The organism is Melghirimyces algeriensis, from assembly GCF_900182565.1.
Lineage (GTDB): Bacteria > Bacillota > Bacilli > Thermoactinomycetales > DSM-45169 > Melghirimyces > Melghirimyces algeriensis.
In genome coordinates, this window is record NZ_FXTI01000002.1 from 1 (window position 1) to 115,343 (window position 115,343).

The 115,343-nt window shown below is 46.4% G+C and carries 105 protein-coding genes, 1 pseudogene and 2 CRISPR repeat arrays (1 of these 108 running past the window's edge); of the genes and pseudogenes, 29 read left to right on the top strand and 77 right to left on the bottom strand.

Translation table 11 applies throughout. The features are described from left to right. Positions 1 to 85, bottom strand: a pseudogene (locus FN782_RS03080) (transposase); the annotation flags it as partial. A 167-nt stretch (positions 86 to 252) separates the two neighbouring features. Between FN782_RS03080 and FN782_RS03085 the strand changes: the two are divergent. The 3 genes from FN782_RS03085 to FN782_RS03095 all read left to right on the top strand — a co-directional run bounded on the left by FN782_RS03085 (position 253) and on the right by FN782_RS03095 (position 2,060). After that, complete coding sequence (locus FN782_RS03085) at positions 253 to 867, top strand: PH domain-containing protein (protein WP_142504325.1); 615 nt, start codon at positions 253 to 255, stop codon at positions 865 to 867. A gap of 147 nt (positions 868 to 1,014) precedes the next feature. After that, complete coding sequence (locus tag FN782_RS03090; protein ID WP_142504326.1) at positions 1,015 to 1,728, top strand: hypothetical protein; 714 nt, start codon at positions 1,015 to 1,017, stop codon at positions 1,726 to 1,728. Positions 1,729 to 1,820: 92 nt separating this feature from the next. After that, a complete protein-coding gene (locus FN782_RS03095) occupies positions 1,821 to 2,060 on the top strand; it encodes a hypothetical protein (protein WP_142504327.1) in 240 nt (79 codons plus the stop codon). Positions 2,061 to 2,126: 66 nt separating this feature from the next. Here FN782_RS03095 and FN782_RS03100 read toward each other — a convergent pair whose 3' ends face one another. The 6 genes from FN782_RS03100 to FN782_RS03125 form a co-directional block, all read right to left on the bottom strand. Beyond that, a complete protein-coding gene (locus FN782_RS03100) occupies positions 2,127 to 4,271 on the bottom strand; it encodes a Piwi domain-containing protein (RefSeq protein WP_185956004.1) in 2,145 nt (714 codons plus the stop codon). A 447-nt stretch (positions 4,272 to 4,718) separates the two neighbouring features. Further along, positions 4,719 to 6,161: direct repeats of the CRISPR family, unit length 30 nt; unit sequence GTTTTAGATCTACCTATGAGGAATTGAAAC. Positions 6,162 to 6,400: 239 nt separating this feature from the next. Next, the gene (locus FN782_RS03105) at positions 6,401 to 7,984 is read right to left on the bottom strand and encodes a restriction endonuclease subunit S (RefSeq protein WP_142504329.1); all 1,584 of its coding nucleotides are present in this window, start codon (positions 7,982 to 7,984) and stop codon (positions 6,401 to 6,403) included. Continuing rightward, positions 7,981 to 9,402, bottom strand: coding sequence for a type I restriction-modification system subunit M (locus FN782_RS03110; RefSeq protein WP_142504330.1), 1,422 nt, complete (start codon positions 9,400 to 9,402; stop codon positions 7,981 to 7,983). The genes FN782_RS03105 and FN782_RS03110 overlap by 4 nt, the downstream gene beginning before the upstream one ends. Positions 9,403 to 9,423: 21 nt before the next feature. Next, positions 9,424 to 12,645, bottom strand: coding sequence for a type I restriction-modification system endonuclease (gene hsdR, locus FN782_RS03115; protein ID WP_142504331.1), 3,222 nt, complete (start codon positions 12,643 to 12,645; stop codon positions 9,424 to 9,426). Positions 12,646 to 13,030: 385 nt separating this feature from the next. Further along, positions 13,031 to 15,820: a CRISPR direct-repeat array (repeat unit 30 nt; unit sequence GTTTTAGATCTACCTATGAGGAATTGAAAC). 464 nt (positions 15,821 to 16,284) lie between these two features. Then, positions 16,285 to 16,548, bottom strand: a complete 264-nt coding sequence (locus tag FN782_RS03120; RefSeq protein WP_142504332.1) for a hypothetical protein — start codon at positions 16,546 to 16,548, stop codon at positions 16,285 to 16,287. 56 nt (positions 16,549 to 16,604) lie between these two features. Beyond that, positions 16,605 to 17,306, bottom strand: a complete 702-nt coding sequence (locus FN782_RS03125; RefSeq protein WP_142504333.1) for a DUF421 domain-containing protein — start codon at positions 17,304 to 17,306, stop codon at positions 16,605 to 16,607. A 298-nt stretch (positions 17,307 to 17,604) separates the two neighbouring features. Here FN782_RS03125 and FN782_RS03130 point away from each other — a divergent pair, with 298 nt between their 5' ends. Continuing rightward, complete coding sequence (locus FN782_RS03130) at positions 17,605 to 18,717, top strand: site-specific integrase (protein WP_142504334.1); 1,113 nt, start codon at positions 17,605 to 17,607, stop codon at positions 18,715 to 18,717. A 237-nt stretch (positions 18,718 to 18,954) separates the two neighbouring features. Here the strand turns inward: FN782_RS03130 and FN782_RS03135 are convergent, their stop codons facing one another. Both FN782_RS03135 and FN782_RS03140 read right to left on the bottom strand, forming a co-directional pair. Then, positions 18,955 to 19,815: a DMT family transporter gene (locus FN782_RS03135; RefSeq protein WP_185956005.1), complete on the bottom strand. Its 861-nt coding sequence runs from the start codon at positions 19,813 to 19,815 to the stop codon at positions 18,955 to 18,957. A gap of 111 nt (positions 19,816 to 19,926) precedes the next feature. Beyond that, positions 19,927 to 20,364, bottom strand: a complete 438-nt coding sequence (locus tag FN782_RS03140; RefSeq protein ID WP_246064829.1) for a GNAT family N-acetyltransferase — start codon at positions 20,362 to 20,364, stop codon at positions 19,927 to 19,929. A gap of 111 nt (positions 20,365 to 20,475) precedes the next feature. Between FN782_RS03140 and pdxR the strand changes: the two genes are divergently transcribed. Beyond that, positions 20,476 to 21,900, top strand: coding sequence for a MocR-like pyridoxine biosynthesis transcription factor PdxR (gene pdxR, locus FN782_RS03145; protein ID WP_142504337.1), 1,425 nt, complete (start codon positions 20,476 to 20,478; stop codon positions 21,898 to 21,900). Here the strand turns inward: pdxR and FN782_RS03150 are convergent. Further along, the gene (locus FN782_RS03150; protein WP_142504338.1) at positions 21,827 to 22,402 is read right to left on the bottom strand and encodes a GrpB family protein; all 576 of its coding nucleotides are present in this window, start codon (positions 22,400 to 22,402) and stop codon (positions 21,827 to 21,829) included. The two genes, pdxR and FN782_RS03150, sit on opposite strands and share 74 nt — an antisense overlap. A gap of 362 nt (positions 22,403 to 22,764) precedes the next feature. Between FN782_RS03150 and FN782_RS03155 the strand changes: the two genes are divergently transcribed. From FN782_RS03155 to FN782_RS03175, 5 genes are all read left to right on the top strand, one after another. Then, positions 22,765 to 23,148, top strand: a complete 384-nt coding sequence (locus tag FN782_RS03155) for a hypothetical protein (RefSeq protein WP_142504339.1) — start codon at positions 22,765 to 22,767, stop codon at positions 23,146 to 23,148. Between the two features lie 631 nt (positions 23,149 to 23,779). Next, positions 23,780 to 24,718, top strand: coding sequence for a metal ABC transporter solute-binding protein, Zn/Mn family (locus tag FN782_RS03160; protein WP_142504340.1), 939 nt, complete (start codon positions 23,780 to 23,782; stop codon positions 24,716 to 24,718). A 26-nt stretch (positions 24,719 to 24,744) separates the two neighbouring features. Beyond that, a complete protein-coding gene (locus tag FN782_RS03165) occupies positions 24,745 to 25,509 on the top strand; it encodes a metal ABC transporter ATP-binding protein (protein ID WP_142504341.1) in 765 nt (254 codons plus the stop codon). Between the two features lie 5 nt (positions 25,510 to 25,514). After that, entirely contained in the window at positions 25,515 to 26,834 is a 1,320-nt protein-coding gene (locus FN782_RS03170; RefSeq protein WP_142504342.1) for a metal ABC transporter permease, read from the top strand. Then, the gene (locus FN782_RS03175; protein WP_425462676.1) at positions 26,831 to 27,721 is read left to right on the top strand and encodes a metal ABC transporter permease; all 891 of its coding nucleotides are present in this window, start codon (positions 26,831 to 26,833) and stop codon (positions 27,719 to 27,721) included. Before FN782_RS03170 ends, FN782_RS03175 begins: the two co-directional genes overlap by 4 nt. A 95-nt stretch (positions 27,722 to 27,816) precedes the next feature. On the opposite strand, the gene lpdA is transcribed toward FN782_RS03175, so the two are convergent. The 5 genes from lpdA to FN782_RS03200 form a co-directional block, all read right to left on the bottom strand. After that, positions 27,817 to 29,226 carry a dihydrolipoyl dehydrogenase gene (gene lpdA / locus FN782_RS03180; RefSeq protein WP_142504343.1) on the bottom strand — a complete coding sequence of 470 codons (1,410 nt, stop codon included), beginning with the start codon at positions 29,224 to 29,226 and terminating at the stop codon, positions 27,817 to 27,819. Positions 29,227 to 29,240: 14 nt separating this feature from the next. Continuing rightward, the gene (locus FN782_RS03185) at positions 29,241 to 30,599 is read right to left on the bottom strand and encodes a 2-oxo acid dehydrogenase subunit E2 (protein WP_142504344.1); all 1,359 of its coding nucleotides are present in this window, start codon (positions 30,597 to 30,599) and stop codon (positions 29,241 to 29,243) included. Between the two features lie 123 nt (positions 30,600 to 30,722). Further along, complete coding sequence (locus tag FN782_RS03190) at positions 30,723 to 31,754, bottom strand: alpha-ketoacid dehydrogenase subunit beta (RefSeq protein ID WP_142504345.1); 1,032 nt, start codon at positions 31,752 to 31,754, stop codon at positions 30,723 to 30,725. After that, positions 31,754 to 32,764: a thiamine pyrophosphate-dependent dehydrogenase E1 component subunit alpha gene (locus tag FN782_RS03195; protein WP_142504346.1), complete on the bottom strand. Its 1,011-nt coding sequence runs from the start codon at positions 32,762 to 32,764 to the stop codon at positions 31,754 to 31,756. Before FN782_RS03195 ends, FN782_RS03190 begins: the two co-directional genes overlap by 1 nt. Positions 32,765 to 32,988: 224 nt before the next feature. Beyond that, positions 32,989 to 34,035 (bottom strand): 2,3-butanediol dehydrogenase, encoded by a 1,047-nt coding sequence (locus tag FN782_RS03200; protein ID WP_142504347.1) that lies wholly within the window; start codon positions 34,033 to 34,035, stop codon positions 32,989 to 32,991. A 255-nt stretch (positions 34,036 to 34,290) separates the two neighbouring features. Between FN782_RS03200 and FN782_RS03205 the strand changes: the two genes are divergently transcribed. Beyond that, complete coding sequence (locus tag FN782_RS03205) at positions 34,291 to 35,844, top strand: sigma-54-dependent Fis family transcriptional regulator (RefSeq protein WP_185956006.1); 1,554 nt, start codon at positions 34,291 to 34,293, stop codon at positions 35,842 to 35,844. Positions 35,845 to 35,989: 145 nt separating this feature from the next. On the opposite strand, the gene FN782_RS17380 is transcribed toward FN782_RS03205, so the two are convergent. The 10 genes from FN782_RS17380 to FN782_RS03250 form a co-directional block, all read right to left on the bottom strand. Beyond that, positions 35,990 to 36,181, bottom strand: coding sequence for a DUF779 domain-containing protein (locus FN782_RS17380; RefSeq protein ID WP_342778343.1), 192 nt, complete (start codon positions 36,179 to 36,181; stop codon positions 35,990 to 35,992). Between the two features lie 101 nt (positions 36,182 to 36,282). Then, positions 36,283 to 36,405, bottom strand: a complete 123-nt coding sequence (locus tag FN782_RS17385) for a DUF779 domain-containing protein (RefSeq protein ID WP_342778344.1) — start codon at positions 36,403 to 36,405, stop codon at positions 36,283 to 36,285. A 77-nt stretch (positions 36,406 to 36,482) separates the two neighbouring features. Then, positions 36,483 to 38,015 carry an acetaldehyde dehydrogenase ExaC gene (gene exaC, locus FN782_RS03215; RefSeq protein ID WP_142504349.1) on the bottom strand — a complete coding sequence of 511 codons (1,533 nt, stop codon included), beginning with the start codon at positions 38,013 to 38,015 and terminating at the stop codon, positions 36,483 to 36,485. Between the two features lie 87 nt (positions 38,016 to 38,102). Next, the gene (gene adhP, locus FN782_RS03220) at positions 38,103 to 39,113 is read right to left on the bottom strand and encodes an alcohol dehydrogenase AdhP (protein ID WP_142504744.1); all 1,011 of its coding nucleotides are present in this window, start codon (positions 39,111 to 39,113) and stop codon (positions 38,103 to 38,105) included. Between the two features lie 461 nt (positions 39,114 to 39,574). Further along, positions 39,575 to 41,458, bottom strand: coding sequence for a sigma-54-dependent Fis family transcriptional regulator (locus FN782_RS03225; protein WP_185956007.1), 1,884 nt, complete (start codon positions 41,456 to 41,458; stop codon positions 39,575 to 39,577). A 230-nt stretch (positions 41,459 to 41,688) separates the two neighbouring features. After that, positions 41,689 to 43,425: a sensor histidine kinase gene (locus FN782_RS03230; RefSeq protein ID WP_142504351.1), complete on the bottom strand. Its 1,737-nt coding sequence runs from the start codon at positions 43,423 to 43,425 to the stop codon at positions 41,689 to 41,691. Further along, the gene (locus FN782_RS03235; protein ID WP_142504352.1) at positions 43,422 to 44,147 is read right to left on the bottom strand and encodes a response regulator transcription factor; all 726 of its coding nucleotides are present in this window, start codon (positions 44,145 to 44,147) and stop codon (positions 43,422 to 43,424) included. The genes FN782_RS03230 and FN782_RS03235 overlap by 4 nt, the downstream gene beginning before the upstream one ends. A 291-nt stretch (positions 44,148 to 44,438) precedes the next feature. After that, the gene (locus FN782_RS03240; RefSeq protein ID WP_142504353.1) at positions 44,439 to 45,176 is read right to left on the bottom strand and encodes an ABC transporter permease; all 738 of its coding nucleotides are present in this window, start codon (positions 45,174 to 45,176) and stop codon (positions 44,439 to 44,441) included. Positions 45,177 to 45,450: 274 nt separating this feature from the next. Continuing rightward, on the bottom strand, positions 45,451 to 46,161 hold the full coding sequence (locus FN782_RS03245; RefSeq protein ID WP_185956008.1) for an ABC transporter permease: 711 nt from the start codon (positions 46,159 to 46,161) through the stop codon (positions 45,451 to 45,453). Further along, a complete protein-coding gene (locus tag FN782_RS03250) occupies positions 46,161 to 47,072 on the bottom strand; it encodes an ABC transporter ATP-binding protein (RefSeq protein WP_142504355.1) in 912 nt (303 codons plus the stop codon). Before FN782_RS03250 ends, FN782_RS03245 begins: the two co-directional genes overlap by 1 nt. A gap of 226 nt (positions 47,073 to 47,298) precedes the next feature. On the opposite strand from FN782_RS03250, the gene FN782_RS03255 reads away from it, so the two are divergent. Further along, positions 47,299 to 48,312: a serine hydrolase domain-containing protein gene (locus FN782_RS03255; RefSeq protein WP_142504356.1), complete on the top strand. Its 1,014-nt coding sequence runs from the start codon at positions 47,299 to 47,301 to the stop codon at positions 48,310 to 48,312. A 37-nt stretch (positions 48,313 to 48,349) separates the two neighbouring features. Here FN782_RS03255 and FN782_RS03260 read toward each other — a convergent pair whose 3' ends face one another. Then, the gene (locus FN782_RS03260; RefSeq protein WP_142504357.1) at positions 48,350 to 48,538 is read right to left on the bottom strand and encodes a hypothetical protein; all 189 of its coding nucleotides are present in this window, start codon (positions 48,536 to 48,538) and stop codon (positions 48,350 to 48,352) included. Between the two features lie 274 nt (positions 48,539 to 48,812). On the opposite strand from FN782_RS03260, the gene FN782_RS03265 reads away from it, so the two are divergent. The 3 genes from FN782_RS03265 (at position 48,813) to FN782_RS03275 (ending at position 52,252) form a co-directional block, all read left to right on the top strand. Beyond that, complete coding sequence (locus tag FN782_RS03265) at positions 48,813 to 49,214, top strand: lactococcin 972 family bacteriocin (protein WP_142504358.1); 402 nt, start codon at positions 48,813 to 48,815, stop codon at positions 49,212 to 49,214. Positions 49,215 to 49,340: 126 nt separating this feature from the next. Further along, entirely contained in the window at positions 49,341 to 51,608 is a 2,268-nt protein-coding gene (locus tag FN782_RS03270) for a DUF1430 domain-containing protein (protein ID WP_142504359.1), read from the top strand. A gap of 2 nt (positions 51,609 to 51,610) precedes the next feature. Beyond that, entirely contained in the window at positions 51,611 to 52,252 is a 642-nt protein-coding gene (locus FN782_RS03275) for an ABC transporter ATP-binding protein (RefSeq protein WP_142504360.1), read from the top strand. 254 nt (positions 52,253 to 52,506) lie between these two features. Here FN782_RS03275 and FN782_RS03280 read toward each other — a convergent pair whose 3' ends face one another. Next, positions 52,507 to 52,755: a hypothetical protein gene (locus FN782_RS03280; RefSeq protein WP_142504361.1), complete on the bottom strand. Its 249-nt coding sequence runs from the start codon at positions 52,753 to 52,755 to the stop codon at positions 52,507 to 52,509. 175 nt (positions 52,756 to 52,930) lie between these two features. Between FN782_RS03280 and FN782_RS03285 the strand changes: the two genes are divergently transcribed. After that, positions 52,931 to 53,860, top strand: a complete 930-nt coding sequence (locus tag FN782_RS03285; RefSeq protein ID WP_142504362.1) for a glycerophosphodiester phosphodiesterase — start codon at positions 52,931 to 52,933, stop codon at positions 53,858 to 53,860. A gap of 112 nt (positions 53,861 to 53,972) precedes the next feature. On the opposite strand, the gene FN782_RS03290 is transcribed toward FN782_RS03285, so the two are convergent. Next, entirely contained in the window at positions 53,973 to 55,241 is a 1,269-nt protein-coding gene (locus FN782_RS03290; RefSeq protein WP_142504363.1) for an MDR family MFS transporter, read from the bottom strand. A 421-nt stretch (positions 55,242 to 55,662) separates the two neighbouring features. On the opposite strand from FN782_RS03290, the gene FN782_RS03295 reads away from it, so the two are divergent. The 3 genes from FN782_RS03295 to FN782_RS03305 all read left to right on the top strand — a co-directional run bounded on the left by FN782_RS03295 (position 55,663) and on the right by FN782_RS03305 (position 57,977). Next, entirely contained in the window at positions 55,663 to 56,313 is a 651-nt protein-coding gene (locus FN782_RS03295) for a class I SAM-dependent methyltransferase (RefSeq protein ID WP_185956009.1), read from the top strand. 285 nt (positions 56,314 to 56,598) lie between these two features. After that, on the top strand, positions 56,599 to 57,477 hold the full coding sequence (locus FN782_RS03300; protein ID WP_142504365.1) for an RNA polymerase sigma-70 factor: 879 nt from the start codon (positions 56,599 to 56,601) through the stop codon (positions 57,475 to 57,477). 50 nt (positions 57,478 to 57,527) lie between these two features. After that, positions 57,528 to 57,977 carry a carboxymuconolactone decarboxylase family protein gene (locus FN782_RS03305; protein WP_142504366.1) on the top strand — a complete coding sequence of 150 codons (450 nt, stop codon included), beginning with the start codon at positions 57,528 to 57,530 and terminating at the stop codon, positions 57,975 to 57,977. A 66-nt stretch (positions 57,978 to 58,043) separates the two neighbouring features. Here the strand turns inward: FN782_RS03305 and mleCBF are convergent, their stop codons facing one another. The 3 genes from mleCBF to FN782_RS03320 form a co-directional block, all read right to left on the bottom strand. Further along, complete coding sequence (gene mleCBF, locus FN782_RS03310) at positions 58,044 to 58,886, bottom strand: CBF family alpha/beta fold macrolide esterase (protein ID WP_142504367.1); 843 nt, start codon at positions 58,884 to 58,886, stop codon at positions 58,044 to 58,046. Between the two features lie 289 nt (positions 58,887 to 59,175). Then, positions 59,176 to 59,916, bottom strand: a complete 741-nt coding sequence (locus FN782_RS03315) for an HAAS domain-containing protein (RefSeq protein WP_142504368.1) — start codon at positions 59,914 to 59,916, stop codon at positions 59,176 to 59,178. A 4-nt stretch (positions 59,917 to 59,920) separates the two neighbouring features. After that, positions 59,921 to 60,247: a PadR family transcriptional regulator gene (locus tag FN782_RS03320; protein ID WP_142504369.1), complete on the bottom strand. Its 327-nt coding sequence runs from the start codon at positions 60,245 to 60,247 to the stop codon at positions 59,921 to 59,923. A gap of 383 nt (positions 60,248 to 60,630) precedes the next feature. Here FN782_RS03320 and FN782_RS03325 point away from each other — a divergent pair, with 383 nt between their 5' ends. The 4 genes from FN782_RS03325 (at position 60,631) to FN782_RS03340 (ending at position 65,424) form a co-directional block, all read left to right on the top strand. Continuing rightward, positions 60,631 to 63,207, top strand: coding sequence for a winged helix-turn-helix domain-containing protein (locus tag FN782_RS03325; protein ID WP_484177355.1), 2,577 nt, complete (start codon positions 60,631 to 60,633; stop codon positions 63,205 to 63,207). 198 nt (positions 63,208 to 63,405) lie between these two features. Then, positions 63,406 to 63,675: a hypothetical protein gene (locus FN782_RS03330; RefSeq protein WP_142504371.1), complete on the top strand. Its 270-nt coding sequence runs from the start codon at positions 63,406 to 63,408 to the stop codon at positions 63,673 to 63,675. Next, the gene (locus FN782_RS03335) at positions 63,672 to 64,643 is read left to right on the top strand and encodes an NAD(P)-dependent alcohol dehydrogenase (RefSeq protein WP_142504372.1); all 972 of its coding nucleotides are present in this window, start codon (positions 63,672 to 63,674) and stop codon (positions 64,641 to 64,643) included. The genes FN782_RS03330 and FN782_RS03335 overlap by 4 nt, the downstream gene beginning before the upstream one ends. A 106-nt stretch (positions 64,644 to 64,749) precedes the next feature. Beyond that, positions 64,750 to 65,424, top strand: a complete 675-nt coding sequence (locus FN782_RS03340; RefSeq protein WP_142504373.1) for a DUF4386 domain-containing protein — start codon at positions 64,750 to 64,752, stop codon at positions 65,422 to 65,424. Between the two features lie 131 nt (positions 65,425 to 65,555). Here FN782_RS03340 and FN782_RS03345 read toward each other — a convergent pair whose 3' ends face one another. The 6 genes from FN782_RS03345 to accB form a co-directional block, all read right to left on the bottom strand. Then, a complete protein-coding gene (locus FN782_RS03345; protein ID WP_142504374.1) occupies positions 65,556 to 65,765 on the bottom strand; it encodes a magnesium chelatase subunit ChlI family protein in 210 nt (69 codons plus the stop codon). A gap of 151 nt (positions 65,766 to 65,916) precedes the next feature. Further along, positions 65,917 to 66,927, bottom strand: a complete 1,011-nt coding sequence (locus FN782_RS03350) for a 5-oxoprolinase subunit C family protein (RefSeq protein WP_142504375.1) — start codon at positions 66,925 to 66,927, stop codon at positions 65,917 to 65,919. Then, positions 66,924 to 67,670, bottom strand: a complete 747-nt coding sequence (gene pxpB / locus FN782_RS03355; RefSeq protein WP_142504376.1) for a 5-oxoprolinase subunit PxpB — start codon at positions 67,668 to 67,670, stop codon at positions 66,924 to 66,926. Before pxpB ends, FN782_RS03350 begins: the two co-directional genes overlap by 4 nt. A 24-nt stretch (positions 67,671 to 67,694) precedes the next feature. Further along, entirely contained in the window at positions 67,695 to 68,459 is a 765-nt protein-coding gene (locus FN782_RS03360) for an IclR family transcriptional regulator (RefSeq protein ID WP_142504377.1), read from the bottom strand. 112 nt (positions 68,460 to 68,571) lie between these two features. Then, a complete protein-coding gene (gene accC, locus FN782_RS03365) occupies positions 68,572 to 69,915 on the bottom strand; it encodes an acetyl-CoA carboxylase biotin carboxylase subunit (protein WP_142504378.1) in 1,344 nt (447 codons plus the stop codon). 17 nt (positions 69,916 to 69,932) lie between these two features. Beyond that, positions 69,933 to 70,415 (bottom strand): acetyl-CoA carboxylase biotin carboxyl carrier protein, encoded by a 483-nt coding sequence (gene accB, locus FN782_RS03370; protein ID WP_142504379.1) that lies wholly within the window; start codon positions 70,413 to 70,415, stop codon positions 69,933 to 69,935. A 326-nt stretch (positions 70,416 to 70,741) separates the two neighbouring features. Between accB and FN782_RS03375 the strand changes: the two genes are divergently transcribed. Together FN782_RS03375 and FN782_RS03380 are read left to right on the top strand one after the other, a co-directional pair. Continuing rightward, complete coding sequence (locus FN782_RS03375; RefSeq protein WP_142504380.1) at positions 70,742 to 71,503, top strand: 5-oxoprolinase subunit PxpA; 762 nt, start codon at positions 70,742 to 70,744, stop codon at positions 71,501 to 71,503. 170 nt (positions 71,504 to 71,673) lie between these two features. Continuing rightward, positions 71,674 to 72,864: an NRAMP family divalent metal transporter gene (locus tag FN782_RS03380; protein ID WP_142504745.1), complete on the top strand. Its 1,191-nt coding sequence runs from the start codon at positions 71,674 to 71,676 to the stop codon at positions 72,862 to 72,864. A gap of 471 nt (positions 72,865 to 73,335) precedes the next feature. On the opposite strand, the gene FN782_RS03385 is transcribed toward FN782_RS03380, so the two are convergent. From FN782_RS03385 to FN782_RS03395, 3 genes are read right to left on the bottom strand one after another with little or no spacing between them, the layout of a single operon-like run. Next, complete coding sequence (locus FN782_RS03385; protein WP_142504381.1) at positions 73,336 to 75,000, bottom strand: acyl-CoA dehydrogenase family protein; 1,665 nt, start codon at positions 74,998 to 75,000, stop codon at positions 73,336 to 73,338. Then, complete coding sequence (locus FN782_RS03390) at positions 74,997 to 76,517, bottom strand: class I adenylate-forming enzyme family protein (protein WP_142504382.1); 1,521 nt, start codon at positions 76,515 to 76,517, stop codon at positions 74,997 to 74,999. The genes FN782_RS03385 and FN782_RS03390 overlap by 4 nt, the downstream gene beginning before the upstream one ends. After that, on the bottom strand, positions 76,514 to 76,909 hold the full coding sequence (locus FN782_RS03395) for a MerR family transcriptional regulator (protein ID WP_142504383.1): 396 nt from the start codon (positions 76,907 to 76,909) through the stop codon (positions 76,514 to 76,516). The genes FN782_RS03390 and FN782_RS03395 overlap by 4 nt, the downstream gene beginning before the upstream one ends. Positions 76,910 to 77,563: 654 nt before the next feature. On the opposite strand from FN782_RS03395, the gene FN782_RS03405 reads away from it, so the two are divergent. Genes FN782_RS03405 through FN782_RS03415 form a run of 3 tightly spaced genes read left to right on the top strand, consistent with a single transcriptional unit; the run spans position 77,564 to position 78,932 of the window. After that, on the top strand, positions 77,564 to 77,917 hold the full coding sequence (locus tag FN782_RS03405; RefSeq protein WP_246064830.1) for a PadR family transcriptional regulator: 354 nt from the start codon (positions 77,564 to 77,566) through the stop codon (positions 77,915 to 77,917). Then, entirely contained in the window at positions 77,917 to 78,399 is a 483-nt protein-coding gene (locus tag FN782_RS03410) for a hypothetical protein (RefSeq protein ID WP_142504384.1), read from the top strand. The genes FN782_RS03405 and FN782_RS03410 overlap by 1 nt, the downstream gene beginning before the upstream one ends. Then, positions 78,399 to 78,932: a permease gene (locus FN782_RS03415; RefSeq protein ID WP_142504747.1), complete on the top strand. Its 534-nt coding sequence runs from the start codon at positions 78,399 to 78,401 to the stop codon at positions 78,930 to 78,932. The genes FN782_RS03410 and FN782_RS03415 overlap by 1 nt, the downstream gene beginning before the upstream one ends. Before the next feature lie 172 nt (positions 78,933 to 79,104). Here FN782_RS03415 and FN782_RS03420 read toward each other — a convergent pair whose 3' ends face one another. From FN782_RS03420 to FN782_RS03435, 4 genes are all read right to left on the bottom strand, one after another. Then, positions 79,105 to 80,634 (bottom strand): YifB family Mg chelatase-like AAA ATPase, encoded by a 1,530-nt coding sequence (locus FN782_RS03420; protein ID WP_142504385.1) that lies wholly within the window; start codon positions 80,632 to 80,634, stop codon positions 79,105 to 79,107. A 149-nt stretch (positions 80,635 to 80,783) separates the two neighbouring features. Beyond that, positions 80,784 to 82,115, bottom strand: coding sequence for a D-serine ammonia-lyase (locus tag FN782_RS03425; protein ID WP_142504386.1), 1,332 nt, complete (start codon positions 82,113 to 82,115; stop codon positions 80,784 to 80,786). A gap of 202 nt (positions 82,116 to 82,317) precedes the next feature. Then, on the bottom strand, positions 82,318 to 83,028 hold the full coding sequence (locus tag FN782_RS03430) for a Type 1 glutamine amidotransferase-like domain-containing protein (protein WP_142504387.1): 711 nt from the start codon (positions 83,026 to 83,028) through the stop codon (positions 82,318 to 82,320). Positions 83,029 to 83,111: 83 nt separating this feature from the next. Further along, the gene (locus FN782_RS03435; protein WP_142504388.1) at positions 83,112 to 83,294 is read right to left on the bottom strand and encodes a hypothetical protein; all 183 of its coding nucleotides are present in this window, start codon (positions 83,292 to 83,294) and stop codon (positions 83,112 to 83,114) included. A gap of 270 nt (positions 83,295 to 83,564) precedes the next feature. Between FN782_RS03435 and brnQ the strand changes: the two genes are divergently transcribed. Then, positions 83,565 to 84,899 carry a branched-chain amino acid transport system II carrier protein gene (brnQ, locus tag FN782_RS03440; RefSeq protein WP_142504389.1) on the top strand — a complete coding sequence of 445 codons (1,335 nt, stop codon included), beginning with the start codon at positions 83,565 to 83,567 and terminating at the stop codon, positions 84,897 to 84,899. Positions 84,900 to 84,975: 76 nt separating this feature from the next. Here the strand turns inward: brnQ and FN782_RS03445 are convergent, their stop codons facing one another. The 33 genes from FN782_RS03445 to FN782_RS03605 form a co-directional block, all read right to left on the bottom strand. Continuing rightward, positions 84,976 to 85,341 carry a YraN family protein gene (locus tag FN782_RS03445; RefSeq protein ID WP_142504390.1) on the bottom strand — a complete coding sequence of 122 codons (366 nt, stop codon included), beginning with the start codon at positions 85,339 to 85,341 and terminating at the stop codon, positions 84,976 to 84,978. Between the two features lie 118 nt (positions 85,342 to 85,459). Then, positions 85,460 to 86,242, bottom strand: coding sequence for a ribonuclease HII (locus tag FN782_RS03450; RefSeq protein WP_142504391.1), 783 nt, complete (start codon positions 86,240 to 86,242; stop codon positions 85,460 to 85,462). Beyond that, entirely contained in the window at positions 86,232 to 87,107 is an 876-nt protein-coding gene (gene ylqF / locus FN782_RS03455) for a ribosome biogenesis GTPase YlqF (protein WP_142504392.1), read from the bottom strand. The genes FN782_RS03450 and ylqF overlap by 11 nt, the downstream gene beginning before the upstream one ends. A gap of 16 nt (positions 87,108 to 87,123) precedes the next feature. Then, positions 87,124 to 87,684 (bottom strand): signal peptidase I, encoded by a 561-nt coding sequence (gene lepB, locus FN782_RS03460; protein WP_142504393.1) that lies wholly within the window; start codon positions 87,682 to 87,684, stop codon positions 87,124 to 87,126. A 95-nt stretch (positions 87,685 to 87,779) separates the two neighbouring features. Next, positions 87,780 to 88,124, bottom strand: a complete 345-nt coding sequence (rplS, locus tag FN782_RS03465) for a 50S ribosomal protein L19 (RefSeq protein WP_142504394.1) — start codon at positions 88,122 to 88,124, stop codon at positions 87,780 to 87,782. Between the two features lie 118 nt (positions 88,125 to 88,242). After that, complete coding sequence (trmD, locus tag FN782_RS03470; protein WP_142504395.1) at positions 88,243 to 88,986, bottom strand: tRNA (guanosine(37)-N1)-methyltransferase TrmD; 744 nt, start codon at positions 88,984 to 88,986, stop codon at positions 88,243 to 88,245. A gap of 13 nt (positions 88,987 to 88,999) precedes the next feature. Beyond that, on the bottom strand, positions 89,000 to 89,518 hold the full coding sequence (gene rimM / locus FN782_RS03475; protein ID WP_142504396.1) for a ribosome maturation factor RimM: 519 nt from the start codon (positions 89,516 to 89,518) through the stop codon (positions 89,000 to 89,002). 32 nt (positions 89,519 to 89,550) lie between these two features. Then, entirely contained in the window at positions 89,551 to 89,778 is a 228-nt protein-coding gene (locus FN782_RS03480) for a KH domain-containing protein (RefSeq protein WP_142504397.1), read from the bottom strand. A gap of 40 nt (positions 89,779 to 89,818) precedes the next feature. Next, complete coding sequence (gene rpsP, locus FN782_RS03485; RefSeq protein ID WP_142504398.1) at positions 89,819 to 90,091, bottom strand: 30S ribosomal protein S16; 273 nt, start codon at positions 90,089 to 90,091, stop codon at positions 89,819 to 89,821. 34 nt (positions 90,092 to 90,125) lie between these two features. Beyond that, positions 90,126 to 91,472 carry a signal recognition particle protein gene (gene ffh / locus FN782_RS03490; RefSeq protein ID WP_142504399.1) on the bottom strand — a complete coding sequence of 449 codons (1,347 nt, stop codon included), beginning with the start codon at positions 91,470 to 91,472 and terminating at the stop codon, positions 90,126 to 90,128. A 31-nt stretch (positions 91,473 to 91,503) separates the two neighbouring features. Then, positions 91,504 to 91,833 carry a YlxM family DNA-binding protein gene (gene ylxM, locus FN782_RS03495; RefSeq protein WP_142504400.1) on the bottom strand — a complete coding sequence of 110 codons (330 nt, stop codon included), beginning with the start codon at positions 91,831 to 91,833 and terminating at the stop codon, positions 91,504 to 91,506. A gap of 119 nt (positions 91,834 to 91,952) precedes the next feature. Beyond that, a complete protein-coding gene (locus FN782_RS03500; RefSeq protein WP_142504401.1) occupies positions 91,953 to 93,281 on the bottom strand; it encodes a helix-turn-helix domain-containing protein in 1,329 nt (442 codons plus the stop codon). A 158-nt stretch (positions 93,282 to 93,439) separates the two neighbouring features. After that, positions 93,440 to 94,690 carry a M20 family metallo-hydrolase gene (locus tag FN782_RS03505; protein WP_246064831.1) on the bottom strand — a complete coding sequence of 417 codons (1,251 nt, stop codon included), beginning with the start codon at positions 94,688 to 94,690 and terminating at the stop codon, positions 93,440 to 93,442. A gap of 6 nt (positions 94,691 to 94,696) precedes the next feature. Then, positions 94,697 to 96,019 carry an amidohydrolase gene (locus FN782_RS03510; protein ID WP_142504402.1) on the bottom strand — a complete coding sequence of 441 codons (1,323 nt, stop codon included), beginning with the start codon at positions 96,017 to 96,019 and terminating at the stop codon, positions 94,697 to 94,699. A 2-nt stretch (positions 96,020 to 96,021) separates the two neighbouring features. Beyond that, on the bottom strand, positions 96,022 to 97,221 hold the full coding sequence (locus FN782_RS03515) for a M20 metallopeptidase family protein (RefSeq protein ID WP_142504403.1): 1,200 nt from the start codon (positions 97,219 to 97,221) through the stop codon (positions 96,022 to 96,024). Positions 97,222 to 97,242: 21 nt separating this feature from the next. Then, a complete protein-coding gene (locus FN782_RS03520; RefSeq protein ID WP_185956057.1) occupies positions 97,243 to 98,763 on the bottom strand; it encodes an AbgT family transporter in 1,521 nt (506 codons plus the stop codon). Between the two features lie 386 nt (positions 98,764 to 99,149). After that, positions 99,150 to 100,607, bottom strand: coding sequence for a PH domain-containing protein (locus tag FN782_RS03525; protein ID WP_185956010.1), 1,458 nt, complete (start codon positions 100,605 to 100,607; stop codon positions 99,150 to 99,152). Then, on the bottom strand, positions 100,600 to 101,079 hold the full coding sequence (locus tag FN782_RS03530) for a PH domain-containing protein (RefSeq protein WP_142504405.1): 480 nt from the start codon (positions 101,077 to 101,079) through the stop codon (positions 100,600 to 100,602). Before FN782_RS03530 ends, FN782_RS03525 begins: the two co-directional genes overlap by 8 nt. 531 nt (positions 101,080 to 101,610) lie before the next feature. After that, positions 101,611 to 102,195 carry a hypothetical protein gene (locus FN782_RS03535; protein WP_142504406.1) on the bottom strand — a complete coding sequence of 195 codons (585 nt, stop codon included), beginning with the start codon at positions 102,193 to 102,195 and terminating at the stop codon, positions 101,611 to 101,613. A gap of 203 nt (positions 102,196 to 102,398) precedes the next feature. Continuing rightward, positions 102,399 to 103,382, bottom strand: a complete 984-nt coding sequence (gene ftsY, locus FN782_RS03540) for a signal recognition particle-docking protein FtsY (protein WP_142504407.1) — start codon at positions 103,380 to 103,382, stop codon at positions 102,399 to 102,401. Positions 103,383 to 103,394: 12 nt separating this feature from the next. Beyond that, positions 103,395 to 106,985, bottom strand: coding sequence for a chromosome segregation protein SMC (smc, locus tag FN782_RS03545; RefSeq protein ID WP_142504408.1), 3,591 nt, complete (start codon positions 106,983 to 106,985; stop codon positions 103,395 to 103,397). A 200-nt stretch (positions 106,986 to 107,185) separates the two neighbouring features. Beyond that, positions 107,186 to 107,371, bottom strand: a complete 186-nt coding sequence (locus FN782_RS03550) for a DUF8066 domain-containing protein (protein ID WP_484177356.1) — start codon at positions 107,369 to 107,371, stop codon at positions 107,186 to 107,188. Positions 107,372 to 107,520: 149 nt separating this feature from the next. After that, complete coding sequence (gene rnc, locus FN782_RS03555; RefSeq protein ID WP_142504410.1) at positions 107,521 to 108,207, bottom strand: ribonuclease III; 687 nt, start codon at positions 108,205 to 108,207, stop codon at positions 107,521 to 107,523. Positions 108,208 to 108,224: 17 nt separating this feature from the next. Beyond that, positions 108,225 to 109,472: a beta-ketoacyl-ACP synthase II gene (gene fabF, locus FN782_RS03560; protein ID WP_142504411.1), complete on the bottom strand. Its 1,248-nt coding sequence runs from the start codon at positions 109,470 to 109,472 to the stop codon at positions 108,225 to 108,227. A gap of 86 nt (positions 109,473 to 109,558) precedes the next feature. Then, positions 109,559 to 109,792: an acyl carrier protein gene (locus FN782_RS03565; RefSeq protein ID WP_142504412.1), complete on the bottom strand. Its 234-nt coding sequence runs from the start codon at positions 109,790 to 109,792 to the stop codon at positions 109,559 to 109,561. 75 nt (positions 109,793 to 109,867) lie between these two features. Further along, the gene (gene fabG, locus FN782_RS03570; RefSeq protein WP_142504413.1) at positions 109,868 to 110,611 is read right to left on the bottom strand and encodes a 3-oxoacyl-[acyl-carrier-protein] reductase; all 744 of its coding nucleotides are present in this window, start codon (positions 110,609 to 110,611) and stop codon (positions 109,868 to 109,870) included. A gap of 13 nt (positions 110,612 to 110,624) precedes the next feature. Then, entirely contained in the window at positions 110,625 to 111,560 is a 936-nt protein-coding gene (gene fabD, locus FN782_RS03575; RefSeq protein WP_142504414.1) for an ACP S-malonyltransferase, read from the bottom strand. A 19-nt stretch (positions 111,561 to 111,579) separates the two neighbouring features. Beyond that, positions 111,580 to 112,581, bottom strand: coding sequence for a beta-ketoacyl-ACP synthase III (locus FN782_RS03580; protein WP_142504415.1), 1,002 nt, complete (start codon positions 112,579 to 112,581; stop codon positions 111,580 to 111,582). Then, positions 112,578 to 113,576, bottom strand: coding sequence for a phosphate acyltransferase PlsX (gene plsX, locus FN782_RS03585; protein ID WP_142504416.1), 999 nt, complete (start codon positions 113,574 to 113,576; stop codon positions 112,578 to 112,580). Before plsX ends, FN782_RS03580 begins: the two co-directional genes overlap by 4 nt. Next, on the bottom strand, positions 113,577 to 114,137 hold the full coding sequence (gene fapR, locus FN782_RS03590; protein ID WP_246064832.1) for a transcription factor FapR: 561 nt from the start codon (positions 114,135 to 114,137) through the stop codon (positions 113,577 to 113,579). 215 nt (positions 114,138 to 114,352) lie between these two features. Next, a complete protein-coding gene (gene rpmF / locus FN782_RS03595) occupies positions 114,353 to 114,526 on the bottom strand; it encodes a 50S ribosomal protein L32 (protein WP_142504418.1) in 174 nt (57 codons plus the stop codon). 43 nt (positions 114,527 to 114,569) lie between these two features. Beyond that, on the bottom strand, positions 114,570 to 115,088 hold the full coding sequence (locus FN782_RS03600) for a YceD family protein (RefSeq protein WP_142504419.1): 519 nt from the start codon (positions 115,086 to 115,088) through the stop codon (positions 114,570 to 114,572). Positions 115,089 to 115,161: 73 nt separating this feature from the next. Then, a protein-coding gene (locus FN782_RS03605; RefSeq protein ID WP_142504420.1) for a SepM family pheromone-processing serine protease crosses the window boundary here: on the bottom strand, positions 115,162 to 115,343 show its 3' end. The gene runs 865 nt beyond the window's last position; 182 of the gene's 1,047 nt are visible here — the last part of the coding sequence; the start codon falls outside the window, past its right edge — the gene reads right to left on this strand; its stop codon occupies positions 115,162 to 115,164.

The following is a 115,343-nucleotide window of genomic DNA, read 5'->3' on the forward strand; positions in this document are numbered from 1 at the left end:
CTTTGAGATGTTTAACTGCCCTGTGTATCCCAAACTGCGGATCACATTGTATGAGTAAATGCACATGATCGGGCATGATTTCCATACTGGAAATCATAATCCATGATGGGCACATCGTTGGTTCTGACCCGAAAAAAAATCCGGTCAAAACCAACATGTTGCCCCATCAGATCTTTCATTCATCCGTTCAGATGATTTGAACACTGTGATATAATCGAATGGACTGGATTGAACACAGAAAGGATGGATACCATGTTTGGAAAAGTAGCATCCGATGTTCTGGGATTAAGCGACATTGGGAGCGTCATTACACCCAAGGATTATGACAAAGCGGACGCCGATGATTATGTGATGCATGAAGATAATGAAAAAATCTATTTTTTGATCAAGTCAAAGTCGGATGAATACTGCTTTACCAACCTCGCACTCATTCATTTGGACGGAACCAGTGCCACCAGCAAAAAGCGCACATTGTACCGGCATAATTACAGTACAAACAGCATTTCAAACGTAAGGCTGGAAACGGCGGGAACCGTCGATCTGGATGTGGAACTGAAATTCTCCATCGGTTCAGCCGCCTACTCCATCGACGTACATAAAAAACACCTGGAAGAATTGAAAGACCTGTACAAAACATTGCTCAAAATGGAAGAAATCACACGGGACAATCAGATCAATATGGAATATGCAAAACAAAGCCTCAACCTGGCTTCCAGTACATTGAGCAACATCCGAAATACAGAAAACAATGTGGCCCAGCAATTCAAAGAATTGAACCAAGCTGCTTTCGACTGGCTCTTCAATGCCAAAAACGAGTATGTCGTCAAAGATTTCGGCTATCTGTTTGAGCGTTATATCAACAACTAAGAATCGATGAATAAACATACAGTTCCTGACCATCAGGGGCTGTTTTTTTGTTGCTGTTGAAGTGACTATTATCTAAAAAAAGAAGGAATTTCCTCTTTATTGTTTAAATACCTACTATTGCCTTTTAAACTGAATGGAGGGGATTCTGTGAAGAAAGCTTTTTCAAGTCTGTTATGTGGTGTGTTGTTTTTTGCAATGACTCCGGTCACTGCTGCCCAGGAAAACCATGTTCAAAAAGAGTTGATTCCGGAAAAAAACAGTGAAGTCATCCTAGAGAAAGTGGTTTTTGCAAAAGAAGGAGATCGTGAAGAAATCACAATTCGGGATACAGAAAAGGTTGACGATCAGCAGACAGCTTATCATATGGAAATCAACCGGGAAAAAGGTACTTACAGAACAACAAAGAAAAAGCCTTTGACTGTCAACGAGGATAACAAAAAAGTTACACCCCATGCTACGTATTACTACGGATGGGTAAAAGCGGTTACAGATGATCCTCCTGGAGCGGACCTGGCTGCAACCACTTTAAGATTGGACTGGGTGGATTATGGTTCCACCATTGCACCGACAGACCACAGCATGAAAAGATGGGCTGCCAATCCATCTACATTTGGAACCCACTGGTATAAAGACTGGTCCAACCTTCATAACCCTGAACGGTATGATAACAACCGAAAGATTCGGTTAATCTGCAACGCGAACTACTATAACTACGATTTTGGAGATGACAGCAAACGAACAGACTCCAAACATTATATTCGAATGGATGCCAAGAACAATGCGACATACAGCTATGAAGTGACCATGACCCCATCCGGGGAATTTTCATCCCTGCTGGATCTGGATGTCTACACAAACTAAACATTTTCATTTCCCTCCATTATTATGGAGGATTCTTTTTACCCAACAAAAAACATATAAATGGAGGAAGCTTTCAAAGGAGGAATGACTTCATGGATCTATTCGATATTGTCACCCCACTTCTATGGATCTCGCTGTTCATCAGCATTCTGGGTACCGTATGGGGAATTCGCAAAAAATCCGTTCTGATTCTGTTCATCTGTGCTCTTCTCTCCGGAATCGTCTCCCTGTTATCCATGTTTTCCATTGGCATGCTTCTGCTCATCATTCCACTCATCCAAGTGATCATCGGTGCTTGGTTGGGAGTCCAGAAATATCGAAAATCAATGTAAGGATCATCAAAAAAACCGGGTGGAATCCTCCTTCACCCGGTTTTTGCTCTCAAACCAACTTCCATTTCAGAGAAACAATAACGCCTTCTCATCTCCATGCATTGGAAGCATTCCCTTGTTGGCAAACGTGGAACTTTTATCTGCATAATGGATCGTGACTGGCAGACGGGTTTTATTTAAAGCGCCAATGTGCATAAAGGAGAGATGGTAGACATCCGATACCAGCTGTTCCATCGTCAGCGTCTGTGTCTCTCTCTCCAGTCTCATCGGTTGGGCCATACCCAAATAATCCCTGGACTCGGTTGAACAGAGATAGGCCCGTTTTTCCCGAATATAGGCCGCCCCCTGAATGGTTGTCCAACGCTGATCCTCTCCAAAATAGGCCATTCGTCTCTGCGGATTCTTGATTACACACAAAAAATCATAGGAAACCTGTTCTTGTGCCATAATTTCTTTGACACATGCCATTTCTTCCGGCAATCCACGCCCATCCCGATGAAATGTCACATGTTCCGGCTTTGACCCAAATTCTTCCTCATAGCGATGAAGCGCCTCAAAGATTAAATCCAGATAGGTTTCCTTTGAGATTTTCTCTCCCTTTTCCACTGCTTGGATGGGCTTGGTTGTCAACATCCGACCGTCTTTCCCGATAATCTGAACAATTCCGGATCGATGTTTTCCATCCTTGTGACTCACGTCCAAACCGATAAAGCAATCGGAATGAAGCGGCTGTGCCAGCACCCATGGCTGTACCCTTCCGCTCTTCCCGTAAATCCCCAAAAGAATATTATAAAAGGCATACTCCCTCGCTTTTTGATTCTTGATGTCCACCGTTTTCAGCGTAATCACCTGTGTGGCAATCGCCTTTTTCCCCGTCAATTCTTGCTTGATCACTTCATAACAGGCATCTGCCCGATCTTCTTCCAGTATAACCACCGTTAATTGGCGCAACTGGGAATTGACTTTTTTCAGATGTTTTTTTAGCTCCTGGGGATCATGAAATACAACATCCCGAAGAGAAGGAACTTTTATGGTTTCCAATTCCACTCCCATTCTCCGGGAGACTTCCTCCAACTCCCGTATAAATGAAGGGACAGGATGATCCTTTGCAGAAGCTTGCTGTTGAATCCTGTTCACCAGATCTCCATCTACAAAATAGGTCACCTGCAACCGGTCTATCTCATTCCGGTAAACCCCTCCCTTTTTCAAACCATAAAAGGGGAGGGGGTTTGTATGGCGGTTACCAAAACGAAGCAACGGTTTCTTCAGTTTCACCAGTTGATATCCCTGCTTGGAGGCCAACAGACCGCTCTTGTCGTATGACAAACGGGGAAAGTGTTGCAAAATGGCTTCCACCATTTCCAACATCCGTTCCGTTTTCACATGGGAAGAGAGTTTAATTTCCTTGCTAACCGGCTTCAATATTTGATGCGGGAGTTGCTTATAGGAGGCTTCCAGCATTAGCAGGTCAGGGATAAACGGCAACGGTTCCTTTTTCTTTCCTTTTACCTTTACCGCCTTGGTGTCGGGGGAGACATCTTTTACCCGAAAACCCTGACTTTTATTTTGATAATACTGGATCAAGGGCTGCTCAACTTCTTTGAAAAAGCTCCCGACTGTGCGCTCATCCTCCTCGATGAACCGGTAACTGTATTGATGGTATGGGTCAACAACGGTCACCCCTTCCATAATCAGCGGTGACCCTTCCTTTAACAGTTCTCCCAGATGCTTTTCCGGAATAAAGCGGTGGGATAAATGAAAACCCACCCGAATGACTCCGGTTTCATCCACATTGATCTGCAAAGTCAACGCAGGATGTACACCGATTCCCTGTATACGGAAGCTGGGATGTTTCGAGACAAACTGACCGTATCGAATCCGGTATTTCCCTTTGGGTTGAGCCGCTTCCAGGGATTTCAGCAACACGCGTTGCAACAATTCCCGTTCAAAACGCGATTCAACATGGATAGGACGTTCTTCGTAATGATTCGGGGAATCCTCCTCCCACTTTTGAATCGGATCAAACGAAGCGATAACAGATTCATGAAACGCCATCGCTTGCCAATCGTTTAAGCGCCGAAGTCTGGAAACGATCGGATACGTTCCCTGATACTTTTGATCCCAATCCCTCACCGGAAATCGGTACATATGTAAAGGAAAATCCTCTGCCTTCGATGTCATTTGCCACTCGGTCAAAATGGAACGCTTCATCCTATTCCTCCTCATGCCATTATTACAAAGTGATGTTGCGGTCAGCATGCTTGCCAGCAACATACTAAAAAATGTGAACGTTCATTAAAAATGATAGCACATAAAATGGTATATTTTTATTTTTATTTCTTTTTTTCGCTTTTTTGTTATAAAGAACCGGTCGTGGGACCATCCAAATGATATATTCACACAGACTTGAACGGTCAAGATGATTGGAAGTAAAATGGGTCCTATACAGCGTATTACAAACGGAATTCACCTTTATTTCGTATCACGAAACAAGTCGTCGACCCCCAATCGTGTAAAAACCCCTGGGGGTCGACGACAATTTCTAAAGAACGAAATCACCTAGTATAAAGGGAAAAACTCGTACCCGGTTGTTTCGACAACATTTTTTCTGTATGATGGAAGGGTCAGGGAAATCCCTTTGTTTTGCGGTTGAAATGGGTTTTAGATCTACCTATGAGGAATTGAAACCATAGCAATATGGTCACAGTAGCAGATGAAGTTCAGTTTTAGATCTACCTATGAGGAATTGAAACTTGGAGGCACCAAATCAAACTATGTGCGCCCAAGGAGTTTTAGATCTACCTATGAGGAATTGAAACTCTTTGCTGACAACGGTACATGTCCAGCATCCGAAAGTTTTAGATCTACCTATGAGGAATTGAAACGAAGTCTTTCCTGTCTGGTACTCAACAAGGCTTTTCAGTTGGTTTTAGATCTACCTATGAGGAATTGAAACTCTTGTTCCGATCCCCGCTTAATGGTGGTGTAGTCGTCAGTTTTAGATCTACCTATGAGGAATTGAAACTACCACTCGGCGTTTCGAATCATGGGGTACCTCCTGTTGTTTTAGATCTACCTATGAGGAATTGAAACAACAAAGAATGGATGATTTCTTTTCGTTCATAACGGTCAGGTTTTAGATCTACCTATGAGGAATTGAAACCGGTTGAGCGTGAAGTCAAACAGATCGAGATAGACGTTTTAGATCTACCTATGAGGAATTGAAACTGGAAAGCAGTCCACCAAAGAATTGACGGTAAAAGGTTTTAGATCTACCTATGAGGAATTGAAACTGGATTAAACATCTACGACCACGGTGCTGATGATCCGTTTTAGATCTACCTATGAGGAATTGAAACCCGTTGATTGGGGAACCTACCGGGAATCATTGTCCCTCGGTTTTAGATCTACCTATGAGGAATTGAAACTCAACTTCCAAACGAACAAAAACACGCATAATGGGGAGTTTTAGATCTACCTATGAGGAATTGAAACTCCCACGGATCGATAATAGCTGGAGATTCCGTTTTTTTGTGTTTTAGATCTACCTATGAGGAATTGAAACTTTTCACTTGTACTTTGTATTTGGATGGTTGTGGTTCCCGTTTTAGATCTACCTATGAGGAATTGAAACTCACGCGGCTGAGGGGGAACGCGGCTTCCCACAACGAGTTTTAGATCTACCTATGAGGAATTGAAACGAGTATCAAAAACGTCCGTTTTAGAGACTAATTATCGGGGTTTTAGATCTACCTATGAGGAATTGAAACTCTTTTGGCTTTTCTGTTGGTGTTTCAATTTTGGTGTTTTAGATCTACCTATGAGGAATTGAAACTCCCAGATCCAGACGCGCTGGGGAAGACGGATTCGCGTTTTAGATCTACCTATGAGGAATTGAAACTAAACCAGAAGATTTGGCTGAACAGTTGTCCAAGTGGTTTTAGATCTACCTATGAGGAATTGAAACTCCCGGCTTGCATGTCGTCTGTATCAAGATCAACCTCGTTTTAGATCTACCTATGAGGAATTAAACAGTACAATCACAGCGATAATGTGATGGTGATGGCACGCGTTTTAGATCTATTTATGAGGATTTGAAACCCTTTCACACCTTTTTCTACTTTCACAGCATTCTCTGTTTTAGATCTACCTATAACAGCAAAAATCCGGGTAGGGGGCTTTCCCTACCCGGATTTTTGCTATCGGTTTAAATGTCCTGTCCAACTCCCTTATCAACCCATTTTTCATCCTTTACACACAAAAAAACGGTTCCGAGTAAGTCAGAACCGTTTGAGATTGCTAACCTTTGTCAGCAATCTCAGCAGAGTCGTAGGTTGTTCCTATGTCTCGTACAGCGTTCCCTGCTCTGCAACCTGTAGCATCGCATCCTGGGAGCAATCATAGGAAAGCCCATGCTGTTCCGCTAGGGTCTGTTTCAAAAATTCCAAGGCACTTTCTTCTGCGTGGTCGTTGGTACCCAGTTCACCACGGAAAGCGCGTGAGAGCATGGATTGGGTAAAAATATGATTATCAAATTCTAGATCACTTTGTACTTTTTCTTCAGTTTCAATTAATAGCTGAACCTTTTCCAAAATCATCTTCATTTCTTTATACGGAGGTAACGGCAAATAATGGTTCTCTAAAAATAATCTGGTTTGAAAGCTTTTTACTGTAGTTCCTGATTTTGTGTATTTTCCCAAAAGGAATTCTTCGTGGCCTTTAATATACCAGTAGAAGTATTCATTTAAGTATGAATCACCTGAGTTAAATACTTTCATATCTTGATTTATTGCAGAAGCTTGTCCCAAAATGGCTACCGGCAATGTTCGATTTAAAATCCCACTTCGAACCACCATTACTATAGCACCTGTTTCATATTTATCTGAAGTAGTATTATTAAGACCATCTTCAGTGATTGTATCAATAGTATCTCTAATAACCCGAAACTTCATGTCTTTTGGAGATACCCAGGGAATATTGCCATCCCAGTATTTAACATTAGATTTTGAAGGTGTTCCTCCACCAGCGACGTTAAAAAGCTCAGAAATCCTCACCCATTTCCACCCCTCCGGCAATTCATAAGGTGGATCTATCGGTGGCAAATCCGTGTTCTTTTTACGCTTGCGCTTGGAGGTTTCCAATTGAGCCCTTTCCTCCCGAATCCGTTCCAGCAGACGGTCGGCGGGTTCGACATCCGGATTTTGATCCCGCCAGGTGCGGGTCAGTTCGCCACGGAAGGCGCGAGCGAGGATAGCGGCGCGACGCTGTTCAAAGCTCTCCCGCGCTTCCTCGATTAACCGCTTCGCTTCCTCAATCTTTCCCAACAGAGACTCCACCCGGTTGACGATCCGTTTTTGTTCGGGGAGAGGGGGGAGGGGGAAAGGAAAATTCATTAGCTCAGTAGCTTTAAGATTATTTATGTTAACACCTTTTGAAATAGTAGCCACAGATTTCTTGTAAAGATCTGATTGGAAATAGTATCCAAAATATCTTCTATTATTTTGGTTTTTGGGTCTTATCAAAGTTAAGAAAGCTCCAAAACTAACATTAGCTTCATCACTTAAACATTGAGCAGACTTTCCAATAACCTTTTTGCTTCCTGTAGAAGTAACAATTATAATGTCACCTTTTTGTAGACACTGGTTTTCTTTAATTAAATCGAAAGGTACATATACATCATCTTCAAACTTAAAAATCTTTCCATCTTGAATGTTCCCCCCCCTAAGAACTAAACACACATTTTCCTCTCCTGAATTTGTTACTTGATTTTTTTTATAAGTAACCCCACGTAGAGCTTCAACAACACTCCCTAACCTCACCCACACCCAATTCTCTGGTACCTCATACGGCTGTTCCTCCTTGGGAACCAGTGCCTCTTGCAACAATTCCTCCAAGGTTTTTTTCTGCTTTTTCTTTCGGCTCACTTGTTCATCCCCTCCGCTTTCCGCAATTCCTCCACCACTTCATTCAAGAGGCTGGTGGCGCGTTCCAGTTTGGCAATCGCCTCTTCGGCGGAGTCGATGGGATCGGGAAGGTTTTCGTAGGCGGAAAGGGATTCATCGGCGATGAGGCCCAGGTCCAGGGTATTCCCCTTGGCGCGGATCTCTTCACGTGTAAAGCGGGACCAGCGGGAATCCTTTACCTGGGTCCGGTCTTCCGCGGTATAGGCCTTGATAAAGTCGTCAAAGTGGGCTTCGGTGAGGGGGTTCCGTTTGCCGAAGCTGGGCATGTTGGTGCGCAGGTCGTAGAACCAGACTTCCTGGGTGTTGCCGGTGTCGGTGGTGCCACGCTCAAAGAAGAGCACGTTGGTTTTTACGCCTTGGGCGTAGAAGATCCCCGTGGGCAAGCGGAGCACGGTGTGCAGGTTGCATTTGTCCATCAGGTCTTCCCGCACACGGCGGCCATCCCCATCCTGAAAGAGAACATTGTCCGGTAGGACGACGGCGGCGCGAGCCTTACCGTTTTTCTTGAGTGCACGGTAGATGTGTTGCAGGAAATTGAGCTGTTTGTTGGTGGTGGGAAAGGTCAGATCGTCACGGGTCGGCCGTTCCCCGCCCCGTTTGGTGCCAAATGGCGGATTGGTAAGGATCACATCCATCTCCCCCATCTCCGCTCCCAAACTGGAAAGGGTGTCGCCCAGGTGAATTTTCCCTTCGATACCGTGCAAACGGGCATTCATCAGAGCGAGGCGGTGCGTCTCCTGCACCAGTTCACAGCCGGTGAAGGCTTCATGAACCTGAAAGGTTCTGAGATCCAGCACATCAAAGTAATCATCCGTTTTTTCCTTTACATATTGATCGGCCGCAATCATAAAACCAAAGGTACCCGCGGCCGGGTCATTGCACCGCTCACCGGGCTTGGGATCGATCAGTTTGACCATCACGTTGATCAATGGGCGCGGGGTAAAGTATTGACCCGCACCCGATTTCTTTTCACTGGCGTTTTTCTCCAACAGTCCCTCATACAGATTGCCCAACCCTTCTTCCCGTGCGCTATACCAATCCAAATCATCGATGGAGCGGATGATTTTCTCCAGGTTTTTGGGCTCGTCGATATTGGTGGAGGCATTGTAGTAAATCTGACGGATCAGGTCATCCTCGGCTTCCGTTCCCAGGTGGGTTAAGAGATCCCGGTAATGTTGGTACATCTCCTCTCCATGAAGGGAGCGCAGTTGATCCCAGCGGTATTTTTCCGGAATGGCCTCCTCTTGACCGCGCTCTTTCATCATTTTAAGAAACAGAATGTATGTCAGCTCGGTCACATACTGATGATAGGTAATCCCGTCATCCCGCAGGACATTACATAAATTCCACAGCTTCTGTACAATTTCTTGGGTGTTCATCTGGGTTGTCCTTCCTTTCTATCAAGCAAAAAGATCCCGGTTAATCCGGTTAAGCAAGGCTTGGGCCTGTCCTTTTCCAAACACTTTTTCCACTTGGCGAAACCCTCCATAATCCTGGAAGGGTTCTTCATTAAACACCTGCTGCGCATCCGGTCCCAGAACGCTGTACTGAATCAGGGCTTTTTCAATCCAGCCCAGCCATCGTTTTTGCACCGGCTTCCAAGCTTGGGATTGACGCAGTTTCTCCATCACTCCCCGAACCCGTTCTTCATGGGAAACCAAAGCCTCTTTCAGCATCTGTTGGCGGATAAATCCAATAATATCCGCTGCGATCTCTTCACTGGTCATTTCATTCCAGGCGGTACGCAACTTGGATTCCCGATAACCCGCCTTGGCCAGTTCCCGGCGCAACGCTTTCAGCGATTCCCGCGTCAGATCCGAAGGGCGCTGACATACAAGGCGCAACGCGGGAATCCGATTTTCATTTTCCTGGAGAAAGCGGTTAAATTCCTTCAGGTATTCCTCCGGTTTGTCCGCATTGCCATAGCCCCGTTCATGACTTAACAGCTCATCGGCGTGTTTAGAGATGTACTTTCGCCGGGGTTGCGGTGTACGTTGATCGAGGAACTCCAACAAGGGCCCTTCGTTCTCCAGCTTTTTCCCCACCTCTTCTGGGGGGGCTTGTCGCAACCAGCGGGTAAACGCCTCCACGCTTTGACCACAGAGATCGTGGAAGGTCTCCCGGTCCTGTTCCTGGAAAAAGCGGCGTTTCCGACTCAGTTTCGCCACCAATGTATTACTATATCGTTTTTTCTCATCGGTGTCATCGACTTCCCGCAACTCCGCCACCAGTTGGGAGAAGGAGGTATGGGGATTGACCGTTGCCGGTTTCATCCTGGAGACCGGTTCTAGGGCTTCATACAGGCGCACGGGGTCCCAGATCTCAAAATGCTCTTTTCCTACCCGTTCACAGGGTCGGGTGGCCCGCCCCATCATTTGCTCATACAGGATACGGGATTTCACCCGGCGAAGGAAAACAATGGTACAAATCTCCGGAACATCAATCCCCGTGGTTAAGAGGTCTACCGTAACGGCCACCTTGGGATAAGCTTCATTTTTAAACCGCTTGATCGCCTCTGAAGGCTTGTCAATGGAACCCGTGATCTTCATCACTGTCCGGTCATCCTTCTCCCCCTGCCATTCAGCCAGCTTTTTTTTGAGGATTCGAACCACCATATCCGCATGGTTGTCGTTGGCGGCAAAAATGAGCGCCTTTTTTCCATCTTCCAGATCGATGTATTGCGCCAGTTCATCCAACACGGTTTCATTGAATGATTCCGTAATTACCCGGTTGTTAAACTGATCCAGTTCAATGTTGACCTCATCTTCCAAGGAATCAATCGTCTCAACGGTGAGCCGCTCCGCATCAAACACTTCTACGGATTCTCCCTTTTCCCAGCGGATGCCCTCTTTTGCCAACCTGGTGGTCAGCTGGTGGGGAGGGGTATGGTCGATTAGGAAACCGTCCACCACCGCTTCCGTATAACCGTAGTTGTAAATCGGGGAGCCGAAAATCTGTTGCGTATGAAAGGCCGGAGTGGCCGTCAGACCGATTTTCACTGCATCAAAGTAATCCAACACCCGGCGGTACTGACTGACGTATTCTTGCTGGTCCCGAAAATACATTTCGGTCTCCGTCATCTCTTTATCCAATTTATATCCCCGGTGGGCTTCATCCACAATAATGCAGTCATACAAGCCCGCGGATGGAATCTGCTCATCATCGTTTTTAAAGAGGCGTTGCACCATCCCCTGTACCGTTTGGATATGTACTTTCGTCTCCGGATTCGGCTTTTTCTCCTCCAAGCCCTGCAACTCAAAGATCTGTGTAAACGTACGCAAGTTTTCCAAAGGAGACTCCTGGAATGCCTTTTCTGCCTGCTCTCCCAGGGCGGTGCGATCCACCAGAAACAGAATGCGCCGAAAGGTTTTGGTTTTAATGAGGCGGTACAACAGTCCGATCGCCGTCCGGGTTTTCCCGGTGCCGGTGGCCATGGACAGCAACAGCTCCCGCTTTCCTTCGCGAATTCCCTGTTCCACAGCCAGAATCGCCTCTTCCTGATACGGACGCAATTGGAGGTAATCCAGGGGTTCATCCTGCAGTTTGGATTGGGCCCCCTCGTCATCCTGTTCCAGCTTTTCTTTTAAATCATCCGGAGACAGCCAAGCGGGAAGCGCACGGGGATGATGATGACGACTTCTGAGGTCCTGGTACCAGATCCCGGACTGCTCTTCGGCCTGCTTAAAATAATCCCGCCCGTTGGTGGCGAATATGAAGGGAACATAGTAGTCCCCCCAGGGACCCAAGATCACTTCCGACCCTTTTTTCTCTATATTTTGACCATAGCGTTTGGCCTGCTCCAAGTGGGAGGGGACATCCTCGCTCATCTTCTTGGCTTCCACCAACCCCACCAACTGCAAACCGACAAACAACGCATAATCTGCCGATCCATCCGCCGTGGGCCATTCGGCGATCGCCCGGTTTTTCCCGGATACCGGACGGGCGCCAGTTGCAAAGCGAAGGTGTCTGGAATCGACTTCCCACCCGGCCTGCTCCAGCTGACTGTCAATAATGCGACGCGTTTCCTCTTCTGAGAGCTTCACCCGATTTGCCGCCGCGCGGGCTTGTTTCCGACGTTCCAGTATGTAATTGCGGGTATGGGATTCGTTGCGAATCCGTTCCAATTCCCGTTCAAACTTTTGTTCCAACTTTTCCTGCTCTTGTTGATACTTCGCCTCCAACTTCCGGCGGATCTCTTCCGGTTCCGGTATTGGAGCCGGCTCCTGAAACCTTTGGGGTTCAAAGGTCCAATCCCCATAGGTTTGCATAAACCAGACAGCCAGTTTATATGCCACTTCCAAGACGGTCCGCGCTTCCTGATACGTTCCGGTTGCGTCATGTACCGCAGGATTTCCCTTCTTGCGCAGGGAATGAAACATTCCCATCACTTCTTGCGGCAAATCCCCCTCACGACGCAATGCGCGTAAGCGTTCCACCTGTGTATGAGGCTGAGGTGGTCCCAATTTTTCCTCTTCATAGATGATTTTCGCCATGGTTTCCCCAAACAAACGCAATTTAAACAATGTGGTATTGGGATCGGGATGCAGATTCCGCTCTGCTGCCTCCCCCAGCTTGGTCAAAAGAGGCCATTGCTGAAGAAATTGAAAATTGCTCTCTCCCATGGCTTTCACCTCTTGTTGAATAGTTTACAAATTCATTATAGCAGAGCAAATGATAGATTTTTATTCGTTTTTTCGTATTTAAGATATCGGAAATATAATCTCCGATTGGCAACCTGGTTGTAGGATATGGATATAATGCAGTAAACTAAAACCGTATAACAATTGAATATGGACAGCGTATAATAAACGGAGTTTATTTTTATTTCGTATAACGAAACAAGTCGTCGACCTCCAATCATGTAAAAACCCCTGGGGGTCGACGACAATTTCCAAAGAACGAAATCACTTGGTATAAAGGGAAAAAACCGTACCCGGTTGTTTCGACAACATTTTTTCTGTATGATGGAAGTGTCAGGGAAATCCCTTTGTTTTGCGGTTGAAATGGGTTTTAGATCTACCTATGAGGAATTGAAACTCGCCATAGTTCGTACTAAAATACCCATTTTGGTCTTGTGTTTTAGATCTACCTATGAGGAATTGAAACTTGCTAAAAGACAAGGAAAATATAAGGGACGGCCACCGAGTTTTAGATCTACCTATGAGGAATTGAAACTGATACCAATGAATCCATCTCCTGTACTTTGCTCCCGTTTTAGATCTACCTATGAGGAATTGAAACTACGTAAAGCCCATTCATATTCTCGATTATCAATTTCTGGTTTTAGATCTACCTATGAGGAATTGAAACCAGGCTCACGATCATATTCCCTGTACAGCCACCGCGTTTTAGATCTACCTATGAGGAATTGAAACGGTATTAAGGGTTTTTCGTATGTGCTGGAGCTTTTGGGGTTTTAGATCTACCTATGAGGAATTGAAACTTTTTGAAGAAGGAACAGAAACAGACTGGATGTTGGATCCGTTTTAGATCTACCTATGAGGAATTGAAACCCATTGGCAATGTGTTGTTTGTATCTGGGATAGACCTGTTTTAGATCTACCTATGAGGAATTGAAACTCAACTTCCAAACGAACAAAAACAAACAGATGGGCGAGTTTTAGATCTACCTATGAGGAATTGAAACAAGAATACCTTCACAGAGAAGGACAAAAACGACGAGTTTTAGATCTACCTATGAGGAATTGAAACCTAGTTAACTGTCAACACCTAAATTCCTATTTAGTGTTTTAGATCTACCTATGAGGAATTGAAACTCTGGTCACGTATTCCAAAAGTAATGGATTCTCAAAAAAGTTTTAGATCTACCTATGAGGAATTGAAACTATCCTTACAGCAAAGATCCGGTACAATATGAAGCGGGTTTTAGATCTACCTATGAGGAATTGAAACAAGCTATAGCTATCCCGATCCAGATAACCATATCTGTTTTAGATCTACCTATGAGGAATTGAAACCCTTAAACCGGTTATCTCCCACTTTTTTAAGATGGCCGGTTTTAGATCTACCTATGAGGAATTGAAACATGGACATGGCCCACGCAACGGAAGAAACGGACGTCAACGTTTTAGATCTACCTATGAGGAATTGAAACCTCATAATATTTGCTTCCTTTGCAATGAGGAGAAAATGTTTTAGATCTACCTATGAGGAATTGAAACAATCAATGACGAAGCCCTTCCAGTTGTCATTCTGGAGTTTTAGATCTACCTATGAGGAATTGAAACTATCGTTCGAGTGCTGCTTGTTTGTGATCCTCCGGGTTTTAGATCTACCTATGAGGAATTGAAACCATCATTCTGAAACTTCAAGAGGGGAATGTTCATCTCAGGTTTTAGATCTACCTATGAGGAATTGAAACTAGGACGATCAGCGCTGGTTGTGGTCAACATAGTGATCTTGTTTTAGATCTACCTATGAGGAATTGAAACTAATCGTCGTATCTCTCATTCCGGTATGCCTTCCAATGTTTTAGATCTACCTATGAGGAATTGAAACTCTGAACATATACAAAAGAAAGCAGTGCTCTTAATTTGAGTTTTAGATCTACCTATGAGGAATTGAAACGGTTGTCATTACAAATGTTTTCTGTGTCCGTCCCGGTTTTAGATCTACCTATGAGGAATTGAAACAAGCTGTTGACTACACTTGGAGGTCAAGCGACAGTGTTTTAGATCTACCTATGAGGAATTGAAACCTAAGTAATTCATGATAATTTGTTAAGGAGCGCCCAAGTTTTAGATCTACCTATGAGGAATTGAAACATAGGACATAAGCCGGAAACTGTTTCCCGGATGATGTCTTGTTTTAGATCTACCTATGAGGAATTGAAACTTGCGAAAATCTGGTCCAATCGTTTACTGGCTCATTTGGTTTTAGATCTACCTATGAGGAATTGAAACTTGACATCCCGGATTCAGACATCGAAGCAGAAATTACGAGTTTTAGATCTACCTATGAGGAATTGAAACTCACGATGGCGACCGAGTAGATTTGCCTATGGCGCGTTTTAGATCTACCTATGAGGAATTGAAACCCATATGATCTCACAGCTACGGACTGGTACGGTATTCGTTTTAGATCTACCTATGAGGAATTGAAACAAGCTGTTGACTACACTTGGAGGTCAAGCGACAGTGTTTTAGATCTACCTATGAGGAATTGAAACCTAAGTAATTCATGATAATTTGTTAAGGAGCGCCCAAGTTTTAGATCTACCTATGAGGAATTGAAACATAGGACATAAGCCGGAAACTGTTTCCCGGATGATGTCTTGTTTTAGATCTACCTATGAGGAATTGAAACTTGCGAAAATCTGGTCCAATCGTTTACTGGCTCATTTGGTTTTAGATCTACCTATGAGGAATTGAAACTTGACATCCCGGATTCAGACATCGAAGCAGAAATTACGAGTTTTAGATCTACCTATGAGGAATTGAAACTCACGATGGCGACCGAGTAGATTTGCCTATGGCGCGTTTTAGATCTACCTATGAGGAATTGAAACCCATATGATCTCACAGCTACGGACTGGTACGGTATTCGTTTTAGATCTACCTATGAGGAATTGAAACATTGCTTTTCCGGCTGTATCTTTCGATACTCCGGCGTTTTAGATCTACCTATGAGGAATTGAAACACTCGTTGTTTTCGACCCTTTGCATCGCTTCCTCCGGGTTTTAGATCTACCTATGAGGAATTGAAACGACAACAAGTATGTACGTTTCTGAAGTCGATCTTCAACTTGTTCTAGACCTACCTATGAGGAATGGAAGAAGCTCTAACTCTTTCACACTAGATTTTGGGATTGCTTCATCGCTTTTATATCTACCAAAACAAAAATCCGGGTAGGGGTCTTCCCCCGCACCCGGATTTGCTGTCGTTTAAAGCGTATTTCACGGAAATAAATTTACCTTCTCTAACCTAATTCGAATTTTCTTTGTCCCATTCAATAAAGTATCCCCTTCCTATCGCGTGCAGAACATCGCAAACCATTCAGCAAAAATCTCAATATCCTTGGAGAGCTGCACCAGGAGACAAATCCTGATCGTTGATGGGTGTGTCCGCAAATGTCTTTCAAAAAACACAACCAGGACTTCGGCAATGTGAGTGGCGACTCCAACCAACTTCGACGCAATTGAGGACAGGTGGATGATCCCGATACGTTCGATATGCTGGATCTCGAAGACATGACCGATAAACAGGAAATCGCTCTAATGCGGGAACTGATAAATCGGATGCTAAAAGAAGAGAATGAAGGGAATTCCATAAGTGATATCCCGGTCGTCTACCGTTGCATCCACTCGATCCTGGTCATCGACGGTGTTCAGATTACGGCTAACCGTATTGTACCAACCGGTTACCCCTCCGAACCCAGCATTGGATTTGTTATGGGAACTCCAGTAATTCTGCCGGTTTTCTCCTACAAATATACCTGAAGCGGTATCCACGTCATTCACATTGATCGAATCAAACTGGACCCACATACCCTGTTTCGGCACCACCCACCGGGTTTTTATTATGTTATGACACTGGGCATTCACCTGTAACGATTGCATCTCTAGTGAGCCAAATTGGGGGTTTGATCGCCCCGCTTATCAATATACAGAGTACCGTCGTTCTGGATTTCAGCATAAAAAATATCCTCGATCCGTGTACCTGATTGTTGCAGTTGGGCGTTTAACCATTCCGGTGTCAGGTTCAACTCCTTCAAATTCCTTTGGATGACTTTTCCGTCCGTGATGATTTCCGTGGGCATATAGAGTGGCTTCACCGTCATCACATTCATATCTTGCTTCGTCACCGACTGTTTTTCCGGTTTTTTAATGACCGATAGTTTCCCATTGGGTTCTAAAACCGCTTGATCCACATCGTTTACGGAGTATATGTTTTTCTCCCGAAGCAACATATTTAGATCATCCATGCTTAACCTCAGACCCTGCATAGCTTTCTCCAATATTTTTCCATCCCGGATCACAATGGTAGGCTCCCCATCAACAGCGATCCGTGCCTTAGGTGATTTCAGTGCCAAATATCCAATGATAACGGTTAAAGCTGACCAGCCGATCAGGCTGGCTGCTCCCCTAGGTAGTGAAATACCGGGATCCAAAGAAACGATAGCGGCCAACGAACCAATGGTAATCCCTGTAATATAGTGAAAAAACGTTAGCTGACTCATTTGCTTTTTCCCCATCCAACGTGTCATCACTAACAAAACAAGAAATGAAAACAATGTCCTACCCAAAGTGATCAGAACCTCCATATCACAATCCCTCCACTTTCACTTTATGGTTAGCCTGTGTAATCCATTGAAAAATACTCAGATTCTCTCAATAAAGGTTCCTCTGCGGATGTTTTATACCGGATGAATCAATTAACCGCGCCTATTTATTTAAGCCCCGTGATTACTCTATTTGGCATATCATCGTGAACAACGTCAACGCTTAAGCCTCACGACAAAACCCCACCATCCAGAGATGCCTTTGCTATAATGGAATAGGTGAGTCTTTCCAAGACTCACTTTTCAGTCGATAGAACAAAATACGAAATCAGGTGATAGGGTGAAAGGACATGTACGCAAGCGGGGGAAGAAGTGGTGTTTTGTACTGGATATCGGCAAAGATCCATCGACAGGAAAACGAAAGCAAAAGTGGTTTAGTGGGTTTCCGACCAAGAAAGAAGCACAGCGGGCTCTGGCGGAGAAAATGGCTGAGATCAACCGGGGCGATTATGTTGAACCATCCAAAATGAATGTGGGCGACTTCCTGGATGAATGGCTTGTCTCCGAAGTGAAAATGAGCCGTTCCGCCCATACCTTTGATATGTATCAGAACCTGGTCAAGAATCATCTGAAGCCAGGGCTGGGTTCGGCTTCCCTGGACAAGCTGACACCGTTGCATATCCAACAGTTTATGGGGAAGATTTCTGAGAAAGACCTCTCCATCTCCACCATTAACTATATTCTCCGCGTTCTGAAAACCGCTCTTTCATGGGCGGTCACCATGGAGATGATCCCCAAAAATCCCGCCAGCAACATATCGCCCAAATCCGGCCATCGAACGACGATGAAAACCTGGACGGCGGAACAGGTCAACCGGTTTTTGCAAACGGCCAAAGGAAACCGGTACTATCTTGCCTTTTATTTGGCGCTGACCACAGGGATGAGGCAGGGGGAGATACTCGGATTAGAATGGAGCGATATTGATTTTGAATCCGGTTTTATTCGTATCCAGCGGATGCTGGAGGAAAGCAGTCAGGGGAGTCGCATTGTGGAACGAACCAAATCAGACGCAGGACGTCGTTCCATTGCCCTTTCCGAGTCCGCACTGGAAGTGGTAAAACAGCACCAGAAAGAGCAAAAACAGGAAATGTTGAAGCGGGGATACCGGTCCGATCAGCTGTTTGTCACCCTGCAAGGAAAACCCCTTTCCTCGCGAAGTTTAAGGTATCATTTTCGATCCTGTATCCAAAAAGCTGACGTTCCCCACATCCGCTTTCATGATTTGCGCCATACCCACGCCTCCTTACTTCTTCAACAAGGGGTTCATCCCAAAGTGGTGCAGGAGCGACTGGGTCATTCTTCCATCTCTATGACCTTGGACACCTACTCGCATGTGATCCCATCAATGCAAAAAGAAGCGGCCCAAACATTGGATGAGATCATCGGAAAGTAAAAAATATTTTTTTGTTCATTTTTGTTAGCAAAAGGTTTGCAAATAGAACGACTCATCGCTTATAACCCTTATATATAAAGGGATTGAGACTCATTATCCGATATTATATAGTTATAGGAAATTGTGATTGTGTCAATTTGTTGGAATAAATGTAAAATAATATTTTTGATGTATCCCCCCCCAAAAAAAACGCACAGTGAATGATGAAAAAATCCACCATTTGCTGTGCGTTTTGGATTAAACCGATGATCCGTTTGTATTGTTTTTGACAAACATGTACAGCAAGGCAGCAAAGATGACGAGATAACCGAACAGACTCCAAACATCCGGCAGTTGCTCAAACAGAACAGCGCTTAACACGGTAGCGAACAGGATATTGGAATAAAAGAAAATGGAGATCTCATTGGCCGGCGCGTATTTATAGGCCATCGTGATTCCAAACTGCCCAAGCGTGGCAAAGGTACCGGCTAACAGAAGATACACCCATTGTGTAAGCGTCATCGGTTCATAGAAGATAATCGCAAAGGGGAACAAAACCACCGTTGAAAAAAAAGAAAAATAAAAAACGACCGTGTAGTACGCCTCTTTATTCCCCAACACCCGCAATACGGTATAGGCACCCGCTGCAAATACTGCGCCCAATAGCCCTACCAAATAAGGAACCGTTTCAATAGAAAATTGCGGTTTAATAATCAACAAGCTGCCAAAAAACGCGATCAAAACAGCAATCACTTGAAAGCGTTGGGCTTTTTCCTTTAAAAACACAGAGGAAAAGAGAATCAACAGAAACGGACTCATCTTGTTTAACATTTCTGCATCAGATAAGACCAAGTGATCGATGGAATAAAAGAAGAGCACAATCCCAATGGTGCCCAGCAAGGAACGAAGCAAGAGAAATTTCTGGTTCTCTCTTTTCCCAAACAGCCGATCCTTGTGATAGAGAACAAAACCAAATGCAATCACTGCTGTGACGGCATTCCGAAACAACGTTTTCTGAATCGTGGGCAAATCCCCAGACAGTTTAACAAAAGCGGACATCACGGCAAAGCCGAATGCCGATAAAATCAACAATAAGATCCCTTTATTTCGATTACTCATAAGACCCTCCGATATGACACTGATCTTTGCACTCCCCTTATTATAGAGGAGGAATGATCTGGAGCAAACCCATAATAAAAAGCCGCTTTCCAGAGTCTACCGGTACAGATGTCAGGACAGATTGTTTACAAACAGATAGCTGGCTTTGTCATACCCCATTTTTTCTGTATAAAACCGATGAGCCTCTTTCCGTTTCAAATTGGAGGAAAGAGCAACCCGTTTACAGCCTTGATCAGCAGCCAATCGATGGATAAAGCATAGAAGTTGTTCTCCATAACCCATGGACCGACAATCATGTCGTGTAACCAGATCATGTACAAAACAATGTTTACCGTGATATAAATTGAGTCCCAGCGAAAATCCAACCACCGCAACGGCTTCTTGTTCAACAAAGAAAGCAAATTGCCGGTACCCCTGTCGACTCATTTGGTGTAACAACTCCAGATATTCCTCTTCATCCAAATGGGGTCGCAATTGTTTCATCACTGTATACCCCTGTAACCATTCCTGCTTTGTTGTTAACTCTTTGATCCACCCATAACCTGCCACGTTAACTCCTCCTTTGTTGAATTCTTCAACCATCATAAAACAAGACTGAACCCTGTATAAGGTCCAGTTTTGCTAAAATGAAAGGTATCAGTTGAAGAGGGAGGGGTGATTATGTCGCTGTTAATACCTCATTTGGATGAATCGAATCCAACCCCGCTATATATCCAACTCTATCAATATGTGAAACATGAAATCATAAATGGCCGTTTGTCCCCTGGATATAGACTCCCTTCCAAACGAAAGTGGAGCCGTCATCTTCAGGTCAGCCTGAATACAGTGGATAACGCCTATCAGCAGTTAATCGCTGAAGGACTGGTGGAAAGCAAACCCCGGAAAGGACTGTTTGTGGTTTCACTGGAAACGGATTTGCTTTCCTCTGATTTCGAAACTCCCAAGCCTACTCCCACCTGGACCCAACCCGTTTTTTCCCAGCAGATCGATATCAATTTTCACCAAGGAAATCCAGATCTGAAACATTTCCCTTTTCAACAATGGCGCAAATACTTTTCACAAGTATGTATGTCAGATGCTTTGATTCACCATTATCCGGAGGATCCACAGGGAGAATGGGAGTTACGGGAGGAAATCGCCCATTATCTGTATGCATCCAGAGGTGTCTCTGCTTCTCCTGACCAGATCATCCTGGGTGCCGGAACGCTACCATTGATCAGTCTGCTGTGCCGTATCATTGGAACAGAGCATGCCTTCGCGATGGAAGATCCCGGATTTACGCGGGCACGGGCCACGTTACAAAGCCATGGGGTTTCAGTTCAACCTATCCCATTGGACCAGGAAGGAATCCAATTCACAGCGCTGCAAAAAAGTCGTGCCAAGGCAGTCTATGTGACTCCCTCCCATCAGTTCCCACTGGGCACCATTATGAGCTTTTCCCGGCGCATGCAACTGTTGAAATGGGCAAGAGACAACCACGCTTTTATTGTGGAAGATGATTATGATTCTGAATTCCGCTATCACGGACGACCCATTCCTTCCCTGCAAGGACTGGATCACTGGGAACGGGTGATCTACATCGGTACCTTCTCCAAATCGTTGTTGCCGGGAATCCGAATTGGCTACATGGTACTTCCACCCGTATTGCTGGAACGTTATCGAAACCATTTTTCATGGGAAAAACAAACCGCTTCCCCTCTCCATCAACAAACGCTTCAACGTTTTATGAAAGAGGGAGAGTGGGAACGGCACCTTCACCGGATGCGCACGCTTTACCGAAAAAAGCACCAGGTGTTAATAAAGGAAATTGAACGCCAATTGGGTGAGGCAGTTCAGATCATTGGTGCCCGAACGGGTTTGCACATTTTGTTGCGTGTCCACCAGCGATGGGAGGAAACGGAATTGGTGCAACGGTCCCAGAAAGAAGGCGTGGCTGTCTATCCGATATCCGTTTACTACACTTGTCCCGATAAGGCTCTCCCATCGACGGTGATGCTCGGTTTTGGAGGACTTACTTTGCATCAGATCCGGGAAGGGATTGGACGCCTGGCAAAGGCATGGTTATCATCCACCTCGATTGAGTAGCCCACCTTAATGCCTTCTGCTCTACACCTTTAATAAAGGGATCTTTTCCATCCATATAAGCGATGATATCCGTTGGATAATCACGGGCCAGACGCTGTTTCAACGATCCATACTGGTCTGCGATATCGGGATGGGCACGCAGATAATCGCGAAAAGCCAAATGACGGTGAACGTCCGGGCTTCCCTGCTTAAAAACATGAACATGATGGGTTCGATCCTCTCCCCCCTTATAAAAAAAGCGACGCCCTGAAATCCCCCACTCCCCTTTGGGCTCATACCCGTATTCCTGAACTGCATCATTACAAGCGTCTACTTCTCCCAGATCCTGAACGACCGGCATCATATCAATGATCGGTTTGGCGGATAATCCCGGTACGGACGTACTGCCAATATGATGAATAGCTACCAGATTGTCACCCAGTAAACGGCTCCACCACTCCGCTTCCCGTTCAAACCGCTGCGGCCATTCCGGCTGATAAGGAACAATGGTTACTTTTTGCATTTTGTACACCTCTTTTGAATGATAAAAAGTCATATCATAAAGGCGGCGGAAGAATCCCTCAAACCCAGGAGGTATGGGGATCGGACATTAGGCATAGCTGTCCCAACATCAACATAAGGACAAGACCTTGTAATGGGTATTCACACATATCCTCATAAAGGTTCTATTTCAAATTGTTGAATTTAATTTCACATTTTACAATCTCCTTATCCATATCCATTATTAATTATTATAATTAATCAATTTGAAAATCTGTAAATCAAACTGAGAAAGAGAATGCCGTATACTACGATGTTCGTTCCGCAGTTGATAGCTGCTCTTTTTTTGGATATACTATCGCCCTGCCTGAAGATAATGAAAATATGTTGGTTTTTGTTTACCAACTGTTAAAGTATCTACTCAAAGCAGCTTACCGTCGCTTCACAATTTTCAACGCAATTATTGGTTATCACGATAAAGTAACACTGTTGGACAAAAGAATTCAGGGGAAAATAAAAGAGGAAATGAAACAAAATAGTAGTGCGGAGAAATTCACCCAACAAGTTATTCTCCCATTTCTTGGGCTGATTGATATGAAACTGATGAATATCAAAACGAATATTGAAAATGGACAAAATACGAGTTTCTATATCCATATTGCCGGCAATGTGGGAGAACATGCGAATATCGGAGATTTTAGCAGACATTCCACTGAACACAGTCATTACCATCTGATTGGTGAAACTGCCAATGACGATGGCTCATGATAAAAAGAGAGGGAGGCTGAATAGCCTTTCTCTCTTTTTTGAAAGCATTCTTATATGTATCATTTTATTCTCAGTTCCTTTTCTTGATCCGTTGCTCGAATGGTTAATGTCAGTTTCTAGGATGGATCAAAAATGAAAAGACCGGGTGGATTAAACGCGATGCGGGGCACAGTTTCATGTGTTATGGCTTTTCATCGGGAAAACCAACAAACAATCATGATTTTATTCATCGTGTCAAGCAGGGGTTGAAGAAGTACCATGGCTTCATTTTTTAGTCATCCTCCTGCATAGAAGCTTCAATATCCTTGGTATCAACTTCATGTATTCAATCAACCAATATATGTTCCTTTTTCGACGAGACCTTATGGGTCTCGCTTTTTTATTTTGATATTCTTTTAGACTTGCAATTCCATCCATCAGCCCTACCGGATCTTACGCCGATTTGAGTAGGTATAATTCAATTTTTAGTTGACATTCTTTCCAATATCCACGTACAATTAGCTTAATGTTTTTCCCTAATGCAAAATTGATTTATCTATCAAACTTTATGTCCTTTGAGAAAAAAAGATTGACGGATCTATTTTTTATTCCTTAAGCAAAGAAACAGGGGAGAAAGGATGGAGGGCAACAGATGAAAAGGAACAAGAAATGGACATTTATGGTTCTTGGATTCATGATCGCTACAATGCTGATTCTATCTGCCTGTGGAGTTCAGGAAGGTTCTGATATTCCGGAGGATGGTCCGTTTCAGGTAACTGCCACTACGGGGATGGTGGGTGATGCGGTCAAAAACGTGGGCGGAAAGCGGGTGGAAGTAACCACATTGATGGGACCTGGGGTGGACCCTCATTTATATAAAGCCTCCCAAGGGGATATCAAAAAACTGGATGACGCCCACATGATCTTTTATAACGGCATTCATTTGGAAGGCAAAATGACTGAAATTCTCGACAAGATCTCCAAAGAAAAGCCGGTCATTGCCGTGGCAGAGAAAATTGATAAAAAAGACCTGATCAAAACCGGCGACAACGAGTACGATCCACACGTCTGGTTTGACGTGGATCTGTGGATTCAAACAGTCAAACGGGTAGAAACCGAGCTTTCCAACGCTGACCCCAAACATAAGGAAGATTACCAAAAACGGGCGAATGACTATATCAAAAAGCTGGAGGAACTGGATCGATACGCTGAAAAGCAAATCAAAAGTATTCCCCAAGAGAGGCGCGTACTGGTCACTGCCCATGACGCTTTCGGGTACTTTGGAAAAGCTTACGATATTGAAGTGGTCGGCCTGCAGGGAATCAGCACGGCATCCGAATATGGACTTAAGGACGTGCAACGTATCGTGAAACTGCTGGTTGACCGCGAAATCAAAGCGGTATTCGTAGAGTCCAGCGTTCCCAAACGCTCCATCCAAGCAGTGGTGAAAGGAACTGAAAAAAAAGGACACAAGATCTCCATCGGGGGCGAACTCTTTTCCGATGCCATGGGTAAAGAAGGAACAGTCGAAGGTACGTACGTCGGCATGGTTCGCCATAATGTGGATACTATCGTATCTGCTTTGAAATAGGACAGATAAGAAAGGAGGCATCTACCATGCAAACCAGCAACCGTCCAGTCTCGGTCCGGGATCTATCGGTGGCCTATCACCGAAAACCTGTACTTCGGGATGTCCAGTTTGATGCACCGGAAGGAAAACTGATCGGAATCGTGGGACCCAATGGTGCTGGAAAGTCCACCTTGATTAAAGCGATTATGAATTTACTTCCCCTGACTGGCGGGGAAGTACAAATATACGGCAAGCCATACAAAGAACAACGGGCTCTCGTGGGCTATGTTCCCCAGCGGGAGTCAGTGGACTGGGATTTTCCCACAAGCGCTTTGGATGTGGTTTTAATGGGTCGTTACGGAAAGTTGGGCTGGTTCCGTAAACCCAAAGCCGCCGACCGGGAATACGCCATGGATTGCCTGGATAAAGTGGGCATGGCCGACTTCGCCAAACGGCAGATCAGTCAACTGTCCGGAGGGCAACAGCAACGGGTCTTTCTGGCCCGTTCCCTTGCTCAGGATGCCCGGATTTACTTTATGGATGAACCTTTCGTCGGTGTGGATGCAGCCACGGAAAAAGCCATCATTCGTATTTTGAACGAACTAAAAACACAGAAGAAAACAGTGCTGGTCGTTCATCATGATCTTCAAACCGTACGAGAATACTTTGACTGGCTCTTGATGCTTAACATGCGCCAAATCGCCTTTGGCCCCACTTCCGAAGTATTTACGACGGACAATCTGCAGAAAACCTACGGCGGACGACTGACCGTATTGCCGGACCTTCCCGAACCGGTCGCCGAGACGAGGTGATCATCATGAACGTTCTGACACAAATACAGCAATTCTTCTCTGATCCCAACACTCTTTGGGTGTTGTCCGGTACCATTCTGCTGGGAGTATCCAGCGGTGTCATCGGTTCTTTCGCCTTTTTGCGAAAACGCGGACTGATGGGCGATGTTCTCGCCCACGCCGCTCTTCCTGGTATCTGTCTCGCTTTTATGCTGACAGGTTCGAAAAATCCTCTCTTCTTCCTGATCGGTGCAACCGTGACCGGGATTCTCGCCTCCATGGCGATCAACACCATCACGCGGTTCTCTCGGATCAAAGAGGATACCTCATTAGCACTTGTGCTGTCCGTCTTCTTTGGAGTGGGAATCGTCTTTCTCACCCAAATCCAGCACACCAACTACGGCAACCAGAGCGGCCTGGATAAATTCCTGTTTGGCCAGTCCGCTTCCCTTGTCGGGGATGATGTCTGGGTAATGGGAGGAGTCGCAATTGCTCTTCTATTATTCTCTCTTCTGCTGTTCAAGGAATTCAAGCTTCTATGCTTTGATCCCGGCTTCGGTCGGAGCTTAGGTTTCCCTGTTGGCCTGCTGGACTTGATTTTGATGTTGATGCTGGTTTTGGCGGTTGTCATTGGCCTTCAGGCTGCCGGTGTGGTACTGATGGCTGCTCTGATCATCACCCCGGCGGCAGCCGCCCGTTACTGGACGGAACGATTGGATATCATGCTGGTGCTATCCGCCTTCCTCGGCGGCTTATCCGGTGCACTCGGCACCCTGTTCAGTGCAACTACAGCCAATCTGCCCACCGGTCCTCTGATCGTGGTGGCCGCTACAATGATCTTTCTGATTTCCTTGGTTTTCTCTCCGCGAAGGGGACTGCTCTCCAAAGCAATCCGTCTTGCCGCCACACGAAAACAGATGGCTAGGGAGCGCGTGTTGCAATTTCTCTATGAGAACCGGGAACAGGGCTATTTCGATCCATTGAATACGGAAATGATTTTATGGAAATATCCCATGTCCAGACGCAGACTGAAGTCCGCTCTCGCATCCCTAACCAAAGACGGATGGATTCAAGTGGAACAAAAGGGCGGATCCTTCTTCATCCGGGGAACGGGAGAGGGTTGGGTTCAAGCCTATGAGACCGTTCTGCGCACCCGGATGACCGAAGTATGGATGATGCATGAAAACGAGATTGGGGGGAATATCCGGGAAGAAGGCTCCACCACCGGAGAGATTCCGCCGGATCTGTTTGAACCTCTATGGAACTTGCTGGTGAAACACGGCCGGGAACCGAAATGGAATCCAAAATCGGATAGCATTGCCGGGGAAGGAGGAAACGTTCCATGAGTATGGGACTAACCATTATAATAACCGGAGCGCTGGTAGCCGCCTCCTGTGGATTCTTGGGATGCTTTTTGATCCTCCGACGCATGGCCATGTTGGGGGACGCGATCAGCCATGCCGTTCTTCCCGGCATTGTGATTGCTTTTTTGATGAGCGGTAGCCGGGATTCCCTCCCGATGCTCCTGGGAGCAGCTGCCCTTGGGCTTCTGTGTACCTTTTTCATCCAGAGTCTGCGGTCACAAGGGGTTCAGAGCGACGCGGCCATCAGCGTTACCTTCACCGCCCTCTTTGCAATCGGAGTCATTCTCGTCTCCCTCTACACCCGACAGGTGGACCTGGATTTGGATTGCGTCCTCTATGGGGAAATTGCCTATGTTCCCTGGGATACCCTGTATCTCTTTGGAAACAACATCGGGCCCAAGGCTATCTGGGGAGTGGGAACGGCTTTCATTCTCAGCTTCCTAGTCGTCGGCCTGTTTTTCAAGGAGTTCAAAATTGTCTCCTTCGATCCACAGATGGCCGCCGCCTTGGGAATACCAGTGCTTTTGATCCATTATCTTTTGATGGGGCTCGTCTCCATCACCACCGTCGCTTCTTTTGAAAGCGTTGGAGCCATCCTGGTGGTGGCGATGTTAACCGTACCATCGGCAACGGCGTATCTGCTGACGGACAGACTGGAGACCATGCTGGCGATCAGTGTCGGAGTGGGCATTCTCAGCTCCCTCTTCGGCTACTGGCTTTCCCTCATCTTCAACGCCTCCATCGCTGGCTCAATGACCGTGGCGGCCGGGATCTTCTTCATCCTTGCCTTTCTCTTTTCTCCTCTCCACGGTGTTGTCACCCGCTGGCTCATCCGCCGAAAAATGCGCGCGGCAACAGATCAACCTTAAGACAAGAAAACCCCTCCAATGTATGTGGAGAGGGTGTAATTGGTTGGGGTGAACAATCTTTTCGTTCACCCTTGTTTTTATCCTTAAAATATGCTCTATATTCGATTCATCATATGAATCGCTTTCCCCATGACTCCTTCGGCGGCTTCCTGGATCACTTCCGGTAAGGTCGGATGGGCATGAATCACCAGGCTGAGATCTTCCGCGTTCATCCCCATTTCAATGGCTACTACCACTTCTGAAATCAGGGTGGACGCTTCCGGGCCTACAATCTGCGCTCCAAGGATTTGGTGCGTTTCTTTGTCTGATACGATCTGGATAAATCCATGCTCCACTCCCAATGTCAGGGCACGACCATTTGCTTGAAAAGCCATCCGACTGACTATCGTATCGTATCCCTGTTCTTTGGCTTCCCTGGGTTGAAGGCCCGTATATGCGATTTCGGGATCACTAAAGATGACATAAGGCATGGCTTGGTAATCCACCTCTGACCCCTCTCCATTGATTACTTCCGCCACCACTTTACCTTCAAAGCTGGCTTTATGTGCAAGTAACGGTCCCCCAACGACATCGCCGATCGCAAAAATATTATGTCCTGATGTTCGAAGTTGATCATCTACGCGGATAAATCCTTTTTCATCGGTTTCCACACTGGCATTCGCCAACTCCAAACCGTGCGTGTTAGGAACTCTTCCCACAGCGACGAGCACTTGATTGACATGAAAATGTTCTTCTGAACCATTAACCGTGGCTCGAACCTCTACTCCTTCTCCAACGGTGTTTCCCTCTGTTACCATCGCATCCGTTTTGACGGTGACACCTAACTGTTTCAGCCGCTTGGTTACCATATTGACAAGGGAAGGATCCATTCCCGGCAAGATCTGATTGAGCCCTTCCAGAATAGTCACTTCACTGCCCAGCTTTTGATAAGCGGTTCCCAGCTCCAACCCGATGTACCCACCGCCAACGATCAGAAGTTTTTGGGGGATCGACTTCAATTGCAAGGCTTCCGTTGACGAAATCACTCTTTCTCCATCAAACGGAAGCTTTTTTAATTCAATCGGCTTCGCACCGGTGGCAATCACACAGTGATGAAACCGGACTCTGCGCTCTTCATCATTCGTATCCACTTTCACCGTTTGCTCATCTAGAAAAGAGGCGGTCCCGGAACATACCTCCACCCGATTGGCTTTGAGCAAAGAAGCGACTCCGCCCGTCAGTTTTTCCACTAAACCCTTTTTCCACTTCATCACCCGATCTAAATCGATGGAGATGTCCCCTTTGATATTGATGCCCAGTCCGGAAGAATGGCGGATCATCTCCAACCGATCCGCAACCGTAATCAGAGCTTTTGAGGGAATACATCCACGGGTGAGACAGGTTCCTCCCAACCCCCCGTTATCAATCAGCATCACACGTTTACCCAGTTGAGCAGCACGAATGGCAGCAACATATCCTCCCGGTCCCCCGCCAATGATCACCACATCTTTTTCTTCACTGTTCAATTAAACGACTCCTTTCAATGGTCAAAGGAAATTAATCGGTAAGGGTTTTCAATATAGGAAGTCAATTCCTGAAGGAATTCCGCTGCCGGGACCCCATCGATCACTCGATGATCAAACGTCAAACTTAATTTCATAAGCGTTCGAACCGTGATTTCACCCTGATAAATGGCCGGTTTTTCAATAAGCCTTCCCACACCTAAAATCCCGGTTTCTGGAACATTTAAAATCGGTGTAAATTCATCTACGCCAAATGAACCCAGATTGGTAATCGTGAAAGTGCTTCCCGTCAGGTCATCAACAGACAGACTCCCTTTTTTGCCAGCAGAAGCCAACGACTTGATATCCCGTGACAACTGAATCAGTGATTTGTTGTGAGCATTGCGAACAACTGGAACCATGAGTCCCCGATCAGTCGATAAGGCAATCCCAAGGTGTACATGACCGTATTGGACAATGTTTTCTTCCTCCCATTTTGCATTGAGATCGGGATGGTTCTCCAATGCCAGTACGGTTGCTCGTGCGATAAAGTCGTTATAGGTCAGCTTTACATCCATTCGTTGAACAATGTCTTCTTTGATTTGTTGCCGCAACCGAACCAGTTCAGTGGCATCCACTTCGGTATGCAACGTCAATTGAGCGGTCTGTTGCAAGCTTTGAAACATACGCTCGGCAATCACTTTACGAATCCCGGATACGGGAACTTTCCGGATGTTTTCACCTGCAACCATTTCAGGTTCCTGTTTGGAGACGGGAGCACCTTCTTTTTTATCAGCAATCGCTCGTAATACATCTTCTTTGGTAATCCGATTTTTAGGACCGGTCCCCTGAACACCTGAGAGGTCAATTCCCTCTTTTTTCGCCAATTTGCGCGCAACTGGAGAGGCTACGATTTTTTTGTTTTGGGGTGGCTGATTTCTCGATGCTTTTTTCTTCTTTTCCATATCAGCCATCACCTGTAACACGTCTTCTTTCATAATCCGGTTTCCCGGTCCAGTTCCTTGAATACCAGAGAGATTGATTCCTTCTTTTTTCGCCAGCTTGCGGGCAGAAGGGGAAATATTGTTTTGATTGTCCGTTTGTTCAGGGCCTTGATGTCCTTTCTGTTCGACGTCTTTTTTGCTTGATTGGACTGCCTCTCCCTCAGCTCCCACAAAACCGATCACTTCCGAAACCGGAACCACGCCATCCTGGGGAATTACAATGCTCAATATCCCGGAATCCGGTGCTTCCACATCAATTTCTGCCTTGTCGGAGCTGATCGTGACAATGGCTTCTCCCTTTTCTACCTGTTCCCTCTCGTTTTTATGCCACTCTACTACGGTTCCTTCTTCCATGGACAATCCTAGCTTCGGCATGACAATTTCGGTTGCCATATACAGACCCCCTCACTCGCAATGGTTTATCACTATCATTTAGAATGGGGAAGTTCAGACGGGGATCGCTATCATTTCGTTTTGCTCACCACACCGAACCTCCCCACCGATTACCGGATCAGCCTAAACGGTCGTCAATGTTTCCCCTATCATCTCTTCTGCCGCCGAGAGGATTTTCTCCGTTGAGGGAAGATAAAGATCCTCCAGGGTGGGTGAAAAGGGTACCGGAGTATGCGGTGCGGTAATGCATTTAATCGGTGCATCCAAATAGTCAAATCCCTGATCCGCCACCAATGCAGCGATGTCACGGGCTATGCTACAACGCGGGTTGGATTCATCTACTATAATGAGACGGGAAGTCTTTTCTACCGATTGCAATATCGTTTGATTATCTAAGGGAGACAAACTCCGCGGGTCCACCACTTCCGCTTCGACCCCTTGCTTGGACAAATGGTCTGCCACTTTTAATGCGGTATGAACCTGCTTTCCGATCCCTACGATTGTGATATCGCTCCCCGTTCGTTTCATGTCCGCTTGTCCGAGCGGAATGCGGTATTCCCCTTCAGGAACCTCTCCCTTTAGGTTATAAAGCGTTTTGTCTTCAAAGAAGATTACCGGATCGTCATCCTCGATGGCGGTCAGCAACAACCCCTTCGCATCTGCGGGAGTGGAAGGAACCACCACCTTCAATCCAGGAACAGACGTAAACATCGGATACAGACTTTGGGAGTGCTGTGCAGCCGCCCGAAAACCGGCACCGTGCATCGTACGGATGGTGACGGGTGTTTTCACTTTGCCCCCAAACATATACCGAAACTTCGCCCCCTGGTTCAGCAATTGATCAAAACAGACGCCCATAAAATCGTTAAACATCAGCTCTGCAACAGGGCGCAATCCCGTCGAGGCAGCGCTTACAGCCGCGCCGATATAACCTGCTTCGCTGATGGGGGTATCCAGCACGCGTTTGCGTCCAAACTTCTTCACCAGTCCTTTGGTGACTCCCAGCACTCCTCCCCATGCTTCATCATCCTGGAGATGATCCACTCCGCCGCCTCCGGCTACATCTTCTCCCATCAAGATAACATCGGGGTTTTTGCTCATGGCAACTTCCATCGCTTCACGAATGGCTTCAGAAAAGGAAATTGTTCGGCCCATCAGGCGCCACCTCCATCGGTCGGATAGGATACATAGACATCCGTCGTCAATTCGTTCTCTGAGGGAAAAGGGCTTTCTTCCGCAAACCGGATGGCTTCCTCCACTTCCCTTTCCACCTCATTCTCAATGCGGTCGAGATCCTTTTTCGACGCAATCCCTTCGTCGGTCAGGTACTGTATGAAGCGCTGAATGACATCCTTTTCAGCCTGAGATTCTCTCTCTTCCTTCGTTTTATAGGTTTGTGTATCTCCTTCAAAGTGACCATAATTCCGAAACGTCTTGCACTCAATCAGCGTGGGACCTTCTCCCCTTTTCGCACGTTCCACCGCTTCTTTGGCTGCATGGTAAACCGCGACGGCATCTCTCCCATCCACAACTACACCTGGGATGTTATAAGCCTGAGCGCGATCGGCGATATGGGTACAACTGGATGCATAATGAAAGGGGGTTGCTTCTCCATATCCGTTGTTTTCCGCTACAAAAACCACGGGTAAATTCCAGATCGCCGCCAGGTTGAGCCCTTCATGGAACGTTCCTTCATTATTTGCTCCGTCCCCGAAAAAACATGCCGTCACTTGATCCGTTTCCTTTACCTTGGCGGTTAAAGCCGACCCACAAGCCAAGGGAATCCCACCGCCGACGATTCCGTTGGCCCCTAACATCCCTTTCTCAAAATCAGCAATATGCATGGACCCGCCTTTTCCTTTGCATAACCCGGTGGCTCTCCCATAAATCTCAGCCATCATCCCCTTCAAATCACATTCCTTGGCAATGCAATGACCGTGTCCCCGGTGGGTGGAGGTAATAAAATCTTGATCCGTTAAATGAGCACACACCCCAACGGCGACAGCCTCTTCACCGGCATACAAATGGACAAACCCTGGGATGTCTCCCCTCGCAAAGATTTCGCGCACGGCGTCTTCAAACTTTCGGATTTGGACCATCTTGCGGAACATCCAAAGTCCTTGTTCCTGCTGAATGGAGTTTTGTTTTTCCTCTACGCTTTTCATGTGTACTCCCTCCTTTTCGGACTTCCCGTCCTGCTCATCTTACAGAAGCAAATCCCATGCCAAATTAAAACGTCGAAATAAGTGCGCTTTTTCGTATTCTTGATATCCCATAACTGTTCACCTGTAACAATCTGTTCTATTTCGTTAACAAAAGCAAAACCAGGCCGATTCTCCCCACGTCATAAAGAAACCCCGCCAGTAGGGCGGGATTCAACAGGACGGGTTCAACCCGGCTGAACCATTATTTTTATCTGCTCTTTATTGTTTGCCAACTCTTCAAATGCTTCATTTATATTGTGAATGGGAATTTCCTTGGTTACCAAACCCTCAACCTTGAATGTCCCGTCGGTAATTAATTTGATTACAGAAGGGAAGATATTCCGGTATGCGAGACTGCCCCGTATTTCCCGTTCTTTCATCACCAGATCGTTTGGTCGAATAAGGGCCGGTTTTTCCCAAATGCTCACAATCACCACTTGACCGTCCACTTCGGTACACTCAATGGCGCTATTGAGTGCCGGCTCCACACCCGTCACCTCAAAACAGACATCCGCACCACCGTTTAATAAATCATTAACGGTGTCTTGCACCTGATCCTTCATGGGATCAAGCGTGAAATCCGCCCCCATTTGTTTGGCTAATGCTCTTCGTTGTTCAGCTATTTCTACCGCTATAATGTTACTGGCGCCGGAGATTTTGGCGGCCTGGATCACCAACAGACCGATGGAGCCTGCTCCAAATACAATGCAGTTATCTCCCGGTTTTAATTGGCTGCGCCGGACTGCATGAAGAGCCACGGCAGCCGGTTCCACCAGCGCCCCTTCCTGCAACGTCATGGAATCAGGGATTTTGTGCACCCATCTTTCATGAACCGTTGTCATCTCAGAGAATCCACCACCCCCTCCGCTCAATCCGTGAAACCCCAGTTGCTCACATAGGTTGTAATACCCCTTTTGGCATGCTCTGCATCTTCCGCATGCAAGAATCGGCTCAACCGTCACCCGATCCCCGACATCCACTTTTGTCACACCTTCTCCTATTTTCACAACCTCTCCGGAAAATTCGTGTCCAAGGATAACGGGTACCTTTTCTCCGGTTAAAGGGTGCGGCTCGTCCGGCAAGAAGATCGGGCCTGCCAGATATTCATGAAGGTCGGTACCGCATATTCCACACCACTTCACCTTGATTTTTACCATTCCCGGCTGTACCGTCGGCTCGGATACATCCCGAACCTGGATATCCCGAACGCCATACCACATCGCTGCTTTCATCGGAATCCTCCTTTTAAAAACTGAAAGCCATACCGCTCTTCCCTTTTGGCACACACCTTGGCTTTCGGTTGCTATTTCATATATCCGCTCCTCTTTTTTGGATTTCTCGTTCCACAAATTTATTAATGCAAGTCCCTCGCCAAACTGACATCATGAAAGAATCCGTTCTTTATAAATAACAATGTTTCATTCATTGTTCACATGTTGCAAATCGTTACAGGAATGTTTTATGATGAGATAGAAAGGAGGTTAACCATGCAATTAACAAAATCCACTTGGAGCCAGTTCGTCCAAAATGGCACCTTGGACCCGGCCCGAATTGAAAAGGTGATTCACGAATCCTGGTCGCGGTGCAAAGCGTTGGATATAAACCCCTTTCGCAAAGTAACAGATAAAGTATTGACACTGAATGAGCTGGAAAAACGGCGAAATCAGCTCGATATTTTAATAAAGGAAGCCAAATTGTATTTCAACGAATTGAAAGCGTTTACAAAAAATCATGAGATGATCGTTCTTCTGGTAGATCGTGACGGATTTATCCTTACTCAAGAAGGGCATCCGAGAACCATGGAAAAGGCAAAATCCATGCGTTTTTTACCCGGTGCAAGATGGTCTGAAGAGAATATCGGTACCAATGCCATTGGAACAGCTTTAAAAACCGGAAGTCCCATCTATGTGGAAGGCTATCAGCATTTCACTGTCTCTTCCCATGATTGGTGCTGCGCGGCAGCCCCCATTAAAACCGAATCGGGAGAGCTTCTTGGTGTGATCGATATCTCCGGTCCGGTTGGAAAAGCACACCCCTATCTGCTTGCAATCGTCAGCACCATTGCCACAACCCTTGAGAAAAAAATAAAGCACCGCTTTCATCGTTTCCCAGATTGCGGAGAAGGAAACGAACATTCTTTCTTTGAGGGAGCTATCGGTACAAGTCCAGCCTTCCTGAAGACCCTGGATCTGAGTAAAAAAGCCGCTTCCGTTTCCTACCCTGTCAGTTTACAAGGAGAGAGCGGAACGGGAAAAGAACTGGTGGCAAAATATATCCATCGTAACAGTTCCAGGTCCAATGGTCCCTTTATCGCTTTAAATTGCGGGGCCATATCGTCACAACTTTTGGAGAGCGAACTCTTTGGTTATGAGGGGGGCGCTTTTACCGGAGCCAAGGCAGAGGGGTATATCGGTAAACTGCGTGCCGCTCATAAAGGAACCATTTTCTTGGATGAGATTGCGGAGTTAAGTCCAGAAATGCAGGTGGCCCTTCTCCGGTTTCTGCAAGAGCAAACCGTTCGTCCAATCGGTAGCAATAAAGAATACCATGTGGATACACGCGTCATTACTGCCACTCACAAAGATCTAAAGAAACTGGTACAAAGAGGGGAATTTCGGGAGGATTTATTCTTTCGTATTTTCGTTCTCCCTATCCAATTGCCGCCCCTTCGTGAGCGTAAAGAGGATATTCCCCATTTAGCCAATTACTTTTTTAATCTCTTCGGTATTGAGAAAAATTTGACATATGAGGCAATGAAAGTGCTCCAAGAATATGATTGGCCCGGTAATATCCGCGAACTTAAAAATGTCTTGATCGCCGCTAATGTTTTTGTAGATGAGGATGTCATTCATCCCTTAACCTTAATGCAAATCATTAAAGAACGCTCCACAGCTCTAGAAACCAATACGCTCCCACGTGAATCGCGAAATAAAGCGATCAAACAAGCTCTTGAAGAAACAAACGGAAATATTTCAAAAGCATCTAAACTATTGGGTGTCTCAAGAACCACGCTTCACCGGTGGCTGAAAAAGCAAACGTGATTCTCTCCATTTCCTTGGATAGATGATTCTGAAAAAGCCCAAATCTAACTTTTAGACGGTCAAGATCGTTTTGACCGGTTTTTTGTGGTTTCTACATCCGCCTGATTTCGCCAGGATATAAAAAACGCCCTCTGATTAAGAGGGCCTACCCTTCCGTTTCCACAGAGGAATACCGGTTGACAGGGAAAACAGGAAAGCTAGTGAAATTATGTTCATCTGGATCATATATCCGTGAACGAATAAGAAAACGAATGCCCAACGGAATTTCTAAAGAGAAAGAGGCACCTCTGCCCTTGGTGACATCGACAATCAACTGAGGTGGCTTCCAGTACTCCAATTGAGATCGGGAAATATAAAGGGAGCACTGTCTAATTTATACCAATAAAACACCTTTGTTGCCTATTTGAAAATCACCCTTCCGAAAACACACATCGGTGTTCATCCATCACAGCAGTCTCCACTCTGATGAAATATTAGTTCACCATGTTTCAATTGAAGCTGACAGATGACATTTTTCACTTCATCAGTAGCGAGAACCCTTTTGACCCATTTGTTTTCCATTAGCAATCCTCTTTGGTAAAAGGAAAAAGGTAACCGCGAGACTGGCCCTTCGCGGTTACCAAAGTCTGCTTCCATTTTTAAAAAAAGCCCTGCGGATTTTTGTCGTAGGAGATAAGGAGATTCTTGGTTTGGGTGTAGTGTTCCAACATCATCTTATGGGTCTCGCGGCCGATACCGGATTGCTTGTACCCACCAAACGCGGCATGGGCAGGATACTGATGATAGCAGTTGACCCACACTCTGCCAGCTTCCGTTTTCCGGGCCAGTTGATATGCCTGATGTGCATCGCGGGTCCATAAGCCAGCACCAAGGCCGTAGAGAGTGTCGTTGGCGATCTCCAAAAGCTCCTTTTCATCTCTGAAGGTGGTTACCGACACGACGGGACCAAATATTTCCTCTTGGAAAATACGCATCTTATTATGCCCTTTAAATACCGTTGGCTGAATATAATATCCCTTTGGATAATCTGAGTTCGTAAAAGGCTGACCACCAGTAAGAAGCTCTGCACCTTCTTTTTTTCCGATGTCAATAAAACTTAAAATCTTCTCATATTGATCGTTGGATGCTTGAGCTCCCATCATCGTTTCCGGATGTAGCGGATCACCCATCCTGATTTTATTCACTCGTTCCAAAGCCCTTTCCATAAAAGCATCGTAGATGGATTCCTGGATTAAGGCGCGGGAAGGACAAGTGCAGACTTCTCCCTGATTGAGAGCAAACATTGTAAACCCTTCCAATGCTTTATCCAAAAAGTTGTCATCTTGGCTCATGACACTTTCGGTAAAGATGTTGGGTGATTTCCCCCCTAATTCCAAGGTGACAGGCTTAATATTTTCAGATGCATACTCCATAATCAGCCGTCCGGTTGTCGTTTCGCCGGTAAAGGCCACCTTCCCAACACGAGGCGAAGAGGCGAGTGGGGCGCCCGCTTCCACTCCAAAACCGTTTACAATATTCAAGACCCCTGGTGGGAGCAAATCGGCGACCAATTCAGCAAAGAGCAAAATTGTCACCGGGGTTTGTTCTGCAGGCTTCAAAACCACACAATTCCCAGCAGCCAAGGCAGGCGCTAACTTCCAGGCCGCCATCAACAACGGGAAATTCCAGGGAATAATCTGCCCAACCACTCCGATGGGTTCCTTGATGTGCATGGAGACCGTATGGGCATCCAGTTCAGAAACACCGCTTTCCTCACCGCGGATGACCCCTGCAAAATAGCGGAAATGGTCGATCGCAAGCGGTAGATCCGCATTTAACGTTTCTCGTATGGCTTTTCCATTGTCCCAGGTTTCAGACAGGGCCAGCATTTCCAGGTTATTTTCCAGTCGGTCAGCGATTTTGAACAGGATATTGCTCCGTTCCGTTACTGAAGTGTTTCCCCATTTTCCCTTGGCTTGATGTGCTTTATCTAAAGCGAGATCAATATCTTCTTTTTGGGAACGGGCCACCTTGGTAAAAACTCTTCCGTTGACAGGAGATGCATTTTCAAAATACTCCCCACTGACCGGCGGTACCCATTCTCCCCCGATAAAGTTGTCATACGTTGCTTTATAATATAGCAAGCTTCCTTCCGTATTAGGCGGTTGGTACCCTGCAATCTTAACACTCATCTAAATACCCTCCCATTTTCTGTGATAGATCGCAATACATAAAGACAAGTTGCTTGCCCTCTGTTACCTTATCCAAGAGAAGTGCGCTTAGAACTGTAAGACCAAGCGGGCTTTAGCTTGCGCTTTCTCCACCTCTTCAAAGGCCTTCTGCACTTGATGGAGGTGTCTCGTTTCATGGATCACCTTCGTCCGTCCTAATGCGTGCAATTGCATGGTTTCTTCCAGATCGGTCCTTGTCCCGACAATAGAGCCAACCACTTGAATCCCGTTAAGCACCGTCTCAAAGATGGGGAGCTGAACATGGTTATCCGCCGGCAGGGCAACAAAGACGATCCGACCACCCCGACGCAAGGATTGGTAAGCCTGCTCAAAAGCCTTCGGCGCTACCGCCAGGCTGATCGCAGCGTCGGCCCCGCCCAGTTTTTTGATTTCTTCCACCGGATTATGCGTGCTGGCGTTAACCGTATAATCCGCCCCAAGCTCCTTAGCCAGCTCCAGCTTCTCATCATGAAGGTCTACTGCAACCACTGTCGCACCTGCGATCTTGGCGTACTGCAACGCCAGATGTCCCAGTCCACCAATCCCGAAAATGGCCACCAAATTCGCAGGGCGGGCACCCGATATCTTCACAGCCTTATAGGTGGTGACTCCTGCGCAGGTTAAGGGAGCAGCATCCAAGGGATTGACGTTGTCGGGTACCTTGACGATGCTTTTGGTGTATCCCAAGGCGTATTCGGCATGCGTGCCGTCAATCGTATATCCTGTATTCAGTTGTTGCTCACACAACGTCTCCCAACCTGAATTACAATAGTCACATACACCGCAGGCATAACCCAACCACGGGAGCACGACTCGATCTCCTTCCTTGAAACCTTGGACCTCTTTTCCGACTCCTTCAATGATTCCAACCCCTTCATGCCCTGGGATCAAAGGAAGCTTTGGTTTAATTGGCCAATCTCCGTGTGCAGCATGAATATCTGTATGACAAATACCAGAAGCTTCGATTTTGACACGGACTTGACCCTTACCCGGTTCCGGAATATCCACCTCTTCGATCTGAATCGGTTCCGCAAAATCGCGCACAACAGATGCCATCATTTTCTTCGCCATACCTTTCACTCCTTTTAGGGATTACATAAATCTGAAAGCGCTTTCTACACACCGGACAATAACTGAAAATTTGACGCCTACATCGCGATCCATCCTTCCAACGTTCTTTCAATCAACATTAAAAAGCAAACTTTATGCCAACAGATAAAAGCAAAGAATTATCGGATTCCAAAGAGGTCTAAAATTGTTCACTTAACATTACAATGTTCATTTTATGAACAAATATATGATTCCCCATCACCATTTTCAGGGAGAAGTGATCTTACGAATAAAAAAAGCGCCGCTTAGCGCTTTTTTTATTCGTACATTGCTATTAAGATGGCGAGCGTCTCGCTTACTGTCTACGCTTAGATACCGATTGCAAAGTATTGAGATATTTGGAATATGACATCATAACTTGTTCAACCTGAGTTCCTTTAGATATACTCCTTTTAAGCTCACCAACTGCTCTAGAGAGAGACGTTATTGTATTTTATTTGCTCCCTCACTTTACTTATTTGTGGATATTGATTGATTTTTTTATATAAGGTCGTTCTGCTAATTCCAAGCAATTGTGCAGCCTTCGACAAATTTCCGTCTGCCGTTTGGATCGCTTGGATAATGGTCTCCACTTCTTGGTCTCTAAGCAATAACATAGGCGTATGATCTCTCGATAACCATAACTCTTCCACGGATATCCTCGTAGATTGTCGGATGAAATGCGCTTTATAGGCGGCTTGGCGAAGTACCTGGCGCAATTCCCTGATATTTCCGGGCCAATGATAATGTTGAATTTTCTTTTTGGTCATATGATCTAACGTGATTTCTTTTAAACCGATTTCCTGGGCTACTTTTTGCAAAAAAAAGTCTGCTAAGGAAAATAGATCTGATCTCTCCCGAAGGGGAGGCAATTTAATTTCAAATTCGCACAGGCGGTAATAGAGATCGGCCCGAAAACGTTTGTTTTGCACTTCCTCGACCAAATTTCGGTTGGTCGCTGCAACAATGCGAACATCCACTTGTTTTGGTTGATGAGAGCCAATTTTTGTAACGACTTTCTCTTCTAAAACCCTTAATAAAACCGCTTGAGAGCTTAATGGCAACTCCCCGATTTCGTCCAAAAACAATGTTCCCCCATGGGCGGCTTCAAATTTCCCGGTTTGTCCTTCCTTTCCTGCCCCGGTAAAGGCACCTTTTTCATAACCAAACAATTCCGATTCAATCAGCTGTTCGGGAATGGCTGCACAATTAATGGTTATAAGTGGTCCCTCTCTTCCACTTGCACGGTGGATTTCCTGAGCTATTCCTTCTTTTCCGCTTCCGGTTTCACCTTGAATCAGGATAGAAGCTTCTGTCTGCGCCACTGCTGTCACGGTTTGAAGCACTTGTTTTACTTTTGGACAATCATAAACCCATCCACTCTTGTGTTCTATTTGTTTTGCCTTCATTAGGTTGCGAGATTTCGCTGGACTGAGTAGCACACGAAAATTTTTTCTTCGTTGATCCTGTACCGTTTGCGCCACCCATGTTTTTGTTTCCCCCTTGTAATTGGGGTGAAGGGTGATTTTTTTCACTGATGGTCCATTGGGAGATAATAGATCTTCACAATGAAACCAATGGCTTAAAGGTTGTCCAATACAACATTGTAAAGGCCGTTGTAGGATATCCGCTGCAGCTTGATTGATCCGGGTTATGATACCGCTTTCATCAAGGGATATAAGAGGCTGGGTCATTTTTTTGAAAATATCTTCCGTCTCTTGAAGAGCAAGCGTTAGTTCATGTTGCGTATTTTCGAGAAGAAGTTGCGATTGACATGCTTGAGCGGCCGCAGTTACCATCCCCAGTGTGTGGATGTGATGGTCACGTGCATCTCCACTAACGTCCAGAATCCCCAGCAATTTTCCACTCGGAGAATATAACGGAGAAGCATAGCAAGTAAGAAAATGGTTTTCACGACAAAAATGTTGCTTCCCGATTACACTTACCGGTTTTTTTTCTATCAGTGCTGTCCCGATCGCATTTGTTCCTTTAATGTGTTCATTCCAGTTTGCCCCTGCATCCAACCATACTTTTTTCGCCTTTTCCGCAAATGGATATTCTCCCCACGAACGGAGAATATACCCATCGACATCGGAGACTAGAATCATAAAAGAGGTCTTTTTTAACTGTGAATATAAACGCTCCAATATAGGATGGGATGCACGGAAAAAATCACGAAGCTGATCCACCCGGTCTTTTAACTCCGCTCCTCCCAGCAGCTCATTTTCTATTTTAATGGGATCGACACCAAGTGTTTTACTGCGTTCCCATGACGAAACGATTACGGAATTTGTGTTTGTATTTTCTGAATACACCTGAACCATCCACCTCCTGTTATCCAATTCGTAATGTTTCGCTTCTTGGAAAGTTCAGCAAGTAAATGAGCATAAACCACCCATGATTTTTGGCATCCGTTTGGTTTAAATGTGTTTTATACCACCCCAATTCCATTCCGACAATAACAATTTAATTGATTATAACACACCGCCCAGGAGTCACATGGTTTAGGCATAAATGGATTCAAAAAAAATACTGGACAGTGCATTCAATCATTTTGGGCAGGGAGTCGAATCGTAACCGTTGTCCCGTAGTGAAGTTTGCTTTTTACAGAGATCTTTCCCTGATGCCATTCAATGAGATGTTTGGCAATCGCCATGCCAAGCCCCGTTCCTTCAGTGGAGCGATTTGTATTTGTCCCGCGATCGTACTGATCAAACAAAGAAGCCAATGTTTTTTCATCCATCCCCTGTCCATAATCTTTGATAACAATTTTCAATGCCGAATAGTCTTGGGGAACCGGAGACGGTTCAACCTCCAGTTGAATAACAATCTTTGTTTCTGGTGGATTATGAATCCATGCATTCACCAACAGATTCATCAAGGCGCGTTTAAACCATTTGGCATCAATGGGATACATCACTGTGGCATCAGCGGGGAGAGACAATTGTACCTGGGGGTTTTCCACGCGAAATTCACTAATCGCTTCCGCCGTGGTCAAGCGGATCAATTCTTTCATGTCACAGGCCGTTATCTTCAATGGCAGTGCATGATTTTTAATTTGAAACGTCAGACTCATATCATCAATCAGTTGCTGCATATATTCTGTTTTCTGAGCGACCAACTGCAAATAACCCTCTATTTCCTGTGTATTCAACCTATAATCTGGATTTCGATAAAGATCTGCATAACCCTTGATTGTTGACAGTGGCGTCTTCAGGTCATGGGTTACACCAGCCAACCACTCTTCTCTCGATTGATCCAGCCGTTTTCGTTTCTCATCCACTTCTTTTAATCGGTTACTTAACCGTTCCAACGCCTGAATAACCTCTTGGTACAGAGCAAAGGATTTTTTCAACTTCCTATAATGGGGAGATTTAGAATGGGATGGGTGACTGGGCATGCGATAAACCCCACTGGAAAGGTTTCTCAACCATTTCAGCATAAATAGCAAGGGCTCCCCTAACCGTTTACCAAAGTGATAAGCAAAAAGGATAAAGATACCTATCGCTAAAACAACAGTACAAAAAAAGAAAAAGCGATTGATCGATTGGATTCCCTTTTCCTCTGACCGATCTTCAACCACATGGTATACCCAGGTTACTTGTCCTCCTTCTAATCGATCCGTCAGAAAATAAAAAGAACCCTGTTGCGAAGCACGGGCAAATTCCCCAGGTGTATAACGCTTTTTGGCATTTTCAGGTTTAGCGTATTGATAAATTTCGTTCCCCTCTGCATCCAGAATTTGAATCCAATCCCCCCGCGCTTTGACTTTTGACAATAAGTAAGGCGGTAAGTATAGGGAACCCTCTTTGCTTTGAGTCTCTTTTTTGATCTGCTGCAACAGGGAAAAAGGATTTTTGCGTCCCAATATCCACGTATATTTGTTTCCATCAACCGTTTGATACCAGGTATGAATGTCGTAACCCGTTTTCTCCGCCTTTTGCTTGTAAAGTACCAACGCACTGGGTGAAAAAGCGGGTGGAACGCTTTTGGGGGTATGATACCGAAAAACGCTCCTTCCACCTTCATCCAATATCTGAAGCCATTCATCCTTTTTGGACAATTTCTGTTTGATTCGGGAATCCAGATCAACGTTTTCTTCACTGATTCTTGTCGCCGATACCACTTGTTTCATCCATTTTTCTGGGGTAACGGATTCTCGCTCTTCTTCCTTCAACGTATAAGCCAATGAATAGATCAGAATCAATGACCCCAACAGAAACAGAGCCAGAAAACAGACACCGGTAAGAAATTGAATCATAAGACGGGTTTCCAGCTTCATTGGGAAACCCCCGGTGAAAATACCGGTTTCCCTACAAACTTGTAACCCAGCCCACGCAGGGTGATAATATACTTTGGCTTTCGAGGATTGGGTTCAATCTTCTTTCGAATTTGACCGATATGAACCGTAACGGTGTTTTCATAGCCAAAGCTTTCCTCTCCCCACACCTGTCGGTACAACTGTCCCATACTAAAAATCTGGTAAGGGTGTTTGCAAAGATATGTAAGCAGTTTAAACTCTTTGGCCGTACAGGAAATTTCCTCACCATTCACAAATAACTGTCCGGTATGTTCAAACAGCTTAAAATCCTCAAAGGCATAAACAGAAGAAAGATCAGGGGAGGACTGCATCATCCTCTGATCCCTTCTCAACTGAGCTTTAATTTTGGCTGCGATCACCAAAGGGTTAAACGGCTTCTCAATATAGTCATCTCCTCCCATATTATAGCCCATTAACTTATCCAGATCGGTGGTCCGAGCCGTCAGAAAAAATATGGGAGCATACGTCCACTCCCGTAACTTTTTGCACACTTCATACCCTTCCAGATCGGGCAACATGACGTCAAGAATGATAAGGTCCGGTTGATACTTTGCACATAACCGAATCGCCTCCATCCCTGAAGTAGCGGTGTAAACCGTTTTAAAACCTTCGGAGTGTAAGGTTTTGGTTAACAAATCCAATATATCCTGTTCATCATCAACCAATAATAGTGTGAAATCCAACCCGATCTCTCCCTGTTAAGTGATCGTATGATTCACTATCGTGTTCCAAAAAGTCTGTTATATAAACTCCCTAAACCTTTTGAAGGAAGCAATTTATGGGGTCTATATCCCGTAAGAAACTCTTCTGAATCATTGACCAAAAACGTTTTTAAATCCGAATCCTTGGATTACAAGAAATGTCTCTTGCCTATTGTATCGTCTCTTATCACTGGTAAGTCAACTATGTTGATTCCTCGTCGAAACATTTCATAGATTATAGAGAAGCCTTCCCTCCGTACCGTTTTATACTTTTTACCAATCGCGTTTGGTAAAAAACAGGTATGTTGCCCCCACAAAGAGGCAAAACATCCCCCCTACTCCAATGAAGAGATCCATTTGCGTTCCTTCTATCGCCCATTCATGTTTTGGCATCATGACCAGAAACGGTTGGGACCAAGGATACCAAAAACCCATCTTTGACCCTGAAAATATTGCCGTGGAAGGAACCGTAAAGATAAAATTCAACGTAAAGGGGGTTGCGAAATTTTTCCACAACAGTGAACAACCAAGCATCAGAGTCATCAAAGGCAGGGAGGCAAACCAACCATAAACAACTTTGCTGAACAGCGTAAACCAAGGAACGGCATCCTGTAACCCAGATAACCATCCAATAAACAGGAAACCGCTCAATAAACCGAATTGTGTCATCAGGGTAAGAAGAGCAACGGTGCCCAGTTTGGCAAAATAAACGTGACTGGGGGAAATCGGTAAACAGAAAATCTGTTTCCAACCATTTCCGATGTGTTCATATCGACAGACCCATGCTGCAAAAATACCTATGATCAGGGGATAAAAAAACATTGTATACTTGTGTACAGTAAAACCGAAAAAAGCAAGCCACTCGTTAACCCCTTGGTTAACTTTCACCGGGATTCCAAAACCGATCCACAGAGAAATAGCGACACCAAGTAAGATGATGAACCCAATCATCGACCACCGCATTTTCAGTAACTCGGTATAAAAATAGCGAAATGGTATTGGAAGATGCATTTTATTACCCCTCTCGAAAATCCGACCATTTTTTGGTAGAATCCCATTAGCTCGTTGAAAACTGAAGATATAGGGTTGCTACAGGAAATCGGTCTGTCGTGTAAAATCTTCAACCACCCGGCTCTCCGAAGTTGCGAAAACCAAGCTGAAGTAGGAAGAGCATAGCAAAACATTCTTTGTTTACACCGTGGGGCCCACGGGTAGGGCCTGTTAAGATAACGGGTCGTTGGACTGGTGTTCGCAGGAATCCCCTGCGTTTATGCATGGGGAGCGGTCAAAATTCACGCTTGGCAAAATGCCTGCCACTCGCTATAAGCAAGAAACATCCCAGCAAAACCCCGATCAATGGCCATTGAGCAACATTTCCTTCCTGAAGAGGAGATGCCAGTGGAATATACGCCCAGGGAAGCAGGTTCAAAACCGGCAAGGGCGAATAAGCCAGAAACAGGCTGAGTGTAGCACCGACAACTCCGATAGTGATTGGAACCGCCTGATTTTGAATGGTCATAGAAAGCCAGAATTGTAGTACCATGACCGGCATGGATGCAAAAAACGGGTACAACAGCTGTTGGGCTACAAGCATCCCAGCCGTAGGTCCCAGGTCAAATCGATTGCCGATGATGATCAGCCCTGTATAGGTAAGGAATACGAAAATCATCATGCTAACAAAAAGAAGTTGAAACTTGCTAAAAAAAGGAATCGTTTTATTGATTGGGAGAATAAATATTTTGGTCCATGCCTTTGCATCATGCTCCATACCGGAAAGCATCGATGCCAATAAGGTGATGCCAAGGATGAGCGTCACCGGCCAAAAATAATTGGTCCATGCCACCAACCCCTTCCAGCCAAGGGGGTGAAGCAATTCCAGCCGGATCATATAGTTCGCAATCTGCAAACCGCAAAAAGCAAAGGGGGCCAAAATCAAAAGCCAGGGAATCCAAGTTCTGTTGAGTTTCCGTATATCTGAAATCAGCATTTCAAGCATCAACATGACTCCCTTTCCGTCAACTGAATAAAGATATTCTCCAGCGAGGGTTGGATGCTGTTCATTCCATACACAGAAAATTGCCCCTGTACCAAAGTTTTGATCAACTGTGCCACATTTTTCCGTGACATGACCTCAAAACAAATCCGATCGCCGTGCAGATCAGGATTCCACCCAAAGGATTGCAAGTGAACTTTCGCTTCCTCAGGACGGCTTACTTCCAATTCCAGTCGCCCTTTGGCCCGCTGTTTGAGTGCTTGCAATGATTTTTGGAAAATGAGTTGCCCACGAAATATGATGCCAACAGTAGTGACTGTTTGTTCAATTTCAGATAAGAGATGACTGGAAATCAAAATTGTCATCCCCTGTTCTTCAGCCAAACGTTTTATCAACTCACGGATCTCGCGGATCCCTGCCGGGTCAAGACCGTTGGTAGGCTCGTCCAGGATCAGAAGTTTGGGGTTCCCCAGCAGGGCTGCCGCAATACCCAGCCTTTGTTTCATTCCCAGGGAATAGCCCCTCACCAACCGCCCTGCATCATTGCTCAGACCGACGATATATAACACTTCCTCAATCTCTCTCTTAGGCAGCCCCAACACTTGGGTGATCAATTTTAGATTCTCATATCCGGACAAATGTCCATAGTACGTAGGGGACTCAACAAGTGCTCCAACATGTCTGAGAATTTGTTTTCTGTTTTCTTGAATGTCCTGACCGAAAATCTGTACATATCCCTGAGTGGGCTGAACCAGGCCAAGCAACATTTTGATCGTCGTCGTCTTGCCAGCACCATTAGGACCCAAAAAGCCATAAACGTCCCCTTTGGCCACTCTTAGATCAAGGTCCTTCACTGAATAGCGTTTTCCATATTGCTTTGTCAGCTGATGTGTCTGAATAATTGGCTCACTCACAATTTTCACTCCCTATAATTGTTGTCTGATAGAATTCTATACCCTCACTCCAAAATGAACCGAAGATCAATCTTAAATCTACCTAAAATCATTGAAAATGTAATGATATGTTAAAATGAAAAAGCAAAAATCCACTTTGCAAAATAAAAAATCCATTGGATGATACCAATGAACAGCTCTTTTAATCTGAACATATGACAGTACATCATCAATTAAGGAGGAAAAAATGAGATCAACCTTGGAAAAAAATGTTGTAAGTGCGATTCGCTCTCAAAAGCCCCTTTCGTCAGATGTATGGAGTGTTGCTCTGTATCATAAAGGGGAGGAATGGGTGGGTTCTTATGCAGGCAGTGAATTGGAAGAAACTGATTCCCGATCATTATATGAGATTGGATCGATCACAAAGGTATTTACAGCGTTACTACTCGCTCATGAAGTGTCAAAAGGCAACCTCAATCTCACGGAGCCGGTTCACTCTTTTTTTAAAGACCATCTGGATGGTAAAAAAAGTGAGATAACATTGAAGCATTTAGCGACCCATACCTCTGGGTTACCACGACTTCCCTTTCGGATGATGTGGAGAATGCTACTTCCAAAACCTTTTTATAGAAGATATAAGCAAAATCCATATCGTACATATGGAGAAACACAACTGATTCAGGACCTTATCAAACATATGGAGCTGGATATTCCCCCATCCAAAACATCCAATTACTCCAACTTTGGTTATGCCCTATTGGGATATATCCTGACAACGGAAAGAAAACAATCTTATGATGATGCAATCAAGGAAGCAGTCCTTTCACCCCTGGAATTGAAGGAGACGGGATATTTGCTTTCTTCCGATTTAACATCCAAACTGTTAACGGGGTTTGATCCAAAGGGAAAACCGGTTGAACATTGGGAATTTCATCATTTTGCGGGTGCCGGAGCACTTCGTTCATCCATCCATGATCTTCTACGGTTTGCAAAAGCGAACTTACATCCACCCGATTGGATGAAAGACGCGATCTCCATGACACATCAGGTGTATGTCAGAGATCCCGAAGGAGTTTCAGTGTGCCTTGGATGGCACAAAAACGAACGGACTGGGTGGCTGGTGCATAGTGGGGGAACGGGGGGATTCCGCAGTTTTATTGCATTTCATCCGGAAAATCAGCAAGCGATTATTGTGTTAGTCAATCGTGCAAAGGATACAGTGGAAGAGGTCGTCAAGCAGTTGATACAAGAATGGAAGTAATTAAAATCCCCCGCATGTTGGGGGATTTTAGAATGACCTAACGTGCGTTTTTTCGAAGTCCTTTCCGATCCCATAGGCAGAGAGACCGGTTTGTGCCATAGTAACGATGCGCATGTTTTCCTTTCTTGGCAACCGCAATGGATCGTTTTCCCTTCGGCCTTTTGGAGATTTCTTGATCCAATCCGGTGCGACGTATGATCTCTTGAACCAAACTGTTTATTCGCATCTAGCACCACCCTCCCTTTTACTCCCTGTATATGAGAGAATCAAACTCGGAGTGTCATGCATATGTCTTGATCTACCCGCACGGAAGTAAAGCACCCCATCTCAGTTTATGATGGATCACCCATTGGTACGCAAGAAATGGGTTCTGTTTTGATGAAACAATGAGGGAGTTCATCAAATATTTTAGTATATTTAACATAATATTCATTTCATAAAATATATAAATTGGTATAATATAACTATATATTAACAAAAATGTGGGGAGGAGATTCGTTTTGAGCAAAGGTTTTGTCAAAAAAGTCACTTCTGTTGCTTTGGGTCTCACACTCGCTGTATCGTTCACCACCGTACAATCGGTGGATGCCAGCATGAATGAAGATGAACGTACACGTGGTGGGATAAAGCTTACGAATGATCATATCTCTGCGCTTGGCAGTAAAAAGGTGGGCGGCGGGACATGGTCATATGGGACAAAGAGGAGTGGATGGCGGAGTCAATATAAAACCGTGTGGTCCCATTATTGGCATCCAACCAAGGTTCACGGCGCTTCTGCCCAACTCGGTGCTAGGACCCCGGATCGGGCTTGTGTTGGACCAGACAAGACAGCTAAAGCTAGCCAAACCGCTAAAACGGATGATACCGGGTACGCTTATTGGAATACAAGCTGTGGACGTTAAAAAACTAACCAAAAATGGAGTACAGGATGATGGAGAAAGCTTTCACCCTCATCCTGTACTTTTGCTTCCATTCCAATCATGAACAATTCATGATTGGAAAGCTGTATACAAAGGAGCTTGTTACCTTTGAAAAAAATCGTGTTTATCTCGTTGATCATATGCTTTGCGTTTTCTCTTTCGATTGCCTATCAGCAGATTAAAAATGATGAAATTGAAAAGCTGGCCACCCTTGAACAAGCATTTGCCACCCCTTTTGTCATCCCTAAGCACAAATACTTGTCCGATCCGGAAGAAATGTATCCGCTTTTGTTAAAATCCGCGAAGCAAGCGGAGGTGAATCTCTTTCGGCCAGGTCGTTATTTTCGGCCCGATGAACAAATGGAGATCATCAAATATCTGTTACTAACCCGTGAAACACGTTTCTTCGATCATATGGATCTATCCAGTGGTCGGACGCTTCGAGCAGAAGAAACACAGAAAAGTAGACACTTCCTATCCTCTACTTCATCAAAAAACAAAAATCAGGTCGGTCAGATTCACACCTTTGACCCGGAACTACCCGTCACCATTCAATCATTGGAGGCTTCTTACGATTATCTACCCGTCCAAGGGCGCTATTTTGCAGAAGTAACAAATGAAAAACAGTTTCGTCACTTTTTAAAAACTTTCAGTAATGAGATCGATACATACCTGCGGAACCAGGGTAAGAGGGAAATCCCTTCTTATACGCTGTCTGATTTTCAACCCCCGGAGGCATTTACAAAACCAAGGGATGGTTTTTTCTTGTTAAAAGATCTCTCCTCGTGGAAGTATCAGCAGTACATCTTTTTCGCCATCACCCTCATGCTCTTGATCTACTATATATTTAATGCATCCAAGCGGATCGGAATCCTGAAAATGCACGGGGTATCCAACCTGCGGCTTTGGTGGATCATCGTCGGTCGGCTGATCACTGTGGCTGTCATCATTACGGCTCTGGGGAGTATGTTGGTTGCGCTGGGAATGTATAAACCGGTCACTTTCCTGTATGAAAGCTTGTTTCAACTGGGGGAAGCTTATCTGATTCTAATATTTCTGTCCTTGCTCTGCTATGGATACCTCGCCACTATCAAAATAAGCCAAACGCTCAAAAACCGAAAAGATACCCAGGGCATTTTTGTACTAAACACGATACTGAAAGTAATCTGTGCGATCATTTTGATCTTCATCGGTCTTGAAACATACCAAAAGATGGCTGATCTGCGAATCCAGCAGGACCGTTTAGACGCTCAACAGAGACAGCTGGATACGTGGAAAGGAATGGAGAAATACGGGATTCTTGAGGCTTACACAGGGCACACCACCGCCTATACGGTTACAGAATGGGAAGCCGAACAGGCGAAGGTGGATGACGCTCTCTATCAACTGTATCCGCATGTGAATGCTTTGGGATCGTTATATATCGATGCAAGTGAATATGAGGAAGAATTTCTTTTGGCAAATCAAAATTCCCGTGGACCTCTCTCCATCATCGTGAATCCCAATTACCTCAATACCTATCCCATATATGATGACAAGGGCAACCTGGTGCATATATCCGAAGAGGAAACGGATTGGATTGTCCTTGTTCCTGAACAATACCGAGATCGGGAAAAAGAGATTCGCGATTACTTTGAAGAAGATAAAGAAAGAAAAAATTTCTATCTCGAAACAGACAAAGGGCAGAAGATGAAGATCATCTGGCTCACACAGAATCAGTATGTTTTCAGTCTCAATCCCGAAGTCTTTCCGGCGGAACAAAATCAAATTCTTGATCCAATCATCCATGTTAAAACGGAGAACAATCATCTGTTTACATACAGAAGTGGAACAACTGGCGGGGGGCTGACCGATCCATTAAAAATCAAACTGATCGATCAAGACCCTGAACGGACGTATAAGAAATTGAAGCCGGAGCTTAAACGTCTACAGTTGGATAATCTCACTCGCATTGTCTCCTTTCGGAAATATATATCAAATGAGCTAGACTACCTAAACCGGGAGATCCGCAATCATCTACTCACCACTCTGGGAATCATCTGTATTTTTGTGTTCCTGATTGTGCAAAACCTATTAATCTTTTTCAACAAGTATCAAAAACGGTTGGTGGTAAGCCGTTTGTTTGGCGTCGGTTTTTTCCGAACCTACCGATCCGTTTTCCGTTGGTGGGTGATTACTACAACTGCGTTCATCGTTCTTAGCTATGTATTGGATTGGGGAGAAGATCCTCCGTTCCGACTGATCACCGGGATCACAGATCCCCATTTTTGGATGATTATCCTCAGTCTGCTCATTATAGAAATTATCGCTACCGTAATCGCCTTAACCATCATTGAGCGTCGCAACAAAATCCAGGTACTTAAAGGGGGAAACTAATCATGCAACCAATCTGTGAACTTGAAAATATCACCAAACGATATGGTAACCATGTTGTGCTGAACAAGATCAGTCTGACTGTCAACGTAGGGGAAATGGTAGCGATTATCGGCCGGAGCGGTTCCGGCAAAACGACCATTCTCAATATTATCGGTATGCTGGAAAATCCAGATGAGGGTACTGTCAAACTGTTTGGCGAGAATCGCCCCCGCGGCCGTTCCCGTAAAATAAATCAGCTATTACGTACACGAGTATCCTATCTGTTTCAGAACTTCGCACTGATTGACAACGCCACAGTGGATGAAAATCTGGAGATTCCACTGATCTACTCCAAAAAATCGAAGAAGGAAAAACAGGCAGCGAAAGCAGAAGCCCTTCAGAGAGTCGGCCTTAACATTTCCCTCAAACAGAAAATCCATGAGCTTTCCGGTGGCGAACAACAACGGGTAGCCATTGCCCGCATTCTGTTAAAACCATGTGATTTGATTCTGGCAGATGAACCTACAGGTTCGCTCGATGCAGCGAACCGAGATGAAATTCTAAAAATCTTAAAGACCCTCAATCAGGAAAGCAAGACCATCATCATTGTCACCCATGATCCAGCGGTAGCCGAAACCTGCCATCGATCGATTCACCTGACGTAATTGAAACGGACAGCCAAGACCATATCGATTGCCATTTTACAATATCCCTCTGGACTGCTTTTTGCACCAATCCTTTAGGCACTGGTGCATTTGTTTTTGCAAACAAACCCTTAAAGCCATACGTCACTGGTATACTCCTCATAGCCAAGATGCACAGCAGTTACCATCAGAACCAGAGGGTCGAATAGGCTCGATTTTCCAGAAAACAGTTCATTCTCTTGCCTCATCCTGTAAAAAGAGAAATACAGATTGAACTATCCGTCGATTTTTGGCCAGAGTTCTTTAATCGTTTTCCCATCCAAACGAATCTTTTCCAACATCTCTTGCCATGAATCGTAGTATTGTTCATCAATGGGACCCGATTCATAAAACAGCCACCCATTACCACTTGGAACCATCCAATACTCTTTTCCTTTATAAAAGAAGTTAATTTCATCATTCCAACTGAGCCTTTCTAGAAAATACTCATAAGAATCCATATCCATCCCTCTATTCTTCAACATAATCAACTTCATCCCAAAAGATATACTTAAAAAGTGAAATCAGATTCTTAGATTCATTGAATTTATAACCATGTCCATTTACAATATTCGTTGTCTTTATTTAAACACATTACTTATTTCATGGAGGTGACTTTAGTGCATTATCAATCAAAATAATCAAAAAAGGATGGTTTTCATGCGATTTTTCTTCAAGATCCTCTTTTCTGTTGTGATCGCTACTGGTCTGTGGACCCCTCTTCTGGGTGGCACCCCCGTCTTTGCCGGTGATGCAAAGGAACATCAGGTGTTGAATATCGCCCACCGTGGTGCCTCTGCCTATGCTCCGGAACATACGATTCCTTCCTATAAAATGGGGGATCGGATGAAGGGCGATTATATTGAGATCGACCTGCAGATGACCAAGGATGGTCACCTGATCGCCATGCATGATGAAACCCTGGATCGGACCACCGACGGAACCGGGCAGGTGAAGGATTATACCCTGGCCCAGATCAAAAAGTTGGACGCCGGTTCCTGGTTCAACCAAAAATACCCCCAATATGCCAAGAAAAAATACGAGGGATTAGAGGTTCCTACCCTAGATGAAGTATTCAAGCATTTCGGAAACGATAAAAAATACTATATTGAGACCAAGGCTCCTGAGGTTTATCCTGGCATGGAGGAAGAATTGCTTCGCATCCTGAAAAAACACGGTCTTACCACCAAAATGAAACTGAAAAACGGACATGTACTGATCCAGTCCTTCAGCCAGGCCAGCCTGTTGAAGATGCATCACTTAAACCCGGACGTTCCTCTGGTACAGCTCTTATGGTATGAAACACCAGGAAAGATTACAGATGAAGAACTGGAAACGATCAAGCAATATGCGATCGGTGTCGGCCCTAACTTCCAAAAGATTGATCGCGAATATGTCCAACAAGTGCTAAAGCATGGGCTGGAAATCCATCCCTACACCGTGAACCAAAAGGCAGATATGAAAACATTGATCGACTGGGGTGTGACCGGTATGTTCACCAACCATCCTGACCGGTTGCGAAAGGTTTTAATAGAAAAGAAAATAAAGAAGCACCATAACGGTTGGCGTAACCCATATCCCCTGGACTGAAAATCGTCATGTGAACAAGAAAGCCCCTTTCAGGGAAGAAACCCTGTGAAGGGGCTTTCTGCAACATAGTGATCAGTCTTTATTGTCTTCTATTGAAACTTCTCAATCCCTATCAACCAACCTCCTCTGAAGCTTCTGGCATCTGCTTGGTTTTTACAGCTAGAATCCGGGAGATCAGCAAAAGCTGGAACACTCCAGTCAACAGCAGCAATGCAGCAAGCCCTCCAAACAGCATCTGTCCGCCATATGAAACCAATACCACGCTTCCCAAAACAGGTGCTGTCATTTTTCCCAGACTGAGGTTGAGGTCATATAAGGAAAAATAACGAGCCCGAACTTGAGGTTTTGCCATCATCGACACCACCTTCTTTAGGCGGGGGTCAAGCAACATATCGCTCATCACCCAACAGCACTCAGCAACCACCAACATCCAAAAAAATGGGGCAAAACCATAAATCAACCCATATCCCACCAGTAAAAGATAACCGGCAAAAATGACATGCGTCGATTTCCAGCGCTTACTCCATAAAGTAATCGGCATCTGCAACACAGCAGTGAGGACTCCGGTCACAGTACGTAAGATACCATAAACCAACAAATAATCGACAAAGTGCTCTTTCAGATACAACGGGAGCGTTGAGTTTATCTGCATTTCCACCATATAGATGGGCACAGTAAGCAAGATTAACAGATACAGGGGCCAGTGGGAAGCCAGACCCAACCACACAGGTTGTTTTGCTGGTACCGCTGTCTGTTCATTCGATTGGGGGAGGGTTTCTGGAATCTTCAGATAAACGACCCATACCGTTAACAAAGCCACTATGGCTTCTGCACCAAATATGAGAGGCGGATTCAGTTGATAGACAGCGACTCCTAACAGCGGACCGACAGAAATCCCGATATTGATCGCAATATTGTTTAGGGAGTACGCCTCCATACGTTTCTCTTCAGAAACCACATCTGCAATTTGTGCATGCATAGCAGGAGCGAATAGGTTAAGGCAAAGTCCGTTCAGTACCAACAACACATAAAAGTGCCACACCTCCGTGGCAAACACCATTGCAATCAGTACGAAAAAACGCATCAACGGGGAATACAAAAAAACGGGGCGCCGTCCAAATCGGTCCGATATGTTTCCGGCCCATAATTTAAAGAATAGAGCGATCAAAGGAGGGAAACTGATCGCTCCTGCCGCAGCCACGGCGGAAGCTCCCAATTGTTCGGTCATATAGATCACTAAATAAGGATACAGCATAAATCCGGTAATACACCGGGACATCGTCAACCAAAAATGAATCCAAACAATAGAATGATATCGCTTCCGCGCATTTTCAACCGTATCCCGAATACGACTAATCACCCAATATTCTGATTTATTCACCTAGTCACTTCCTCTTTACTTATTATGTAGATTTTGCTGAGTACTCGTTTGAACTGACCAAATTATTTACATATTATATCATTTTTTCACTGGAAAGGAAAATAAATCTCCACATCAGCCTAAAAATGAGCTTCAACCATGGACCGACACTCCAGATTTCATTCCTTAACGCTCTTTACTCTTCCTTATTCCGGTCAATTCTTTTCCTATGGTTCTGGCTTTAAAATATCCACGGTTCCAAAGAGGTTCTTATTGCCAAACAAACAGGCTGTCATAGTTTGGCGGAAAGTTAGTGAGTACTCACTTTACAACCTGGAAATAATATGCTATCTTTGGCATGAAGTGAACTTACCAAAAAATAAGACTGTTTATGGCCTGAAAACCTGACTGAAGTAAGAAGTAAAAATCTATGTGGATGGTGATGAACGTGTTGAATTGGAATGAAGTTTACCAACAGGGGAATCCCTTTTGGGATTTTGGATCTGCCTCTCCTGAATTGGTGGCCACCGTTATGAATCAAGGGTTTCCTCAACCAGGAGATACCGCCCTAGATATCGGTTGTGGAGGAGGATGGGAATCGATTTTCTTGGCGAAATGCGGTTATCATGTACTGGGTATCGATATCGCTCCCGATGCCATTAGACTGGCACAACAGCGGGCAAAAGAGGCCGGAGTTCACGTTGATTTTCGTCAAGGGAATGTATTGCAGTTACCAATCGAGGATGAAACGATCGATTTTATAACGGATCGAGGCTGTCTTCATATAATTCCGGAAAAAGATCAAACGACTTACGTCCATGAAGTGGCACGGGTACTAAAACCCGGTGGGCGATTTTTGCTTCGAGGAATTAGTCAGGTGGATAAGAATATGTTCGCGCGGATCCAGAAGGTGTCGGAATTGAAAGAAATAGCAGACAATGTTCCTGATGAACCATTAAGCAAAGAAAAAATTGAACGGTTATTTGGAGCACCCAGTTTTTCACTTAGCCCGATCCTACCGTTTGAAATGGGTGGTAAAGAGATATCCATTCGAGCAAACATGGTATTAATACGTAAAAATAGCCAATCTTAAACATAATGAGGCGGAATCGGTTCGTTCTACCGGAAATCGCCCCCTTTTTCTACAGGTGCTTTTGCCAACAATCTCTACATGTTAGGTTTTTTATGACTTCAATAAACCCGATCGTCTGAAGGCGACCGGGTTTTGTTGTGTTAAACGGAACGGTCTAAACGCCAGTATGTTCGCAACCGCTGCTTTTTTCCAATCATCCGGTAGTGAGCAACCCGCTATGTTTCTATGCCAAATTCGGGTAATGTGATGATGTATGAACAGGTTATCATGATAAAGGGGGATCTCATGCAACTGGAACAACTGTACGAAGATTACAGATCGCTACTGTTCAATTTGGCTTATCGCATGTTGGGTTCTGTATCCGATGCGGAAGACATCGTTCAGGACGTCTTCCTTACGCTTCATCAACAGGACATACATAAAGTCAAACATTTCAAAGCGTATTTGATTAAAACAACGACAAACCGCTGTCTAAACCTATTGAGTTCGACGCGCCGCAAACGGGAGGAATATATCGGACCCTGGCTTCCGGAACCACTCATAGACCCACGGGAACCCGCTGCCCTCACCGAGCATAACGAGGCTGTCTCCTATGCCTTGCTTGTATTAATGGAGCAGTTATCCCCGATGGAACGGGCTGTGTTTATACTACGGGAAGGGCTAGAATTTGAATATGAGACCATCGCGGAAATGCTGGATAAGACGGCATCCAATTGCAGAAAAATCATGAGTCGCGCCAAACAAAAGCTTCCCGACAAGAGTCCCGTCATTGCACCCAAGCAAAAAAGCACGCCATTGGTTGAGGCTTTTATCGATGCTGCAAACACGGGGAATTTCAAATCTTTTATTCAAATGTTGGTAGAAGAGGCTTCACTGATCTCCGATGGGGGTGGCAAAGTACGCTCTGCACTCAAACCCATACGGAGCCGGTTGCGAATTCTCCGTTTTCTGGAAGGTGTTTCACGCAAAGGGGCGTTTCAAGGAAGCTTTTTACCGATTTCTTTAAATGGAGAGCCTAGCTTGCTGCTGATCAAGAATGGCCAGACCAAGATGGCTTTTTGCTTTGCAAGGAATCCGGGGAATTTCAAGGTTACCCACATTTACATGGTGATGAATCCAGATAAGTTAAAAAAATTGCAAGGGGTGTCACAAAACCATCCGTAAGATTGTCTTCATGGATGTAAGGCATTCTTTAATACAGGAGGGTATATGTGATGAAACTTCGTATGGACCATCGGAAAGCCAACCCCAAAGCGCTCAACACCATGATGAAATTGGAGACCTTTGTAAAAGAAAGCGGACTGGACCCCATACTTTATGAGTTGATCAAAATCCGCGCATCTCAAATTAACGGCTGTGCCTTTTGCATCGATATGCATGTAAAGGATACACTGAAAATGGGAGTATCTGAACAGAAGATTTATCTTCTGACAGCCTGGCGGGAAGCCCCGTGCTATACTGAAAAGGAAAGGGCTGTCCTCGAATTGACGGAAGCCCTCACGCTCTTATCTGAAAAGGGTTTACCCGACTCTGTATACCAAAATGTCCGCTCCCATTTTAACGAGCAAGAGTTTGTCACTTTAGTCATGGCCATCAATACAATCAATGGCTGGAACCGTCTTGGAGTGGCAACAGGCATGTTTCCGGGATGTTTTGATCAGTAAACGTCATGAGACAAAACGCCTCCGTGTTGGAGGCGTTTTGTTCTTAAGCAAACGGATGGTACTTTTTTATCGTGAACTAAGCCTGACAACTGAGTCCACAATTTGATCCCAGTCTTCACTATGAATCTCATGGCCTGATCCAACAAGAGTCACCAGTTCAGCATGGGGAATGGCTTTCGCAAGAGCAAGCCCATGCTCGTATGATAGAGCTGGATCTTCTGTGCCGTGGATAATAAGCACCGGTACGCTAATCTCGCCCATTCTATCGTAATACTCCTCCCCACCTTGCAACATGGCATGATTCAATCTGCTTGGTAGTTGTTTGGCGCGGGATGCCTCTCTCTCCGCTAGTTTATACAATCTCTCCCGCTCAAAAGGTTTTGAGCCACTTGAAGCTTTCCAGCCATCCACCAGATAAGAAATGGCCGCCTCCCGATTTGACCAATCGATGGAATCACTCTTCGCATGGTAATCCAGTATAGCTTGTCCCATTGGAGGTAATTTTTCCATTTCTTTTCCGAACACACTTGATGCAATAATCGTAAGCGTATGTATGCGTTCTGGATATCTCAAGGCAAGAATCTGGCTGATCATACCACCCAAAGACATGCCAACGATATGAGCCTGCGTGATCGAATAAGCATCCAGGACTCCAACCGCATCATCAGCCATGTCTGTTATTGTATAGTTGGAAGTACCAGGCGCATAAGTGGTAGATCGTCCAACATCACGATGATCGTACCGAATGACAAATCTGCCCTGATCAGCAAGGCGAAGACAGAAGTCTTCATCCCACCAGTCTAATGAAGACATTGCTCCCATAATTAACAGCACCGCAGGATCCTTAGGATTTCCAAAACTTTCTGTACATATCTCCACATTATTTATTTTAAATATCTGTTCACTCATGTGTTTACCTCCCTTTAATACCTTGCATTTTTCTCCGTCAACTTAAAAGATTCCTTCCCAAAATAAACAAAAAGATTAAGAACTAGCTTAATATCTCTCCTTTTGTCCGTTGGTTGCGAACGGAGGGGGTGGAGCGACTGATTCCGCTTCTTTGCTGGAGGAAACAGATCGGAGACGGAAATCGCCCCTCCACTACTTTGTCATGAACCTCGACAAAACGCCTCTGAGCAAACGGATGGATATTAGTAAGAAGAGACTTCTCAAAAACTAAGGAGAACAGGTTCCCATTCTATTTCTCCCTTCTGATTACAATGAGAGAATAAACCATAATACAAACAGGAATAAAAATACCGGTCAATATAACCTTTGTATTCTCCTCTAGGCTGGTTTGCTCGATAAGGACTTGTGGTAAAAAGAGAATAGCCGGAATAATAATGAAAACCCAGCTTTTGTTCCAAATCGATATCCCAATAAATATCAGAATAGAAAGTACAATCGCAATGACATTTCCAACCGTTCCAACTTGATAAGTTACTGGATCATAATTTTCATTCCAATAGATGAAAGCGAGAAACAAAACCGTTGGAGTAGAGCCAACAATCCAAAATATCAACCATTCCTTTGTTTTGGAGATCTCGTTGCTGGCGACATACTTAAATGACGTTGCTGAAAGAAACAAAGTAAACAGGAAGATAAATGGATAACCGATCAAATCGAGTAACGAGTATTCCATTTCTCCACGCAGGGCATCTCCCATTAAAATATAAGAAATTGCCCCCAGAATCGTAACCGGTATAAATTTTAACAAACCTTTAAAGTCAAAAGACATTTCATTTGCTAATTGTTCCATATACTCTCTGGGTGTTTTTCCAATGATATCATTTATGTCTTTTCCGTCCTTTTCCGCTTCATATAAATGATCTTCTAATTCTCCAGCGATTTCTTCAATCTCTTTTTCATTTTTTCCACTGGAAATCAGATAAAGCCTTAAATCTTCTATAAACTCACGACTTTCCTTTGATATGCTCATAAAATCAGCCTTCCTCCTCTAACAGTTTATTGACACAACCTGCGATTTCGTCCCATCTTTCTTTAAATGCTTCCAACTCTTTTCTTCCTTTTGCGGTTAAGGAATAGTATTTTCGTTTGGGACCTCCCGAAGGAAGATTTTTTTGGCTCGTCGTCACAAGTCCCTCTTTTCTCATACGAAGTAACAATGGATAAATGCTTCCTTCACTTACCATTGTAAATCCGTAATTGTATAATTTTCCTATTATTTCATATCCATAAGTTTCTCCCTTTGCAATAATCGATAGCAGACAACCCTCCAAAATTCCTTTTAGTATTTGACTGGAAGACAAATCATTACCTCCCTGCATCTAACTTGTTTTGCAATATAGTTACACAAAAAAATAACAACTATTTTGCAATACATTATAGTTGCAACTTAACATATAACCAAATGATATGCAAGAGATTCATTTTCAACAAACGCTTCTCAAAACCCCTTCACTGTTGTATCATTTCGCGCTTATATCGCTTTTACTCGGTTTATTAAACCCATCCGTCCCTTTGTTTCCTTGAAGAGTCGGTTGTTTTTTAATCGTAACATCCCTGCCCGATCTACACTCTCAAAAAATGCTTGTGATATAATTGATCTATGAATACGCCAATTTTAGCTACGAAATTATATATCCCTTCCCCACGTCCTAAAATGGTCCTTCGCCCCCGTCTGACTAAGCGGTTGAATGATGGTCTGCACCGCAAACTAACTCTCATCTCGGCTTCCGCCGGGTTTGGTAAAACCACACTGGTCAGCGAATGGCTTCATGAATGCGAGCGGCCGGTCGCCTGGCTGTCGCTGGACGAAGGAGATAACGATCCAAAACGTTTTCTAACCTACCTCTGCGCCGCATTGCGGACGATTGGGGTGAATATCGGAGAAAGCGTGTTTCGTATACTCCAATCCCCTCAATCTCCACCAACCGAGTCGATTCTGACGACTCTGATCAATGAAATCACCGCCACCCCGGACCCTTTCATTCTCGTACTTGACGACTATCACGTCATTGATACCAAATCGATTGACCATGCGCTTACTTTTTTGCTTAAGCACCTGCCACCTCAGATGCACATCGTTATTTCCACTCGTGAGGACCCACACCTCCCCCTGGCCCGGTTACGCGTTCAGGATCAATTGACTGAACTGCGCGTTGCAGACTTGCGTTTTACCCCCTCTGAAGCTGGCGATTTTCTCCATCAGGTGATGGGTCTCAACCTCACTCCGGAAGATACTGCGATACTTGCAACTCGCACCGAAGGCTGGATTGCAGGCTTGCAGTTGGCCGCGATTTCAATACAGGGACATAAAGACATCAACAATTTCATCACCTCTTTCACCGGTACCCACCAATTCATACTGGACTATCTCGTTGAAGAGGTTCTGCAACAGCAACCTGAAAGCATTCAGACATTCTTGTTGCACACATCCATCCTTGACCGCCTGTGCAGTCCTCTTTGTGATGCTGTTCTGCGCGAAGGAGCCAAGAGGGGGGGATTCTCTCCTTCACCCTCCGGGCAAGAAACGTTGGAACATCTCGAACATGCCAACCTGTTCGTCATCCCCTTAGATAACGAGCGACGTTGGTACCGCTACCACCATCTCTTTGCTGAATTGCTACGGCAACGACTGCACCAGAGTTTAGGGGACAAGGGGATAAACGAATTACATATGCGTGCCAGTCTATGGTATGAAGACAATGGTCTGGAGATTGAAGCTTTTCACCATGCTACTGCCGCCGATGATGTTGAACGCTCAGCTCGCTTAATCGAAGGAAAAGGACTCCCCTTGCACTTTCGTGGGGCCGTAATCCCTGTTGTCAACTGGTTGAAATCACTGCCAACAACGGTACTGGATGCGAAGCCCTCGCTCTGGGTCATGTATGCCTCAGCATTATTGATGGTCGGGCAACTGAGCGGTGTGGAACAGAAACTGCAGGCTGCCGAAACTGCTCTACAAGGGGCCGTTCCTGGCGAGAAGACCCAAGATCTCATAGGGCATATTGCCGCCATTCGGGCTACGATGGCCGTCACTCAGCACCAGGTAGAAACGATCATGACCCAGTCACACCGCGCCCTGGAGTATCTCCACCCCGATAATCTGCCTGTCCGCACTGCCACAACCTGGGCGCTGGGGTATGCCTACCATTTACAAGGAGACCGTGACGCAGCCCGCAAAGCCTATACCGAAGCCCTATCGATCAGCCAAAGGATTGGACATATCATCGTCACCATCCTATCCACTATCGGCCTTGGCAACTTACAGGAAGCCGACAATCAGCTTGATCTGGCGACCCGAACCTACCGACGTGCCTTGCAACTGGCAGGTGATCCGCCGTTGCCAGTTGCCTGTGAAGCGCATCTTGGTCTGGCCCGTATATTTTACGAACGGAACGACATGGATGCCGCTCTGCAGCACGGACAACAGAGCATCCAGCTGGCGGAGCAACTGGAAAACACAGATCGAATCGTTGCCTGTAAGGTGTTTCTCGCCCGTCTGAAACTAGCTCAAGGAGATGTGGCCGGTGCAGCCGCTAAGTTAGCCAAGACTGAACAACTGGCACGCCAACATCACTTCGTGTCTCAGATACCTAAGGTTGCTGCCGAACAAGTGTTCACGCTACTTCACCAGGGCCATCTAGTGGCCGCCGCTGATCTGGCTCAAAGACACAAACTCCCCATCAGCCAAGTCCGGGTACATCTGGCCCAAGGAGATACATCCACAGCCCTGGAGGTGCTTGAACCATTGCGCCAGCAGGCAGAGGCAAAGGGTTGGGAGGATGAACGGCTCAAAGTCATGGTACTACAGGCGATTGCTCTACATGCGCATGGCGAAAAGGACGAGGCTGTGCAACAGCTGGGGGAAACGCTGACAATGGCAGAACCGGGCGGTTTCATCCGCCTGTTTATTGACGAGGGGATTTCGATGGCTCGGCTATTGTCCGAAGCAGCTGATCATGGAATGATGCCAGAGTATATCGATACATTGTTGGATGCGTTTGAAACTGAGGAACAGAAGCGCGAAAACAAATCCTCATCCTTCCCCAATTCTCCTGTTCAACCCCTTATTGAACCGTTGAGTGAACGCGAGTTACAAGTATTACAACTGATTGCACAGGGACTTTCAAACCGTGAGATTGGTGAACGGCTTTTCCTCGCTTTAAGTACAGTCAAAGGGCACAACCGGAGGATTTTTGGCAAACTACAGGTCCAACGGCGCACCGAAGCGGTCGCACGTGCCCGCGAGTTGGGTCTGCTCTAAGCCTAAGCTTCCGTTTGCCCGCAGACTTTATCAAGAACTGCGGGCAAAAATCATTACTCCCCCTGCCCTCACAGTAATTACATTACAAATCGCTCACAACCATATCAAAAACCATACTAAAGTATCTATACCTTAATACCGTGTGGAAGGTATACTCACCGTAAATTACCAAGACTTAGGCTAAAAAGGTGCTGAATCATGTCCAATCAATTAAGTAAACCGATGGTCTATCAAATCAGGATCAAGGGTCATTTAGGTTCTGAGTGGACAGACTGGTTTAAGGGTTTGACCGTCTCTCTGGAGAAAAACGGCGATACGCTTTTAACTGGCCCGATGGTGGATCAGGCCGCATTGTATGGTCTGCTGAAAAAAGTCCGTGATTTAGGAATGCCATTGCTCTCAGTTATATGTGTTGCACCTGACCATTCAACTACAACAGAGGTCAAACAGCAGGAGGAGAACTCATGAAAGCCATTGTATACACAAAATACGGATCACCCGATATTCTTCAATTAAAAGAGATAGAAAAACCTGTCCCCAAAGACCATGAAGTACTGGTCAACGTTCATGCCGCTTCTGCAAATGCAGGCGACTGGCATCTTCTGAGAGGTACACCCTTCCTGGTTCGCTTCATATACGGAATTCTAAAACCAAAAAACCAGGTTCTCGGTTCTGATGTAGCGGGACGGGTTGAAGCGGTGGGAAGTAGCGTCACACAGTTTCAGGTCGGTGACGAGGTATTTGCTGACCTGTTCGGGTGTGGTTTTGGTGGTTATGCTGAGTATGTATGCGCCCATGAAAATGTATTTGCACTGAAACCTGCCAATCTATCGTTTGAAGAAGCGGCGGCCATACCAACCGCAGGAGGAACCGCCTTACAAGGGTTACGTGATCAGGGACACATACAGAAAGGACAACATGTTTTAATCAATGGTGCTTCGGGAGGTGTGGGTACATTTGCGGTACAGATTGCAAAATTATTCGGGGGCGAAGTCACAGGCGTATGCAGCACAGGGAAAATGGATATGATCCGCTCGCTTGGTGCCGATCACGTCATTGATTACACACAAGAAGATTTCACTCAAAATGGGCAGTCTTATGATCTGATTCTTGCTGCGAATGGATATCATCCGATTTTCAATTATAGACGTGCATTAGGTAGCAAAGGAACCTATGTTATGACAGGAGGTTCCAATGCGCAGATGTTTCAGGCCATCCTTTTGGGACCGTGGATATCTATGCTGGGGAGTAAAAAAATGGGTAACTTGATGGCACAACCCAGACATAAGGATCTGGTCTTTTTAAAAGAGCTTGTTGAGGGGGGAAAGATAATGCCTGTGATCGATCGACGTTATCCCTTACATGAAGTACCTGAAGCGATCCGGTATCTGGAAGAAGGACATGCACGGGGAAAAGTTGTTATCACTGTGAAATAGCTATCTCGATTACACGGTTTAGCATTGAGTTTTGAAAGGAGATCCAGCAAACGTTGATTTTTAAATAACGAAATATTGAGAATTATAAACCAAAGGGGAGGAGAAAATGAATTCAAACCGAAAGATTGCCATAACGGTAGGACTGTTGATTCTTACTTCAACGGCTACCTTTATGATCGGAAGCGGGCTTTTAGGTTCTGTTCTCAACAGTCCACATTTTCTTGACCATCTCGATCCAAACAAATCGAAAGTGATTGGTGGGGTATTCTTTGAGCTAATGACTGCCGTTATCGTTGTGGGTATTGCATGGTCGATCTTTCCAATTTTAAAACAACATGATGAAGCGACTGCACTTGGGTATTTTGGTACGAGAGTGGTTGAGTCTGTACTGATTATTGTAAGTGTCATCAGCCCACTAGTGCTATTAGCATTAAGTCAAGAATTTATACACGCGGGAGCTTCGGGGAAATCATATTATCAAACGATAGCGAATATAGCCATCCATGCCCATTATTTGGCCTTTGATTTGGCTATGTTCGCTCTTAGCCTTGGCAGTCTGATGTTTTGTTATTTATTATATCAATCAAAATTGGTTCCACGGTTGATATCTGTCATAGGTCTTATGGGGTATACATCATTGTTGGCAAGCAGCTGTTTAGGAGTTATCGGTTTGGATATAAAAACCATCCTGTATCTCCCAGGGGCATTATTTGAACTGATTTTCCCAATATGGTTGATCATAAAAGGCTTCAATGAAACGAGACGAACATCCGAACGTTAAAAAAATCATTATTTGATCACTCCCCATGCCCAAGGCAGGGGAGTTACTATTATCAGAAACGGTCTTACGGTAAAGATTGAATATATGCTAAACGATCAAGAAACCCATTCCACGCAAAACGAAACCAACAATCACCTCCACTCCCACCACTTCTGATCCAAAGTCTGGTGCTGGATCGCTTCAGCTTCCTGATGGGCGGTTATGTCTGTTACCTCTGCCAGGTCGGCGATCGTGCGGGAAAGTTTGAGAATGCGGTCAAGAGTCCGGACAAGCCAGGATCGAAGTACTCCCAAGCCTCCGATAAAAAGATAGCTGGAGACGTTTGGAAGGGATTTTGCCATGGAATGAATCACCTGATTTTGCTTTTTTGAAGCGTTTAATCCGATTATCCAACAGCATGGATTTTCAATCACCGAATCCCCTCAACATCACTTTTTCAGTCGTGAAAATGAAGAGGAAGCGACCTACGATAAAATGGATGAACCATCGCACTTAGATGTTGCTTAAAAACAGTTCAATTCCCTTCGCCATCTTTCCGAATTCCATCTCCTTCCATATATACAGATCCTCGGCCTCCTGAAGCGAGACTTCCTTGAACTGAACGGTTGTCCCCGGCTTCACCTGGGCGAGTACGGGAAGATCCATCGACACCACTTGCGCGATTTTGGGATACCCTCCAACCGTCTGACAATCCGCCATTAAAATAATCGGATCCCCCTCTGCCGGCACTTGAATCGTCCCAAATGTAACCGCTTCGGAAACAACTTCCTTTTCCGCTTTTAGATCAAGCTTCGTCCCTTTCAGCCGGTATCCCATCCGATCGGATTGAGACGTCACTCGAAACGGCGCGGTAAAAAACGTTTCTTGACTTTCTTCGGTAAACCACTCGAATTCACGTCCGCGCAAGACACGGATCACCGGATTTTTCGCGTATGCCGGAAATTGGCGATCCCCGACATACCAGTCGGCCGCTTGAAAAGGCTGGGAACCGGCATTTGAAGCCATATATTCCATATAGGCAGCCGACCGTTCGGTAAGAGTGCCGTTATATAACTTGTCTCCCTCTTTTAACGCCCTACCTTCAAGCCCTCCGAGCCCTGCTCGAAGATAGGTGCTGCGGCTTTGCATGACTTCAGGAACTTCGATCCCTCCCGCTATGGCCACATAAGCACGGGCTCCCGATTGGCATGCCCCGAACTCCAGCATCTGACCAGCCTGGATATAAACCGGACGCCATAGAGGAAGTTCTTTTCCACCTACCGAAGGGGTCAGGTTGCCACCGCAAATGGAAATGAGCGTTTCAGTTTCGAACAAAATGGAAGGCCCCATCAACGTTACTTCCAACGCCGCTTTCCCTTCTTCATTGCCAACCAGAAGATTGGCGATGCGAAGCGCGAATAAATCCATTGCTCCACCTACAATGACGCCTTCTTTTCGATATCCAAAACGTCCTTTGTCCTGAACCGTTGTCAGAAGACCTGCACGCAAAACGCTTATGCTCATAACTGATCCTCATTCCACTCTTTATATTGATCAAGCCCAATCGGCTGGAAACGGACTTTATCTCCCGCTTTCAGCAAGCTTGGTGTTTGATGCTCCGGCCGAAACAGCCGGAGCGGAGTTCTCCCGATGATTTGCCATCCACCCGGTGTGGATATCGGGTAAATCCCTGTCTGGCTTCCTCCGATTCCAACGGCACCAGCCGGTATCGCCATTCGAGGTGAGCGTCGCCTTGGGGTGGCGATTCGCTCAGACATCCCCCCAAGATAAGGAAAACCAGGCGCGAAACCAATCATATAAACCAAATATTCCTGACCGGAGTGAATTTCAATCACCTCATCCGCAGTCATATGATGAGAGCGGGCCACCTCGTCGAGATCCGGCCCCAGTTCCCCGCCGTAACACACAGGGATGTGAATGACTCTTTCAGTTTCTCGAACCGTTCGATCCAATTTGGGGACAATCCGCTCCAGTATACTGCAGACCGTATCGTAAGGTGATCCGACGCTTGTTCGTTTGCGCTCCTCCACAGGAAACGGATCATACAGCTTCATCGGATCATAGAAGATCGTAACGGTGGTGAATGCGGGAACAATCTCAATCATACCCGGAAATGGATGCTCTTCGAAATAAGAAGTCAGAGCCAGAACATTGCGGTGCGACACCTCGTTGATCCCTGTTCCGAATTGAACAATGACCGACGTATCCCCAAGAGGAGACACCTCGTAACCCCATTTCTCTTTCATCGTGATGTCAGGCACAACCTCACCTCATCCAATCGTATTCTTCCAACCCAGCTCTTCCGAAATTTGGCTGGCCGTCCGTTTGACCTTAGCTATTATACCCGGTAAATGTTCACTTTGAATGCGCACATCGGGACCCACGATGCTCAGGCCAGCCGCAATCGCTCCGTTCGCGTCGAATATTGGCGCGGCCACGGCGGTTGTATTATCAAACAACTCCGAATGACTGATGGAATATCCCTCTTTTTTGGACTTCCGCAGCACTTCCATCAATTGTTCTTTATCGGTAATCGTTCCCGAAGCGTATCGACGAAGCTCCGTATTGTTCATGTACTCCAGTATTTCCTGGTCTGAAGCGTAAGCCAAAATGATACGTGGACACGCTCCCGCATACAGCGGAGCTCTTCTGCCGGTCTGAGTATAGACCCGGACCGGTTGGTTGGTATCCAATTTTTCAATGTAGATCGCTTCATCACCATCTCGAATGACCAGGTTAACCGCTTCGTCAATCTCGTTCCTCAACGCTTCCATATAAGGGTACGCAATGTTCCGAATACCAAGTCGTGAAGAAACCAGTTGCCCGAACTGCAGGAAGAGCAATCCAAGCGAATATTTTCCATTCTCATCCTTTTTGAGAAATCCCATATCCTCCAGTGTCCCGGCCATTCGGAACACCGATGTCTTCGGTAACCCTGACAATTGAACCATCTCATTCAGGTTAAGCTCTTCATGTGTAAGAAATAAATTCAGAACCTCCATCATTTTCATGACCGTTTTATTTTTGTGCTGCATAGAATTTTCTCCTTATCTGAGAATTCGTTAATATGGTGAACGCATGCTTTTAACTCTCCTTTCGAGAATACATGAAAACGGATGAATTGTGAAATGACAGCGGATCACCCTATTATTCTATTTCACAGGTTTCAAGGAACTTTGTGTCAAAATCCCCCTTGACGAACGATTCGTTCTCCAACAGTTTTAGATGAAACGGGATCGTTGTTTTGATCCCATCTATTACAAACTCACCCAAAGCTCGTTTCATCCGCCGGATGGCATCCTCTCGATTCGTTCCCCAAACAATCACCTTGGCCACCATTGAATCATAGAATGGCGTAATTTGATAACCTGCATATGCAGCGGTATCCACTCTTACACCGAATCCTCCAGGAGGCCGATATGTCAAGATCTCACCGGGCGAAGGCATAAATTGATTTCCCGGATTCTCGGCATTGATTCTGCACTCAATCGCCCAACCGTTCATTTTTACATCGTTTTGGGAAAAAGAAAGAGGTTGTCCTGCCGCAACAGCGATTTGCTCCCTGATGAGATCGATTCCGGTAATGAGCTCTGTCACCGGATGCTCCACCTGGATACGGGTGTTCATTTCCATAAAATAAAATCGTCCATGTCGATCCAGAAGAAACTCTACCGTTCCGGCACCCTCATAGTCTACTGCTTTGGCGGCCGCCACTGCCGCTTCGCCCATTTCTTCCCGCAATTGTCGGTCGATCGCAGGTGAAGGAGCCTCTTCGACCAGCTTTTGATGGCGCCGTTGGATCGAACAATCCCGCTCTCCAAGGTAGACCGCGTGCCCCTGTCGATCAGCCATAATCTGAATTTCCACATGTCTTGGCCCTTCCAGATACTTCTCCAAATAAACCCCCGAATTGCCGAAGGCGGAATCCGCTTCTTTCTGCGCTTGTCGAATCGCTTCTTTCAATTGCTCCTCGTCATTCGCCACTCGCATCCCTTTACCGCCACCTCCGGCCGTCGCTTTGACAATGACCGGATATCCGATGTCGGCGGAAATCCGGACCGCCTCTTCCGGGCTTTCAATCAACCCATCCGTCCCCGGAACGACAGGCACCCCCGCATTCTTCATCGTTTCTTTGGCGACCGCTTTATCTCCCATTTTCTCGATCGCTTCGGGGCGCGGTCCGATAAAAACGATGTCAAATGCCGTACATGTTTCGGCAAAGTCGGCATTTTCGGCCAAAAATCCATATCCTGGATGAACGGCGTCAACTCCGGCATTTTCGGCAACCGCAATCAAGGCGGGCACATTCAGATAGCTGTCCTTCGAAGCGGTCGGACCGATGCAGTAAGCTTCGTCGGCCATCTTTACATGAAGTGCCTCACGGTCTGCTTCAGAGTAAACGGCAACCGTCCTGATCCCCATCTCCTGGCAGGCGCGGATAACACGCACGGCGATTTCGCCTCTATTGGCAACCATAACTTTATTAAACACGTCGTTCCCCCTTTTCTTTACAAAGATTTAACCCGGAACAGAGGTTGTCCGTATTCCACAAGTTGACCGTCTTGAACGAGAATTTCAACGATTTCTCCGCTTACTGTTGATGGTACTTCCGAAAACATCTTCATCGCTTCCAAAACGCAGACCACGGAATCGGGATGAACCTTGTCCCCGATGTTTACCAAAGGAGGAGCATCCTGTTCAGACGAAGAATAGAACGTCCCAACCATGGGTGAAACAATTTCCAAGAAGTCGGTATCATTCTTTTTTTCCTTCGCTTTGTCATCTGCCGCAGGATCATTCGACCGCTCTGGAGTAAGCGCTTCCAACTGTGACGGGCAATTTTCATGTTCAACGTCTTCTTGGGCGACCTTTGCCGTTGGCCCCGTTTTTTCAATGAGGATCTTCGACGTATCGTCGGAGTAATGAAAGTTTTGAATGGGGGACCGACAGACCAATTGAATGATGTCTTGCAACTCTCGATAAGGGATCATACATTCCTCTCCTTACTCGTATCTGAATGTTCTCAGAAGATCGAACCCTGTTCATTCCTATATTCGGAATTTTAATTTCATTTTTCGGACTCTTTTTTATTATAGCCAGCCCGTTATAAAAAAGCAATATGTGTAAAGGCTAATCGAAGAGCGTCCGGTTCCATTTGAGGAATCACCCTATTTTCCATTATTTGGATTTAAAGGATGTTATTTCATATGTCTTAATAGCTTGTCTATTCGACATCATTCGACTATACTAAAGGCGTATTCGTAAAATGGAATTAAAATTCCGAATTACGGAACAAAACACGGACAAGGAGGGCAAAATGTTTCGGATTGATTTGAATTGCGATCTTGGAGAAAGCTTCGGTGCTTATAAGATGGGAAGGGATGCCGAGATTGTACCGTACGTAACATCAGTGAACATTGCTTGTGGTTTTCATGCTGGGGATCCAGGGGTAATGCACAATACGGTAAACCTTGCCCTTGAGCGCGGAATCGCCATCGGAGCGCATCCGGGATTGCCCGATTTGTACGGTTTTGGTCGGCGGATCATGGACATTTCACCACAGGAAGCTTATGATTGGGTCATTTATCAGATTGGAGCGCTCGATGCATTTATTCGGGCAAAGGGAGGCACGATGCGCCACGTCAAGCCGCACGGAGCCCTGTACAATATGGCATCTCGAAACAGCAAACTGGCGGATGCCATCGCGGAGGCTGTTTATCATGTAAACCCGGAACTGATTCTTGTCGGCCTGTCGGGAAGCGAATTGATTCATTCCGGGAAACGGATCGGGTTGAAAACCGCCAGTGAAGTGTTTGCAGACCGGACCTATCAGGAAGATGGGAGCCTAACTCCCCGCGGTGCCAAGGGTGCTTTGATCGACGATCCCGAACAGGCAGTCAAGCAGGTTGTCCGCATGGTGAAAGATGGGAAAGTCCGTTCACAGCAAGGCAGTGACATTCCGATTGTTGCGGAAACCGTTTGTATCCATGGTGACGGAAGCCATGCCGTGTCGTTCGCCAGCCGAATACATGAGGCGCTTTCATTAGAGGGCATCGCACTGACAGCGTCAATACGGTGATAAAGGGAAATGTTGAAACCGATTACATCCAGAGTGACGAAAGACGTACCCTATCGACCGAACACATGAGACGCTTTCGTCAGAAAGCATCGCGCGACGACATCCATACAACAAAGGAGGAAGAAGGAATGAATCCGACGGAGGAAATAAAAAACAAAGCCAATGGAAAAATGTCGTCAAAATCAACATGGAGCTCGTTGTTGGGAGCAGCTTTCTTAATGGCCACTTCTGCAATCGGCCCTGGTTTTTTAACGCAAACGACGGTGTTTACACAAAAATTGGCCGCGAGCTTCGGATTTGTCATCCTGATATCCATCCTATTGGATATTGGAGCCCAGACAAACGTATGGCGAATCATAGCCGTTTCCGAGAAACGCGGGCAGGATATAGCCAATGCGCTCCTTCCGGGACTGGGCTACTTTGTGGCGGTTCTGATCGTTTTTGGCGGCCTTGCTTTCAACATCGGGAACATCGCCGGTGCAGGGTTGGGGCTTAACGTCGTGACAGGCGTGTCGCCGGTGACGGGAGCGATCATCAGTGCCGTTGTTGCCATCACCATTTTCCTGCTCAAAGACGCGGGCAAACTCATGGACCGGGTAACACTGATCGCCGGGAGTATCATGATCGTTCTTACGGTGTATGTCGCGATTACAGCCACGCCTCCCGTGGGAGAAGCGGTAGCAAAAAGTTTTGTTCCCGATACGGTTGATATGCTGGCCATTGTAACCCTCGTCGGAGGTACGGTTGGCGGTTACATCACTTTTGCGGGCGGTCATCGTCTGCTTGATGCAGGAATTCGCGGGAAAAAGGCAATACCTGAAGTGACAAAAAGTTCGGTATCTGGCATCCTGGTTACGGGTGTTATGCGAACTGTCTTGTTTTTGGCGGCACTCGGCGTTGTGGCAAAAGGACTTGCGATCGATCCCTCCAACCCTCCAGCATCGGTGTTCAAGCTGGCAGCTGGAGATATCGGGTATAAAATATTCGGTATTGTCATGTGGGCGGCAGCGATCACCTCTGTAATCGGCGCAGCTTACACCTCCGTATCGTTTATCCGCACATTCAACGATAAGATCGAGAAAAATCAAAAGTGGGTAATCATCAGTTTTATCATCATCTCAACGTTTGTTTTCGCGGCGATCGGAAAACCCGTCAACGTCTTGATACTGGCCGGTGCGATTAACGGTCTGATTTTGCCGATCACACTCACAACGATCTTGATTGCTGCGTATAAGAAAAATATCGTCGGCGATTACAAACATCCGCTCTGGATGACGCTGTTCGGTGCGGCCGTCGCTCTTATGATGACTTATATGGGAGGATACACGCTTATCAATCAAATCCCCAAGCTGTTTTCATAAGTGGATTTTCAAGGCACGAATTGGCCTTTATGTATCGATCATCCAGCAGAAGGTCACTCTTCTCTTTCTTTCAGCAGTGGCATGACTCAAGAAGACCACCAGTAAATTTTTAGTTATTTTTATATTTTCGAATATTCTTTTATTAATTATAGTCATCATCGTGCTCCCTTTCGCAAAAACTGAACTTCATATCTTGAAGGAATCATCCCTTTAGGTTCAAGAATGAGGCCACTCACCGAGCCATACTTTGAAAAAAGCAACCCAATTCGCCTGTGCGATGGGTTGCTTTTTTCAGATTCAAGTAATGATGATTTCCTGACTACAGAAAATCCATATTCATACCCGTGATCCGGCACGACATCCACAGATTTAATCATACATGAATTCTTCCTAACGTGAATTATGGTCCATAGATATGGCTGACCTACCGATCGACCTTTTTTAGGTAATTTTATCCATTTCCCTCGAGAACTATTTTACACATAGTGTCCTAGGTTTCATAATTTTGTCAAACTCTTTCACTTGGAGCATGTCTTCATCCAGCCCGTGATCCCCATAAAGATGATCAATCAGCAACCGGGCGATGATTTCATCCCGCTCATTTTCAATCCGTTCTACGGCGTGAGCAGCAAGATAAATATCTGTCATATAGTTGGCGATGCGTCTGGCATGATAGGTCTGGGCAACCTGATCTTCGCCTTCGAGACGGATCAGCATGACTTTCAGCTTTTCCAGTTTTTCCTCAATTGGTTTGATCCATTTTTGATCCAGAGAATGTCCGGTTAACACCTTATGAATCTTTTTGAAAAAGAGTTGGTGCGCCTGATATTTTTTAATCAGCCTGAGCACTTCAAGACCCAGAATATTAGCCGTACCCTCCCAGACCGTGAGCACCTGGGCATCCCGCAGGAGCCTTGGCGTCACAAAATCTTCAATATAGCCATTCCCCCCATGAACCTCAATGGCTTCATGGGAAAAGTCAATGGCTTCACCGGCCGTCCGTGCCTTTAAAAGAGCTATTAGCAACCGGTTGAGAGCGATTTCTTCCTCACTGGCCTGATCTCTGTGATTCATGACCCGATCAAACAGTTCGATCAGTTCATACAGGGCAGACAGTTCAATTTCATAACGGGCCTGCAGATTGGTAAGAGTGCACTGCACCATCGGATAATTGATAATTTTTTGTCCGAAGGCTTCCCGCCAGTCGGCATACTCATAGGATTCTTTCAGGGCCCGTTTCATAATGCCCAAAGAAGCTATCGCATTGCACACCCGGGACAAGTTGAGCGCTTCCATCATATAATAAAAACCTTTTTTTGGATCGCCCACCAGGTAGGCCGTTGACCCTTCAAAAACGATTTCCGCTGATGGGACCGCCCGGACACCCAGTTTATCCTTCAGGCGCCGCACCTGAATACCATTGATGGTACCGTCGTCTTTCCGCCAGGGAACGAGAAATAAGCTTAATCCCTTCGTGCCGTGCTCACTCCCTTCGATCCGAGCCAGAACAGTTGCTACCCCACACTGTCCGGCATTGGAGGCAAAATATTTTTCTCCGTAAAGGCGGTATGCTTCTCCATCCTTCACGGCTTGGACTTCATTGGCTCCCACATCGGAACCGCCCTGGCGTTCCGTTAAAAACGTCGCCCCTTCATACAGCTCCACTTCACCAGTGGAAAGCACATGGGGCAGAAATTTTTCTTTGAGTCCTTCATCGGCAAACTGGTCAATTAAATAGGCCACAGCCATTGTGAGCGTAACCGGGCAGTAAAAGCCTGGCTCCACCTGGGACAGCAAATACCCCTGTGCATAGCTGTACAAATAGTTTCCTTTGCGTCCAAGTCCAGGGATCGGTTTGTAAACATAGCCCACAATTCCGGAGTTGTAGGTATCTTCCACCGTCTTCTTATAACCTTCATTGACCCAGATTTCGGATACATCGTCACCAAAGCGATTGTACTTGATCAGCTGCGGCTGTCCTTCCCGATCGGTGTGCACAGCCCGGAGATCAAACTCGTCATAGCATTTTTCATAAAAGATTTCCAGTTCGTTCACCGCATACTCATACAATTCCGGGTCCAGTTTATCCTTTAAAATCCGGAGCAATACCGCTTCCTGATTATAAAATTCACTCATTTCACATTCTCCTCTGCCCTTAAATGATGTTTTAAAATTTTCCCGGTGGCATTTCGCGGCAATTCGTCAATGGATTTATAAATGCGCGGAATTTTGTATTTCGCCAGTTTATCAGTGAGAAATTCTTTGCAGCTGGCCTCCAGATCTTCCATATTGTTTTTCAGCACCACAAAGGCTTTGGCAGTCTCGCCCCAGTCAGGGCAAGGCACACCGATCACAGCCACATCTTCAATATTCGGATGTGTCCTCAGGGTATCTTCGATTTCTTTTGGATAAATATTGACCCCGCCGGAGATGATCATATCTTTTTTTCGATCCACCGCCCAGATATATCTTTCTTCATCAAATTTCGCCATGTCCCCTGTGAACAGCCAGCCGTCCTTGATGGTTTCCCTGGTTTTCTCCTCATCCTTGTAATAGCCGACCATATTCCCTTCACCGCGCAAAATAATTTCCCCAATTTCACCAGATTCCACATCTTCCCCCTGTTCATTGACGATGCGAACCTCACAATTGAGGGCGGCCCGTTTCCCGATGCTTCCCGCTTTTGTCTGATGATCCTCCGGTCTCAGGAACGTGCCGTTGGGGCCTGCTTCAGTTAAACCATAGACACACATGAGCTGGTCAGTCTGGAATTTTTCCTGCACAAACTGCACTTCCATTTTGGAAAGGGAAGATCCGCCGTAAACCCACCGCTGAACGCTAGAAAGGTCATACTGTTCAATGTCGGGATGCTTCGCGGTCAGCAGGTAGGCGACAGGTGCTCCGAAGAAATGGGTGATTTTTTCTGCGGAAACCAGCTGAAGCAGCAGATCCGGCGTAAACCTTGGAGCAAGCACATGAGTGGCACCCACATATGTACCGGCCACAAAAAACAGATGAAGCGGTGCTGAGTGGCTTAATGGCATCATTTGCAAAATGCGGGAGTTATCATTCATCCCGGTTTCTATACACATCGTGACAGCAACGGTCAGGACATTGCGCTGGGAAAGGAGCACACCCTTGGGCTTTCCAGTTGTTCCGGATGTATACAGCATGGTTGAGAGATCATCTTCTTTGGACGTACACTCGACCGGGATGATGGAACCGCTTTCAATCAAGGTGTCTAAATTTTCCACCCCAGGGTGAGCGGATTCGCCAGTGGTGATCCATAAAATTGGAAAGTCTTCAAGGAGCGGTTCAACCTGATTCCACAGCATCTCATGGCCAATGAAGACTTTCGCTTCACTGTGCTCTAAAATATAGCGGATTTCCTCCGTAGTTAGGCGGGCATTAATGGGCACGATGATGCCTCCCAGGCGCTGAACCGCAAAATAACTGTAAACAAAGTCCATCGTATTGGGCGAAAATAAAATCACTTTCTCCCCTTCGCTGAATCCGGCCGTTTTCAGAGAATGGGCCAGCCGGTTTACGCTGTCATCGGCCTCTTTGTACGTCAGGCGCCCTTTGCCTGAAATAAACCCCTCTTTGTTCGGAAACTTTCTCGCATTTCTTGCCAGCATTTCAGAGATATTCAGAGTTTATTCCTCCCCCTTAATTGATCCAGACGTTTCTCAAAATCTTCGAGCAAATCCTCCATTTCCTTTTTCAGGGCCATCATATCCTGAATTTTTTCCTCTACCTCCCCGATTTTTTTCTTCCCATAATCAATGGTGACCACCAGTTGCTTTCGGCCGGAGCGGTCCTGGTCAAACATATCAATCATTTCCACAATTTCATCCAAGGAAAAACCGAACCGTTTCCCCCGTAAAATCAGGCGCAACCGGGTCCGGTCCTTGCGGGAATACACCCGTTGTCCCCCTTCTGTGCGGTCGGGGTGAATCAGACCCCGTTCTTCGTAGTAGCGAATGGTCCGCGTGCTGATGTCAAATTCCCTTGCAAGATCTGAGATAGAATAAGTCTGGTTCATAGTTGCTCACAACTCTCTGAAAATTAAGTTTACTTATATTCTAGTTTACGTTAACGTTAATGTCAATGAATATTCATCTTCGTTCATTTTACTTGTAATCATGTAGTGATATCAGAAAATAAGTTCCGATTTATCACCGGATTGATTTGTTTTATAAGTAGTCAACACTAAAGTACTAGAAATCAGCCGTATATTACCGAATGTTTGTGAGGAAAGAAAAGTAACCCCATTGTAGCGCTGATAGTCGGCAACGTCGATCGGGTTACCTCTCAGGGATCGAACTCTTCCCCCGTTGTGTCTTCAAACCACCGGATGAATTGATAGATCACTCTTCGTACGTTTCCGTCGTTTTCGGGCTTCGTCCGTCCGACTGAAGGTCGGATAGAAAATTGGGGATCGTCCCAACAATCGTTGCAACTCAGGATAGTAATTTCCCCTTGATAAAAGGTTGTGAGTATTTGAAATCTATATGTAACCTTTGAAGGAACGTTCCGTAATAGAGCTTCTCATGTCATCTGATGACAATTTTGCATTTGGATCTGTCCGTACTACGTAGAGCTGATTGAGAAGAAAGTTTTCTTTACAAAACATATTCCCGGCACTATACTGTTAATAACAGTATAGTGTTATTAACAGTATAAGGGGGAGTTTGATGTGAAGTTAAAGTTTAAGAGTGGACGACATGCCCCTTCATTCGTCCTTTTGATGCTGGCTGAGGAACCGGCTTATGGAGGCCTTTTGCTCGAGAAGTTTGAAAAACGAGTACCATATAACCGAATGGACAGTGCCGCCACATATCGTGTACTCAAGGAATTAGAAAAATGTGGAGCGATCGAGTCATATTGGGACACTCCGTTATCGGGGCGGCCGAAGAAATGGTACCGCATAACAGCATACGGTTGGGATTTGCTTGAAGAATTTAAAGAAGATATTTATCAGAGTTTGAGAGGACTCGAATTCTTTTTAGAAATGTATCGCGACATCAAAAAAGAAAGGAGGGAACCCTAATGACGGGCCTGATTTTATATAGTACAGCAACGATTCTTGTTTCCGTTTCCTTTTTTAAGAATCAAGCGAAAACAAAGCAGGCACTGATAAAAGCATGGAAAGGCTTTTCAAAATTAATTCCTCAAGTGCTTGTGATAATGATACTTGTCGGGGTTTCCCTTGCGCTTTTAACACCAGAGATGATTTCTACACTTATCGGAGATGAGTCGGGAATATTTGGTGTAGCGTTCTCCCTTATCATTGGATCGATCACCTTGATCCCAAGCTTTATTGTTTTTCCTCTCGGTGGTGTTCTTCTGGAAAATGGAGCAGGATATCCTCAGGTGGCAGCATTTGTAAGTTCTGTTATGGCCGTTGGCATCATGACCTTACCAGTGGAGACTCAATATTTCGGAAAGTCTGTAGCTATTTGGCGTAACATGAGTGCGTTGCTCATTTCTATTCTCTTTACGTTCGTTATTTGGGTGGTGATGGTGGTATGATAAAACAGCTTAAAACTTATCGTAACGCATTAATCATGACGGGAGTGCTTGGGCTTTTATGGCTTGTTGATCCGAGCATTGGCCAAAATGCCACGCAAACAACCATTGACGCCATTATGGATATGCTGATCTTTTTACCCCCCATTTTCATCTTTATCGGACTCATGGATGTCTGGGTGGACAAGGATACACTGGTACAGTATATGGGAGAGCATGCTGGCTGGAAAGGTATTGGACTGGTTTTATTGTTAAGTGCTGTCGCCGCCGGCCCGTTGTACGTTGCTTTTCCCGTTGCAGCACTCTTCTTGCGAAAAGGAGCTCGGATTTCGTACGTCCTCTTCTTTCTCGGTGCTTTTGGTACAATGAAGCTTACCGTCGTCATTTATGAAGTCATTTCACTCGGTATGACATTCACATTTTTGCACATCTCTGTCAACCTTGTGCTGTTCCTCCTATCCGCTTATATCATTGAAAAGTTCATAACTCATGACCAGCGTGCAGCAATGTACAAACGAGTCAAAGAGACAGGCTGAAGAGGAGATGTGACGGCGATAAACCAATAGAGGGGCAGCCAATTTCCGAGTCGTTTGGAGTTCTTGTTATATATGGGTACGATATGGTTGTTGATCTTTTCCTGAAAATTTGTGATAAGGAATGGTTAGACCCGAAAGAGACTGAAGAGGCTTCGGGTTAACATTCTCACCACTACTCCCACCACTTTCGGTCCAAGGTTCGATATTGGATCGCTTCGGCTACGTGGGCTGTGTTGATGGCCTCTTTCCCTTCCAGATCCGCAATGGTTCGAGCCAATTTTAGGATGCGGTCATGGGCGCGGGCGGAAAGGCCCAAAGTGTCGAAGGATTGTTTGAGAAGATCCCTGGCATCCTTGTCTAATGAACAGTGGTTCCGTAACCATGCCGGAGGCATGGCAGCGTTGTACAGAATTCCGGTTCCTTTAAAGCGTTCTGTCTGGATGGCATGGGCTTGGGCCACCCGCTCTCGGATCATGGCAGACGACTCTTCTTTTTGGTTGGAAGAAAGCGTTTGATAATCTACCCGTGGCACTTCCACATGGATATCGACCCGATCCAAAAGGGGACCGGAAATTTTAGAACGATATCGTTGTACCTGATGGGGCGTGCAATTGCAGGCTCGATCCTCTTCATATCCAAAAAAGCCACAAGGACACGGATTCATTGAACCAACCAGCATAAATTCCGATGGAAAGGTTAGTACTGCGCGAGCACGGGCAACGGTCACTTTTCGGTCTTCCAAGGGCTGTCGAAGGACTTCCAGAGCACTTTTAGAGAATTCCGGCATTTCGTCCAGAAAAAGGACGCCGCGGTGTGAAAGGCTTGCTTCTCCAGGCTTGGGAGTGGAGCCACCGCCGATCAGACCTGCGGGAGAAATGGTGTGATGAGGGGAACGAAAGGGACGCTGTGTCACTAGCGCTCCCTTTCGACTCAGTTGACCGGAAATGCTCATGACCTTGGTTACCTCCAATGACTCCTGCATGGACATCTCCGGCAGAATAGAGGGGATGCGCCGTGCCAACATGGTTTTTCCCGAACCTGGAGGTCCAATAAAGAGTAAGTTATGCATACCAGCGGCAGCGACTTCCATCGCTCTTTTTACATGGGCTTGTCCTTGCACATCGGCAAAATCATCCCACGTTATTTCCTCTTCATCCATCGCCGGCTCCTCGTTCACTTCCCGTGGTTGCCATTCCCCCCGCAGAAACGCCACCGTCTCCTGTAAGGAAGAAACCGGGATCACTTCTATTCCTTCTACCAGTTTGGCCTCCGTTGCATTGGAATGGGGAAGGATGACGCGGACAAACCCTTCTTTCACTCCAGCCATCACCATGGGCAACACCCCGGTCAAGGAGCGGAGTTTCCCATCCAAGGCTAATTCCCCCAGGAACAAGGTTTTCTCCATTCCTTCTCCTGACACCTGACCACTGGCGGCCAACACCCCTACAGCAATGGCCAAATCAAAACTGCTCCCCTCTTTTTTTAAATCTGCCGGCGCCAAGTTGGTTGTGATGCGTTGTAACGGAAACTGGCATTCACTGTTTTTAACCGCAGCCCGCACACGATCCCGCGATTCTCTCACAGCTGAATCCGGCAGTCCCACCAGATCAAACATCGGCAATCCATTGCTGATGTCCACTTCCACCTCCACAATGTATCCATCGATCCCCAGCACCGAACTGCTGTACAATTTAGCGTACATACAAACCTCCGAACCTGTCGAATACAGGGATTTTTTGTTGATTTATCTATTTTATATCATACAATATATGGAAGGGGAAGAGGGGTTGCTGACACACTTTCGTACGGAAATTCCTTTTAGAATGGAAGACAACAGAGAAACCATGTTCCTTAAACATTTCCTTTTTGAAGATAGGATTCCATGATTTCATCAGGAACCAAACTCCCACCGGTCGCCCATACAATATGTGTGCTGTTTTGAAGCTGCTCCGCCGAGTAGTTTGCTGAAAACCATCCGTTACGAGCGATTTGAACGGGTCCATACATCCCCGCCAATGCGGAGGGCTCCAGTTTGATTTCTTCTGTTTGATAGAGGTTGTACAAAAGCTTGTATAACATTTGATCCTCTACCGTATAAATACCTGTCAGATAGGGACCGACTGTTTTCCCGACAAAACTGGACGGCCGTCCCACAGCGAGTCCATCCGCATCCGTCCGATTATCGATTCCAAAGTCCCCAACACTGATTGCATCATGCTTTCCGGTCATCACGCCCAATAACATGCTCGGAGAATGTGTAGGTTCCGCAAAAAAACATTGGACATGCTCTCCATACAGCATCTTGAGGCTATAGGCGATCCCACCGGGTCCTCCACCCACACCACAGGGTAAATAGACAAACAATGGATGGTCTTCATCCACTCTCACATCCATTTCTTTTAACTGTTTCTCCAACCTCATTGGGGCAACCGCATAGCCAAGAAACAGATCACGGGAATGTTCATCATCGATAAAAAAACATCGCTCATCTTCCCCGCACTGTTGACGACCCATTTCAACCGCTTGGCTGTAGTCTGACGGATACTCCCTGACCTGAACCCCTTTCCTTTTCAGCAGATCTTTTTTCCACTGTTTTGCATCACTCGACATATGGACGGTCACCTGAAATCCTAGCGTTGCACTTATGATTCCAATGCTGAGCCCCAAATTTCCTGTCGAACCTACCGCGATCGAGTAATTTGAAAAAAACTGTCGAAACCGATCTTCCTGTAACATTCCGTAATCGTCGTCAGTGGAAATCATTCCTTCAGATAACGCCAACGACTCCGCAATCTTCAACACCTCATAAATTCCACCTCTGGCCTTGATTGAACCAGCGATGGGCAAAGCATGGTCTCCTTTCAGCAGGAGACGCCCTTTGATCTCCTCCTTGGACATCTTCATCAATCGCTTCTTCATCTGGGAAATCTCCAGTAAAGGGGACTCAATCAGTCCACCAGAGGCAGCCGTTTCCGGAAAGGACCTCATAATAAACGGAGCAAAACGTTCTAACCGTTCTTCCGCATCCACAATTTCTTCTTTTTTGATGACCCCTGATTCAGGGGAAAAATTCTCTTTTTCGGGGTTGATCCATACAACCTCTTCTGTTTCAATGATTTTCTCAATGAGCGGGAATGCGCGAATCCAATCCCTTTTATCCTTACCGACGATCTTTTGATTCATATTCCTATCCCCTTGTATTCTTTGATTTTGGAAAAACAGATGAGAGATTCTCCTATTCTCTGGCCAGGATTGAGCGCTTCAGTTCTTTTTGATAACTACTTTTCAACCTTTGATAGATACATCATTTATATACAACCACTGCAAATCCGTAAAAACATTGTTTCACTTCATTTCGCAAAGACACAGCTTTAACGTATCCCCTTTAATCAAATGCCTTTTCTCCCAAATACTCTGTAGATAAGGAAGCTTCCTCCACCTGATTTCCCTTTCTTCTCAACGCATACGCCTTGGCGTAGGGGCGGGAGCTGACCACACGTTTTAATTGGGTTCCATTGAAATGAAGAGCTGCTCCGTCATCAATCGCAAACCCATCTCCGATTACTCCATCCAAAAGCAGCTGATGAAATCCGGGACGGCGATCCGTTTCTCCATCAAAATGGGGACAACAGCTTCCGGGAAGAAAACCCAAGCCATCGATTGCACTGATTTGTCCGGGAATGGAGTCCGTCACCGCTCGCTCAAACCAACAGATGGCACCTGCACTGATCCCAGCCAGGATCATTCCATTTTCCCAAGCTTTGCGAATGATCTGATCCAGTCCCCATTCTCTCCAGAGAACGATCAGATTGCGGGTATTTCCACCTCCGATATAGAGAATATCCTTTTCCATCACATAGTCTTCCAAATCTGCTGTGGTGGGAGGAAACAATGTCAATCGGGATGGTTCACCATCCAAGGATTTCATCGCCCGGTAAAACCTCCGAATATAGCTGACGGAGTCCCCGCTGGCGGTAGGAACAAAACAGACCTTCGGTTTTGGTTTCCCAGATTGCTTCAAGATATACTGATCCAAGAGCAGGTTTTCCGGTTCCATGGAAAACCCACCACCCCCCATGGCAATAATCTGCTTCATGTTCATTCCTCCATTTTCATTTGATGTCACAAACACATTAAGGGAGAAGAATCAGCCTAGGATGCTTCAGCCAAACATTTCACTCACTTTCTCTCCTGCTCATCACATCCTTCCCGTTTGCGTCTTTTTAAAAAACGCCTCACTTTCTTTCTCATTTCATCCAATAAGTCCACAATCGTCATTGCATCAAGAATGCTGATGAAGAAACGACCGATCCATTTCAGTGCGATCCAGACCAGCTCCAACAATTCAGGTAAAACACTCATTTTGCTGTCTCCTTCTATTTTCCTAAACTCTATTCACATTTTAAGAAAAAGACTGGATTGAGTAAGTATTCTAGCAAAACCATCAAAGAATTGTATCATGATGAATGGAAACTTCTCAGTGATATAAAGGAATAGCTGGTTTCTCCTCTTCGTCATATTTGGTTAACATTTCTTATGCAAAAATGGTACCAAACCATTTTAATCTTTGATATAGTAAAAACCAATGTGCATTTATTAATCATTTATTTCAGAATACAGGGAGTAGTGAGTATGGGCAACTTAAAGTCAAAAGATACCATTTCCATTGGACTCATGCTGCTGGCATTATTTTTTGGTGCAGGAAATATGATCTTTCCTCCAGCGCTGGGACAAGCAGCTGGATCAAATCTCTGGTCCGCCATGACCGGCTTTATCGTCACCGCGGTAGGACTTCCTCTATTAGGAGTCATTGCCATCGCTCTTACAGGCGGAAATCTTCAGAAAATGGCGCAAAAGGTGCATCCTTGGTTTGGAATCGCCTTTACCGTTGCCGTTTATATAGTCATCGGTCCCCTTTTTGGGGCACCGCGAACGGCCAGCGTTGCTTTTGAAATGGGGGCGCTTCCTTTTATTTCAGAATCGCTCCATTCTGCTGGTTGGCCCCTGTTGGTATATTCTTTGATCTTCTTTACGATTACCTACTATCTCTCTCTAAATCCATCCAAATTGGTAGATCGTATTGGGAAAATTCTGACACCTTTGTTGTTGGTCATTATCGCAACATTATTGGTCAAGAGTATTCTAAACCCTGTGGGAGGCCTGGGCTCTGTCACTGAAGCCTATCAAGAGAATCCCTTCTTCAAAGGGTTTATGGATGGATACCTTACCATGGATACCTTGGGAGCACTTGTATTTGGGATTGTTGCCATCCGCGCGATCAGGGAGCGAGGAGCCAAAGATGAAAAAAGCTTGATTTCCGTCACGGTTAAAGCGGGATTGGTAGCGGCCATTGGCCTTACTTTGGTATATCTGACCTTGAGTTACCTTGGAGCTACCAGTCAATCGCTGGGCATGTCCGAAAACGGAGGACAAATTCTTACATCCGTTGTCCTGGAGCTGTTTGGAACGCCAGGGGCCCTATTGTTGGGAATTGCAGTCACACTCGCTTGCCTGACTACTTCTGTAGGACTTGTTACCTCATCATCTCTGTATTTTTCCGGTCTTATTCCCGGTCTTTCCTATAAAAAAACAGCAGCGGCTCTGTGTATCGCTGCCATGGCTGTTGCCAATATGGGATTGACTCAAATTATTGCTGTCTCTGTTCCGGTTCTAACCGCTCTTTACCCATTAGCGATTGTACTGATCCTCCTCAACCTGTTTCCAATGCTTCAGGAGATGCGAGAGGTATATGTCTTCGCTTTGATCGGTACAGCCTTGGTCAGTATTGTGGACGGGCTGAAAGCCTTGCAACTTTCCGTTTCATGGGCTGAATCGCTATACGGTTGGCTTCCCCTTTACTCAGAAGGGATTGGTTGGCTTCTCCCAGCGATATTGGGTGCTCTGTTCGGTTATGGGCTCTATCGGTTAAAATCATACAATGCCTTGACCCGCCGAGAATCCATGTAATTCAAAAAGCTCTTTCCCCTTTGAAGGGAGAGAGCTTTTTTCACTCTCGTTTGGTATGTATCATCCTTTTGGGGATTTAAAAAGCCCCCTTTAAATGGTCAATCTGGATCGGTTCATCAGTGGAGGCAAGGAGAACCGAGATCACATCGATCCGAAATGAGATGTCTGGGAAATGACCGTTTTGAAGGTACAACAGAGCCAATTTGCGTACCTGTTGTTGTTTCTGACAGTTAATGGACTGAAAGCCGTATCCAAAATTTCTGCTACGGGTTGTACGTACTTCTACAATCACCAAACAGTCACCCTTTTTTGCAATCAGATCCAACTCGCCAAGGGGGTGGTGCCAGTTCATTTCCAGTATCGTGTACCCTTTTTCCTTCAGATGCTGTGCTGCCAGTTGTTCCCCAATCCTTCCCGTTTCTCTCCTCCGATCTTTCTTCATACGTCGATCCCCTCTCCACTTCTTTACATTTCAGACCCCACTGTTTTCCATTTTACCATATCGCTATACATTTTATGGCAATTAAAAAAGCAACCTCGCTAAAATCATGTACACGAGGTTACTTTTTTTCATAGCGCTTTTCAACCGGTGCAAAACTTGTGCGGTGAATGGGACAAGCTCCCCAACGGTCCAGTGCCGCCAAGTGGTCTGGCGTTCCATAACCCATATTTTTTCGAAACCCATAGTGAGGATAGATTTCATCCACTTCCTTCATCCAACGGTCACGAACAGTCTTTGCGATAATGGAGGCTGCAGCGATGGAATGGCTGAGGGCATCCCCTTTTACAATGGGGTGTTGTGGAATTTTCAATCCGGGGACTTGAACTGCATCCAAGAGAAGATATTCCGGTGCCGGTGACAACTCTGCCACAGCCCGTCGCATCGCTTCATAGGTGGCCTGCAAAATATTATGTTGATCGATGTAGTGATGGTCCACGATCCCGACACCAATAGCGGTTGCATCACGTTGAATTTTCTCCCGCAAAGATTCCCGCTCATCCAATGACAGCTTTTTGGAATCGTTTAAACCCTCGGCATCAAAACCTTCCGGAAGAATCACCGCAGCAGCCACGACCGGACCAGCCAACGGTCCCCGCCCCGCCTCATCCACACCCGCAATCAACTGATATCCCTGTTTACGATATGTACGTTCAAAATGCCACATCCGTTGAATCCGTTCCTGTTCACGCTGTTTTGCTTCCCGCTTTTTGAGATATGAACGAGCCAACCGTTGAACACCGGAACGAGTATCCTTAAGAAGGGAGTCAATATAGGAGTCTGGTAGCTCCTCTCCACTTTTGATCCGTTCCGCAATCTCACGAATGGTCGCGTCAACTTTCATCCCGTTCCTCCTCCCAATCCGAGGGAAACTCCAGTGAAATTCTTCCCAGTCGACCGGATTGCAGATCACGAAGAACAAACTCAGCCGCTTTCTCCAGGTCGACTTCTCCCCCTTTCCTCATACAACCACGCCGTTTACCCACTCCTTTTAGGAGGGTCAGTCCATCGGACGTTTCTGCATTTTCCATGTTATATCGCTTCTTCAAGCTGTCTGGGTACCGGTCGGAAAGGTACTGCAGGAGATAAAGAGCAACCTCATCCACTGAAAGAATCTCTTCTTTAATCGCTCCACTGGCGGCTAATCGCAATCCAACTAGGCGATCCTCAAACTTGGGCCACAGAATACCCGGCGTGTCCAACAGTTCCATTCCATCCCCAAGCTTGATCCACTGCTGGGCGCGGGTTACTCCCGGACGATCCCCTGTCTTGGCTGTACTTCGTCCGGCCAAACGGTTAATCAGAGCCGATTTGCCCACATTGGGAACCCCCAGTACCATACCACGAATCCGATGACGCCGAATCCCCTTTTTGGACTGAATATCGATCTTCTTCTTCATCAACTCCCGGCTGATGGAAACGATGTGTTTCACACCCTTGCCTGACAATATATCCAAAGGTAGCGCCCGAACATTCTCTTTTTCAAAATACTCCGTCCAGAGACGGGTAATTGCAGGGTCTGCCAAATCGCTTTTGGAAAGAAGAACCAGCCGCGGCTTCTCTTTAATCAAATCATCAATCATTGGATTACGACTGGACATCGGCAACCGTGCATCCAGGATTTCAAATATCAAATCTACCTGGTTCAGCTTTTCCTCCACCTGACGGCGGGCTTTGGCCATATGACCGGGAAACCATTGGATTTCCATAAAGAATCACCTGCCTTTACCAAAGAACCTGAAAGTCCCTTAAGGGCCAGAATACCAAGTCAGCTCTTCCCACAATTTTATCAATGGGAGTCGGACCCAATTCCGGACTGCGGCTGTCCGTACTGTTCATCCGATTGTCCCCCATGACAAAAACATGCCCTTCTGGCACTTTGACGGGTCCGAAATCCTCCGTCAGGTTCTCTTCATCGATGTAAGGCTCATGAATACTCCTGCCGTTTACCCGTACGGTGTCGTTGTACGAAGAAACCGTTTGACCTGGAAGAGCAATCACTCGCTTAATATAATATTTTTCCTCGGTTGCATGAAAAACAACCACTTCACCAGGCTTTGGGTCACGAAACTTATATATGATTTTGTTTACGATTACCAGATCACCATCATGCAGAGTAGACAGCATCGAAGGTCCGGAGACGCTGAACGGGGTCAAGACCAGGTAATGGATAATCAAGCCCAAAACCACGGCAATGGCCAGTGCCTGAATCCACTCCCATGTATCATCATTTCCCCGACTCCTGCGTCGTCCGTGTCTGGCGGAACGGGGGATGAACTCGCTCATGAAGCTCCTCCTGACTCTCACGGTAAAACCGACAAAAATGCGAAGATCTTGACATAAGCGACAAAAAGGGCTTGATTACAAGCCCTTCAAACTGGTTAATGCAATTCCTTGATTCGAGCTGCTTTTCCGCGCAATTTCCGCAGATAGTACAGCTTGGCACGACGTACTTTACCACGACGAACGACTTCAATTTTATCAATCCGTGGAGAATGAAGCGGAAAAGTCCGTTCTACGCCCACATTGTAGGAGATTTTTCGAACAGTGAACGTTTCGGAAATTCCCCCTCCACGACGCTTGATGACAACCCCTTCAAAAACCTGAATCCGTTCGCGCTGTCCTTCCACAACCTTCACATGAACCCGGACGGTGTCACCGGCACGAAATTGGGGGACATCTTTGCGCAATTGTTCTTCACCGAGATCGCGTACGACTTGTTTCATGTTTTTCCCCTCCTTTCACCGTTATGTTATATATGATGAAAATAGGTAGCGATGAAGCACAAAAATCATTGTAGCATATGGGTTGACCGAAAACAATGAAGCCCTTTCGGAAAGAACATTATCCATTCCGATGGCCTTGCTTTAGTTCCCGAAGCCAACCACGCTCTTCTTCGGTTAAATCCACACGTTCCAAAAGATCCGGCCGACGCTCCAGGGTACGTTTCAACGACTGGTAACGTCGCCAACGGTCAATCTCCGCATGATGTCCTGACAACAGGACATCTGGCACTTTCCAACCGCGAAACTCAAGAGGTCGGGTATACTGAGGATATTCCAAGAGACCTGTGGAATGAGAATCCGTTTTCGCTGAAGATTCGTTTCCTAAAACACCGGGTACCAGCCGACTGATGCTATCCATAAGAACCATCGCTGGAAGTTCCCCACCCGTCAGCACATAGTCACCGATGGAAATCTCCTCATCCACCAAGTGCTGACGAATTCGTTCGTCAAAACCCTCGTAATGACCACAGAGAAGGATTAACCGATGATTCTGGGCGAGCTCTTCCGCTTTTTTTTGTGTGAAAGGCGTGCCCTGAGGACTCATCATCAGCACAGGAGGCCGTACGGGCTCATTTTGGGTGAGGTCCTCCACTGCCCGAAAAAGGGGTTCAGGCTTTAATACCATTCCTCCACCGCCGCCGTATGGCGTATCATCAACGGTTCGATGTTTATTCGTGCTGTATTCCCGGAAGTTGATAATGGAAGCGGTGATCACATCCCGGTCAATGGCCCGTTTGATCATGCTGGAAGACAGGAAGCCCTCAAACATTTCCGGAAATAACGTCAATATATCAAAACGCAATATCCTGTCACCCCTACTCCAACCCTTCCAACCAATGGATGGTTACCTGTTTGGTCCCAGGGTCGACATCCTTGACTACATCGTCGATAAAAGGAATAAGAACTTCTCCACCGGATTCCTTTTGAACCACCCAAACGTCGTTGGCACCGGGTTGAAGAATATCAGCGACGGTTCCGACCATATCCCCTTCCGTAGTGATCACCTTGCATCCAATAATTTCGTGAAGGTAATATGCATCTTCTTCCGTCTCCATGGCATCCTCCCGACCAATCACCAAAACTCCCCCTTTAAAGGGCTCCACCTGGTTGATGCTTTCCCACTCCTCAAACTGCAACAACCAGAAGTTTTTATGGGGGCGTCCATGCTTAACGGTAAGTTGCATCGACTTCAGTTCCGGATGGAAAAGAGAGAGTTTGGCACCGGGAGCAAACCGGACTTCCGGGTAATCCGTCCTGGAAACCACCCGAACTTCGCCACGAATCCCATGGGTTCCTGCGATATAGCCAACCGTTAACCATTCCGGTTCACGCATGGATCGGCCTCCTTTCCAAAGACCCAGGTCAATCAGACAATCTCCACCGTGACCCGTTTCTTTTCTTTCACCGCAGCTGCTCCCACAACCGTGCGAAGCGCTTTGGCGATCCTTCCCTGCTTTCCGATTACTTTTCCCATGTCTGCCGGGTCAACAGAGAGTCGGAGTGCAACATGATTCTCTGTTTCCTCCACTTGGACACGAACGGCTTCAGGATGATCCACCAGTGCTTTGGCGATGACTTCAACCAATTCCTTCAATTGGATTCCCCCTCACACCCGATCACTTCGGAAAGGGAACTTACTTTTGATTTTTGGCATCATGAAGCTTTTTCAGAAGACCTTCCTGACGGAACAGGTTTTTCACTGTATCAGAAGGCTGGGCTCCCGTGTTCAGCCATTTCAAAGCTTTTTCCTCATTGATTTTCACTTGGGCCGGCTTGGTCAACGGGTTGTAGTAACCAATTTCCTCAATAAAGCGACCATCGCGCGGCGAACGGGAATCAGCCACAACGAGACGATAGAACGGTGCCTTTTTTGCACCCATCCGTTTCAGACGGATTTTTACTGCCATTTTACTCACCTCCTCTGCAGGATCAACCAAAAACTCAGGACATAAACGGGAATTTAAATTTCCCCAATCCTTTTTTCTTTCCTTTGGACATAGAAGAAAACTGCTTCATCATTTTCTTCATATCCATAAACTGCTTAATTAATCGGTTCACATCCTGGACCGTCGTTCCACTTCCCTTTGCAATCCGTTTGCGACGGCTGGCGTTGATGATGTCCGGCTTTTGCTTTTCCTCCGGTGTCATGGACCGGATAATCGCCTCCACTTTGGTCAGTTGTTTTTCATCCACCTGGAGGTTCTTCATATTTTTCATCTGTCCCATCCCCGGCATCATTCCAAGGAGTTCATCCAGAGGACCCATATTGCGCACTTGATCCATCTGATCCAAAAAGTCATCAAACGTAAACTGTTGGGTGCGCATCTTTCGCTCCAGATCCTTCGCCTTCTCCTGATCCACGGAAGCTTGTGCCTTTTCAATCAGCGTAAGGACATCTCCCATTCCCAGGATGCGGGAAGCCATCCGTTCCGGGTGAAAAGGTTCCAAAGCATCCACCTTTTCACCCATCCCGACAAATTTCACCGGGCAATCCGTCACCGATTTAACGGATAGGGCTGCGCCTCCACGGGTATCTCCATCCAGTTTGGTCAAGACCACTCCGGTCAATCCCAATTCCCGGTTGAAGCTTTCCGCCACATTGACAGCATCTTGACCGGTCATCGCATCCACTACCAGCAAAATTTCATCCGGTCGGACCGTCTCCTTAATCGCCTTCAACTCTTCCATCATGGTTTCATCAATGTGAAGACGTCCAGCTGTATCGATCAAGACTGTATCCAGACCATCCGTCTTGGCCTGGGCAACTCCCTGTTCAGCAATCCGTACAGGATTCTCCTTATCCCCCAAGGAATAAACGGGAAGGTCCACTTGTTCACCGAGTACTTCCAATTGCCGGATGGCTGCCGGTCGGTAAACGTCACCTGCCACCAAGAGCGGTTTTCGATTCTGTTTTTTTAGATATCTGCCCAGTTTTCCGCTGGTGGTTGTTTTTCCTGCCCCCTGCAGACCGACCATCATAATGACGGAGGGTCTGGAGGAGAGCTCCAACTTGCTTTGACTTCCACCCATCAACTGGGTCAATTCTTCATTTACGACCTTGATCACTTGTTGTCCGGGCGTTAGGCTCTTTAACACTTCCTGTCCGACGGCCCGTTCCCGAACCTTGGACACGAAATCTTTCACCACTTTATAGTTGACATCAGCTTCCAAAAGGGCCAGGCGGACTTCCCGCATCGCAACTTTTACGTCCCCTTCGCCCACTTTTCCTTTTCCTTTCAATTTGGCGAGAGCTGATTGCAGCCGTTCGGACAACCCTTCAAATGCCATGTTGTCGCCTCCCCCGTTTCGTGATCATCGGTCAATCCAACTCCAGAAGTTCATCCAGCAACTTCCGGACAGTCTCTTGTTCTGGCAAATCGTTCAGTTTATCTGTAATTGTCTGTGCAATCTTCATTCTGTGAATGTGTTTATCCAGCAGTCCCAATTGACTTTCAAGCTCTTCCAGAACCATTTGGGACCGTTTGACCGTTTCATATACCCCTTGCCTGGAGATTCCGATATAATCGGCAATTTCCCCAAGGGACCAGTCTTCATGAAAATACAGCTCCATCACGCTTCGCTGCTTTTCCGTCAACAACGGACTGTAGAAGTCATATAGCAGATTGACCCGGGTTGTCTTATCTAACAATAAGAGCACCTCACATCCGCGTCAAGGCAATCACCTTTACACGATCGCTATCATATCAGGATGAACATAGGATGTCAAGTTCTTTTCATTGACAGCACTGAACAATCGATATCCAGGTTTTACAACTCTTCCGTATCACACGGGTCCTTTACCAATAACTCATATCTTTTTCGAGGACGTCCGCGACCGCTTTGTTCCTCCCCGACCACTTTTACCAGGTTCAGGCGCTCCAACTCGGATAAAATTCGCCGTGCATTCCGAACAGTACTTTTTAACCAAGTAGCGATTTCATTGGCGGTCACAGAATCTTTCTCATAATAGTGGTAATAGGAAACGATTTTATCAATCACTGCCGGGCTGATTTTGGCTGCTTTCAGCTGTTTGCTCCATTCCGTTCCGGAAAACCGTTGCCGATAAGAAAGCGTTTGCTCCTCTTTAAACAGCGTCACCTCACTTTCCTCATCCACCAACACAACCGTCCCCCGGTCTTCCTTTTGAACCACAAGTAGAGCCTGTCGAACATTTTGCTCCGCTTCCCATGCGGTCATTCCGTATCCAATCCCCAAGCGAACAGGAAGTCCCGTCTGTTTCTCCATATCCAAACAAACGCGTGAAAAGTCATACTCTTTTTCTTTTAACTCCAGTTCCCCGCGGGTGGTGTAAATAAAAAACAGACCATCCCCCACTTCAGAAAATGAACCCTGGACCATCTCCGAATACTCCAACAGAAACCTTTTCAAATCCAGCAATTGTCGCTTCAATCGATAGGAATAATGGGAATGGTTCTCGGTATTTCCCGTAAGCGGCACTTCAACGCCGACCATCCCAAGGGAGGACTTCCGATACCAGCGAGCCTGTGCATATTCCCGAATATAGCGCAATTCCAACTCTATTCCCAATCGGGAGGGGCTCACTCTGAAACATGGAACCCCGTTTTCTTTCAAGGCCAAATACACGGTTTTGATACAGGTAAGCACCACATCTGTCTGCCCCTTTTCATACAGACCCATATGAAAATCAATCACATCTTCCGCTGGTAAAACCGTTTCCTTTGGATATAACACAAAGTCCACATTTTCCAAATGGAAATCTTTACGGACAGAATCAATTTCAGAGGGGCGAATGGTATCTAAACCGACGCGATGGATCGGTTTCTTTGATACGGTGAACGCTTCCAAAAGAATCCCCATCAGACTGGAACCGTACAAAGCTGGATAACTCGCCTCCTCTGGACTTAGCAACCCCTTTTTTATCAGAAACCTGTACACCGCAGGACCGGATAAAAACCAATGATCCACCCGATGCCGGTTATTACGAATCAACTCCTCCGCTTCCACTACCTGGGTGTACGGAAAGAAGGCCAACTCCAAGTCCTTCATTTTTTCTGCCACTTCTCGAATCCGATCGACTGAATCTTCCGGTCCCAAAATTCCTAACCGCGTCTTCATACAACCCCTCCGCTTCGCTTCACTCTTCTATACTTTACCAAAAATGAAGCACAAAGAAAAAAACCCTTCCATTGGAAAGGGATGAAGGATATTGGGGTGCATGGGAAACGCTCTCTAACCCCTTTTCAAACATATATGTAATCTCAATCGCAAGTGGCTTATTGTTCTCCGGCATATTGACGGATATATGCTTTCAACAACTCCACACCCATCTGTAAATCTTTTGGTGATGCATACTCTTTCGGATGGTGACTTAGACCATCCCGGCAGGGAATAAAAATCAATCCGCTCGACCAACGGGCAGCCATGTTCATCACATCGTGACCCGCCCCGCTTTCCATCATCAACCCCTCATATCCAAGCGCTTGACCCATCTGCTGCAGAGAGGTGGAGAGATCCGGGTCCAGCTTTACCGAATCATCATCTACTAACGTCTCCACTGTAAAAGAGACCCCATCTTCATCTGCCAGTCGCTCCATCTTCTCCTGAATCTCATCCGCCAGGGAGCGCTTCAGACAATCGTTGACACTTCGAATATCGATACCCAGCACAACCTCTTCCGGAATCACCGTTATCACATTGGGAGTCAGATTGATTTGACTCACTGTAGCCACCACAGGTACATCATTCTCCTCTGAAAGCTGTCTGGCCCGCTCCGAGATGAAAGAAATCAACGGAGCCGACGCGACCAAAGCATCCCACCGACGAGACATCGGAGTGGAGCCGGTATGCCCCGCTTTCCCCACTACTCGAATGCGCAAGCGGATTGGACAGGCAACGGCGGTGGCAACGCCGAAATCTTTGCCGGCTTCTTCAATCCGGGTACCTTGTTCAATATGCAGTTCCACAAAATGGCGAATCGCCTTGCACGGCCGCCGAGCCTCTTCCATTTGCTCAAAGGATAACCCGCGCTCTTCCACTGCCTGTCGAACGGTAATCCCTTCTGTATCTGTCACATCCCTCAACATTTCCGGATGCCAGTTTCCTGTCATCGCTTTACTGCCGATGGTGGATACTCCAAACCGGGAGGATTCTTCAGAGGCAAAACAGATCACCTCTACGGGTACAACAGGGCGGTAGTTTTCCTCTTTCAGCGCTTTTACCGCTCCCAAACCGCACAACACACCTGCGACACCGTCATAGCCACCGCCGTTTTTCACAGTGTCCAAATGAGATCCCATCGCCACTGCACCGGCTTCCGAATGCATTCCTTCCCACCGGGCGATGGCATTCCCTGCGGCATCCCGAATCACTGCCAGCCCCAAAGCTTGTGCCTCCTGAATAAATGCGGCGATCGATTCCCACTCTTCCTCACTGTACCCTAACCGGGTAAAGCCCTCTTCCCGCTCCATGACATCTGTCCGATTCAATTTTTTCCATGTCTTAATCAACCACTTTTTTTGGTTCACCGCAGTTTACACCTCTTTTTCTTGTAGATCGACCACCGTTCGTACCAGTGTTTCCACTGCAACAGACAACACCTGCTCATCATAATCAAATGCCGGGTGATGATGACCGCTTTTCAGAGGTGTACCAAACAGCAGATATGTCGCTTTCCCTCCTTGTTCCTGCACCCGTCTCATCATATAAGCTGCATCTTCCGATGCCCCGCAGTCATACCGGGGAATCACTCGATGAATCTGTTCGCTTTGTGCACATACGCTTTCAATTACGGGGATAAACTCAGCATCACTTTCTGCATTGATACCTTCTCCCACAATTTCAGTCTCCGCTTTCACATCATACATTTTGGCCACAGCCTGGATAATCCGTTGCACTTCTTCCTTCATATAACGGTTTAACTCCGCCGTTTCCCCGCGCGTCTCCAATTGCATTTCTGCCCAGTCCGCAATGATATTGCGTCCTGTTCCCGCTATTAATGTTCCTACATTCACCCGTGTCTGACCACCGCTGTGCCTGGAAATGGCATGTAACTGGAGAACGGCAGAAGAAGCTGCCAACAGTGCATTTTTCCCTCGTTCCGGTTCTTTGCCGGCGTGAGCTGAGCGACCCCGAAAGGTGACATCACACTTGGTGGTAGCCAGAAAGCCATGTGTTGTGGCTGCAATATCTCCCAACTGCAGATCGGAACCGATCCCAATATGTCCGGACAAAAAGATATCCACCCCCTCCATCCATCCCTTTTCAACCATGGCTTTTGCCCCTCTGGAACCTTCTTCCGCCGGTTGAAACAACAGCGTCAATTTCCCTTTCATCCGATCTCCGTATTTGCTGAGAAAAGCAGCTACACCCAATCCAATCGCTGTATGACCGTCATGTCCGCAAGCATGCATCCATCCGTTCCGTTTTGAAACAAAACCGCTTCGGGCAGGAAAATGATCCGTTACACAGGATTCAGTCACTGGCAAGGCATCGATATCAAACCGCAAAGCAATGTGCGGACCCTCTCGCCCCGTATCCCAGACCCCCACCACGCCGGTGTGCCCAGCTTCCATCTGTTGCAAGAAATAAGCAGGCACACCCGCCTTTTGTGCCCTTTTTTCCTCTTCCTTCAAGCGTTCAAAAGAGGGAACGCCCATTCGTGATTTGCTGTCTACCGCCTCCTTACCGGCAAACACTTGAAAGCCTAATCGCTTCAGCTCTTCCCAAATCCGCCAAGTGGTCACATACTCCATCCATCCTGCCTCCGGATATTGATGCAACTGGCGCCTCCAGGCAATCCATCGCTTCGATTCTTTTTGTACAAATGTGTTAATCTCTCGATGCAGGGATGACATCCTTACTCCTCCCATTCAGCCAGTGTATCCACTGCCACTTGTGCCATCAACTCCGCTCCAGGGGCCAATGCATCCTCATCCAGGTCAAAATGGGGATCATGCAATGGCTTGGGCAGCCCCCCTTTGGGCCGAACCCCCAGCCAAAAGAATGCACCAGGGTATTGTTTCAGATAGCGGCTGAAGTCTTCACCTCCCAAAGAGGGATTCACCTGTGGAACGGATGCATCGCCAAACATCGCACGTGCAGTTTTTCGAACCCGTTGCGCCCAGCGGGTATGATTGACTGTTGGCGGATACCCTTGGATATAATCGATCTTCGCCTTTCCACCCATCGCATGTGTTCCGTCCCGTACAATCTGATGGAAGCGCTCTTTCATCAGATTGCGGTTCTCCTCATCCAGTGTCCGAACCGTTCCTTCTACCGTCACCTGATCAGCAATCACATTGTATCGGTAGCCACCTTCGATTTTTCCTACGGTCAATACTGCGGCAGACAGGGGGTCCACATTACGACTCACGATGGTCTGCAATTGGTTGATCACAGTCATCGCAATGGTTACGGCATCCGTTGTCTGATGTGGCATACTGGCGTGGCCCCCCATTCCATAAAAGGTGACCCGAAACCGATCTGACGCCCCCATCATCACTCCATCCCGTACACCAACCGTTCCCGACGGTAAATCTGGCCAGACATGCTGTCCAAAAATGACATCCGGCCGGTATTGATCAAAGATACCATCATCCATTACCGGTTGAGCACCACCGATCGGGGAATCCTCTTCCGATGGCTGAAACACTAACAATACCCTCCCGGCAATCTGCCCTTTTCGTTCCATCAGAAGCTTGCCGGCTCCCAACAGCATAGCCGTATGGGCATCGTGTCCACATGCATGCATCTTTCCTTTGTACTTTGACTGATACGCTGATTCCACTTTTTCTTCAATGGGCAATGCATCAATATCTGCCCGTAACGCAACAGTGGCCCCGGAGCGACCACCATCGATCACCCCGAGGATTCCTGTTCCGGCATATCCTTTGGTATAAGGAATGCCGTACTCCTGCAATTTCTTTTCGATAAAAGCGGATGTTTCCCATTCCTCTCCACTCAGTTCCGGACATTGGTGCAAATGCCTTCGGATCGCGAGAATCTCTTTTTCCACCACTCGACCCATTCCCTTGAAATCCGGTCTCTCTTTATACATTTCACTCCACCCATTTCACTGCTATAATTTCATTTCCACTCCCGGACCAATCGGTAATCCCAGCAATGTCCAGCCGATAAAGGTCAAGGTCCAGATGATCAGGAAGATCAGTGCATACGGGATCATTACCGAAAACAGCGTGCCAAACCCGGATTTTTTATCGTATTCTTTCATAAAAGCCAGAACCATTGGCACATATGGATTTAACGGTGTGATCACATTTGTGGAGGAATCGGCAATTCGGTAGGCCAGTTGTACAAAAGCCGGGTTATACTCTAACAATGCGAACATTGGAATAAAGACGGGTGCCATTAAAGCCCATTGTGCGGAACCACTGAAGATAAACAGATTTAATACCGCAGTCAGAAAAATAAATCCAACGATCACCGGCAGTCCCGTCAAATGGATACTCTTCAGAAACTCTGCTCCAGAGACCGCAATCCAAACCCCGATGTTGCTCCACTCAAAATAGGAAATAAACTGCGCTGCGGCAAAAATCAAGATGATAAATCCAGACATATCCTTCATCGATTCACCCATAAACTTGGGCACATCTTCTGTTCTCTTGATTTTGCCAACCGTCACCCCATAGGTAACCGCCAGGATGATAAAGAAGAACAAGGTGATTGGAATAATCCCATCCAACAGCGGAGAGGGAATCAAACCGCCCTGCTCATTGCTCAGCGGCGCACCGGGCAAGAACGTGGCCAGGGAAACCAGTAACACGTAAACCGCTGCCGCAATCCCCGCATTACGCAATCCTTTGGATTCCTTCGCCGTAATGGCTTCCATTTCCTTATTATTGGGTCCTTTGTATGTTCCAAGCTTCGGTTCGACGATTTTCTCTGTGATCCACGCTCCGACAATCATCAGCATCAGAACGGAAAAACTCATGAAATACCAGTTATCTACAGGTGTAACGACCAAACTTTTATCCACATTTTTGGCAACTTCTGTGGAAATCCCGGACAATAATGCATCTGTCCCGGCAATAATCACATTTGCCGTAAAACCGGCACCCACCCCTGCAAACCCAGCGGCCAATCCAGCAATCGGATGCCGGCCCAGAGTCAGAAAGACCATCGCCGCAATGGGGGGAACAATGATGAAGGCAGCGTCAGAAGCCAGATTTCCAAGCACTCCGGTGAAAATGACAGCATACGTGACCAGTTTTGGCGGCGCATTGATAATTGTCTTCTTCATAAAGGTTTGGATCAGACCCACCTTTTGAGCCAATCCGATTCCAAGCATCATCCCCAATACCAGTCCCAGGGGTTTAAATCCGGTAAAGTTGCCCACCATGGAGGTCAGGATAAATGTTAAACCTTCTCCAGATATCAGACTCTTAATGGCGACTTCTTTTCCTTCACCTGGGTGGACTACCGTAATGCCCAATTGACTAACCACCGCAGATAACAGGATCATGCCAATGGATAAGTAAACAAAAAGCAAAAATGGATGTGGAAGTTTGTTCCCCGCTTTCTCCACCATGTCCAGAAAACGCAACATCACACCTTTGTTAACGGTATCATTTTTGATCATTGACAATTGAATCCTCCCTCCTATTTCGGAAACTTTCCTTTTTTGTTCCGTTAATAGAAACGTATCACATATTCAAAAAATTGTCGAGACTCAAAATGTCGGAAAGTTTTGCCATGTGAGTAGCCATCATGATAACGAATGAATCCCAAAGAAAAAAAGTCCACGCTTTGTACGTGGACTGAGGTTGATGACAAAGTGGGGAGAGGGGATTTCCGTTTCCGCATCTCTTTCCTCCAGTAAGGAAGCCGTATCGGTGGTTTCACCCCCTACGATTTCCGCTAAACGGTTGGGACCTCCTGGGATTCCGCTGGATTGTCGAAAATGGATGAAAATCCTCCTCTTATTACCTTTGTCAGCAGTCTCGACTTTTTCTTCTCATCAGCTGTTTAACCACTCATCTTTGCAACCTGATCGGACTTCCAACCCGGTTCGGGGTCCAATGCCTGAATCAACTGCAATACCTCTTTTCTTTCCATGGGACTTGTCTCATACTCCTCACCTGAAGCCAGCGTTGTGGCAAAGCAAGCCCAACCTTGCCACCTGCCCAACGGTGTCTGTTCCATCGTTCGACATTGCATTGCCCGTCGTGGAATCAAAATGGTTTTCCGATTGATCCCACGGGAACGAATCACCAAACAATCACCGTCCAGAGCCCATCCGGCATCCCGAAATGTCAACAGATCATAGAGCACACCCAGCGGAAGTAACAGAAATGTCCATCCTCCCCAAGAGGGAAAGAAAAACCATAGCGCACCCGCAATCAGCAGAACGGGGATTTCAAACATCAACCCCCACTTAAAACAGCGATCGGGAGGTGAATGCAACGGCTTTTGTACAACGGTTGCATATTCAGGAAAAAACGCTTCCAGAAAAGCCGTTAATTCCGTCCGTTTTAAAAGGGGAAATGCAACAACCTTTTGCTTCTCTTCCTCCCCATACCCCGCACACTCCACTTTTACCTCAACCAGACCAAAGAGTTGCCGAAGCGGGTTCTCGATCACATGAATCGCCTGGATTTTCTTGAGAGGAAGCGTTGATCGATTCCTTTCCCACAGGCCACGTTCCACAATCAGATGCGTTTTCTCCCGTCGCACAGTGAAGTGGGCATGGGTCACCAAGGTTCCCAGTATGGAAAACAACCAGGCCAGCAACAGAGGAACCAAAATCAAGATCCAGATCGGAAACCCGATTCCTGACTCCCACAAATTCTTCAATTCCTCTACCCAGTCCCACTGAAACAGATCATCAACGGTGGAGAAAACTGTCCCCAGAATTCCGAAGATCACCCCAAACCGCCCTGAAGTTACTCCCGCTTTGAAAAGTTCCTGGCCATTGATGCGACGGATTGGAGCAGCAGATTCCGTTGTCTGCATATCATCATCTGATTCAACCGTTCGGGAGAGCTCCTCACGCAACCTGTAGGCGTCCTTGCAGGAGACAGCTTTCAACTGGATTTCCGCCTCCGAATCGCCCCCGATCGTCTCCATCTGAATCTGAACGACTCCAAACATCCGGTGAAAAGGCGTCTCTGACTCATCGATGGAATGAATCCGTTCCAACGGAATTTCCACCCGTTTGCGAAACAAGGCCCCCACTTCCCGGCAAAAATGCCCGTCTTCCGTCCAAAATTTCTCTCGATACCATCTCAAAACGGCGCTCAAAAGCGAAAGAAGAAAGAAGATTCCTAGAAATCCGATAAACCACTCGATCCCCCCGCTCCAAAAGGATGCCCCTTCCCGAAACCACCGAACGCTAAAAATACCCAGCAAACCGGGTACGGATTCCTTCATTCCTCGCAATAGTGAAAAGAGAATCATGGAAGGGTGAAGGCGCCGTTTATTCATCTTCATCCACCCTCACCCATGCATGTAGCTGTTGACGCAGTTGATGCGCCTCCGCTTTTGGCAATGCAGGAATGGTAAAGGATTCCCCGCCCGCCGTATGAATGGTAAGCGTTGCCAAACCGTAACGGCGCAAAAGCGGTCCCTCTTCCGTCTCCACATATTGAACGCGCACCATGGGAATCAGTGTTCTCGACTGAAAAAAGAAGCCGGATTGCAGATAAACCTCTTTCTCCGACACTTCATATCGATAGTATCGCCAGCGAAGTCGTGGAAAGAAAAATACAGACGGAATCATAATCACTGTAACCAGTCCAAAGGCGACTGGAGGAAGCCATGATGGCCACTCCCAATATTGAACAGCAAATATCAATCCGACTGCGATCAGATACAAGACAAGAGCCGTGATCACACTGCTGATCGTCCATACTCGTACCCCTGCCGAATCAATGCGGTGTTTTGGTGGTTGTTCCAATGAGATATATCCCTCCTAATCAGAGAGAGTTGTTATTATGTATTAGTGTTCTAATTGGACGGTACATCAAAACACAAATCCTGTCAATTGAACTATTATAAAAAACTAGGTAATTTCGGAGAATATAATCGGTTCTTATAACGCTTTTTCGGTTTCCATCTACCATACCCCTCTAAAAAAGAAGGAGATTACGGGAATCGGTTCAGGTTCCTGAAGGAAAATGGCTTCACTTTGTATCCTATTTACAGTTCTGCATTGGGCGGCGAGTTTACCGATTTTGTGATTTGCGAAACAGCAAACCTTAAATGATATCACTATATGCAGGAAGAAATCAGAGATACACCCGTCTATACGAAGGATATATGAAGATTAAAAAGGTATATATCGGATTGGAAAATGGGCATCAGATATTTGAAAAAGAAATATTGGACATATAATACAAATCACGAAAAAAATGAACCCTAAATCCTGAAACAGGAGTCCGGGTTCTTTTTTTTAAGTCATCCGCCTTTATTCACTTAAAGTAGTTTATCATTTGCTCCACATCTTCCGATCATAAAAATCAACCGCTAGTGAGGTATATTCATCAGTGGTCTCACCTTTCAAGAAAGAATCCAAATGGATATGATCATGATACCCGGAACCTGAAAGGCGGGGACCACTTCGGGACAATTGAAAGAAGCCAGGGACCATATAGTGAAACACCCTGGAGCTGCCAACCAAGAACAGTGTTTCATAACGCTGTTTCACATCCAACCGGTCATGGGGATACTGATCCCACAGCAGACAGTAATCTTCAAACGTAAGGTTAAGATCCTGATCGATCCTGGACTTTACTGAGACCACTTTTCCTCTCCGAAGATTAGAACGAATTGTTTTCCACCTTTTCAACGGAAATTGCACATGATGTTGCAAAAGTAAAAGGTCCAATCCGTTTTGGGACCAGCACTCTTTTAGATAGGAAGTCAAGGGATTCTTCCGAGTGGGAAGATAGATAAACGCATTTTTAAATCGAGCAGCAATCGACCATAAAATCCCCAGCCGTTGGAGATCCTCTTGATTACTAAATACTACAAATGAATTTCCATGAACATTAAGAACATAGGTATCCTTCAACAGTTTCTCAGGCGTAAATACATAGTGATGACCGACCCGATACTGAAGGAAGCGTATTGAAACATTTGATGTGTTTCCTGAAGTACGTTGATTCAGAAATATCGTTCCCCACTTCTTTCCTCTTCATATTCAATGGTCTATATGTACAAAAAGGACGATCCACTCTGATGATCGCCCTTTTCATAATAGAATCGAAAGAGCCGTTATGCTTCCTTTTCAACCTCTTCCACAAACAGAGCATGGATAAACTGTTCGCTGTCAAAGGGCTGAAGGTCATCCATCTTTTCACCCAGCCCGACCCATTTGACAGGCACACCCAGCTCACGACGAATGGCCAGAGCGATTCCGCCTTTAGCCGTGCCATCCATCTTGGTTAAGACAATCCCTGTAACACGTGTTGCTTCATTGAAAATCTGGGCTTGCTTCATCGCATTTTGTCCTGTGGTGGCATCCAGCACCAATAGTGTTTCATGAGGGGCTCCGGGCACCTCCCGTCCGATCACCCGGTGCACTTTCTTTAACTCTTCCATCAGGTTGACTTTGTTTTGCAGCCGCCCGGCTGTATCACAGATCAGGATATCCGCGCCTCTGGCACGGGCAGCCTGGATACCATCAAAAATTACTGCCGCCGGATCGGAACCTGCCTGGTGGCGGATCACATCAACACCAACCCGGTCCCCCCAGACTTCCAACTGTTCAATCGCTCCTGCGCGAAACGTGTCCCCGGCTGCCAAAACTACTTTCTTTCCTTGCTCCTTATAGTAATGAGCCAGCTTTCCAATGGTAGTCGTCTTGCCAACCCCATTTACCCCAACAAACAGAATAATGCTCAGATCATCATCAACGGTATTCATGCCGATATCCTCTTCTTCTTCACCCTTCAGAATCTCCAGCAGGATTTCGGAGAGAAGAGGTTTCAACGCTTCCGGTTCCTTCACTTTCCGTTCCTTCACTTCTGTGCGGAGCCGTTCCACAATCTCCATCGTGGCATTTACACCCACATCGGCGGCAATCAGAATCTCTTCCAATTCCTCATAGAGATCCTCATCAATCTTACTGCGTCTGAACACGGTGTCCATTGCACCCACCAAAGAAGTGCTGGTTTTTGACAGTCCGCTTTTAAATTTTTGCGTCACGGACTCCGTTGTTTGGGAAACACTCTTTTTTAACCGTTGAAAAAAGCTCATATTGCGACCTCCTTATGCCTTGGCAGCTGCCACCTCTTTTTCTTCTTCAAAATCTTCCAGCCGGATGGAGACAATCCGAGAAACGCCCGCTTCCTCCATGGTTACTCCATACATCACATCGGCTCCTTCCATGGTTCGCTTGCGGTGTGTAATAATAATAAACTGTGTTTTTTGGGAAAACTCCCGCAGATACTCAGTAAAACGGGAAAGGTTGGCCTCATCCAGTGCAGCATCCACTTCATCCAGGACACAGAAAGGAACCGGTTTGTATCTCAAGACAGCAAATAAGAGAGCAATGGCAGCCAATGCCCGCTCTCCACCAGAAAGAAGAGCCAGATTTTGCGGTTTTTTCCCTGGTGGCTGTGCCGTGATTTCAATTCCGGTTTCCAGAAGGTTATCTGGATCGGTCAGTTGCAAATCAGCCCGTCCCCCACCAAACATTTTAGCAAAAACATCGTGAAATTCCTCACGGATCGCTGTAAAAGATTCTTGAAACCGGTTGGACATTTCCGAATCAATATTATGAATCACTTCTTCCAGAGACTCCTTGGCATCGAGTAAGTCATCCCGCTGAGAACTGAGAAAGTCAAATCGGGCACTCAACCGATTGTATTCATCAATCGCTCCCAGGTTTACTTCTCCCAAAGAAGCGATCTTCCCGCGAAGGGAACGCACTTCCCGTTCTGCCTGTTTGGAGTCCTCCGGTTTTTCATACCGATCCTTCGCCAATTCGTAACTGATCTCATATTCCTCTGCCAGCTTCTCCAGCAGGTGATTCAATTCCACATCCATCCGATTCACCTTTACTTCTTGCTGGTGGAGTGCATCCTCTCTTTTTTTCAATTCCTCCCGGAGAGTACGCAATTCTTTCTCCTGTTCCTTCTGCTCCCTGTGAAAACTGTCACGCTCGTCTTTTGCCGCAGTGAGTGTTTCCTGTGCAACCCTTTTCTGTTCTCTCATCTCTTCTGCGCGAAGGGACAGGGATTCTCTTTCCCCTTGCTGGTCCGACTCCCCGGATTCCAACTGGGACAGTTGCTCCTTGGCTTCCTTCAATTGCTGAAGGACCCGTTCCTTTTCACCTTCCAGCCTTCGGCAATCCGCTTCCAAATATTCACGCTCTTGGTTCAACCGGACCCCTTTAATTTTCCAGTCGGTCATCTCACGGTTTACTTCATCCTTTTCAGAGGCTTCACGTTCCACTCGCTCCTGAGACCAGTGAATCTTTTTGCGAAGCTCCGTCTCTTCGGCATCCATGGTCCCTTCCTTTTCTTTCAGCTGGGAAATCCGATCCCTTACCTCTGTTTCCTCTTCTTTCATTTGAAGCATCCGGGTTTTGGTTTCATTCCAACGGGTCTCCAAATTGCGGACCTCTACCGCCAACTCCCGCTGATTCCCTTTCAACTCCTGCTCTCGAAGACGGAGTTTTTCTCCTTCTTCCCGAATGGCTTCCAAACGGGTATTCAATTCTTCCAAACGGGTACAAGCTCTCCGATAAAGAGCATCTGCCATATTCCTCTCTTTTTTCGCCTGTTCAATTTCCTGATCCAACACTTCCACTTGTCGGGATCGACTCAAGAGGTTGGCTCTTGATTTCTGTCGGCTTCCCCCGGACATGGAACCTCCAGGATTCACCACATCTCCTTCCAGAGTGACGATCCGATAGCGGTAACCCATCCGGCGGGCCACTTTATTGGCATCTTCCAATTTGCGAGCCACAATCACATGTCCCAGCAAATTCTCAACAAGCGTCCGATAGGCTTTGTCCGCTTTCACCAGATCCGCAGCCACTCCTACCACACCGGACATCTCTTTTAACATTTCCAGCTCATAGGAGGAAAGAGACCGACTGCGAATCACATCCAAAGGGAGGAAGGTGGCCCGGCCTGCCTTTCGTTCTTTCAAAAATCGAATCCCACTTCTTCCGGTTTTTTCATTCTTCACCACCAGATGTTGCATTGCTCCGGCAAGAGCGGTTTCAATCGCCGATTCGTATTCTTTGGGCACGCGGATCAGTTGTGCAACAGCACCATGAACCCCCGCCAACGAAGAAACACCCCTGTCACGGGCTTTCAGAACGGTTCGGACTCCCTGAAGAAATCCCGTATGATCCGCTTCCATTTCCTTAACAATTTCCTGACGGGAACGAAGACTGTCCAGTTTCTGTTCAGACTGGCGAAGCTCATTGGCAGCATTATTCATTTCCTGTTCCAACTGCTTGCGATGATTGATCCCTTGTTGATATTCCTCTGTTCCCTGATTTAATGCATTTTCCAACCGTTGAAGTTCCTGGTCCAACTCACTCTTCCGCTTATTGAGATCCTCCACTGCACGCCGGTCCAACTCTTCCTGCTTGCGGAGCTGCTCCAGCTGCTCGGCCAGTTTGCTTTTTTCTCCCTCCAAATACTCCTTATCAGTCTGAAGACGGGTCCGTTGGTGCAAAAGCTCCTGTAAATCTTCCCTCATTCGGTTCAGATCCTCCACGGTTTCTGTCCCATCCACAGACAGGCGAGCTTCCGTCTTCCTTAACCCTTCTTCCGCTTCCGCAAGCTGCCTTTGTTTCTCTTGAAGACGTTCCTTTTGTTGGGAGTGCTCTTCTTTTAAGCGCTCCAGCTCCTTCGTCAGTTCCCCGATTCGCTCCTGGGTTTGTTTTATGGACTCCGCCCGGTTTCGGGCCCGTTCCTGGAGAACATCTCTCTGTCCTTCTGTTTTCTCCAACTCTTCACTGACACGGAGCAACTTTCCCTGAAGCGATTCCACTTCCTGTTCCTTTTGATTGATTTTTGAGCGCAATTCTTCCAGCGTACTTTCTCTGCGGGATACTTCCTCCACCAATCGAGCCTTCTCCTCCGTCTGTTGATGGAGAGAATGATTCGCTTCCTGCCAGTTTTGATGCAGGGATTCAATTTTATGTACATAAAGCCCAATCTCTCTTCGAGTTAATTCGGCTTTCCACTCTTTGTATTGCTTGGCCTCTTCAGCTTGTTCTTTCAGAGGTTCCACTTGCTCTTCCAGCTCAAGGACCAGATCCTGTATCCGGGAAAGATTTTGTTCCGTAGCGTCCAGCTTTCGTTCTGCTTCTTTTTTGCGGGATTTAAACTTGACAATCCCTGCTGCTTCTTCAAAGATCGCACGTCGGTCTTCCGATTTGGTGGACAAAATTTCATCGATTCGACCTTGTCCAATCATGGAATAAGCATCTTTTCCAATCCCGGTGTCCATAAACAGCTCATGAATATCTTTCAACCGGCAGGCTTGTTTGTTGATATAAAATTCACTGTCGCCCGACCGATATACCCTCCGGGAGACGGTCACTTCGGAATAGTCCAGATTCAGCTGATGATCCGAGTTGTCAAAGGTGATGGACACTTCACAGTAACCAACAGGCTTCCTTCCATCACTTCCCGAAAAAATAACATCCTGCATGGATGAACCCCGGAGTGATTTGGCACTTTGCTCTCCCAGAACCCAGCGAATGCCATCCGTTACATTGCTCTTCCCGCTTCCGTTGGGACCTACCACTGTCGTCACTCCAGGAGGAAACTCCAATTCCGTCCGATCGGCAAAAGATTTAAAGCCGCTCATTCCCAATCGTTTGAGATGCACCTCGCTCCCTCCTTTCTTCCTTATCTCTATTTTGACAGTTCACAGACTGTCCGATATTATATTTTACTACAAACTACAATACGGGTCATCGATCCTTCCAGTCCCGCATCCACTTCTCTGTTCTTTTTTCTTTCAACTGATCATAACCGCTCTTTAGTCAGGAATTTTCATTCGGTTTTTCAATAGAAATATGGTATTTCCTATTCACAAACTGACTCATTGTTATCTTTTCCTTTGCTTTCCTCATACCGCTTCATATTTTCCACCGAGCGTTCTACGGAAACTGCCAGCCGTTCATGCGCCTTAACCCCTCGCCAAGCGAGAACCAAAAGGAAGAAGACCACGCCTAAATACAAACCGATCATCATAATGGAAAACAGTTGCATTACATGCAATTTAACACACATCCTTTCTTCGCAGTCTCATACCATCCTCAACCATCCATACACTTTTATATGCATTCGATATTTTCCTTTCTATTCCAATGAAAAACCACCGGTCAAATGGGTACCGGTGGTTCAATCCATTCATCGTTTTATTTTTGAAAGCGCTGGAGTCCTTCGGCAGCAGCCCGTTGTTCCGCTTCTTTTTTGGAGCGCCCGGTACCCCTTCCGATCTTTTCACCCGCCAACCAGACTTCCGCCACAAATTGTCGGTCGTGGGCCGGCCCTTTGACATCGACGATCTGGTATTCCAATAAACCGAGATGCTCCTGCTGAACCGCTTCCTGAAGCCGACTTTTGGCATCCGAAGCTTGGGCAAGCCACTGCTCGTCGATCCGTGGGAATATAGCAGACTCCATAAACTTACACACTCCATCCAGCCCTTTCTCCAAAAAAAGAGCACCAATAAAAGCTTCAAATACATCTGCCAACAGGGCAGGACGATTTCTACCCCCTGTTCTCTCCTCTCCTTTACCCAACCGAACATATTTGCCAAATTGAAGTTCTTTCGCAAAAAAAGCCAAGGAAGGTTCACAGACAATCCTAGCCCTCATGCGGGTCAAATCGCCCTCCTTTAAGTGAGGGAACCGATGGTACAGGTGTTCTGACACTGCAAGCTCCAACACGGCGTCCCCAAGGAATTCCAACCGTTCATTATCCGGTTGGTGGCGCTCCCCTTTTCGCTCATGAGCAAATGATGTATGGGTAAATGCTTGTAAAAACAGCTTTTCATTTTGGAGAGACAGGCCGATCGTCTGCCCAAGTTCAGCCAGGTTCATCCCCGATCACCACCTGCTTATTCCGCTCCGTCGTAAGCTTTCAGAGCAATGGTCGCATTATGACCGCCAAATCCAAGAGAATTGGACAGAGCCACGTTCACATTTACCCGACGCGCTTCATTGGGTATATAGTCCAAATCGCAGTCAGGGTCAGGATATTCATAGTTAATGGTGGGAGGCAAGATTTTTTCCTTTAATGCAAGAGCAGTGGCGATTGCTTCCACTCCTCCAGCCGCCCCCAGAAGGTGACCTGTCATCGACTTGGTGGAACTGACAGCCAATCGATAGGCATGGTCTCCAAAAACATTTTTCATAGCTATGGTCTCAAATTTGTCATTCGGACCGGTGGAAGTCCCGTGAGCGTTAATATAATCCACGTCTTCCGGCTTCAGTCCAGCTTCGTTCAACGCTCGCTTCATGGAACGGGCAGCACCTTCCCCTTCCGGTGCCGGAGCAGTCAAATGATAAGCGTCTCCGCTCATCCCATAACCGATCACTTCCGCAACAATCTCCGCTCCTCGGTCCAAGGCGTGATCCAGACTCTCCAGGATCAGGATTCCAGCCCCCTCTCCCATAACAAATCCGTCACGCTCTTTGTCAAAGGGACGGCTTGCCCGTTCCGGTTCATCATTTCGCCGGGACATGGCCTGGTTTGCACAGAAACCGGCGAAAGCCATCGGGGTGACAGTCGCTTCTGTCCCGCCGGCAATCATGACATCTGCATCTCCCCGTCGAATAATGTTTGCTGCGTCCCCAATCGAATGCGTTCCTGTGGCACAAGCGGAAATCGCTGCACTACAAGGCCCCTTGGCTCCCGTGGATATGGAAACTTGTCCAGCGGCCATGTTTGCAATCATCATCGGAATAAAGAAGGGGCTGACCCTTCGGGGACCTTTTTCGATAAGATTTCGATGTTGATCTTCCCATGTTTGCAATCCACCGATCCCTGAACCGATATACGTTCCGATCCGGTCCGGGTCTTCGCGATCGATCTCGATTCCGGCATCCTTTAAAGCATTTTGGGAAGCTGCCACTGCAAACTGGACAAAACGGTCCATCCGGCGAGCTTCTTTCCGATCCATATATTCGAGGGGATCAAACCCTTTTACTTCCCCTGCTATCCGGGTAGGAAAGTCGCTGGCATCAAATCTAGTGACAGGTCCAATCCCGGACTTTCCACTGATCAGGTTGTTCCAAAATGTCGGTATATCGTTGCCGATCGGCGAAAGGACCCCCAAACCGGTGATCACTACCCGTTTCGACAATCTCTTCACCGCCTTTGATCGTTACTGACATCGTCTTACTCTATATAAGGGGAGAAAGCCCCGCCTGAAACGGGACTTCCAACTTCTCATGAACGGGACTCAATATAGGTTACGATGTCCCCAACTGTGTTAATCTTTTCCGCCTCTTCGTCGGAAATCTCCAATGAAAATTCATCTTCCAATTCAAGAATCATGTCCATGACGTCCAAGGAGTCAGCTCCCAAATCATCTTTAATTGAAGCTTCGCGAGTTACTTCGGAAGCGTCCACTCCCAGACGATCCACAATAATTCGCTGTACTCGACTCAATACATCTGCCATTTCCTTCACCTCCCCTCACGTATTATACGAGATGGTTGAAAAAAAAACTAGCAAAGGTTACAAAAGATTTAAGGGTCAGGATGTCACCATGCCTCCATCCACATTCAGTGTTTGCCCTGTAATATACTCCGCTCCATCAGAGGCCAGAAAACGAACAGCCTGGGCTACATCTTCCGGCTTGCCAAAACGGGCGAGAGGGATCTGACGCAACATTTCTCCGCGCACATCCTCTCCCATCTTGGCTGTCATATCCGTTTCAATAAAACCGGGTGCAACAGCGTTTACCGTAATTCCACGGCTGGCGAGTTCCTTGGACATGGTTTTGGTTAAACCGATGACACCTGCCTTGGCTGCTACATAGTTGGCTTGCCCAGGATTGCCTGCGATCCCGACAACAGAACTGATATTGATGATGCGACCGAACCGCTGCTTCATCATTGGACGAGTAACCGCCTTGGTTACAAGGAAGACTCCTTTCAGATTGGTATCCATTACCCGGTTCCAGTCTTCCTCTTTCATCCGAAGCACCAGGTTGTCACGGGTGATTCCGGCATTGTTCACTAGAATATCAATCCGTCCAAAGGTCTCCAATACCTGTTTTACCGCAGCATTCACTTCATCCGCTTTGGAAACGTCAGCTTGAATGATAACCGCCTGACTACCAGCTTTTTGAATCTGCTCCGCGGTTTCTTCTGCGGCTTCACGGTTTCCTCCATAAAGGACAGCCACATTCGCTCCGGACTCGGCGAGGGAAACACTAATCGCCCGACCAATGCCCCGGGAACCTCCGGTTACCAAAGCAACTTTACCAGCTAACATCGACATGCCTCCCTTAAACCATCTTTTCCAAAGCTTTCCTCATTGATTCTCCATCCTGAACGGAAACAGCCCGAACCCCTCGCTGTATCTTTCTTACCAACCCGGTTAACACATTACCGGGGCCAATCTCAACGAAGGTATCCACACCCTCATCCAGCATTCGACGAATGCTGTCTTCCCAAAGAACGGGTGAAGCCACCTGTTGGATCAATGCATGGCGAATCGAACCGGATTTCGTCTGTTGACGGGCGGATACATTCACGATTACCGGAATCTTGGCATCCTGAATCGCTAGTTGTTCGAGAACCTCTTTCATGCGGTCAGCGGCCGGCTTCATCAGACTGGAGTGAAAGGGACCACTGACGGACAGAGGGATCACCCGACGGGCCCCAGCTTCCTTCATCCGTTCGCCAGCTGTATCAACCGCCTTCTTCTCTCCGGAAATCACCAACTGACCGGGGCAATTGTAGTTGGCAGGTTGCACAACACCGTGCTCGTTGCTTATCTCGTGACAGATTTGGTCTACCATCCCGCGATCAAGACCCAGCACAGCAGACATCGCCCCTCTGCCAGCGGGAACCGCTTCTTCCATCAGCATTCCCCGTTGTCTTACGGTTTTCAATGCCTCCTCAAAAGAGAGCGCTCCAGCCGCCACCAAAGCGGAATATTCCCCTAGACTGTGACCGGCAACAAAATCCGGCTCTACGATCTGATCTTCCATCATCCGATAGAGAGCGATGCTAGCCGTAAGGATCGCCGGTTGAGCATTGGCTGTCAACCTCAACTCATCTTCTGGCCCTTCAAAGCAGAGACGTGACAGAGGAAAACCCAGGATTTCATCCGCTTGTTGAAAACATTCACGGGCACGAGTGCTTTCATTGAAAGCCAGTCTTCCCATACCAACCGCTTGAGATCCCTGTCCAGGAAATAGAAATGCTGTTTTACCCAAAATGCTTCCTCCCTTGACATCAGGTATCCATGGTCCACTTCATGACGGAAGCTCCCCACGTCATACCGCCACCAAAACCAACCAACACCAATGTATCCTCTTTTTTGATCCGACCTGTTCTCACCGCTTCATCCAAGGCAACGGGAATGGAAGCGGAAGACATATTTCCGTAACGATCCAGATTGACCACCACTTTATCTCTCGATAATCCCAGCCGCTGGACAGCCGCTTCAATAATCCGGTCATTCGCCTGGTGAGGAATGAGAAAATCGATATCCTCTTTGGTCATTCCGGCTTTTTTCAGAGCTTCTTCCGCAGAAACCCCCAGTACCCGAACAGCAAACTTAAATACTTCGCGGCCATTCATCGAAATATAGTGAAGGTGCTGCTGGACAGATTCTGTCGTTGCCGGAATCCGGGAGCCTCCGGCCGGTTGCTTTAACAAGTGACCTCCAGACCCATCACCCCCCAGCTCAAAGGAACGAAAGCCCTTTCCGTCCTCCACAGGACCCAACACTGCAGCCCCAGCCCCATCACCAAAAAGGATACAAGTATTCCGATCCGTAAAATCCGTAATCTTGGAAAGACAATCGACTCCAATCACCAGTGCATAGCGATAGATTCCATTCTGGATAAACTGTGAGGCGGATGCAATTCCATATAGAAATCCGGTGCAAGCGGCAGACAAATCAAAGGTCGCTGCCTTTTTCGCGCCCAGTTGATCCTGAACCAGACACGCTGTAGCGGGAAATGCCATATCCGGGGTGACTGTAGCGACAATAATCAAGTCCACATCCTCAGCTCGAATACCCGCAGATCTCAATGCTTGGCGGCCCGCTTCCGTTGCTAGGTCGGAAGAGGCCTGGTCATCGGAAGCAATCCGCCGCTCCCGAATTCCTGTACGACTGACAATCCATTCGTTATTTGTATCCACCATTTTTTCAAGATCAGCATTTGTCAATACCTTTTCAGGCAGATAAGATCCCGTACCGATAATTCCCACTGACCCCATGGCCTTCATCCCCTTTCCAATCGCTGAGATTCTTTGGAAATTGCCGAGATCACATCCCGTTCCACAAAACGCCGGGCTTGGCGTACGGCATTCAATACCGCAAGGGTATCGGATGAGCCATGAGCTTTCACCACAGGACCCTTCAGACCCAGAAGAGGTGCCCCGCCATGTTCTTTATAATCCATATCCTTGACAAAGCGCTTCAGTCCAGGCTTTAAGATCGCTGCCGCCAATTTTGTAAACGCGTTTCGGGACAGTTCCTCTTTTAATCGTGCGAAAATGCCTTTGGCAACACCTTCTGTATTTTTCAGCAGTACATTCCCGGTAAAGCCGTCACAAACCAAAACATCACATACTCCCTGAAGAATATCCCGCGATTCCACATTCCCCACAAAGTGAATAGGGAGTTTTTTTATCAACTCAAATGCGCCTTTCGTCAGAGCCGTACCTTTTCCTTCTTCAGTCCCAATATTCAACAGACCCACACGAGGTTTGTCAAAACCCAGAACATTCTCCGCGTAAAGCGCCCCCATCAGTGCATACTGCTCAAGGTGTACCGGTTTTGCTTCCGGATTGGCACCCACATCCAAAACCAATACACCTTTTCCATCCAACGTTGGGAACATGGGAGCGAGAGCAGGACGGTCAATGCCGGAAAGACGCCCTGTCACCATGGTGCCGGCAGCCATCAACGCGCCGGTATTTCCGGCGGAGATGAAGGCATCTGCTTTCTGCTCCCTTACCATCCGGCAACCCACCACGATCGAAGAACCTTTTTTCCGCCGAACCGCCCGCACCGGCTCTTCATCGGCTTCAATCCATTCCTCTACCGGGTGCATAGTGAGATTATCTGGAAGGGGTTGGCCCAGAAGCGACCTGATTGATTGCTCATGACCCAACAAAACCAACTCCATATCCGGCCATTTCTGAGCTGCTTCTAAACAACCCTCCACAATCGCTTTCGGAGCATGGTCTCCTCCCATGGCGTCTAAAGCGATACGCATTCACTGGTCCTCCTTTGAGCGGTACACATCAAAAACCCCTTGAAAAACAACTTCATCCTCAACAAAGGTTTGAATATCAACCTGAGTTCGGTTGGAGGTAACCTTTGTTACCCTTGCTACAGCCACACACTTTTCCCCCAATCGCACGGGCCGGACAAATCGTATGCTTGCGGTAGCAGTTAGCACCACCTCAGCATCCACAACAGCAACCGCCAGAGAATTAGCCTGTGCAAACAAATGATGTCCTCTGGCAACCCGATGACGGGCAAAAACATGCTCCTCGCGGATCTCCAATTCAGAAACTCCGCTGTGATCCAACTTCAGCTCTGTCACCTGACCGATCACCTCTTCCGGGTAGAGAGAGCGAACTCCATCAAAGTTCTTCTCCGCCATGTGTTTTATCCGCCCCCGCAACTCAGGAATACCAAGTTCCATTCGGTCAAGCCGGATCGTTTGAATACTTACCCCAAATCGTCGAGCCATCTCTTCATCCGTCAGAAAAGGTTCTGCTTCCAGAGAAAGCTTCAACTTTTTTTGACGTTCACGTTTGGACAGGCGCACAGCGGAGGGGTCACCACCTTTTATAACCACATGTTAGTACCAAGTACTAAATCAGTATAGCGAAAACCATTTCCCATGGCAAGTTTTGATTTCAGATCCATCCATTTTTCATCCCCAAATTAGCTGATCAAGCCGCCGCTTTTCAAAAAGTCCAAAAACAATTTCAACAAAACAAAAAGGACCCGAAAAGGGTCCTGTGTTATACAGTGAAACAATCAGTCGTTTACGATTTCATTTCCTTTGTAGTAACCGCATTCCTTACAAACACGGTGGGACAACTTCATTTCACCGCATTGCGGGCATTTTACCATTCCTGGAACCGACAGCTTGAAATGGGTCCGACGCTTGCGTTTACGTGTTTTGGATGTCCGTCGAAAAGGTACTGCCATCTCTTTCACCCCCCTCTTCAAAAATCCTGTTGATCACAGGGGATCAATCATCCCGTTTCAAGAGCTTTTCCAACCCCGCCAACCGGGGGTCAATTTTGCGGTTGTCGCATCCACAAGCCTTTTCATTCCAATTGGTACCACAACTGGGACACAACCCTTTGCAATCTTCCCGGCAGACCGGAGCCAGAGGGATATTGAGCAATAACGATTCACGAATGAAGGGAGTAAGATCTGTCAGTTGATCCAAACGGATCAGGTGAATCTCCTCTTCTTCCTTACTCCGTTCCATCCGATCCTCTTGATCGGTAAACAATTCATGCCAATCCGAAGAAATACTGTCTTCATACGTGGTAAGACATCGGGAACAACGGAAGATTCCTTCAGCAAATTGTTGCCCCTGCATGTGAAACAATGGACGTTCCTTCCACGCCACGATGCTTACTTGTACAGGAAGTATGGAAACCAGATCGGCATTTTCTTCCTCCAAGCCTTCCAGCTTCACTTCCCCTTCCAGCTCAACCGGACTGGTCTGTTCCTGCAATTCCCGGAATCTGAATAACATGGATTCATCCGACTCCCTTTTCAAAACAGGGTCATTATATGTCAAACAATGGACTTTTGTCAATGCCAACCCGCTACGACGCTTTATTCAAGTCCACTTCGTTCTCCAGATAGGACAATGCCTCATCCAAACTTTTCACGGGAACCAGCTTCATATCCGCCCCGATTTCTTTTACTGTCTTCTTTGCAAGTTTCTCGTTGGAATCCCTAGGATGGATATCCGCAGGGACAAAAAAAATATCCGCATTTTCCTCTT

Bases quoted from the DNA above. Each gene is read 5' to 3' on its own strand.
- FN782_RS03515 (WP_142504403.1), bottom strand. From the start codon at position 97,221: ATGTATAAAGAGAGACCGGATTTCAAGGGAATGGGTCGAGTGGTGGAA.
- FN782_RS03110 (WP_142504330.1), bottom strand. From the start codon at position 9,402: ATGAACACCCAAGAAATTGTACAGAAGCTGTGGAATTTATGTAATGTC.
- lepB (WP_142504393.1), bottom strand. From the start codon at position 87,684: ATGAGCGAGTTCATCCCCCGTTCCGCCAGACACGGACGACGCAGGAGT.
- FN782_RS03150 (WP_142504338.1), bottom strand. From the start codon at position 22,402: ATGCAAAAAGTAACCATTGTTCCTTATCAGCCGGAATGGCCGCAGCGG.
- FN782_RS03520 (WP_185956057.1), bottom strand. From the start codon at position 98,763: ATGATCAAAAATGATACCGTTAACAAAGGTGTGATGTTGCGTTTTCTG.
- plsX (WP_142504416.1), bottom strand. From the start codon at position 113,576: ATGCGTATCGCTTTAGACGCCATGGGAGGAGACCATGCTCCGAAAGCG.
- FN782_RS03285 (WP_142504362.1), top strand. From the start codon at position 52,931: ATGCGATTTTTCTTCAAGATCCTCTTTTCTGTTGTGATCGCTACTGGT.
- FN782_RS03360 (WP_142504377.1), bottom strand. From the start codon at position 68,459: ATGCAGCACAAAAATAAAACGGTCATGAAAATGATGGAGGTTCTGAAT.
- FN782_RS03385 (WP_142504381.1), bottom strand. From the start codon at position 75,000: ATGAGTGAATTTTATAATCAGGAAGCGGTATTGCTCCGGATTTTAAAG.
- FN782_RS03305 (WP_142504366.1), top strand. From the start codon at position 57,528: ATGAAACTTCGTATGGACCATCGGAAAGCCAACCCCAAAGCGCTCAAC.
- FN782_RS03300 (WP_142504365.1), top strand. From the start codon at position 56,599: ATGCAACTGGAACAACTGTACGAAGATTACAGATCGCTACTGTTCAAT.
- FN782_RS03445 (WP_142504390.1), bottom strand. From the start codon at position 85,341: ATGAAGAAAGATCGGAGGAGAGAAACGGGAAGGATTGGGGAACAACTG.
- rimM (WP_142504396.1), bottom strand. From the start codon at position 89,518: ATGCGTGAACCGGAATGGTTAACGGTTGGCTATATCGCAGGAACCCAT.
- FN782_RS03160 (WP_142504340.1), top strand. From the start codon at position 23,780: ATGAAAAGGAACAAGAAATGGACATTTATGGTTCTTGGATTCATGATC.
- FN782_RS03500 (WP_142504401.1), bottom strand. From the start codon at position 93,281: ATGAAGACGCGGTTAGGAATTTTGGGACCGGAAGATTCAGTCGATCGG.
- FN782_RS03380 (WP_142504745.1), top strand. From the start codon at position 71,674: ATGTCGTCAAAATCAACATGGAGCTCGTTGTTGGGAGCAGCTTTCTTA.
- FN782_RS03205 (WP_185956006.1), top strand. From the start codon at position 34,291: ATGCAATTAACAAAATCCACTTGGAGCCAGTTCGTCCAAAATGGCACC.
- FN782_RS03435 (WP_142504388.1), bottom strand. From the start codon at position 83,294: ATGAGTGTTTTACCTGAATTGTTGGAGCTGGTCTGGATCGCACTGAAA.
- FN782_RS03245 (WP_185956008.1), bottom strand. From the start codon at position 46,161: ATGCTTGAAATGCTGATTTCAGATATACGGAAACTCAACAGAACTTGG.
- mleCBF (WP_142504367.1), bottom strand. From the start codon at position 58,886: ATGAGTGAACAGATATTTAAAATAAATAATGTGGAGATATGTACAGAA.
- FN782_RS03280 (WP_142504361.1), bottom strand. From the start codon at position 52,755: ATGTTGAAGAATAGAGGGATGGATATGGATTCTTATGAGTATTTTCTA.
- FN782_RS03125 (WP_142504333.1), bottom strand. From the start codon at position 17,306: ATGGAGGTTCTGATCACTTTGGGTAGGACATTGTTTTCATTTCTTGTT.
- FN782_RS03600 (WP_142504419.1), bottom strand. From the start codon at position 115,088: ATGTTATTCAGATTCCGGGAATTGCAGGAACAGACCAGTCCGGTTGAG.
- ylqF (WP_142504392.1), bottom strand. From the start codon at position 87,107: ATGGAAATCCAATGGTTTCCCGGTCATATGGCCAAAGCCCGCCGTCAG.
- hsdR (WP_142504331.1), bottom strand. From the start codon at position 12,645: ATGGGAGAGAGCAATTTTCAATTTCTTCAGCAATGGCCTCTTTTGACC.
- accB (WP_142504379.1), bottom strand. From the start codon at position 70,415: ATGATCCCTTATCGAGAGTTGCAAGACATCATTCAATTGGTCTGTCGG.
- FN782_RS03420 (WP_142504385.1), bottom strand. From the start codon at position 80,634: ATGTACGCTAAATTGTACAGCAGTTCGGTGCTGGGGATCGATGGATAC.
- rplS (WP_142504394.1), bottom strand. From the start codon at position 88,124: ATGAAACAAGTCGTACGCGATCTCGGTGAAGAACAATTGCGCAAAGAT.
- FN782_RS03260 (WP_142504357.1), bottom strand. From the start codon at position 48,538: ATGCGAATAAACAGTTTGGTTCAAGAGATCATACGTCGCACCGGATTG.
- FN782_RS03350 (WP_142504375.1), bottom strand. From the start codon at position 66,927: ATGAGCATAAGCGTTTTGCGTGCAGGTCTTCTGACAACGGTTCAGGAC.
- FN782_RS03330 (WP_142504371.1), top strand. From the start codon at position 63,406: ATGTCCAATCAATTAAGTAAACCGATGGTCTATCAAATCAGGATCAAG.
- FN782_RS17385 (WP_342778344.1), bottom strand. From the start codon at position 36,405: ATGGAAAACAAATGGGTCAAAAGGGTTCTCGCTACTGATGAAGTGAAA.
- FN782_RS03430 (WP_142504387.1), bottom strand. From the start codon at position 83,028: ATGAAGCAGATTATTGCCATGGGGGGTGGTGGGTTTTCCATGGAACCG.
- FN782_RS03510 (WP_142504402.1), bottom strand. From the start codon at position 96,019: ATGTCATCCCTGCATCGAGAGATTAACACATTTGTACAAAAAGAATCG.
- rpsP (WP_142504398.1), bottom strand. From the start codon at position 90,091: ATGGCAGTAAAAATCCGTCTGAAACGGATGGGTGCAAAAAAGGCACCG.
- FN782_RS03425 (WP_142504386.1), bottom strand. From the start codon at position 82,115: ATGAATCAAAAGATCGTCGGTAAGGATAAAAGGGATTGGATTCGCGCA.
- FN782_RS03340 (WP_142504373.1), top strand. From the start codon at position 64,750: ATGAATTCAAACCGAAAGATTGCCATAACGGTAGGACTGTTGATTCTT.
- FN782_RS03450 (WP_142504391.1), bottom strand. From the start codon at position 86,242: ATGAAAGTTGACGCGACCATTCGTGAGATTGCGGAACGGATCAAAAGT.
- FN782_RS03275 (WP_142504360.1), top strand. From the start codon at position 51,611: ATGCAACCAATCTGTGAACTTGAAAATATCACCAAACGATATGGTAAC.
- FN782_RS03550 (WP_484177356.1), bottom strand. From the start codon at position 107,371: ATGCAACTGTTTTCCATTATGATGATCGGTTTGTATTTAGGCGTGGTC.
- FN782_RS03135 (WP_185956005.1), bottom strand. From the start codon at position 19,815: ATGAGTAATCGAAATAAAGGGATCTTATTGTTGATTTTATCGGCATTC.
- FN782_RS03525 (WP_185956010.1), bottom strand. From the start codon at position 100,607: ATGAATAAACGGCGCCTTCACCCTTCCATGATTCTCTTTTCACTATTG.
- FN782_RS03255 (WP_142504356.1), top strand. From the start codon at position 47,299: ATGAGATCAACCTTGGAAAAAAATGTTGTAAGTGCGATTCGCTCTCAA.
- FN782_RS03085 (WP_142504325.1), top strand. From the start codon at position 253: ATGTTTGGAAAAGTAGCATCCGATGTTCTGGGATTAAGCGACATTGGG.
- FN782_RS03200 (WP_142504347.1), bottom strand. From the start codon at position 34,035: ATGAAAGCAGCGATGTGGTATGGCGTTCGGGATATCCAGGTTCGGGAT.
- FN782_RS03195 (WP_142504346.1), bottom strand. From the start codon at position 32,764: ATGAAAAGCGTAGAGGAAAAACAAAACTCCATTCAGCAGGAACAAGGA.
- adhP (WP_142504744.1), bottom strand. From the start codon at position 39,113: ATGATGGCATCTGTTGTGCGCGATTTTGCGGAACCGATTCAGATCGAA.
- FN782_RS03095 (WP_142504327.1), top strand. From the start codon at position 1,821: ATGGATCTATTCGATATTGTCACCCCACTTCTATGGATCTCGCTGTTC.
- FN782_RS03175 (WP_425462676.1), top strand. From the start codon at position 26,831: ATGAGTATGGGACTAACCATTATAATAACCGGAGCGCTGGTAGCCGCC.
- FN782_RS03190 (WP_142504345.1), bottom strand. From the start codon at position 31,754: ATGGGCCGAACAATTTCCTTTTCTGAAGCCATTCGTGAAGCGATGGAA.
- FN782_RS03240 (WP_142504353.1), bottom strand. From the start codon at position 45,176: ATGCATCTTCCAATACCATTTCGCTATTTTTATACCGAGTTACTGAAA.
- rpmF (WP_142504418.1), bottom strand. From the start codon at position 114,526: ATGGCAGTACCTTTTCGACGGACATCCAAAACACGTAAACGCAAGCGT.
- ftsY (WP_142504407.1), bottom strand. From the start codon at position 103,382: ATGAGCTTTTTTCAACGGTTAAAAAAGAGTGTTTCCCAAACAACGGAG.
- FN782_RS03410 (WP_142504384.1), top strand. From the start codon at position 77,917: ATGACGGGCCTGATTTTATATAGTACAGCAACGATTCTTGTTTCCGTT.
- pxpB (WP_142504376.1), bottom strand. From the start codon at position 67,670: ATGAAAGAGAAATGGGGTTACGAGGTGTCTCCTCTTGGGGATACGTCG.
- ffh (WP_142504399.1), bottom strand. From the start codon at position 91,472: ATGGCATTTGAAGGGTTGTCCGAACGGCTGCAATCAGCTCTCGCCAAA.
- pdxR (WP_142504337.1), top strand. From the start codon at position 20,476: ATGTCGCTGTTAATACCTCATTTGGATGAATCGAATCCAACCCCGCTA.
- FN782_RS03565 (WP_142504412.1), bottom strand. From the start codon at position 109,792: ATGGCAGATGTATTGAGTCGAGTACAGCGAATTATTGTGGATCGTCTG.
- exaC (WP_142504349.1), bottom strand. From the start codon at position 38,015: ATGAGTGTTAAGATTGCAGGGTACCAACCGCCTAATACGGAAGGAAGC.
- FN782_RS03295 (WP_185956009.1), top strand. From the start codon at position 55,663: ATGAACGTGTTGAATTGGAATGAAGTTTACCAACAGGGGAATCCCTTT.
- brnQ (WP_142504389.1), top strand. From the start codon at position 83,565: ATGGGCAACTTAAAGTCAAAAGATACCATTTCCATTGGACTCATGCTG.
- FN782_RS03345 (WP_142504374.1), bottom strand. From the start codon at position 65,765: ATGGCAAAATCCCTTCCAAACGTCTCCAGCTATCTTTTTATCGGAGGC.
- FN782_RS03100 (WP_185956004.1), bottom strand. From the start codon at position 4,271: ATGAAGCGTTCCATTTTGACCGAGTGGCAAATGACATCGAAGGCAGAG.
- FN782_RS03185 (WP_142504344.1), bottom strand. From the start codon at position 30,599: ATGGCAACCGAAATTGTCATGCCGAAGCTAGGATTGTCCATGGAAGAA.
- FN782_RS03375 (WP_142504380.1), top strand. From the start codon at position 70,742: ATGTTTCGGATTGATTTGAATTGCGATCTTGGAGAAAGCTTCGGTGCT.
- FN782_RS03170 (WP_142504342.1), top strand. From the start codon at position 25,515: ATGAACGTTCTGACACAAATACAGCAATTCTTCTCTGATCCCAACACT.
- fabG (WP_142504413.1), bottom strand. From the start codon at position 110,611: ATGTTAGCTGGTAAAGTTGCTTTGGTAACCGGAGGTTCCCGGGGCATT.
- FN782_RS03230 (WP_142504351.1), bottom strand. From the start codon at position 43,425: ATGAAGCTGGAAACCCGTCTTATGATTCAATTTCTTACCGGTGTCTGT.
- FN782_RS03335 (WP_142504372.1), top strand. From the start codon at position 63,672: ATGAAAGCCATTGTATACACAAAATACGGATCACCCGATATTCTTCAA.
- FN782_RS03155 (WP_142504339.1), top strand. From the start codon at position 22,765: ATGTTGGTTTTTGTTTACCAACTGTTAAAGTATCTACTCAAAGCAGCT.
- FN782_RS03165 (WP_142504341.1), top strand. From the start codon at position 24,745: ATGCAAACCAGCAACCGTCCAGTCTCGGTCCGGGATCTATCGGTGGCC.
- rnc (WP_142504410.1), bottom strand. From the start codon at position 108,207: ATGAACCTGGCTGAACTTGGGCAGACGATCGGCCTGTCTCTCCAAAAT.
- FN782_RS03315 (WP_142504368.1), bottom strand. From the start codon at position 59,916: ATGAGCATATCAAAGGAAAGTCGTGAGTTTATAGAAGATTTAAGGCTT.
- FN782_RS03395 (WP_142504383.1), bottom strand. From the start codon at position 76,909: ATGAACCAGACTTATTCTATCTCAGATCTTGCAAGGGAATTTGACATC.
- FN782_RS03580 (WP_142504415.1), bottom strand. From the start codon at position 112,581: ATGAAGGCCATGGGGTCAGTGGGAATTATCGGTACGGGATCTTATCTG.